The 115,343-nt window shown below is 59.9% G+C and carries 101 protein-coding genes and 3 pseudogenes; 62 read left to right on the forward strand and 42 right to left on the reverse strand.

Annotated features, from left to right (window positions below; genetic code table 11):
• Both NTD84_RS14280 and NTD84_RS14285 read left to right on the forward strand, forming a co-directional pair.
• Nucleotides 1-721, forward strand: a 721-nt coding sequence (locus NTD84_RS14280; protein ID WP_262166556.1) for an electron transfer flavoprotein subunit alpha/FixB family protein, incomplete at its 5' end; no start/stop codon positions are given.
• A 194-nt stretch (nt 722-915) separates the two neighbouring features.
• Complete coding sequence (locus tag NTD84_RS14285; RefSeq protein WP_262167223.1) at nt 916-2,214, forward strand: carbohydrate porin; 1,299 nt, start codon at nt 916-918, stop codon at nt 2,212-2,214.
• Between the two features lie 171 nt (nt 2,215-2,385).
• Here the strand turns inward: NTD84_RS14285 and NTD84_RS14290 are convergent, their stop codons facing one another.
• The 3 genes and pseudogenes from NTD84_RS14290 to NTD84_RS14300 form a co-directional block, all read right to left on the reverse strand.
• Nucleotides 2,386-3,402: an aldo/keto reductase gene (locus tag NTD84_RS14290; protein ID WP_262166558.1), complete on the reverse strand. Its 1,017-nt coding sequence runs from the start codon at nt 3,400-3,402 to the stop codon at nt 2,386-2,388.
• Between the two features lie 42 nt (nt 3,403-3,444).
• Nucleotides 3,445-3,840 (reverse strand): GlcG/HbpS family heme-binding protein, encoded by a 396-nt coding sequence (locus NTD84_RS14295; RefSeq protein WP_262166560.1) that lies wholly within the window; start codon nt 3,838-3,840, stop codon nt 3,445-3,447.
• A 374-nt stretch (nt 3,841-4,214) separates the two neighbouring features.
• Nucleotides 4,215-5,661 (reverse strand): annotated as a pseudogene (locus NTD84_RS14300) (tyrosine-type recombinase/integrase).
• Between the two features lie 704 nt (nt 5,662-6,365).
• Here NTD84_RS14300 and NTD84_RS14305 point away from each other — a divergent pair.
• The 7 genes from NTD84_RS14305 (at nt 6,366) to NTD84_RS14335 (ending at nt 14,444) form a co-directional block, all read left to right on the forward strand.
• A complete protein-coding gene (locus NTD84_RS14305) occupies nt 6,366-7,805 on the forward strand; it encodes an NAD-dependent succinate-semialdehyde dehydrogenase (RefSeq protein ID WP_262166563.1) in 1,440 nt (479 codons plus the stop codon).
• Between the two features lie 52 nt (nt 7,806-7,857).
• Nucleotides 7,858-9,261 (forward strand): Rieske 2Fe-2S domain-containing protein, encoded by a 1,404-nt coding sequence (locus NTD84_RS14310; protein WP_262166566.1) that lies wholly within the window; start codon nt 7,858-7,860, stop codon nt 9,259-9,261.
• Between the two features lie 81 nt (nt 9,262-9,342).
• Nucleotides 9,343-10,293, forward strand: a complete 951-nt coding sequence (locus NTD84_RS14315) for a PDR/VanB family oxidoreductase (RefSeq protein WP_262166569.1) — start codon at nt 9,343-9,345, stop codon at nt 10,291-10,293.
• 50 nt (nt 10,294-10,343) lie between these two features.
• On the forward strand, nt 10,344-11,804 hold the full coding sequence (locus NTD84_RS14320) for a sulfatase-like hydrolase/transferase (RefSeq protein WP_262166572.1): 1,461 nt from the start codon (nt 10,344-10,346) through the stop codon (nt 11,802-11,804).
• Nucleotides 11,805-11,927: 123 nt separating this feature from the next.
• Nucleotides 11,928-13,586 (forward strand): GMC family oxidoreductase, encoded by a 1,659-nt coding sequence (locus NTD84_RS14325; RefSeq protein ID WP_262166574.1) that lies wholly within the window; start codon nt 11,928-11,930, stop codon nt 13,584-13,586.
• An 87-nt stretch (nt 13,587-13,673) separates the two neighbouring features.
• Entirely contained in the window at nt 13,674-14,087 is a 414-nt protein-coding gene (locus NTD84_RS14330) for a YidH family protein (RefSeq protein WP_262166575.1), read from the forward strand.
• A gap of 3 nt (nt 14,088-14,090) precedes the next feature.
• Nucleotides 14,091-14,444, forward strand: coding sequence for a DUF202 domain-containing protein (locus tag NTD84_RS14335; RefSeq protein WP_262166577.1), 354 nt, complete (start codon nt 14,091-14,093; stop codon nt 14,442-14,444).
• Between the two features lie 97 nt (nt 14,445-14,541).
• Here NTD84_RS14335 and NTD84_RS14340 read toward each other — a convergent pair whose 3' ends face one another.
• Together NTD84_RS14340 and NTD84_RS14345 are read right to left on the reverse strand one after the other, a co-directional pair.
• The gene (locus tag NTD84_RS14340) at nt 14,542-15,786 is read right to left on the reverse strand and encodes an OprD family porin (protein ID WP_262166580.1); all 1,245 of its coding nucleotides are present in this window, start codon (nt 15,784-15,786) and stop codon (nt 14,542-14,544) included.
• A gap of 32 nt (nt 15,787-15,818) precedes the next feature.
• On the reverse strand, nt 15,819-16,676 hold the full coding sequence (locus NTD84_RS14345) for a TSUP family transporter (protein ID WP_262166583.1): 858 nt from the start codon (nt 16,674-16,676) through the stop codon (nt 15,819-15,821).
• Nucleotides 16,677-16,857: 181 nt separating this feature from the next.
• Between NTD84_RS14345 and NTD84_RS14350 the strand changes: the two genes are divergently transcribed.
• The 4 genes from NTD84_RS14350 to NTD84_RS30055 all read left to right on the forward strand — a co-directional run bounded on the left by NTD84_RS14350 (nt 16,858) and on the right by NTD84_RS30055 (nt 23,431).
• Nucleotides 16,858-17,631 carry a GntR family transcriptional regulator gene (locus NTD84_RS14350; protein WP_262166585.1) on the forward strand — a complete coding sequence of 258 codons (774 nt, stop codon included), beginning with the start codon at nt 16,858-16,860 and terminating at the stop codon, nt 17,629-17,631.
• Between the two features lie 510 nt (nt 17,632-18,141).
• Nucleotides 18,142-19,458 carry an MFS transporter gene (locus tag NTD84_RS14355; RefSeq protein WP_262166588.1) on the forward strand — a complete coding sequence of 439 codons (1,317 nt, stop codon included), beginning with the start codon at nt 18,142-18,144 and terminating at the stop codon, nt 19,456-19,458.
• A 157-nt stretch (nt 19,459-19,615) separates the two neighbouring features.
• The gene (locus tag NTD84_RS14360; RefSeq protein ID WP_262166591.1) at nt 19,616-22,465 is read left to right on the forward strand and encodes an FAD-binding and (Fe-S)-binding domain-containing protein; all 2,850 of its coding nucleotides are present in this window, start codon (nt 19,616-19,618) and stop codon (nt 22,463-22,465) included.
• Between the two features lie 849 nt (nt 22,466-23,314).
• Nucleotides 23,315-23,431: a helix-turn-helix domain-containing protein gene (locus tag NTD84_RS30055; protein ID WP_410017351.1), complete on the forward strand. Its 117-nt coding sequence runs from the start codon at nt 23,315-23,317 to the stop codon at nt 23,429-23,431.
• Between the two features lie 112 nt (nt 23,432-23,543).
• On the opposite strand, the gene NTD84_RS14365 is transcribed toward NTD84_RS30055, so the two are convergent.
• A complete protein-coding gene (locus tag NTD84_RS14365) occupies nt 23,544-24,488 on the reverse strand; it encodes a LysR family transcriptional regulator (RefSeq protein WP_262166592.1) in 945 nt (314 codons plus the stop codon).
• Between the two features lie 221 nt (nt 24,489-24,709).
• On the opposite strand from NTD84_RS14365, the gene NTD84_RS14370 reads away from it, so the two are divergent.
• The 5 genes from NTD84_RS14370 (at nt 24,710) to NTD84_RS14390 (ending at nt 30,624) form a co-directional block, all read left to right on the forward strand.
• Nucleotides 24,710-25,636: a VOC family protein gene (locus tag NTD84_RS14370; protein ID WP_262166595.1), complete on the forward strand. Its 927-nt coding sequence runs from the start codon at nt 24,710-24,712 to the stop codon at nt 25,634-25,636.
• A gap of 64 nt (nt 25,637-25,700) precedes the next feature.
• Nucleotides 25,701-27,155, forward strand: a complete 1,455-nt coding sequence (locus NTD84_RS14375; protein ID WP_262166597.1) for an aldehyde dehydrogenase family protein — start codon at nt 25,701-25,703, stop codon at nt 27,153-27,155.
• 43 nt (nt 27,156-27,198) lie between these two features.
• Nucleotides 27,199-28,065: an alpha/beta hydrolase gene (locus NTD84_RS14380; RefSeq protein WP_262166599.1), complete on the forward strand. Its 867-nt coding sequence runs from the start codon at nt 27,199-27,201 to the stop codon at nt 28,063-28,065.
• A 312-nt stretch (nt 28,066-28,377) separates the two neighbouring features.
• Entirely contained in the window at nt 28,378-29,352 is a 975-nt protein-coding gene (locus NTD84_RS14385; RefSeq protein ID WP_262166602.1) for a transporter, read from the forward strand.
• A 60-nt stretch (nt 29,353-29,412) separates the two neighbouring features.
• A complete protein-coding gene (locus NTD84_RS14390; RefSeq protein ID WP_262166604.1) occupies nt 29,413-30,624 on the forward strand; it encodes an MFS transporter in 1,212 nt (403 codons plus the stop codon).
• 167 nt (nt 30,625-30,791) lie between these two features.
• Here NTD84_RS14390 and NTD84_RS14395 read toward each other — a convergent pair whose 3' ends face one another.
• The 10 genes and pseudogenes from NTD84_RS14395 to NTD84_RS14435 form a co-directional block, all read right to left on the reverse strand.
• Nucleotides 30,792-32,534, reverse strand: coding sequence for an FAD-dependent monooxygenase (locus tag NTD84_RS14395; RefSeq protein ID WP_262166607.1), 1,743 nt, complete (start codon nt 32,532-32,534; stop codon nt 30,792-30,794).
• Between the two features lie 177 nt (nt 32,535-32,711).
• Nucleotides 32,712-33,584, reverse strand: a complete 873-nt coding sequence (locus NTD84_RS30060; protein ID WP_410017357.1) for a methyl-accepting chemotaxis protein — start codon at nt 33,582-33,584, stop codon at nt 32,712-32,714.
• Nucleotides 33,570-34,640, reverse strand: a pseudogene (locus NTD84_RS30065) (methyl-accepting chemotaxis protein); the annotation flags it as partial. The pseudogene NTD84_RS30065 and the gene NTD84_RS30060, both read right to left, overlap by 15 nt.
• Before the next feature lie 158 nt (nt 34,641-34,798).
• A complete protein-coding gene (locus NTD84_RS14405; protein WP_262166613.1) occupies nt 34,799-35,647 on the reverse strand; it encodes a fumarylacetoacetate hydrolase family protein in 849 nt (282 codons plus the stop codon).
• A gap of 58 nt (nt 35,648-35,705) precedes the next feature.
• Nucleotides 35,706-36,086 (reverse strand): nuclear transport factor 2 family protein, encoded by a 381-nt coding sequence (locus tag NTD84_RS14410; RefSeq protein WP_262166616.1) that lies wholly within the window; start codon nt 36,084-36,086, stop codon nt 35,706-35,708.
• 38 nt (nt 36,087-36,124) lie between these two features.
• Nucleotides 36,125-36,907 carry an SDR family oxidoreductase gene (locus NTD84_RS14415; RefSeq protein ID WP_262166618.1) on the reverse strand — a complete coding sequence of 261 codons (783 nt, stop codon included), beginning with the start codon at nt 36,905-36,907 and terminating at the stop codon, nt 36,125-36,127.
• Nucleotides 36,908-36,990: 83 nt separating this feature from the next.
• On the reverse strand, nt 36,991-38,331 hold the full coding sequence (locus NTD84_RS14420; RefSeq protein WP_262166620.1) for a DUF3500 domain-containing protein: 1,341 nt from the start codon (nt 38,329-38,331) through the stop codon (nt 36,991-36,993).
• A gap of 59 nt (nt 38,332-38,390) precedes the next feature.
• The gene (locus tag NTD84_RS14425; RefSeq protein ID WP_262166623.1) at nt 38,391-39,119 is read right to left on the reverse strand and encodes a dienelactone hydrolase family protein; all 729 of its coding nucleotides are present in this window, start codon (nt 39,117-39,119) and stop codon (nt 38,391-38,393) included.
• Nucleotides 39,120-39,272: 153 nt separating this feature from the next.
• Complete coding sequence (locus NTD84_RS14430; RefSeq protein WP_262166624.1) at nt 39,273-40,067, reverse strand: IclR family transcriptional regulator; 795 nt, start codon at nt 40,065-40,067, stop codon at nt 39,273-39,275.
• A 64-nt stretch (nt 40,068-40,131) separates the two neighbouring features.
• Entirely contained in the window at nt 40,132-41,322 is a 1,191-nt protein-coding gene (locus tag NTD84_RS14435; protein WP_262166626.1) for a multidrug effflux MFS transporter, read from the reverse strand.
• A 101-nt stretch (nt 41,323-41,423) separates the two neighbouring features.
• Here NTD84_RS14435 and NTD84_RS14440 point away from each other — a divergent pair, with 101 nt between their 5' ends.
• Nucleotides 41,424-42,020, forward strand: a complete 597-nt coding sequence (locus tag NTD84_RS14440) for a TetR/AcrR family transcriptional regulator (protein WP_262166629.1) — start codon at nt 41,424-41,426, stop codon at nt 42,018-42,020.
• 155 nt (nt 42,021-42,175) lie between these two features.
• Nucleotides 42,176-42,721, forward strand: coding sequence for a HupE/UreJ family protein (locus NTD84_RS14445; RefSeq protein WP_262166631.1), 546 nt, complete (start codon nt 42,176-42,178; stop codon nt 42,719-42,721).
• Nucleotides 42,722-42,795: 74 nt separating this feature from the next.
• Here the strand turns inward: NTD84_RS14445 and NTD84_RS14450 are convergent, their stop codons facing one another.
• A complete protein-coding gene (locus NTD84_RS14450; protein WP_262166634.1) occupies nt 42,796-43,131 on the reverse strand; it encodes an NIPSNAP family protein in 336 nt (111 codons plus the stop codon).
• A gap of 260 nt (nt 43,132-43,391) precedes the next feature.
• On the opposite strand from NTD84_RS14450, the gene NTD84_RS14455 reads away from it, so the two are divergent.
• The 7 genes from NTD84_RS14455 to NTD84_RS14485 all read left to right on the forward strand — a co-directional run bounded on the left by NTD84_RS14455 (nt 43,392) and on the right by NTD84_RS14485 (nt 52,064).
• Nucleotides 43,392-44,378 (forward strand): fumarylacetoacetate hydrolase family protein, encoded by a 987-nt coding sequence (locus NTD84_RS14455; protein ID WP_262167226.1) that lies wholly within the window; start codon nt 43,392-43,394, stop codon nt 44,376-44,378.
• A 69-nt stretch (nt 44,379-44,447) separates the two neighbouring features.
• On the forward strand, nt 44,448-45,764 hold the full coding sequence (gene hmgA, locus NTD84_RS14460) for a homogentisate 1,2-dioxygenase (protein WP_262166636.1): 1,317 nt from the start codon (nt 44,448-44,450) through the stop codon (nt 45,762-45,764).
• Nucleotides 45,765-45,777: 13 nt separating this feature from the next.
• Nucleotides 45,778-47,406, forward strand: coding sequence for a bifunctional 3-(3-hydroxy-phenyl)propionate/3-hydroxycinnamic acid hydroxylase (locus tag NTD84_RS14465; protein ID WP_262166639.1), 1,629 nt, complete (start codon nt 45,778-45,780; stop codon nt 47,404-47,406).
• Between the two features lie 384 nt (nt 47,407-47,790).
• Nucleotides 47,791-49,008: an MFS transporter gene (locus NTD84_RS14470; RefSeq protein WP_262166642.1), complete on the forward strand. Its 1,218-nt coding sequence runs from the start codon at nt 47,791-47,793 to the stop codon at nt 49,006-49,008.
• Nucleotides 49,009-49,128: 120 nt separating this feature from the next.
• The gene (locus NTD84_RS14475; protein ID WP_262166645.1) at nt 49,129-50,415 is read left to right on the forward strand and encodes an FAD-dependent monooxygenase; all 1,287 of its coding nucleotides are present in this window, start codon (nt 49,129-49,131) and stop codon (nt 50,413-50,415) included.
• A 188-nt stretch (nt 50,416-50,603) separates the two neighbouring features.
• A complete protein-coding gene (locus tag NTD84_RS14480) occupies nt 50,604-51,377 on the forward strand; it encodes an ABC transporter ATP-binding protein (protein ID WP_262166647.1) in 774 nt (257 codons plus the stop codon).
• A 171-nt stretch (nt 51,378-51,548) separates the two neighbouring features.
• Nucleotides 51,549-52,064: a DUF4405 domain-containing protein gene (locus NTD84_RS14485; RefSeq protein WP_262166650.1), complete on the forward strand. Its 516-nt coding sequence runs from the start codon at nt 51,549-51,551 to the stop codon at nt 52,062-52,064.
• Nucleotides 52,065-52,197: 133 nt separating this feature from the next.
• Here NTD84_RS14485 and NTD84_RS14490 read toward each other — a convergent pair.
• From NTD84_RS14490 to NTD84_RS14530, 9 genes and pseudogenes are all read right to left on the reverse strand, one after another.
• A pseudogene (locus NTD84_RS14490) lies at nt 52,198-52,491 on the reverse strand (site-specific integrase); the annotation flags it as partial.
• A 305-nt stretch (nt 52,492-52,796) separates the two neighbouring features.
• Nucleotides 52,797-54,068 carry an OprD family porin gene (locus NTD84_RS14495; RefSeq protein ID WP_262166651.1) on the reverse strand — a complete coding sequence of 424 codons (1,272 nt, stop codon included), beginning with the start codon at nt 54,066-54,068 and terminating at the stop codon, nt 52,797-52,799.
• Between the two features lie 73 nt (nt 54,069-54,141).
• Nucleotides 54,142-55,344 (reverse strand): 3-(3-hydroxy-phenyl)propionate transporter MhpT, encoded by a 1,203-nt coding sequence (gene mhpT, locus NTD84_RS14500; protein ID WP_262166655.1) that lies wholly within the window; start codon nt 55,342-55,344, stop codon nt 54,142-54,144.
• 82 nt (nt 55,345-55,426) lie between these two features.
• Nucleotides 55,427-56,446 (reverse strand): 4-hydroxy-2-oxovalerate aldolase, encoded by a 1,020-nt coding sequence (dmpG, locus tag NTD84_RS14505; RefSeq protein ID WP_262166657.1) that lies wholly within the window; start codon nt 56,444-56,446, stop codon nt 55,427-55,429.
• A gap of 10 nt (nt 56,447-56,456) precedes the next feature.
• A complete protein-coding gene (locus NTD84_RS14510) occupies nt 56,457-57,392 on the reverse strand; it encodes an acetaldehyde dehydrogenase (acetylating) (protein WP_262166658.1) in 936 nt (311 codons plus the stop codon).
• 32 nt (nt 57,393-57,424) lie between these two features.
• Nucleotides 57,425-58,219 (reverse strand): 2-keto-4-pentenoate hydratase, encoded by a 795-nt coding sequence (gene mhpD, locus NTD84_RS14515; protein WP_262166660.1) that lies wholly within the window; start codon nt 58,217-58,219, stop codon nt 57,425-57,427.
• Nucleotides 58,220-58,233: 14 nt separating this feature from the next.
• Nucleotides 58,234-59,103 (reverse strand): alpha/beta fold hydrolase, encoded by an 870-nt coding sequence (locus NTD84_RS14520; protein WP_262166663.1) that lies wholly within the window; start codon nt 59,101-59,103, stop codon nt 58,234-58,236.
• A gap of 17 nt (nt 59,104-59,120) precedes the next feature.
• Complete coding sequence (mhpB, locus tag NTD84_RS14525) at nt 59,121-60,074, reverse strand: 3-carboxyethylcatechol 2,3-dioxygenase (RefSeq protein ID WP_262166664.1); 954 nt, start codon at nt 60,072-60,074, stop codon at nt 59,121-59,123.
• Between the two features lies 1 nt (nt 60,075).
• Nucleotides 60,076-61,734, reverse strand: coding sequence for a bifunctional 3-(3-hydroxy-phenyl)propionate/3-hydroxycinnamic acid hydroxylase (locus NTD84_RS14530; RefSeq protein ID WP_262166666.1), 1,659 nt, complete (start codon nt 61,732-61,734; stop codon nt 60,076-60,078).
• 134 nt (nt 61,735-61,868) lie between these two features.
• On the opposite strand from NTD84_RS14530, the gene NTD84_RS14535 reads away from it, so the two are divergent.
• Both NTD84_RS14535 and NTD84_RS30070 read left to right on the forward strand, forming a co-directional pair.
• On the forward strand, nt 61,869-62,645 hold the full coding sequence (locus NTD84_RS14535; RefSeq protein ID WP_262166669.1) for a DNA-binding transcriptional regulator: 777 nt from the start codon (nt 61,869-61,871) through the stop codon (nt 62,643-62,645).
• A 103-nt stretch (nt 62,646-62,748) separates the two neighbouring features.
• Nucleotides 62,749-62,964 (forward strand): hypothetical protein, encoded by a 216-nt coding sequence (locus NTD84_RS30070; protein WP_410017352.1) that lies wholly within the window; start codon nt 62,749-62,751, stop codon nt 62,962-62,964.
• Here the strand turns inward: NTD84_RS30070 and NTD84_RS14545 are convergent.
• Entirely contained in the window at nt 62,943-63,707 is a 765-nt protein-coding gene (locus NTD84_RS14545; RefSeq protein ID WP_262166671.1) for a hypothetical protein, read from the reverse strand. The two genes, NTD84_RS30070 and NTD84_RS14545, sit on opposite strands and share 22 nt — an antisense overlap.
• On the opposite strand from NTD84_RS14545, the gene NTD84_RS14550 reads away from it, so the two are divergent.
• The 9 genes from NTD84_RS14550 (at nt 63,706) to NTD84_RS14590 (ending at nt 72,568) form a co-directional block, all read left to right on the forward strand.
• A complete protein-coding gene (locus tag NTD84_RS14550; RefSeq protein ID WP_262167227.1) occupies nt 63,706-63,945 on the forward strand; it encodes an SDR family oxidoreductase in 240 nt (79 codons plus the stop codon). The genes NTD84_RS14545 and NTD84_RS14550 overlap by 2 nt on opposite strands.
• A gap of 184 nt (nt 63,946-64,129) precedes the next feature.
• Entirely contained in the window at nt 64,130-65,344 is a 1,215-nt protein-coding gene (locus tag NTD84_RS14555) for an MFS transporter (protein WP_262166673.1), read from the forward strand.
• Between the two features lie 100 nt (nt 65,345-65,444).
• A complete protein-coding gene (locus NTD84_RS14560) occupies nt 65,445-66,362 on the forward strand; it encodes a LysR family transcriptional regulator (protein ID WP_262166675.1) in 918 nt (305 codons plus the stop codon).
• Nucleotides 66,363-66,456: 94 nt separating this feature from the next.
• Nucleotides 66,457-67,170, forward strand: a complete 714-nt coding sequence (locus tag NTD84_RS14565; RefSeq protein ID WP_262166677.1) for a TetR/AcrR family transcriptional regulator — start codon at nt 66,457-66,459, stop codon at nt 67,168-67,170.
• Nucleotides 67,171-67,446: 276 nt separating this feature from the next.
• On the forward strand, nt 67,447-67,926 hold the full coding sequence (locus tag NTD84_RS14570; protein ID WP_262166678.1) for a VOC family protein: 480 nt from the start codon (nt 67,447-67,449) through the stop codon (nt 67,924-67,926).
• The gene (locus NTD84_RS14575; protein ID WP_262166679.1) at nt 67,923-69,143 is read left to right on the forward strand and encodes an FAD binding domain-containing protein; all 1,221 of its coding nucleotides are present in this window, start codon (nt 67,923-67,925) and stop codon (nt 69,141-69,143) included. Before NTD84_RS14570 ends, NTD84_RS14575 begins: the two co-directional genes overlap by 4 nt.
• 32 nt (nt 69,144-69,175) lie before the next feature.
• Nucleotides 69,176-69,538: a DUF485 domain-containing protein gene (locus NTD84_RS14580; RefSeq protein WP_262166680.1), complete on the forward strand. Its 363-nt coding sequence runs from the start codon at nt 69,176-69,178 to the stop codon at nt 69,536-69,538.
• Nucleotides 69,535-71,190: a cation acetate symporter gene (locus NTD84_RS14585; RefSeq protein WP_262166683.1), complete on the forward strand. Its 1,656-nt coding sequence runs from the start codon at nt 69,535-69,537 to the stop codon at nt 71,188-71,190. The genes NTD84_RS14580 and NTD84_RS14585 overlap by 4 nt, the downstream gene beginning before the upstream one ends.
• A 40-nt stretch (nt 71,191-71,230) precedes the next feature.
• Nucleotides 71,231-72,568 carry an OprD family porin gene (locus NTD84_RS14590; RefSeq protein WP_262166685.1) on the forward strand — a complete coding sequence of 446 codons (1,338 nt, stop codon included), beginning with the start codon at nt 71,231-71,233 and terminating at the stop codon, nt 72,566-72,568.
• 157 nt (nt 72,569-72,725) lie between these two features.
• On the opposite strand, the gene NTD84_RS14595 is transcribed toward NTD84_RS14590, so the two are convergent.
• The 3 genes from NTD84_RS14595 to NTD84_RS14605 are packed head-to-tail and all read right to left on the reverse strand — an operon-like array spanning nt 72,726 to nt 76,713.
• Nucleotides 72,726-74,981, reverse strand: coding sequence for a xanthine dehydrogenase family protein molybdopterin-binding subunit (locus tag NTD84_RS14595; RefSeq protein WP_262166688.1), 2,256 nt, complete (start codon nt 74,979-74,981; stop codon nt 72,726-72,728).
• On the reverse strand, nt 74,978-75,442 hold the full coding sequence (locus NTD84_RS14600) for a (2Fe-2S)-binding protein (protein ID WP_262166690.1): 465 nt from the start codon (nt 75,440-75,442) through the stop codon (nt 74,978-74,980). The genes NTD84_RS14595 and NTD84_RS14600 overlap by 4 nt, the downstream gene beginning before the upstream one ends.
• Nucleotides 75,439-76,713 (reverse strand): c-type cytochrome, encoded by a 1,275-nt coding sequence (locus NTD84_RS14605; RefSeq protein WP_262166692.1) that lies wholly within the window; start codon nt 76,711-76,713, stop codon nt 75,439-75,441. Before NTD84_RS14605 ends, NTD84_RS14600 begins: the two co-directional genes overlap by 4 nt.
• Before the next feature lie 294 nt (nt 76,714-77,007).
• On the opposite strand from NTD84_RS14605, the gene NTD84_RS14610 reads away from it, so the two are divergent.
• The 4 genes from NTD84_RS14610 (at nt 77,008) to NTD84_RS14625 (ending at nt 80,991) form a co-directional block, all read left to right on the forward strand.
• Complete coding sequence (locus NTD84_RS14610; RefSeq protein ID WP_262166695.1) at nt 77,008-77,652, forward strand: DsbA family oxidoreductase; 645 nt, start codon at nt 77,008-77,010, stop codon at nt 77,650-77,652.
• A 31-nt stretch (nt 77,653-77,683) separates the two neighbouring features.
• Nucleotides 77,684-78,796, forward strand: coding sequence for an alkene reductase (locus tag NTD84_RS14615; RefSeq protein WP_262166697.1), 1,113 nt, complete (start codon nt 77,684-77,686; stop codon nt 78,794-78,796).
• A 54-nt stretch (nt 78,797-78,850) separates the two neighbouring features.
• A complete protein-coding gene (locus tag NTD84_RS14620) occupies nt 78,851-79,993 on the forward strand; it encodes an FAD binding domain-containing protein (RefSeq protein ID WP_262166699.1) in 1,143 nt (380 codons plus the stop codon).
• A gap of 98 nt (nt 79,994-80,091) precedes the next feature.
• The gene (locus NTD84_RS14625; RefSeq protein WP_262166702.1) at nt 80,092-80,991 is read left to right on the forward strand and encodes a LysR family transcriptional regulator; all 900 of its coding nucleotides are present in this window, start codon (nt 80,092-80,094) and stop codon (nt 80,989-80,991) included.
• Nucleotides 80,992-81,228: 237 nt separating this feature from the next.
• Here the strand turns inward: NTD84_RS14625 and NTD84_RS14630 are convergent, their stop codons facing one another.
• On the reverse strand, nt 81,229-82,194 hold the full coding sequence (locus NTD84_RS14630; RefSeq protein ID WP_262166705.1) for a nuclear transport factor 2 family protein: 966 nt from the start codon (nt 82,192-82,194) through the stop codon (nt 81,229-81,231).
• On the opposite strand from NTD84_RS14630, the gene NTD84_RS14635 reads away from it, so the two are divergent.
• Both NTD84_RS14635 and NTD84_RS14640 read left to right on the forward strand, forming a co-directional pair.
• Nucleotides 82,193-83,590, forward strand: a complete 1,398-nt coding sequence (locus NTD84_RS14635; RefSeq protein ID WP_262166708.1) for an NAD(P)/FAD-dependent oxidoreductase — start codon at nt 82,193-82,195, stop codon at nt 83,588-83,590. The genes NTD84_RS14630 and NTD84_RS14635 overlap by 2 nt on opposite strands.
• A gap of 18 nt (nt 83,591-83,608) precedes the next feature.
• Complete coding sequence (locus tag NTD84_RS14640; RefSeq protein WP_262166711.1) at nt 83,609-83,968, forward strand: cupin domain-containing protein; 360 nt, start codon at nt 83,609-83,611, stop codon at nt 83,966-83,968.
• 4 nt (nt 83,969-83,972) lie between these two features.
• Here the strand turns inward: NTD84_RS14640 and NTD84_RS14645 are convergent, their stop codons facing one another.
• Nucleotides 83,973-84,866 (reverse strand): LysR family transcriptional regulator, encoded by an 894-nt coding sequence (locus tag NTD84_RS14645; protein ID WP_262166713.1) that lies wholly within the window; start codon nt 84,864-84,866, stop codon nt 83,973-83,975.
• A 130-nt stretch (nt 84,867-84,996) separates the two neighbouring features.
• Between NTD84_RS14645 and NTD84_RS14650 the strand changes: the two genes are divergently transcribed.
• From NTD84_RS14650 to NTD84_RS14675, 6 genes are all read left to right on the forward strand, one after another.
• Nucleotides 84,997-86,097, forward strand: a complete 1,101-nt coding sequence (locus tag NTD84_RS14650) for an ABC transporter ATP-binding protein (protein ID WP_262166716.1) — start codon at nt 84,997-84,999, stop codon at nt 86,095-86,097.
• A gap of 76 nt (nt 86,098-86,173) precedes the next feature.
• Entirely contained in the window at nt 86,174-87,289 is a 1,116-nt protein-coding gene (locus NTD84_RS14655; protein ID WP_262166718.1) for an ABC transporter substrate-binding protein, read from the forward strand.
• Between the two features lies 1 nt (nt 87,290).
• Nucleotides 87,291-88,139 carry an ABC transporter permease gene (locus NTD84_RS14660; RefSeq protein ID WP_262166719.1) on the forward strand — a complete coding sequence of 283 codons (849 nt, stop codon included), beginning with the start codon at nt 87,291-87,293 and terminating at the stop codon, nt 88,137-88,139.
• Nucleotides 88,136-88,990 carry an ABC transporter permease gene (locus tag NTD84_RS14665; RefSeq protein ID WP_262166720.1) on the forward strand — a complete coding sequence of 285 codons (855 nt, stop codon included), beginning with the start codon at nt 88,136-88,138 and terminating at the stop codon, nt 88,988-88,990. The genes NTD84_RS14660 and NTD84_RS14665 overlap by 4 nt, the downstream gene beginning before the upstream one ends.
• A gap of 66 nt (nt 88,991-89,056) precedes the next feature.
• Nucleotides 89,057-90,208, forward strand: coding sequence for a M24 family metallopeptidase (locus tag NTD84_RS14670; protein WP_262166721.1), 1,152 nt, complete (start codon nt 89,057-89,059; stop codon nt 90,206-90,208).
• A gap of 10 nt (nt 90,209-90,218) precedes the next feature.
• The gene (locus tag NTD84_RS14675) at nt 90,219-91,322 is read left to right on the forward strand and encodes a hypothetical protein (RefSeq protein ID WP_262166722.1); all 1,104 of its coding nucleotides are present in this window, start codon (nt 90,219-90,221) and stop codon (nt 91,320-91,322) included.
• A 145-nt stretch (nt 91,323-91,467) separates the two neighbouring features.
• Here the strand turns inward: NTD84_RS14675 and NTD84_RS14680 are convergent, their stop codons facing one another.
• Together NTD84_RS14680 and NTD84_RS14685 are read right to left on the reverse strand one after the other, a co-directional pair.
• Complete coding sequence (locus NTD84_RS14680) at nt 91,468-92,745, reverse strand: glycosyltransferase (RefSeq protein WP_262166724.1); 1,278 nt, start codon at nt 92,743-92,745, stop codon at nt 91,468-91,470.
• 97 nt (nt 92,746-92,842) lie between these two features.
• Entirely contained in the window at nt 92,843-93,775 is a 933-nt protein-coding gene (locus tag NTD84_RS14685; protein WP_262166727.1) for a GntR family transcriptional regulator, read from the reverse strand.
• Between the two features lie 194 nt (nt 93,776-93,969).
• Between NTD84_RS14685 and NTD84_RS14690 the strand changes: the two genes are divergently transcribed.
• From NTD84_RS14690 to NTD84_RS14740, 11 genes are all read left to right on the forward strand, one after another.
• A complete protein-coding gene (locus NTD84_RS14690) occupies nt 93,970-95,025 on the forward strand; it encodes a spermidine/putrescine ABC transporter substrate-binding protein (RefSeq protein WP_262166729.1) in 1,056 nt (351 codons plus the stop codon).
• A gap of 97 nt (nt 95,026-95,122) precedes the next feature.
• On the forward strand, nt 95,123-95,983 hold the full coding sequence (locus NTD84_RS14695) for an ABC transporter permease (RefSeq protein ID WP_262166732.1): 861 nt from the start codon (nt 95,123-95,125) through the stop codon (nt 95,981-95,983).
• Nucleotides 95,980-96,786, forward strand: coding sequence for an ABC transporter permease (locus NTD84_RS14700; protein ID WP_262166734.1), 807 nt, complete (start codon nt 95,980-95,982; stop codon nt 96,784-96,786). Before NTD84_RS14695 ends, NTD84_RS14700 begins: the two co-directional genes overlap by 4 nt.
• Nucleotides 96,779-97,858 carry an ABC transporter ATP-binding protein gene (locus NTD84_RS14705; RefSeq protein ID WP_262166736.1) on the forward strand — a complete coding sequence of 360 codons (1,080 nt, stop codon included), beginning with the start codon at nt 96,779-96,781 and terminating at the stop codon, nt 97,856-97,858. Before NTD84_RS14700 ends, NTD84_RS14705 begins: the two co-directional genes overlap by 8 nt.
• A gap of 33 nt (nt 97,859-97,891) precedes the next feature.
• Complete coding sequence (locus tag NTD84_RS14710) at nt 97,892-99,175, forward strand: glycosyltransferase (RefSeq protein ID WP_262166739.1); 1,284 nt, start codon at nt 97,892-97,894, stop codon at nt 99,173-99,175.
• Complete coding sequence (locus NTD84_RS14715; RefSeq protein WP_262166741.1) at nt 99,168-99,536, forward strand: cupin domain-containing protein; 369 nt, start codon at nt 99,168-99,170, stop codon at nt 99,534-99,536. The genes NTD84_RS14710 and NTD84_RS14715 overlap by 8 nt, the downstream gene beginning before the upstream one ends.
• A gap of 136 nt (nt 99,537-99,672) precedes the next feature.
• The gene (locus NTD84_RS14720) at nt 99,673-100,017 is read left to right on the forward strand and encodes a cupin domain-containing protein (RefSeq protein ID WP_262166743.1); all 345 of its coding nucleotides are present in this window, start codon (nt 99,673-99,675) and stop codon (nt 100,015-100,017) included.
• A gap of 5 nt (nt 100,018-100,022) precedes the next feature.
• Nucleotides 100,023-101,090, forward strand: a complete 1,068-nt coding sequence (locus NTD84_RS14725) for an aminoglycoside phosphotransferase family protein (protein ID WP_262166745.1) — start codon at nt 100,023-100,025, stop codon at nt 101,088-101,090.
• Nucleotides 101,077-102,585: an aldehyde dehydrogenase family protein gene (locus NTD84_RS14730; protein WP_262166747.1), complete on the forward strand. Its 1,509-nt coding sequence runs from the start codon at nt 101,077-101,079 to the stop codon at nt 102,583-102,585. Before NTD84_RS14725 ends, NTD84_RS14730 begins: the two co-directional genes overlap by 14 nt.
• Nucleotides 102,586-102,602: 17 nt before the next feature.
• Nucleotides 102,603-103,364: an NTP transferase domain-containing protein gene (locus NTD84_RS14735; protein WP_262166749.1), complete on the forward strand. Its 762-nt coding sequence runs from the start codon at nt 102,603-102,605 to the stop codon at nt 103,362-103,364.
• Nucleotides 103,365-103,375: 11 nt separating this feature from the next.
• Entirely contained in the window at nt 103,376-104,854 is a 1,479-nt protein-coding gene (locus NTD84_RS14740; RefSeq protein WP_262166750.1) for an aldehyde dehydrogenase family protein, read from the forward strand.
• Between the two features lie 283 nt (nt 104,855-105,137).
• Here the strand turns inward: NTD84_RS14740 and NTD84_RS14745 are convergent, their stop codons facing one another.
• Nucleotides 105,138-106,442, reverse strand: a complete 1,305-nt coding sequence (locus tag NTD84_RS14745; protein ID WP_262166751.1) for an MFS transporter — start codon at nt 106,440-106,442, stop codon at nt 105,138-105,140.
• A gap of 45 nt (nt 106,443-106,487) precedes the next feature.
• A complete protein-coding gene (locus tag NTD84_RS14750; protein WP_262166754.1) occupies nt 106,488-107,666 on the reverse strand; it encodes a M20 aminoacylase family protein in 1,179 nt (392 codons plus the stop codon).
• A 141-nt stretch (nt 107,667-107,807) separates the two neighbouring features.
• Between NTD84_RS14750 and NTD84_RS14755 the strand changes: the two genes are divergently transcribed.
• On the forward strand, nt 107,808-108,761 hold the full coding sequence (locus NTD84_RS14755) for a LysR family transcriptional regulator (protein ID WP_262166756.1): 954 nt from the start codon (nt 107,808-107,810) through the stop codon (nt 108,759-108,761).
• 7 nt (nt 108,762-108,768) lie between these two features.
• Here NTD84_RS14755 and NTD84_RS14760 read toward each other — a convergent pair whose 3' ends face one another.
• From NTD84_RS14760 to NTD84_RS14785, 6 genes are all read right to left on the reverse strand, one after another.
• Complete coding sequence (locus NTD84_RS14760) at nt 108,769-110,241, reverse strand: aldehyde dehydrogenase family protein (RefSeq protein ID WP_262166758.1); 1,473 nt, start codon at nt 110,239-110,241, stop codon at nt 108,769-108,771.
• Nucleotides 110,234-111,061: an ABC transporter permease gene (locus tag NTD84_RS14765; protein ID WP_262166760.1), complete on the reverse strand. Its 828-nt coding sequence runs from the start codon at nt 111,059-111,061 to the stop codon at nt 110,234-110,236. The genes NTD84_RS14760 and NTD84_RS14765 overlap by 8 nt, the downstream gene beginning before the upstream one ends.
• Nucleotide 111,062: 1 nt before the next feature.
• Nucleotides 111,063-111,980, reverse strand: coding sequence for an ABC transporter permease (locus tag NTD84_RS14770; protein ID WP_262166762.1), 918 nt, complete (start codon nt 111,978-111,980; stop codon nt 111,063-111,065).
• A 32-nt stretch (nt 111,981-112,012) separates the two neighbouring features.
• Nucleotides 112,013-113,155 carry a PotD/PotF family extracellular solute-binding protein gene (locus NTD84_RS14775; RefSeq protein WP_262166764.1) on the reverse strand — a complete coding sequence of 381 codons (1,143 nt, stop codon included), beginning with the start codon at nt 113,153-113,155 and terminating at the stop codon, nt 112,013-112,015.
• A gap of 39 nt (nt 113,156-113,194) precedes the next feature.
• Nucleotides 113,195-114,322 carry an ABC transporter ATP-binding protein gene (locus NTD84_RS14780; protein WP_410017353.1) on the reverse strand — a complete coding sequence of 376 codons (1,128 nt, stop codon included), beginning with the start codon at nt 114,320-114,322 and terminating at the stop codon, nt 113,195-113,197.
• A gap of 104 nt (nt 114,323-114,426) precedes the next feature.
• On the reverse strand, nt 114,427-115,236 hold the full coding sequence (locus NTD84_RS14785) for a response regulator transcription factor (protein ID WP_262166766.1): 810 nt from the start codon (nt 115,234-115,236) through the stop codon (nt 114,427-114,429).
• Between the last annotated feature and the right edge of the window lie 107 nt (nt 115,237-115,343).

Below are 115,343 nucleotides of genomic sequence, written 5' to 3' on the forward strand. Positions count from 1 at the left end.
TCTGGTTGCCGCTCTCGTTCAAGAAGCAGGGGCTGCGAGCTACAGCCATATCCTGGCTGCCGCTACCTCCAACGGCAAAAACATCCTGCCGCGCGTTGCCGCTGCACTGGACGTTGACCAGATCTCCGAGATCATTTCGGTTGAAAGCGCTGACACCTTCAAGCGTCCGATCTACGCCGGTAACGCCATCGCTACCGTGCAATCGAACGCTGCAGTGAAAGTGATCACCGTGCGTGCCACCAGTTTCGACCCGGTTGCCGCTGAAGGTGGTTCGGCTGCCGTTGAAGCCGTTGCTGCTGCTCACGATGCTGCCATTTCCAGCTTCGTTGGCGAAGAGCTTGCTAAATCGGATCGTCCGGAACTGACCGCAGCCAAGATCGTCGTTTCCGGCGGTCGAGGCATGCAGAACGGTGACAACTTCAAACACCTGTACGCCCTGGCCGACAAGCTGGGTGCTGCCGTCGGTGCTTCGCGCGCCGCGGTCGACGCAGGTTTCGTACCCAACGACATGCAGGTCGGTCAGACCGGCAAGATCGTTGCGCCACAGCTGTACATCGCCGTCGGTATCTCCGGCGCGATCCAGCACCTGGCCGGCATGAAAGACTCCAAAGTGATCGTTGCGATCAACAAGGACGAAGAAGCGCCGATCTTCCAGGTGGCCGATTACGGCCTGGTGGCGGATCTGTTCGAAACACTTCCGGAACTTCAGGCCTCGTTGTAACACCGTCGGAAAAGTCCGTTAAACATTGATTTAAACGCTGTCAGTGAAATCGGCGCGGCCTGTTCTTCAACAGGCCGTGGGCGATGGGTTGTGCGCTCAAGACTCATATCAAAAACAACAGAGGTCGCCACACAATGATCAACGCTCAATTGCGCGGGAGGCATTCCTGCGCGCTTTTTACCGGTTTAATCGCTATGGGTTCGGTACTTTCCGGAGTTAACCAGGCCATGGCAGCCGGGCCTTTCGACAAAGATGCAGTGGGCATGACCGGCGATTGGGGCGGTACACGCAACGAACTTCTGCAGCAGGGTTATGACTTCACGCTCGATTATGTCGGCGAGCTGGGTTACAACGCCGATGGCGGTTATGACCAGGATCGAACGGCGCGCTGGGCCGGGCAGTTCACTCTCGGTGCGAAACTGGATTTGCAGAAAATCTTCGGTTGGCAGGATGCAACATTCAAGCTGGCCATCACCGAGCGTGAAGGCCACAACATCACCAATGACCGGATCAGTGACCCGCGCGCGCCGATGTACTCCTCGAACCAGGAAGTCTGGGGGCGAGGGCAGACGTGGCGACTGACGCAGATGTGGATCAGCCAGTCGTATCTGGATCAGAAACTCAACCTTAAATTCGGGCGCTTTGGTGAAGGTGAAGACTTCAACAGCTTCCCCTGCGATTTCCAGAACCTGGCGATGTGCGGTTCGCAAATGGGCAACTGGGCCGGCGGCGGTATTTGGTTCAACTGGCCAATCTCGCAGTGGGCCGGGCGAATCAAGTATGAACTGGCACCACAAGTGTTCGTCCAGGTGGGGGCTTACGAACACAACCCTTCGCTGCTGGAAGACAGTAACGGTTTCAAACTGAACCTGAGTGGCGGAGAAGGTTTGATCCTGCCGATAGAGTTGCTCTGGACGCCAACAGTGAACTCTCTGCCCGGCGAGTATCGGGTGGGCGCTTATTACAGCACTGCCGATGCCACCGATGTCGAAAGTCGTGAAGTGCCCGGTGATGTGTCCAGCAACCTGGTTTCACGTGACAGCAAATATGGTTACTGGTTAGTCGCACAACAGCAGGTCACCACTCATAATGGTAACCCCAGCCGTGGTTTGTCGCTGTTTGCCAACGTAACGGTGCAGGACCGGGAAACCAGTCAGGTCGGGCACTTTGTTCAGGCAGGATTGACCTATAAAGGCTTGTTCGATGCCCGTCCCCAGGACGATCTCGGATTCGGTGTGGCGCGCATCAGTACCAACTCGCGTTTTCGCAATAATCAGAAAGCGATCAACCAGGCCAACAACCAGACCGACTACGACAAGCCCGCGTATCAGCCGGTACAGGGTAACGAGTATGACGCTGAGTTGTACTATGGTGTCCACGCAACGAAGTGGCTGGTCATCCGCCCCAATATTCAGTACGTACACAATCCGGGAGGCGTTAGCGAGGTCGATAATGCCTGGGTGGCTGGGGTAAAAATCCAGAGCAGTTTCTAGCATTACGGCCTGAATCTTCAGCTCTATTTCAAAGCCACGACAGCACGTCGTGGCTTTTTTGCAGGTGCCTTGTTCATCTTTTGGAAGAGCGAGCGCTCAAGTTACTTCTTTCGGCATGGATGCAAGGTCAGGTTAAGCGCGCCAGACCTTGCATTCCGTACGCTGCAACTATCAGTCAGGGGTTGGCGCGTCTTCACGCAGAAGCCCGTGACGTTTCAATGCCTGCCAGAACTCGGCAGGAATCGGGTGACTGAACCACTCAAGATTCTTCTCCAGTTGCTCCGGGGTGCGTGTGCCGGCTACGAACGAGGGAATCGCCGGGTGAGCGACCACGAACTGCATGGCGGCGGCCGGCAGTGGTACGCCATACGCCTTGCACACCACTTCGATGGCTCGTACCCGCTCAAGGATATGTGCAGGGGCCGGGGCATAGTTGTATCGAGCACCTTCGACGGCACCGGTGGCCAATATCCCTGAATTGAATCCCCCTCCGATGAGCACGGCAGCCCCCCGTTCTTCGCACAGTGGCAAGAATTCATTGAGGGAGTCCTGCTCGAGTAGCGTGTAGCGACCGGCGAGCAGGAAGCAGTCGAAATCCCGTTGCTTAAGGGCTTCATGGCAGACTTGCCATTCGTTCACCCCGACACCGATCGCTTTCACCACGCCTTCGTCGCGCAGTCGTGAGAGCGCCCGCCAGGCACCGTCCATGGCTTGCTTGAACACTTGAGGTTGTTCCGATCCACGAGTGAAGACGTCGATGTCATGGATAAAGCAAATGTCTATTCGCTCCAGCGCCAATCGTTGGAGAGAGTCTTCGAACGAGCGCATGGTGCCGTCATAGCTGTAGTCGAAGGTCATTTCATTTGGGGCAGCGTTGCTCCAGGGACTGAAATCGATTTGCGAGCGGGGCTTGGCCTTGAGAACGCGTCCGACCTTGGATGAGAGCACGAACTCATCGCGATTCTTCCAGCGCAGCGAGTGCCCGGTGCGCAGTTCGGCCAGGCCGTGGCCATACATCGGGGCAGTATCGAAGAGGCGGACACCACCTTCCCAGGCGCGTTGGAACATTGCATCCGAAGTGGCTTCGTCGGTGGGGCGAAACAGGTTGCCGACGGGGGAGGTCCCAAAGGCAAAATTGCTGACATCCAGGTTCACTCGGCCGAGTTTTCTTTTTGTAGACGGCTGCATGAGTCAATCCTCAAATAGGTAGCTGATTAAAGTTCAATAGGGTCAGAGCTGTGGGCGACCTGCTCCCAGTGCAATGACTTGATCCACCTCGACTGTTGCACCCGATATCCCTAGCCCGCCTATGACCTTGCCTTGACGGTCGTGCAGAACAATGCCGCCACCGAAGCTGATCAACCCGCCGTTGGTGCCTTCCAGGGAGTAAATATCACCCCCCGGCTGAGCCCGAACACCGAGCTCAGAGCTGTCCGTCCGGAACAACGCAGCGGTGCGAGCCTTTTTGGTGGCGACTTCTATGGCGCCGGGCAGGGCGTCATCCATTCGCAGAAAGGCTCGCAAGAGTCCGGCGTCATCAACCACGCTGATGCAGATTGCGAAGCCTTGCTCGTTTGCCAGCGACACCGCGCGACTGACAATTTCCTGAGACAGTTTATCCAGCATGTTTAGCTCCTTGAGCTGAGAGGGCAGGAGTCCTGATCATCCGGGGGCTTTACGCTGACGTGAAGGTGGCGGGAGTGTTTGAGGGGGAAAGTTTGATGATGTCGGATGTTTAGCCCGCCAGGCAACGATGGCAGGTTAATGTGGCTGTGGAATGAAGAGTATATAGACGGTCGTAAATGGCTACGGTTTTGAACCAGGTAGCCGATGCGCTATGTCATGGCTGGCGCCATAAATAGCTCTCACTAATCAACATTGCCATCGCTGAATGACTGATCTTGGCCGATTTTTGCCGGTCAGGGCTGGCCGGAATGGACCTGAAAAAGCGCGCGGCGATCCCTACGACGCTATGAAGACACAGCACTAACTAAATCGACTTATGAAGGCAGCAGTGATCCTGTCGCGGTATAAACTGGAAAAGACATCATCGATTCTGCTGGCGGATGCTCGTAGGTCGAAGACAGCACAGCACTGAGTTGATCACCCAACAGGTCCCAAGCGTGCTTCTTCTCTTCGGCATAGTCGTGATGCAGGTAGTGCCGTCTCACCCGAGCCGGCGAGCACATGGTTTTGACAGCGATCGATAACGTCCAGGCTGACCCCTAAGGCCTGCATCATGGTCGCGCCCGTGCGGCGCAAGTCATGCGGTGTCCAGTCGCCGTTCTGGCCGTCGGCCAGCACCAGGGTGTCGTCATGACGCCGTCTGGAGAGGGCCTTGCGGTTTTTGAAGCGGGCCTGGCGGTCACCGACCTGCTTGCTCACCACTTTCACGTCCACATGCCCATCATCCTGCTTGTTGGGAAAGCACCACTGAGAATCTCCCGTGAGGGTTTTCAGCTCCTGAAAGAAATGCAGGGCAAAGGGCGAGAGGAAAACATGGTGGTCCTGTTTCTTGCCGCGGGTGCCTTTGACGTTTTCACTGGGTATGAACCAGGTCTGTCGGTCCAGATCGACATTTTTCCATTCGGCCTGCAGCAACTCGCCAATCCGGCACAGGGTGCCCAGGCTGATCCAGAGCGCGAGTTGGGTTTCCTTCTTTAGCGGCCGAATGCCGTCGTATTTTTGTCCGGCGGGGAGGGCGTCGTAATCGGCGGTCATTTGCTGGAAGCGGTTGTGCAGTTCCATCAGCTCAGCCGGCGAAAGGATCCTGCTTCTTTCTGCCTCGTAGTCGGCCGGGATCAAGGGGGAAATGTCGACCAGCTCCGTCGGGTCGCCCTCGATCAATAAGGCCCGCCAGGGCTGACGTTTTCTGGCCCAGCTGAACATCTGAGTGAGGTCGGCGAAGAAACTGATGGCTTGCCGGTGAGCGCCGCGGTTGACCACGGTGCGGATCAGCGCCCGAACATCGTGTTCGGAGACGCTGCTCACTGCGGTCTTGCTGAGTGCTGGCAAAAGGTCCTTGTTAAAGCGTCGTTGCAACTCGGTATTGCCGTCTTTACGCGAACAGCCAGGCCTTGACCAGATCCTGGACGGTCAGTGTTTGCACCTTCGACGTCTTTACCTGTTCGGCCTCTACGTTAGCCGCGGCATATGCCTGTGCCTTGGCGGTTTTCTTGTGCTCGTTGGGATTGATCTGTTCATCGATGAGCGCACGGGCCTGGTTGCGGGCCTTGCGGATGTCCGTCAGGGGTTTGCGCGGCCAGGACCCGCAGGCGTACTCTTTGTTCTGTTCGCCCCAGCGATAGCGATAGAAAAAGCTGACCAGAACAACACGCCGTCCTAACGGACTGAGATTCGACCGGCCAGATTGCCATCCTCCCGGAGGATTCGGCCGGCATCGTTGGCGGTCAGCGACTCGAGTTCTTTGATGGTGATTTTGGTCATAAAATGGATTCCCCCTACTTTTACCCCCACAAAAACGTCGGCTCTTGATGGACGTGACTAGACTCTCGTGGAGCAGAACACCGCTGGAGCTCAAGTAAATACTAGCTTGGAAAAATCCAGAGTAAAATTTTGGAGTCTTTCAAAAAGTACGAAAAAGGAGATGGGGTGCTAGGGGTCGAGTGTTCGAATCACTCCGTCCCGACCATATAATTCAAGGGGTTGCGAGATTTTATCTCGCGACCCCTTTTTATTTTAAGTGGTTTTTACCCCTACAAAACCACTGGCTCTCGGTGGAATCTCCCTCGGTGACCGTAGTGTCTCCTCCAACTCCATAAAAGTATTTGTGGCCGATTGTTCTCAGCACGACGATAAGTTTCATACCCCAGAAACGAGCGGCTCCGCTAAACCTAGGCAGCACTTGGGACTTTGTCCGCTTGATGTCGCGAGGTAGCACGTGCGCTGCACTTTTGATCGCTTGGCTCTGATCTCGATTACTCCACGTAAAACCCTTCGTAATCTCCACTTGTCTTGCTGTAGGCAGGTCTTCGGCCGCCTGTCCGTTATTCGAAAGAATTTCGAGGGTGAACTGTTTGACATTGATAAATCTATAGCTATATAGTTATCGAAAGGGTGAAAATAACAACGCGCACAAGGCGCTACTCGCCCTCGGTTTACCGCTCAGACAACCAGCAGGAGCAAGATGCATGTATGACGTAGAGCTAGGTCTGTATATCGACGGTCATTGGCGCGCTGGCGAGGGTCGCCGCACCATCCCGGTGGTCAACCCCGCTACTGAAGAAGTACTGGCTCATCTACCGCTGGCGAGTGAGCAGGACATCGCGGACGCACTGGCGTCGTCGCAGGAAGGTTTCGAAATCTGGCGTACTGTCTCGGCATGGAATCGTCAGGTGGTGATGAATCGTGCCGCCGACTTGATCCAGGTGCGCCGCGAAAACCTGGCTCACGTACTCACTCTGGAAAATGGTAAGCCGTTGGCTGACGCCCGAGGCGAGATCGACCGGGTGGTCGAGACCATCAAATGGTGTGCAGAGGAGGGCAAACGTGCCTACGGCCGTCTGCTGCCGCCGCGTCAGCCTGAGCTGGTACAGACTACCGTGAAACGCCCGATCGGCCCTGTCGCGGCCTTCGCCCCCTGGAACTTCCCTGCCGTACTGGTGGCGCGCAAAGTGGCTGCAGCCCTGGCTGCCGGTTGCTCGGTGGTCGTCAAGCCCGCCGAAGAAACCCCCGGTGTCTGTGTCGGTATTATCCGCGCCTTTATTGATGCCGGGTTGCCCAAGGGTGTGATCAACATGCTGTTCGGCGAACCGAGTCAGGTTTCCGAACTTCTGATTGCTTCGCCGATTACCCGCAAGGTTTCGTTCACAGGTTCCGTGTCTGTTGGACGTCTGCTCAGTACCCTGGCGGCGAAGCAGCTCAAGCCCGTCACCATGGAGCTGGGCGGACATTCACCAGTGGTGGTGTTCGACGATGTGGATGTGCAGGCCGTGGCTCGCGCCTGTGCCGGCTTCAAGTTCCGCAATGCCGGCCAGGTCTGCGTGTCGGCCAGCCGCTTCTTCGTACATGATCGGGTTTATGAGGAGTTCACTCGTCACTTTGTCGAATTCGCCAATGCTGTGAAAGTCGGCAATGGCCTTGAAGCTGACATCAGCATGGGCCCGCTGGCCAACGTTCGTCGTCTGGAGTCGACGATGGAGCTGGTTGCCGATGCCAAAGCACGAGGCGCCACGGTCGCCGCCGGTGGCAATCGGATGTTCGAGCGCGGGTATTTCTTCCAGCCAACGGTGCTGACCGATCTGGATCCGCAATCGCGCATTCTGCATGAGGAACCGTTCTGCCCGGTCGCGCCAATCATGCCGTTCAGCGACTTCGATGAAGTCATGCAGCGCGCCAACGGTGTGGATTTCGGCCTGGCGGCCTACGCCTTCACTAACTCAATCAAACGTGCAGCTGCAGTGAGCGAAGGCTTCGATGCCGGCTGGATCGGCATCAACTGCTTTACCCCCGCTTTGGCCGATGCGCCCATCAGCGGCACCAAACAAAGCGGTATCGGCCACGAAGGTGGCCCTGAAGGACTGGATGCTTACTTGCAGACTCGCTTCGTCAGCCAGGCAAGTTCCGTTTAGTCCGTGAAGTGATGCTTACCCTAAAAACAATAGTAATGATGAGGATCGAACCATGAGCCGTGCAGATGGTAAAGCGCAGAACATCCCTTTCGGTGGCTACCACTACAACATCATCCCGACTGAAGATGCCGAGCTGACCCGTGTCGGCCCAGGCACCGAAATGGGCGAGTACATGCGCCGTTTCTGGCACCCAGTCTGCCTGTCCGAGGAGCTGGGCCAACTGCCCAAGGCCATCCGCATTCTCGGTGAAGACCTGGTGGCGTTCCGTGACCGTAGCGGTCAGATCGGTGTGCTGCATCGCCACTGCGCCCACCGCGGCGCTTCGTTGGAATTCGGCATCATCCAGGAACACGGCATTCGTTGCTGCTACCACGGCTGGAAGTGGGGCGTAGACGGCACGCTGATGGAAACCCCTTGTGAACCGGAAGGCAGCAAGCTCAAAGAGAGCATCTGCCAACCCGCTTACCCGGCGTTCGAGCGCCACGGACTGGTGTTCGCCTACATGGGCCCACCGGATCAGAAGCCGAAGTTCCCTGAGTACGAGTCCTTCACCCAGCCGGCCGGTACCGAGCTGGTGGCGTTCTCCAACGTCTACCCCTGCAACTGGCTGCAGGTGTTCGAAAACATCATGGACCACATGCACACGGCGGTGCTGCATAACAACATGACGGTAGAAGGCGTGGACGCGGCGACCTCCGCCGGCGTCTCCTTGGAAGGCTTCGGCGACATGCCGGTCATGCACTGGGAACCGACCCGTGATGGCAACGGCGTCGCCTTCGTCGCCGGGCGCCGCGTCGGTGAAGACAAGGTGTGGACCCGCATCACCGAAATGACCTTCCCGCACCTATGCCAGATCGGCTCGCTGGTGCCGTCGGCGGCCGAAGAGCGTCACTCCACCGTCGCCATGAGCCGCTGGCATGTGCCGGTGGACGACACCAACACCATCCTGTTCGGCTGGCGCCATTTCAACGATGAAGTGGACCCGCGTCATCTGGGCTGCAAAGAAGATTGTGGCGTCGACAAGATCGACTTCCTCGAAGGTCAGACCGGCAGCCGCACCTATGAAGAAGGTCAGCGTGCACCGGGCGACTGGGAAGCACTGGTCAGCCAGCGTCCAATCGCGATTCACGGCATGGAGCACCCGGGGCGTTCGGACATCGGTGTCTACCTGTGCCGCAAACTGCTGCGCGATGCTGCGCGCAAGCTGGCCGAAGGCAAGCCGGTGGGGCGTGCGGACCTGAACAGCGATGACCCGCTGGCCATGTACTCCCAGGACTCGGTGCTGAAGATTCCCCGTGACCCGGCCCGTGACGATCGCGAATTGCTGATGGACATTAATCGTAAGGTCATCGGTGTGATGAAGGACGCTGACCGTTTCCCGGCCAGCGAGCGCGACGCCTATGTGCGCCAGCGTCTCGATGAGCTCGACGATCAGCAGCTCTCCCGCAAGGGTTGATTGGGTGGTCGGGCCTGGCGAGATCAGGCTCGACCCACGGACGATTCATCGCCCAGACAACAAAAAAGATCGAGGCGCAGCATGCAAACAGTCAAAGTACGGTGCATCGAGAACCAGGCGGCTGGTATCAACACCTTCGAGTTCGTCGATCCGGCAGGCAAACCGCTGCCTCCTTTCACCGCGGGTGCGCATATCGACGTGCACCTGCCCGGCGGTTTCATTCGTCAGTACTCCCTGTGCAACAGCCCGCAAGAGCGGGACCGGTATGTAGTCGGCGTATTGAACGTGGTCGATGGCCGCGGCGGTTCGCGAAGCCTGCACAGCAACGTGAAGGCAGGCGATCTGCTGCAGATTTCCGAACCACGCAACCATTTCCCTGTCGTCGACCAAGCGCAGCGGCACCTGTTGATCGGCGGCGGCATTGGCGTGACGCCGATGATGGCGATGCTTGAGCATTTTGAAGCGAGCGGTGCCGAATACATTCTTTACTACTGTGGCGAGACGCCTGAGCGCACCGCGTTCAAGGAGCGCCTGTCGTCCCTGCTCGGCAAGCACGTCGTCATCCACTACGACGGCGGTGATCCGGCCCGTCGCCTGGACATCCGCGAACTGCTGATGCACCACGAGCCCGGTACCCATCTGTATTGCTGTGGCCCTGGCGGGCTGATGGCCGGCGTCAAGGCGGCGGCCGAGCATTGGCCGGCAGGCACGGTGCACTTCGAACACTTTGCCGCACCGGTACCGCCGCCAAGCGCCGGCACCGCCAGTGAAGGTGAATTCCAGATCACCCTGGCCCGCAGCGGCCAGACTCTTGATGTGCCAAGCAGTAAGAGCATTGCGCAAGTCCTGCGTGACGCCGGCCTGCCGTGCGAGACCTCTTGCGAGGCCGGTATCTGCGGCACCTGCAAGACTCGTTTCATCGACGGCGAGGTCGACCATCGCGATTTCATCCTCAGTGACGACGAGAAACAGGAGCACTTGCTGATCTGCTGCTCCCGTTCCAAGAGCTCGATGCTGGTGCTGGACCTGTAAAAAAATTTCCCTGAGAAAAGCTACGTAGCTACCTAGCTTTGGAGAGCAAAATGACTAAAGCCAAGAACCTCATCGTGTTCATGTCCGATGAACATAATCCTAAAGCCCTCGGTTGCTACGGTAATGATTTCGTCAAGACCCCGAACCTGGACGCCATCGCCGCCGGCGGTACCCGTTTCACTTCGGCCTATTGCAACTCTCCGGTGTGCATTCCGGCCCGTGCGACCTTCGCCACCGGCCGTTACATTCACCAGATGGGCTTCTGGGACAACGCCGACCCCTACGATGGTTCCGTGACCAGTTGGCACCACCGGGTTCGTGATGAAGGGCAACACTGCGTCTCCATCGGCAAGCTGCACTTCCGCTCCATCGATGACGACAACGGTTTCAGCCAGGAAATCGTGCCGATGCATGTCATCGAAGGCAAAGGCGACCTGATGGGTCTGGTTCGCGAAGACCTGCCGCGTCGCGGCGGTGCCTGGAAAATGGCCGGGCAGGCCGGGCCAGGTGAATCGTCTTACACCATGTACGACCGCAACATCGCTGCGCTGGCGCAGACCTGGTTGCGTGAAGAAGCACCGAAACACCAGGACAAGCCCTGGGTGCTGTTCGTCTCTTTCGTCGCACCGCATTTCCCGCTGACGGCGCCGCCCGAGCATTTCTATCGCTACTACCTGGACGACAACCTGCCTTGGCCAAAGCTGTACGACAAGGCCGAGCGCCCGAACCATCCGTTCATCAAGGACTACGCCTCAAGCTTTGCCTATGACGAATTTTTCGACACTGAAGACAAGGTGCGTCGCGCGCTGGCGGGCTACTACGGCCTGGTCAGCTTCCTTGACGAGAACATTGGCAAGGTGATGAGCGCCCTTGAAGGCAGTGGCCTGCGCGACGACACCCGGATCATCTACACCAGCGACCACGGCGACAACCTGGGCAGCCGGGGTCTGTGGGGCAAGTCGACGATGTTCGAAGAAGCCGTTGGCGTACCGCTGATCATCTCCGGTGACGGTATCCCGGCGGGCGTCGAGAAGATGACCCCGGTTACCCACATCGACGTCTACCCGACCATTCTCGAAGCGGTCGGCATTGCGCCCAACGAAGAGGAGAAAACCCTGTCGGGCGAGTCCCTGTTCAAGCTGGCCAATCAGCCCGATGGCGACCGTCTGGCCTTTGCCGAATACCACGGCATGGGCTCGGCTACCGGTGCCTTCATGATCCGCGACGACCGCTATAAGTACGTTCACTACGTCGATTACTCGCCGCATCTGTTCGATCTGCTGGAAGACCCGGAAGAGTTGCTCAACCTGGCGGAGATCCCGGGTAACGAGGCGCTGGTCGCCGAGTACCGCGCGAAGATGGAAACCGTCTGCATTCCGAAAGAGGTGGATGCCCGCGCCAGAAAACGCCAGGCCGAGCTGCTGGAGCTCAACGGCGGCCGCGACGCGGTGGTGGCCCGTGGTGACCTGGGTTACTCGCCCCCGCCAGGGGTTGCGGTGGATTTCAACTGAGGCCCTGCCTCGGCTCCGGTAAACAATAAGGCTGGAACAAGGAGGTGCCTGCAGTCGCCCGCTTTCGCCAAACGAAGGCGGGTGGTGCAGGGCGCTGCCGGCCACCAAACGAGGAGAACACCCGTGAACGGACCTGAATACGATTACATCGTGGTGGGCGCAGGCTCAGCCGGATGCGCCCTGGCCAACCGTCTCAGCGAAGGCGCAAAACACACTGTCCTGCTGCTCGAAGCGGGCCCGAACGACCGGCACTTCTGGATTCACCTGCCAATCGGCTATGGCAAGACCATGTTCAACCCGACCTACAACTGGTCCTTCCATACCGAGCCGGTGCCCGCGCTGGACAACCGTCCGATCTACTGGCCGCGGGGCAAGACCCTGGGCGGCTGCAGCTCGATCAATGGGCTGGTCTACATCCGTGGGCAATCCCAGGACTATGACCACTGGCAAGCGCAGGGCAACCAGGGTTGGGGCTGGAGCGACGTGTTGCCGTACTTCAAGAAAATGGAATGCAACGAGCGCGGCGAAAGCGCCTATCACGGCGGCAGCGGTCCGTTGCATGTATCGGATCTGCGCGAGCCCAACGAATTGGTCGAAGCCTTCATCCGCGGCGCCAACCAGATCGGGGTGCCGCGCAACGATGACTTCAATGGCGCGCAGCAGGAAGGGGTGGGTTATTTCCAGCTCACCACGCGCAACGGTTGGCGTTGTTCGGCGGCCAAGGCTTACCTGAAGCCGATCCGCGACCGCAAGAATCTGACCGTCGAAACCGACGCCCAGGCCAGCAAGGTGTTGATGAGTGGCAAACGCGCGATCGGCGTTGCCTACGAGCAGGCAGGGCAACCGGTAACGGCCAGGGCACGCAAGGAAGTCCTGCTGTGCGCGGGTGCACTGCAATCGCCGCAATTGCTGCAGCTGTCCGGAATCGGCCCACGTGAAGTGCTGGAGCAATATGGCATCGACGTCGTCCACGAGCTGCCTGGCGTTGGCCGGAACCTGCAGGATCACCTGCAAATCCGCATCATGTTCAAATGCACCAAGCCGATCACCACCAACGATCAATTGCGCACCCTGTGGGGTCAGGCACTGATCGGCATGAAGTGGGCCTTCTTGCGCAAGGGGCCGCTGTCGGTGGGCATCCAGCAGGGCTGCATGTTCGCCAGGAGCCGAGAGCAGGAAAAGACGCCTGATATCCAGTTCCACTTCGGCACCCTGAGTGCGGACATGACGGCCGGCAAGCCACACAAGTGGCCCGGCTTCACCATGTCGGTCTGCCAGTTGCGCCCGAGCAGTCGCGGTGAATTGCGGATTCGTTCGAAGAACCCGAAGGACGCCCCCTGGATCGAGCCCAATTACCTGGCCACCGAAGAAGATCGGCAGACCATGGTTCGCGGTTTCAAAATGGCCCGCAAGCTTGCGGCGAGCCAGGCCATGGCCGGTTATATCGCCGAAGAGTACAACCCTGGCGTGTCGGTGCAGACAGAGGAGGACATGCTCAATTTTGTGCGTCGCAACGGTTCCTCGATTTTCCACCCGGTAGGCACCTGCAAGATGGGCAGCGGTCCGGAAGCGGTGGTTGACGAGCGGCTGCGGGTTCACGGCATTGAAGGGCTGCGGGTGGTCGATGCGTCGATCATGCCGACGCTGATTTCGGGCAACACCAACGCCCCGGCGATGATGATCGCTGAAAAAGCCGCGGACATGATCAAGGAAGATGAGCGTTATCCCACGGCCCGCGCTTCATCCGCTGCGCCGGTCGGTAACCCCACGATGACGGCATAGCCTATCCATGGCGGCAGTAAAAGGCCCTCACGGCAGACTGCCGTCGAGGGCATTTTTGGTTTTGGCATTCAACAGGCAAACAGGATCATGACGGCACAACAGGAAGACTTGAGCAAAATTCAGCGCGTCGATCGCGGCCCGCTGTCCTCACGGCTGCTGGCGGGCGGCAGTGAGCCCGATCCACGCTTCACCCTGGCCAACGAACGAACCTTCCTGGCCTGGATCCGCACCGCACTGGCACTGCTGGCCGGCGGCATCGCCGTGGAAGCCTTTACCCTGGAAGTGTTTAGCCCTGGGGTGCGCACGACACTCTCGGTGGCTCTGCTGCTGATGGCGCTGCTCATCAGCGGCTCGGCCTGCCTGCGCTGGCTGAGCGTTGAACGGGCACTGCGCAACAAAGCGCCGTTGCCACTGCCGTTGCTGGTGCCGCTGCTGTCGATCGGTGGTGCACTGGTGACGCTGACGTTGATCGGCGTCTTCCTGTTACGCCAGGTGCATTGAGCCATGATCGGCCGTCGCACTGATGGGCTCCCGCTTCAGGCATCGCACAATGACGCCGGGCTGCAGCCGGAGCGCACCTCCCTGGCCTGGGGGCGGACCTTGCTGGTGTTATGGGTCGTGGCCTGTATTTTCCTGCGCTGGATGCAAACCCGGGGGTGGCTGGGCGCACTGCTGGCGGTGCTCAGCGTGGTCGCCGCGCTGTACATCTGGATGACGCAGCGGCGTCGCTACCGGCGCAGTGCTCTCGCCATCCATACCGGCCGCTTGCGGGCCGATGTCGCGTCGGTGTTGTTTACGGGCGTGGTGGTGGCCTGCCTGGCCGCAGTGTCTCTTTGGGCCGTACTCGATACAGCCTGATTCTGTGGGATTCCCGCGGCGTCTTACACTCCGCCGTTACGCAGAAAACACCTTTTCTGTGGCGAGGGGGCAATCCCCCTCGCCACAGAGGTTGTACCTACCAGACCACCAGTTTATAGCCGACCAGCACGCGGTTCTCGTCGACATCGCGGGTCAACCCGCTGCCGGAGCGGAAACTGATATTACGCATCTGCACGTAGACGTTCTTCAGCGGGCCGGTCTGCACCGTGTAGGTCAGATCAATGTTGCGCTCGCGCTCGGTACCCTGCTCGCGGCCTTGGACCAGCGCGTGGTCGCCGCTGACGTAACGGGTCATGAAGGTCAGGCCGGGTATCCCCAGCGCAGCGAAATCATAGTCGTAGCGTGCTTGCCAGGAATCCTCTTCTTCTCGGGCGAAGGTGTTGTAGAAGGACAAGTTGACGACATAGGGATCGTTGCCAATGAACGGAAATTCGCCGGCACCGGAGATGCGCTGGTAGGCGCCACTGAACTTGTGGCCCCCCAGCGTCAGGCTGACCATGCCGTTGAGGTTGTTATTGGCGAAGCGGCCCATTTTGGCGATGCCGTCGTCGTTGCTGCGAAAGTACCGAAGGTCGGTGCGCAGGCTCGCGCTTTTGCTCAGGGGCAAGGTGTGGACGAGGCCGACGAAATGCTGGCGATAGATGTCTTTGAGTTCGCCGTAGTAATAGCTGGTGGTCAGCTGCGGGGTGAGCTTGTAGCTGCCGCCGGCAAAGTCGAAATGATCGCTTTCCACGCCGCCGCGGTAATAAGTGATGCGGTCATTGCTGCTGGAGTTGCGCAGGTTGGCCTGGGTGATGCGACCGGCATTGACGGTCAGGCCGTCGATTTCGTTCGAGGTCAACATGCCGCCGCTGTAGCTCGAAGGCAGCAGGCGGCCGAAGTTATAATTCAGCACCGGCAGGGTCGGGTAAAGCGTACCCAGGCGCAGGACACTCTTGGATACCTTGAGTTTTCCAGTGAAGCCCAGTTCGCTGAATTCATTCGCGGGCGTACCGTCGGCGCTCTGCGGGAGGATGCCGTTGTCGCCGCTGCGACCGCGGGCCGAATCCAGCTTGAGGCCGAGCGCGGCATGGGCATCCAGCCCCACGCCAACGGTCGTGTCGGTGAAGCCGGATTCAGCATGCATGACGAATCCCTGCGTCCATTCATCCTGTGTCTCTGGGCTACCTGGTTGCCGGTAATCGCGGTTCATGTAGAAGCTGCGAATGTCCAGGTTGGCCGTGCTGTCGGCTATGAAGGCCGCCGAGGCATTGCAGCACAAGGCGAGACTGGACAGGCCGAGCAAGGGGGTAGGTAGTGCGCTTAACCGTAGATGTTTCATTGTTTTTATCTCTAGGGCAGGGAGCTACAAGCTCAAGGCATAGGCTTTGAGAACTGCGGTGACACAACGGAAAAGGTTTTGCCCGGGCGCGCGGTCATGGCCGGCTTCACAGGGGCGGCCAGGGTGCTCGGCAGCACCGCGGTAAGCAGGATGAAACCACCCATCGCGACAAACAGGGCGAAGGCGCCGCGGCGCATGCTCAGGTCGGACAGTTGAGGTGGAAAACGCACATACAACCAGCTGGCCAGCATGGCGACCGGGATCGACAGCATGCCTGGGGACATGACCTCGGCGTTCAACTCACCTTGCAGGCCCTGCATGATCAAGCGGATCAAGGACATGACGCCGGACAGCGCCAACAAGCTATTACGGATGGCCTGAATGGACACCGGTTGACGATAATAGTGATAGATCAACGGTGGCCCCGGTATGCTGAACAGGCCGCCCATCAGGCCGCCGAGCAGGCCCATCAGGACGAAGCTCAGGGGGCTGGAACGGGAGGGATGAGGCCGTGGTTTGATGAACAGGGCAATACCGCCGGCCACGATCAGCCCGCCCAGCAGCAGTTGCAGCAGCGCGGTATGCTCTTCGCCCATTTTGCCCAGCAACCACAGGCCCAGCAGCGTGCCGGGTACCAGGCCGATGAGGGTCTGGCAGAACGATGCCCGGTCAATGTGCCGCCAGTGGCGAGCAAGGGCAATGGCGATGCCGGGTAGGGCGACGATGGTGATGGTGGTGGCGACGATGGCGATGGGGGCGGCGTGGGTGAGTACGGCAATCGCCAGTACCACAATGCCCAGCGCGAACCCGGTGAACGCTTGCAGGTAGCTGCCAATGGCCACCGCAACAAGAATGATGAGGAGCGGGTGCAGTTCCGGGTGTAGTTCCATGGATTAACCTGCCGTGACCGGCGGCTGTTCTAGCCGCATGATTGGGGCGATCGGCACCTGTGTCGGATCAGGCAGACACGGCGGAGCGTTTGTGGATGTCATGAGCTATAATATGAAGCTATATAGCTTTAGTCAACGTCTCTCTGGCAACAGCGTCGGAGGGTTTGAAGGAGCACAAAAAATGTCGGAAGTAGAGACGGTCGATTTTTACGATCGTTACCAGTCACAGGAAGTGCTCGGCTTGCCCAAGTACGCGCAGCTGCGGGAAACCCTGCTGGCGGCGATCAATGATGGGTACTGGGGGCCGGGTTCGCAGTTGCCCAATGAATCCACGCTGGCGGCCATTACCCCGTTCAGCCTGGGCACAGTGCAGAAGGCGCTGCGTGAGCTGGTCCAGGCCAAAGTGATCGTGCGCCGCCACGGGCATGGCACTTTCGTGGCCGAGCGGGCGATGCCGATGATGTCGCCGATGCACTTGCGTTTCGAGGACAGCGACGGACAAGTCCTGCCGATTTATGCCGAAGTGGTCGGTCAGGAAACCGGGCTGGACGGCAAGGATTGGGCCGACAAGCTGGGCTCAAACGTGCGTAACGTGGTCAAGGTCGACCGGGTGTTCGCCGTGGAGGAGCTGTTCCACTGCTTCACCCACTTTTATATCGACAGCGATCGTTTCCCGGCATTTGCCGAGGCGGAGTTGCTCGATTTTGCCGGGGCGAACTTCAAGGCGCTGCTGTTCAACCGGTACCACGTCAGCATCGCCAGCCTCGACCAGAAGCTGCGTTGCGAACGTTTCCCGGACGAGGTCTGCCAGCAGTTGGCGCTTGAAGAGGGCACGATCGGCGCGGTGCTCGAATTTCTCGCCATGGGCAACAATGGCCGGCCGCTGTATTACCAGGAAGCGTTCATTCCGCCCAATGGCTACCGGTTGCGGCTGGACGCCAATCTGGAGCCTTGACCCCGTCGGGTTCTTCATAGCGGGGCCATCCCCTGGTCCCGGTTGAACGCACGCTTGCCTGTTGCTGATGCGCGTAGCCGTGCGACGCGACCAGGACACGAGTCGGTCTGCTGCAGGTTCACCACAACCTGCGGTAATGCTGCCGATTCTGCACCAATAAACACACTTGATCGGCACCCCGGGCGGGCGAATAGCGCTGGGCGTCTCCTGATGGACGGCGATAAAATCGCTATACCTGCTTAGCTATAGTGCTATATAGTTATTCTGTGGTAAAAAACAACAACAACAAATTCGACTGGGGCCAAAGTAACTTCAGTCAGTCTGGAGAACGTCATGTCTGTGAACTCAACGTTTGCTGCTACCTTGAGTAATATCCTTTCCATGTCTGGATGTCCCCGCCCGCAAGACCGGACCTCATCCGATCGCTACGTTTCAGATTGTTCCAGTTAATCCCACTTCGGCTCGCATCACGACGACCCGGTGGTTTCAACATCAATTCTGAGGTGGGATATGGCTCGCATTAAAAGTACCAAAACGCATGCCTGGGTCATCACGATCCTGCTCGCGGTGTTCATGGTGATCAACTTCATGGACAAGGCGATTCTCGGCATCGTCGCAGGTCCCCTGATGGCCGACTTGGGACTTTCTCCCGCTGAGTTCGGCATGATCGCCAGTAGCTTCTTCCTTCTATTCTCGTTGTCGGCCATCGGTTTCGGCTTCGTCGCCGAGCGGGTGTCGTCGAAGAAATTATTGCTGGTATGTGCCGGCATCTGGGGCGTGGCGCAGTTCCCGCTGGCGTTCGTGGCCTCGGTCCCGCTGCTGTACTTCTCGCGCATCCTGCTCGGCATGGGGGAGGGGCCGGCTTATCCGTTGGCGCTGCACAGTTGCTACAAGTGGTTCCCCAACGACAAGCGCAACTTGCCGTCCGCGGTGATCTTTCAGGGAGTCACGGCCGGACTGCTGATCTCCGGCCCGCTCCTGACGTTTGTCGTGGTGAAGTGGAGCTGGCATGCGGCGTTCATGGTGCTCGGTGTGGCCAGCCTCGTGTGGATGGCGCTGTGGGCTTACTTCGGGGCCGAAGGCAAGGTCACTGAGCAAGGTTCGGTGCAGGCCGATGCCGACGCTCCCCGCCTGCCTTATTGGGAGCTGATGACCGACAGAACCTTCCTGGCCAACATGCTGATGTACTGGACCAGCTATTGGATCTTCTCGGTGATGTTCACGTGGGTACCGTCCTATATGGGCAAGGTGATGCACTACGACCCGACTGACGCCGGCTGGATGTTCATGGTGTTCACCGCGTTCAACATCCCGATCGTCCTTGGCGGCTCCTGGGTATCCCAGCGCTTGCTGAAATCAGGGCTCGCCTCGAAGTATGCCCGGGGTTGGTTGACCTCCTTGCTGGTGCTGACTGGCGGTGCGCTGATCCTGCTCGCGGTCTTTGCTGTGCACAATCCACTGCTCAAGGTCATCCTGTTGGCGATTGGTTGCAACTTGCCGCAGATCACCTTCGTGCTGAGTTCGGCGATCGTTGCCGAGATCATGCCGGCCGGGCAGCGCTCCTCGATGATGTCCATCAACAGCGCCTTGGCCACCACCGGCGGCCTGGTCGCGCCCGCACTGATGGGGGCTTTTATCCAGGGCGCCACCACACCTGCGCTGGGCTATGACAAGGGCTTCGTGGTCGCAGGCGCGCTGTGCATTGTCACCAGCGTCATCGGCTTGTTGCTCATCAATCCCGAAGCGAGCAAGCGCCGGTTCGCCCGGCTTATCGAAACCCGCCGGGCCCGTTCAGAGACCCGTTCCCGGAGCATTCTGGCCAAGTGATCGGACTGTCAGCGGTCGTGCATGGCGCCCGCTGACTCATCCCGCGTCTGCAACCCAAAGCACAGTCTGGCTGTTCTTTCTGGCTTCAGCCGTTTTGACTAGCCCCCGCGGCCTCGCGCACCCAACTGGCCGCCGGGGTGATTGATGGAGACAAGCAATGTTACCGGCGACTTTTACCACCGCTGTCGAGCGGCTGATCCCCCGTGATCGGCGTTTTGATGACCCGCTTTCGACGCTAGCGTTCGGCACCGATGCCAGCTTTTACCGGCTTATTCCCCAGTTGGTGCTGCGGGTCGAATCCGAGCAGGAAGTGATAGCGCTGCTCAAGCTGGCCAATGCCGAGCGCGTACCGGTGACCTTCCGCGCCGCCGGCACCAGCCTCTCCGGCCAGGCGATTTCCGACTCGGTACTGATCGTGCTGGGCGACCATTGGAACCGCCGCGATATCCGTGACAACGGCCAGCAGATCCGTGTGCAACCCGGCGTCATCGGCGCCCAGGCCAATGCTGCACTGGCCCCCTTTAAACGCAAGATCGGTCCTGATCCTGCGTCGATCAACGCCGCCAAGATCGGAGGTATCGTTGCCAATAACTCCAGTGGTATGTGCTGCGGCACTGCCCAGAACACCTATCACACCCTCGCTGGCCTGCGACTGGTATTGGCCGACGGCACCGTGCTGGACAGCGAAAGCCCATCCAGCATCGCTGCCTTCCGCGCCAGCCATGGCGAGCTGTTGGAGCAGCTCGCCGAACTGGGTCGGCAGACCCGGGCGAATTTGCCCTTGGCCGGCAAGATTCGCCACAAGTATCGACTGAAAAACACCACGGGCTTCTCGATCAATGCCCTGATCGATTTCGAGGACCCGCTGGATATTCTCAATCACCTGATGGTGGGTTCCGAAGGGACACTGGGGTTCATCAGTGCGGTGACTTATGACACCGTGCCCGACCACCCGCACAAAGCCAGCGCGTTGATCGTCTTTCCCGACGTCGGCACCTGCTGCAAGGCCGTACCGGTGCTCAAACAACAGCCTGTCGCGGCGGTGGAGCTGCTTGATCGGCGCAGCCTGCGCTCGGTGGAGAACATGGCGGGTATGCCCGAATGGGTGCGTGAACTGTCTGTCGGCGCCTGTGCCCTGTTGATCGAGTCGCGTGCCGCCACCGGTGCGCTGCTGCATGAGCAACTGGCGCAAGTCATGGCCGCCATCGCGCATTTTCCGGTGGAGAAACAAGTCGACTTCAGTGACGATCCGGTGGTCTACAACCAGCTGTGGCGGATCCGCAAGGACACCTTCCCGGCAGTCGGCGCGGTACGCCAGACGGGAACCACGGTGATCATCGAGGACGTGACCTTTCCCGTCGAACAGCTTGCCGAGGGTGTCAATCGACTGATCCAGCTATTCGACAAACATGGTTACGACGAAGCGATCATTTTCGGCCATGCCCTTGAAGGGAATCTGCATTTCGTCTTCACCCAGGGCTTCGATGACCCGCTCCAGGTGGCCCGTTACGAGGCCTTCATGGGCGACGTGACCCAACTGGTGGCGGTGGAATACGGCGGTGCGCTCAAGGCCGAGCACGGCACTGGGCGCAACATGGCGCCTTTCGTCGAGCTGGAGTGGGGTACTGAAGCCTACCAGCTGATGTGGCAAATCAAGCGCCTGCTCGACCCTCGCGGCATCCTCAACCCCGACGTGGTGTTGTCCGAAGACCTGCGCATTCATCTGAAAAATTTCAAGCCGATGCCGGCTGCCGATGACATCGTGGACACGTGCATCGAGTGTGGATTCTGCGAGCCGGTGTGCCCCTCCAACGGCCTGACGCTGACCCCGCGTCAGCGCATCGTCATCTGGCGCGACATCCAGGCGCGCAAGCGTGCCGGCATCGATACTGCTGAATTGGAGCGCGCCTACCAGCGCCACGGCCTGGATACCTGCGCGGCCACCGGGCTGTGCGCCCAGCGCTGCCCGGTGGGCATCAACACCGGTGACCTGGTGCGAAAACTGCGTGGCACCCAGGCCCACAGCCCCCGTGCGGCCAACTGGCTGGCCGGGCATTTCGCCGCGGCGGTGCAGGGCGCCCGTTTCACCTTGTACGTGGCCAGCACGGCGCACCGGATGCTGGGCACTCCATTGTTCGCCAGGACCACCGCGACCCTGACCAGGGTCAGCCAGGGCAAATTGCCCCAGTGGACGCCGGCGATGCCGCAGCCTGTGCAGCGTCTGCAACTCCCCAAACCTGCCACTGCGGATGAACGCCCACGGGTGGTGTATCTGGCGGCCTGTGTGTCTCGCGTCATGGGCCCGGCAGCCAGCGATCAGGAGCAGCAACCGCTGTTCGACAAGACCTGTGCGCTGCTGGAAAAAGCCGGCTACCAGGTGGTTTTTCCGGGCAACCTGGACGCGCTCTGCTGCGGTCAGCCTTTTGCCTCCAAGGGCTACGCCGAACAGGCCGAGCACAAACGCCAGGAAGCTCTCGACGCCTTGCTCAAGGCCAGCCGCGGCGGGCTCGACCCGATCTACTGCGACACTAGCCCCTGCACCTTGCGGCTGATGCAGGATCTGGCGGATCAACGCCTAGAGATCCATGACCCGGTGCGCTTCATTCGCACCTATCTGCTCGACCGTCTGGAGTTCGAGCCCCAGGACGCACCGATCGCCGTGCATGTCACCTGCAGCACCCAGCACCTCGGCGAGGCGCAAGCGCTGATCGACATCGTCCGGCGTTGTGCCAAGCAGGTAGTCATACCCGAGGGCATCCATTGCTGCGGCTTCGCCGGCGACAAGGGCTTCACCACCCCCGAACTGAACAGTCACGCGTTGCGCAGCCTAAAGGATGCCGTGCGGTTCTGTGAAGAAGGCATCTCCACCAGTCGTACGTGTGAAATCGGCTTGTCCCAACATAGTGGGATCGACTACCACGGGCTGGTTTACCTGGTGGACAGAGTCACCCGCCGCAAGCCTACCTTTCAACCGGCGTCATCACTGCTTGCAGTGCAGCATTCTTGAGGGGGCCGACGCGAGTCTCATAGGAGAAACTCGAAGTAATATCCTCATATGTCGATGCCGACGGTGGTTCCCCCTGATCGTTCCTCCTTAGATAAACGAATTTCGCTCAGCAGGTGCTATTTTCTCGCGTTATCCTCTGCTATGCGGCGTTTGGGAGACCACTACGTTTGTTGCATGGGGTCATTGAACCAAGTGAGAGATCTGCTGATCTGCAGCGCTTCGAAGGGCCGCTTTCGGGCAACGAGTTTGGCATGGCCAACGACTGGAATTGGCCGATTCTATTGAAAAAGTCGGCTTCGGTTTCCAGGGCAGAAAAGTACGCGTCGTAGATTGAAAACCTTACTTTCGGCAGAGGCCTCCTAGCTCAGATTTCACGTAGCAGCGCGCATACAAGGCGTTTTCACGAGTCAACACGCGGATGGTTCGGCAAACCGACTTTTTCAACACAATCGGCCGATTTCTGCCGGTCATGAAGCCGAAATCAAGCTGAAGAACGTGCTCGGCGATGAGCGCTCACAAAAGACACCGACTTAAGAGGGCGATGAAGAAGTATTCGCGGTATAGGCGGGAAAAGACATCGCCGATCCGGCCGGCATCATTGGCGGTCAGCGACTCGAGTTCTTTGATGGGATCTCAAGTAAATACTGGCTTGGAAAAATCCAGAGCAAAATTTTGCAAGCTTTCAAGAAATATGAAAAAGAAGATGGGGTGCTAGGGATCGAGTGTTCGAGTCACTCCGTCCCGACCATATAATTGAAAGGGTTGCGAGATTTTATCTCGCGACCCTTTTTTATTTTCGATCGTTCTTACCCCTACAAAATCACCGGCTCTGGGTGGAAGGCATTTCAATTGCCGCTGAGCCATAGCCAATTGGCGATCAAACTTGGCGTACGCGCAGAAAACATCAGCCGTCCGCTGGCCGACTGGCATCGCCAAGGGGTCATTGCTGGCCAGCGCGGGCAGTGAAGTTCCTCGACCGCGATGCACTTCGCGGTTTGAGTGGGGGGCCTGACCGGGTGTGCTGGAGGACGGCAAGAATCAGACGCTTCGACTGCCCGTCGAACTGACCTCCCGATCCTTAAGGCAAGGCCAATGCGTGCCGTATTTCCAAGTCGTGCTGGTGATCGCGTGCCCATTCGCGCAGGGCTTGAATAAACGCATTACTCAAAGGGGAAGTCTGGCTGTCGGCACGGGAAGCGATGCCCAATGGGCGCAAGGGATATCGATTGTGCACTGCAAGGCGACTGAAGCGCCCGGACCGAACCAGTGAGAGCGCGACCGGACTTGGGATCAGGCTCAGAAAATCGGTCCGCTCAAGCACCTCGCTGAGCAAACTCAGGGAGGCTGTTTCCATGGCAATGGCGCCGCGCATCACACCCAGCGAGACCATTGCCGCATCGACATCACAGCGAAGAGGGTCGGGTTCCAGGCACGCGACCCATCGATAGTGACGCAACTCGGCAGGTGTCACAGCGTCGGCGTGTGCCAGCGGATGATCGATGCGAGCGATCACCTCCAGATTGTTCTCCAAAAGAGGCTCAAAACGCAGCCCGTGCTCGGGCGGCAGCATCTGGGTACCGCCAATCACCAGATCGAGCTGACCGCTGTCGAGTTTCTCCAGCAGTTGCAAGGTCGAGCCCGGTGTTACGCGGATCGAGGCTTTTGGCCGGTTTATGAGAAAGCGGCTGACCGGCTCGGCAATCAGACTGTTGGCCATCGAGAACGACGCCCCCAGACGCAGTTCACCGACATCCCCCTGGCGTAGAGACGTGCCGGCCGTGGAAGCCTGTTGGCTCAGTTCATACAGCTTGCGCCCGTAGGAGGCCAGTGCCTTGCCCTCGTCCGTGGGGTGGGCGCCGTGCTTGCCGCGCACCAGCAACTGCACGCCCAGTCGTGATTCGAGTAAGCGGATGTTGCGACTCAGTCCGGGCTGGGTCAGGCCCAGCCGCCCGGCAGCGGAATGAAAGGAACCCAGCTCGACGATGACATGAAGCTGGATAAGGTGACGGGGGTCGATGATCACAGCGCTTGCCCTGAAGGTTTGGCCGGATACTAGCAATCCGCTCAGCGCCCGTGAAGGAACGATCTGCGCCGTGCAGTCGTCGCCTCTGGTTCGATGCCAAAAGTTATCGATGTGACGTGCGCGTGCATTCTTTTGATTAGACCCTGTTTATCGGCGCCCTTACCGTGATGCGACATCGTTTCCCGACGATCAATCACCACAAGAAAAAGGACAGGGTCGCCATGACGATTCGTAATATTCAGCATTTCTCCATGAGTGTTCCGGACCTGGAAATTGCCCGGGTTTTCTATGAAGACTTTGGCCTCGACACGTTCTATCGGGATGGCACCCTGGTGTGCCGCTGTTTCGGTCGCGACCAGGATCAGATCATCCTGACCCAGGGCCCGCGCAAGCGGCTGACCTATGTAAGCTTTGGTACCGATAGCGAGTCGCTGGCGGGCATCACCCAGCGTCTGGAACAGGCCGGGATCGAGCTGCTCGAACCACCGGCCAACGTCCCACCCCAAGGCATCTGGCTCCGGGATTTCGACGGCATGCTGACCAACATCAAGTGCGCCGAAGAAGCGCCTTGGGACACGGCCCCACGCGTGACCTACAACACCCTGGACAATCGAACAGCGCGTAGCGGACGCAGCGAGTTGCTCGACGAAAAACCAACCAAGCCGAGGCGAATGGGCCACGTGGTGCTGTTCTCCACCGACCCTAATCGCAAGGTTGAGTTTTACAACGAGATGTTCGGTATGCGCCTTTCGGATCGGGTTGCTTCCTTCCTGAATTTTCTTCACTCGTCCACCGGCAGCGATCACCACATCGTCGCCTTTGGCAAATCCAATACCTACGGCTTGCACCATGTCGGTTTCGATGTCGGCACCACCGATGAAGTCGGCGCGGGGGCGCGGCAGATGGTCAACAAGGGTTATATCCCTGGCTGGGGCCCTGGGCGTCACTTCGTCGGCTCCAATACCTTTGCGTACATCCGCGATCCATGGAACAGCATGCACGAGTACTTCGCCGACATGGACTACATCGGGCCGCAGGCGAACTGGGAACCGCAGGATTGGCTGGAAGTCGGCACGCGCAGCATTTGGGGTGAATCCGAGCCGCTGGATTTCCCGAAAAACTTCGAAACACCAGAACTCGATCGCTGATCGATGCCCCGATCATTTTTGAGACCGGGGCTGCGGCCCCGCTTTCTCTGTACAGGAAATGAACATGTCAGCGGTGTCTGAGTTTCAGCAAAACCTCTTCATCGACAATCAATTTGTTGAGGCCGCCAAGGGAACCACGTTGCGGGTGATCAACCCGTCCACCGAGCAGGTCATCACTGAGGTGGCGTCCGGGGGGGAGGACGATATCGACCGTGCAGTGCGCTCGGCACATCGGGCATTCGAGGGTGAATGGGGAGCCACTGATGGCTGCACGCGAGGGCGATTGTTGCTGCGTCTCGCGGAACTGGTGGAGCGCGATGCACAGCGCATTGCCTCTTTGGAAAGTATCGATAACGGGAAGGTCATCGGCCTGTCGCGACAGGCCGATGTCCCTAACCTTGTGCGCACCTTGCGCTATTTCGCGGGCTACGCGGACAAACTCGACGGACGCAGTATCAGTGTTCCGCCCATGTTTGGTCAGCCGGTATTCGCCTATACGGTGCGTGAGCCCCTGGGCGTCATCGGGGCCATTGCCGCTTACAACGCGCCTACCATGTATGTCGGGTGGAAAGCGGCGGCGGCCTTGGCAGCGGGTAATTCGGTCGTGCTCAAGCCGGCGGAAGAGGCGCCCCTGTCCACCTTGCATATCGCCGCTCTGGTGCAGGAGGCCGGCTTTCCAGCAGGGGCATTCAATATTGTCCCCGGCGTCGGTTCGGTCGCGGGCAGCGCCCTGGCCAATCATCCACTGGTGGCCAAGTTGAGTTTCACGGGCAGTGGCACGGTGGGGCGCATCCTCGCCACGCAGGCCGCGCAGACGCTCAAACCGTTGACCCTGGAGCTGGGCGGCAAGGCCGCGCAACTGATCACCGACAGCGCCGACCTGGCCGTTGCAGCCCCAATCCTGGCGATGGGCTTTCTGGCCAACCAAGGACAAATTTGCGCTGCCGGTACGCGCTTGCTGGTTCATCGCAGTCGGGTCGAAGAATTGGTCGAGCGTTTGTTGGTGATCCTGTCGACGCAAGTCATCGGCAATGCGCTTGACCCGAACACGACGTTGGGCCCGGTGATCAGCCAGCGTGCCTTGAACCGAATCATCGATGCCTGTCTCCACGCAGAAGAGCAGGGCGCGCAGAAAATCTGCGGTGGTCGTCGCGTCGACCAACCTGGCTATTTCGTCGAGCCGAGCCTGTATGTCGGCACTAATGCGATGAACATTGCCCGCGAGGAAATCTTCGGGCCGGTGGCCTGCATCATCCCGTTCGACGATGTGGATGAAGCGGTGGCAATCGCCAACGACAACGCCTACGGACTGAGTGCCGGGATTTTCACCCGCGAACTCAGTGAAGGCCATCGCCTCGCCCGGCGAATGCGCACGGGGGCCGTGTGGATCAACGGCTTCGGTTTGATCGATCCGTCCATGCCATGGGGAGGCATCAAGCACAGCGGTTACGGCCAGGAAAACGGCACCAATGGCCTGGACGATGTCACCCACGAAAAAGTTGTAGCCGCGCTGCTGTGAAGCAACAGGCACGCACCGAAAAATTTTTGACCAGGAGAAGTGAATGCAAACCCCAGTATCAATTCCGTCCGATGGCTTACAACTTGCTGGCGTGCTGCACGTGCCGGATGGCGTCAAGGAGCCGCGGCCCGCGGTGGTCGTGATGCACGGTTTTGGTGGCAACAAAGATGGCGAAACCCACGTCGTGGAGGCGTTGCTGTACGAGAAGCTTGGCTATGTGGTGCTGCGCTTCGATATGCGTGGCTGCGGTGAAAGCGGTGGTCAGCCCGGGCGCATTATCTGCCAGGACCAGGTTGCCGATGCGCGCAATGTGGTGACCTGGCTGACCGCACGCCCAGAGGTGGCCAACGGACGCATCCTGCTGAGCGGCCAGAGCTTTGGCGCTGCCGTGGGGATCTTTGCCGGCGCGGTGGACATTCGCGTTGCCGGGGTGGTGGCGCTGGGTGGTTGGGGGGACGGTTTGCGCAAGTCTCAAGACCAGCATCCCTCGGCCGAAGCCTGGGAGCGATTTACCCAAACCATGGAAAAAGGCCTTCGCCATCGCGAGCAGACCGGTGAGAGCCTGATGGTTAAGCGCTGGGACATCGTCCCGGTGCCAGAACACCTGCGTGGTCATTTGCCGCCCGGTTCGATAATGGACTTCACCGCGGAAACCATGGCCAGCATTTGCAGTTTCCGGCCCAAGGATGTCATCGACCAGTTGGCGCCACGCCCACTGCTGCTGTTGCATTCGGCGAACGACAGTGTGACCCCGACTTCACAGGCCATCGAAGTTTTTCAGCACGCCGGAAAGGGCGCCGAGCTGATTTTGCTGACCGAAGTTGACCATTTCCCTTTTGCCGATGGTGGCACGCGCCTGACGTCGATCTTGCAGGGATGGTTGGCGCGGTACTTTCCACTCAGCGAATAATTTCATGTTGCGCATCAAAAAAGCGCTGCGACCAACTCATTTCCAGCTAGTGGAAATGCTCAACGGCCGGATGTAGTCGAGGTTTATATTTGGGCCTCTCGTCGCCACCGTAACTTGCGGCGCGATAAAACGGGCCAATACGGGAGCCTTGGCCCGCCTTTGAAATAAATCCGCAGTGTAACGACTCAATATTCCTGGTCGATAAGTGGCGGCTATGTCCTGCGCTCGGCCCAGGAAAAGTGATTGGACGTTTCAAGTTTTTTTGATTGCTGCTTTGCCAACAAAAATAATTAATAGCGAAGGATGTATTTGATGAATAAGTTTCTCGATTGCATGCGTGCCCAGTCGAACAGGGTAATGCTGGCTTCAATGTTTGCATTTTGCAGTTCTGTCTACGCGTCAACTTATGAACCCACCGGGATAAACCTGGGGGGTACCAGCTTCATGGATGGTTTTGGGCGAAATGATCCGGGTTTTACACTGATCGAACTTTATCAATATAAAGACATCACCAAGATCAGCGATCACGGTGGCGATCAAAAGGTCATTTTCAATGATCCTGAAGTGGAAAGTCATGCGCTGACGTCTCTTGTGTCCTACACCTCTCCGTACCGGTTGTTCGGCGGTAATCTCGGCTTCGAAGCTTTGTTGCCGCTAGTCCACGTAAAGGCGACGGAAAAAGACGACAGCATCGTGCCTTTCGATTCGGACAGTGGAACACGGTTCGGCGATGTTACTTTCGGCCCTTACTTGCAGATGGACCCCGTGATACGTGACGGGCGCCCAGTATTCGTACAGCGTTTCGCGCTCACGGCCATTGCGCCAACGGGTGCCTACAACGACAAGCGTTCCGCTACGGTGGGTTCGGGTTTCTGGTCGTTCAACCCTTATTGGGCGATGACTTATATGCCGACGCCCAAAGTCGAAATGTCGACCCGTCTTCATTATCTCTATAACGGCACCAATAACTCGCCTAATGCACCCGCACCCGGCATTGAAAGTTTCCAGGCCGGCGAAGCGGTATGGGCGAACTTCACCACGTCGTATGAGTTCTGGGAGCATGTGCGGGTCGGTGTTAACGGCTACTACTTCAAACAGATTTCGGACGACGAGGAGAATGGGCATCGCGTCAGCGATAGTCGCACGACCAGTTTTGCCATTGGGCCAGGTGCGACATGGCAAGTAGACTCGAAAAACATTCTATTTGTTAATGCTTATAACCCGGTGACGGCGAAAAACACGATTTCCGGATTCAGTCTGGGCCTGCGCTGGATTCATGTGTTTTAAGCCTTCGTTTGTTTGAGTTGATGGGTGTAATACTTTTCGCAAGTAAGCGCTGGAGTAAGCATGAACAAATTATTTGAATCTGCGCTTTATAAGTTACTTGTCATCTACAGTTTGGGAGTGCTGGCTGCGATGTCGGTGGGCGGTGCCATTCCTGTTCTCGACTCGATTGCAGCGGAGTTTCATCCTGACAGCCCGGCCATGGTGGGCCTGATCGTGTCGCTGCCGTCGTTAATGGTTGTCCTCGGGGCCTTGGCGGTGGGGTATCTGGTGGACCGTTTTGGCGACAAGCTTGTGTTGATCATTGGCACCTTTGTCCTGGTCGCAGGTGATGTACTGGTGGTCAGCGCCGGCGACCTGACGATGCTCCTGGCGGGGCGCGTCGTCAATGGGCTCGGCTATGTTCTGATGTCGGTGTCTGCGATTACGTTGCTGATCCGCGTGACCCCGGCAGTCCAGCGGCACATGGCGATTGCAGTCTGGGCGACGTTTGTCCCCATGAGCATGATTGTTCCGTTTCTAACGGCCAGCTGGGTCGCAGGCAATTGGCGCTATGAATTCATCGCGCACGGCGTCATCGCCGTCATGGTCATTCTGATGTTGATGGCATCGATACCTTCTCGCGAGAAGCCTTCCGAGCAGCGCTCCAGGATCAGCGGTCTGGGACGAGTCATACGCTCGCCCTGGCCCTACATGCTGGGCCTCTCCATCGGCGGTGACGCATTCCTGCATGTCGGCATTATTTCGACCCTTGGGCCGTACCTGCAAAAGGAATACGGCGCGAACCTGATGTTCGTCAACGGCTGCAATATCGTTGCCATGGTGTTGAACATGATCGGCTGCCTGACCTTCGGCAAGTTACTTCAGACCCGATTGTCGCCCGTCAAAGTCGGTGTATTTTCGATCCTCGCCACGGGCATTCCCGCCATTGCCATTTACAGCTTGCCCATTGGGGTTGCAGCTTCGATTGCCTGCTCGTGGTTTCTTATGTTCTTCAGCGGTGTGCTGACGGGCATGTGGTCTTTCGTGCCCAACGTTGCGCCTTCGGAGTCCAGTATCGGCGCCACCAGCGGTCTGGTTACCCAACTGACCTTACTGGGCGTGCTGCTCAGCGGGCCGATCTGTTTCGCGGTGATCAGCCACGAAGCGCCGATTTCCATGGCCGCGGTGATCGTGCTCGGGTTGCTTGCCTGTCTGGTGCGTTTGCCCATTCTGGCGCGCGGCACCGTGCCACTTTGGGCTCAGCGCACGACCGCGGTGAATGCCTCAGCGTAATGACGTTGATTGTTTAGAAGTGCCATCTGGGCCCACGACGGGGCCCAGATTTTTTGCCGGGGCCACGAGGTCCCGGTTTTTTTTGAGCTGATGCATGGCACAGGCTACAAACATCGATAAAAAAAGCCCGAGGTGCATAAGCAGCTCGGGCTGGAGGAGGGCGTGACCTAGCGTGCGAGGATCCTGGTCATGACGTCAGCCAGTTCGGCGTACGGCTCATTGGGGGTGGACTGAGCCCTGAACGCGATGTGTCGATCAGGTCGTATCAGAAGGCATCCTCCCACGCCGATTTCACTGGTGTGAGCCCAGTCACCATAAATGTCGTCCGCTTCGGCTCCCAGGCCTATCGTCACACAGTCCAACGGAATCGACAGCGCGAGTGCCAGTTCACGCGCTGCGTCTTTCCAGGCATTGCCACTGATGCCGGTCAGCAAGGTAAAGCGTCCTTGTCCCACCAGGTCGAGGGTAGACACGTCCTTTTTATCGCGTGACAGCCAAACGTGAGGCAAGGAAGCGCCGGCGAGGGTTGTCGGCTGGTAATGGATCTCTGCGTCGAGGGAGTTTTGTGGCACTGCGCCCTCGGACATGATGGCCTCGGAACGGTAGAACTGGCCGAGTTCCACGCCCAGTGCATTGAAGTTGTAATCCTGGTTTTTCAACGCTTGATTGAGCTGTGAACGGCGCGCCTCGCCCTCGGCGTCAGTGGCGAAGGTTTTTTGCAGGCTTTCCCAGCCTTCCTGCTCCGTTTGACCAGGACGCAGTCCGACCGCTGCCACCAGTGCGAACAGGCTTTCCAGAGACTTGTTGGCCCGCAGGACGACCTGTTGGGCCACGGGTTGACGCTCTGCGTTATAGGACTCGAGCAGCGATGGGCCAGCCATACCCTTGAGTATGAAATCCAGTTTCCAGCACAGGTTGAACGCGTCCTGGATACAGGTATTGGCCCCCAGTCCACCGGCGGGAGGGTGACGATGCGCAGCGTTGCCCGCGATCACGACGCGACCTTTGTGCATCTCCTTGGCGTAGATCTGATTGATGGTCCATTTGCCTGTGGAGATCAGGTGCACATCGAGTGTCGGATCGCCCACGTATTGACGAGCCAGTGCGGTGGCGGCGGCTTCACTGGTATCGGGCTCGCCCAAGGCCGGATCGTAGGGCATCGACATCACCCACTCATCCCAAGGGTTGACGTTGACGAAGATGGCCGTGGTCGACATGAAATGGCTGGCCGGTTGCAGAATCTGGTACAGCGCGCCAGGACGATAGCCCGTATAGGGCGTCAGATCCGCCTTTATCCAATAGTTGAGCATGTGGCCCAGGCCCATTTTGCCTTCCACTTCAAACCCGATGTCTTCGCACACCTTGCTGTTGTCACCGTCGGCGCCGACCGCGTATTTGGACACGACCTGAATGTCTTCGCCGGTGATTCGATCGCGACAGGTGGAATACACGTGCTCATTGTCCTGACGCATCGAGATCAGTTCGAGGCTGAAGCGCACCTGTGCCCCGAGTTCGCGGGCAGCCTCGCACATGATGGGTTCCATGACGTGCTGGTGGATGTTGCACAGGTCCGAAGGGCTCGCCCGTTCGTACTCCGATTTGCGCTCAGTGCCTGCCCCCCAGGCTTTACGGCGCGCGAGTTCCTGGCCGGCAAAACTGGTTGCCCACACGACCTTGCCCATTAGCTTGCCAGGCATCGCCGCGGCGATAATGCGATCTTCGATGCCCAGGTCGCGAAACACTTCCATGGTCCGCTGGTTGATGATGTGCGCCCGGGGTGAGTTGGCAAGGCCCGAGTACCGGGTAATCGCCAACACATCCACCCCTTGCTTGGCCAGCAAGGCCGCACAGGCCAAACCTGTAGGGCCGGCGCCGACGACGAACACATCCACATGTAGGGTCTTTGTCACTTTTTAACTCCCGTCTTCGCTGTTGTAGTTTTAAGGATGCCCATTCACTAGGCATTGCGCTCAAATTACCTTTTGAACGAGGGGCCTGAGCGTGGGTTTTCTGTCTGATGGACAGAGATAGCGGAGTAAAAGAAGACCTCAAAACAGAGGTCTGTTTGATGAGGCTGATGGTTGGGGCTACATCTGAAATTGTTTGACGATGTGCTCAAGCTGCTTGCCGAGATCGTTCAGCTCCGCACTTGAGCTGGCCGTGTGATCACTAGCGCTTGCGGTGCGCTGCGTGATGTCGCGCACGTTTATTACGCTGCGATTGATGTCCATGGCGACGAGCGCCTGTTGCTCGGCGGCTGTCGCAATTTGTTGATTCATCTGTTGAATGGTCGAGACGGTACGGGTGATTTGCTCCAGGGATGTACCGGCTTGGCGGGTCAGATCCACACTGCTGGCGGCGAGTTCTCGGCTGGTTTCCAGCACGGATGCAACGTGCTCCGCGCCGTCCTGCAGGCTGATGATCAGTTCTTCGATTTCTTCCGTCGATTGCTGTGTTCGCTGCGCCAGGCTGCGCACTTCGTCGGCGACCACGGCAAAACCTCTTCCGAAATCACCTGCGCGCGCGGCTTCAATGGCGGCGTTGAGGGCGAGCAGGTTGGTTTGCATGGCCACGGAGCGGATGACATCGAGCACAGAGCCGATCCTGTCGCTTTGCTCTTTGAGCGTGTTCATCGCGGTGGTGGATTTTCCGACTTCGATGGCCTGTCGTTCGATCTGCTCGATGACTTGCCCCACAACCACTTCGCCTCCGCAGGCCTGTTGGTCGGCCGCCACTGCGGCCAGTTGAGCCTGTTGGGCGTTATGAGCGACCTCTTGCACGGTAGCGGCCATTTCATTCATCGCCGAGGCAACCTGTTCGGTTTCGTTCTTCTGCGTGTGGATGCCTGAACTGGTCTGCGTGGCGACCGTCGAGAGGCGCTCTGCGGCGTCGGTGATCTGCATCACGCTGTTGCTGATATTTCCGATCAGGTTACGCAGGTTCATGACCATCCGTTGCATGCTGTGCTGCAACTGCCCCAGCTCATCCCGGCGTTCAACCACGATGACTTGTGTCAGATCACCAGAGGCGATGCACTCGGCCAGCTTCAATGTCTGCTGGAGTGGTTTAACGATCTGTCGTGTGATGAACCCTGCGGCGAGCACGCCCAGGATCACGGCCAGAGCAAGGCTGGCGACGATCGTTTGCTGGGCGCTGTGCACATCACTGGCGCGTTTGCTGGCTTGATAGTCGATCAGGTTCTGATTGAGGGCTTCGAGTTGGGCGCTCGATTCGAAGAGTTGTTTGCCGACAGTCTCACTGGTAGCCACTTCATCGCAAAAACGCCGCAGGTGCTCGCGATACTGAGCCAGCGCCAGGGCTGTCTGTTGCATGTTGGAGGGATTGCTCTTTGATTCGGCGAGGACTTTACCGACTTCATTGATGATTCTGTTTATTTGCGCCAGGGCACTGCGACCTTTTTCCGGATCGTTCGTATAGTCAAAATCGTGCACCTGCAATATGAGTTGCTGAATGCTCTGAAAGAGCGGCCTGACCGATTGCAGGTTAATAACGCCCTGCTGCGCGTCACCCGAGCCACGGACAATGTCGTTGACCGCCTCATTCAATTGTTTGCCGGCCAGTCCGATGGTGTTTTCAAGAGTGCTGAATTCGCTGTCGCGATTGGCAAAGCTCTCGCTGATACGCGCCAGATGAGCCCGGTAAACCTTGGCGATGAGTTGTTGCTGTGAAAGCAGTTTCCGTTCCTCCGGGGTGGTCAGCAAGGAGGCGAGGTGCAGGTGTTGTGCTTCGATCAGATCCAGCGTTTGAACGATGTCCGTGGCGGCCTGTTGGCTGTGGCGACTTTGGTAATGCGCGTACTGCGTACTCAGGGTCTTGATCAGGCTGTTGATGCTACTGATCTGACTGATCTTGTCGCTGCGCTCGATAATGCTGTGAGTGCTGTACCAGCCGGTCGCGGCAATGATCATGGTTAACAGCAGAATGATGCCGAATCCGATCGAAAGTTTGGCGTTGATCCTGATATTGCAAAAACAATCACTGAGCCATCTGAGCATGGAATCCCCCGAAGTGTCGTGCACCGGGGCACGACCCGTCTGGCATACGAATGAAAAGAAAGTGCCCACGCCATTTCGGATCACGTGAGCGACCGTTACTCGGGCGAGGGCACTTCTCGTTTCGACTGGGCGTCAAAAATGCAGGGCAGGCCTGGCGGTCAAGACACTTGAACCACGCGGTTTTCGATATAGCCCAGATGTTCGATTTCGGCGCGCACGACGTCGCCGGGCTGAAGCAGCTTGCCGAGGGCAACGCCTACGCCCGACGGTGTGCCAGTGGCGAGAATGTCACCGGGCTCAAGCGTCATGACCGTGGAGAGGTATTCGATCTGTTGGTAGATGTCATAGATCATGTCGCCGGTGGTCATTTTCTGGCGCTCTTCACCATTGACCGTCAGGCGCATTTCCAGCGCCAGGGGATCTGCGATTTCATCGTCCGTGGTCAGCCAGGGGCCAATCGGGCCGTGGCTGTCGAACGATTTGCCCAGGGTGAAGGTGGGGGAGCGTTGCTGCCAGTCACGGGCACTGACATCGTTGGTCACCAGGTAACCCGCAATCACGGATCGGGCATCGCTAGCCTTGACGTTACGGCAACGCTGGCCGATGACGACCCCCATCTCGATTTCATAATCAAGCTGCTTGACCGCAGAGGGGAACAGGATCGGATCGTAAGGGCCTGTCAGGCAGGACACTTGTTTGTTGAACCAGAGTTGGCTGCTCGGGATCGGAATACCGGCGGCGCGGGCTTCTTCGGCGTGGGCTTTGTAGTTCAGGCCAATGGCCAGGTATTTCTGAGGATCGTTGACCGGATTCTCAAGCTGTACGGCCGACAGGGCAAACGCGGGCGAGCGGGCTGCTTCCAGGGCCGGGCGCAATTCGGGAAGGCGTCCGAGTAGTTGGCGCATCGAGTCGATCACTCCAGGAACACCGGAAAGATCAATCACCCGATCGCCTTCCAGTTTCCCGATACGCGTGCGGCCGCTTTCAGTAAAACGAACGATTTTCATAGAGTATCTGCCGTCTTGTTGTTTGTATTTGATTGAATGAGCTTTGAAATAACAGCCACTAGTCGCGCACGACCGTGAGCTGGAAATTGAGGAACTTCCATCCTGAAAGCGTGCGCCTGAGCACCTGGGTGACAAAGCCACGCATGTGTTCTTCTTTGCCATCGGCAGTGCGTATCTGATTGATGATCGGGCCTGTCAGGATGGCCATGTCATCGTTACCACGAAGGGTCAGGGTGCCGCGCTGTATCGCGTAAAAACCGCGTTTGCGGGCGATGTGTTCCAAAAGCTCAGGCTTGGTATGCACCAGGCCGGTGCTATGAACGTGCAACAGATCGTCATCGAAGAGATCTCTTAATGTGTCGATATCCACATCGACCAACGCCCGTTGCCTGCGCTGTTCCAACTCAAGAATTGCGAGTTCAGTTTGCTGATCGAACATGACGGGTTCCTGTCAATGAACTGGACGGGGGGGGCTGATCAGATCAACCCTTCGTACGAGCCACCGTCCAGTTGCAGGTTCTGGCCTGAGATGTAGCTGGCCTGGCTGCTGCACAGGAACGCACAGGCGTCGCCAAATTCCTCGGGCCGGCCGAGGCGTTTTGCCGAGATGGTTGAAGCAATCTGGCGACGGGCTTCTTCATTGCTGACGCCTTGTTCTTTCATCAGGAGTTGGGCCATGAATTCCTGGCGTGGTGTATCGATGCGTTCAGGCAGCAGGTTGTTGATCGTCACATTGTCCTTCACGACTTCAACGCTGATTGCCTTGCTGATAGCGGTCAACGCAGTCCGTGCGGACGTGGACAAGCCCATGATGTAGTGAGGCGATTTGACCATTGCCGACGTGATGTTGATGATCCGGCCAAAACCCCGGGCCTGCATGCCGGGAATGTAGGCACGCATCAGTTGCACGGCCGGGATCATGTTGGCTTGCAAGGCGCCGAGCAGTGCTGTTTCGTCCCAGTCTGCGAGGCGACCTGGGGGAGGGCCGGCGTTGTTGTTGACCAGGATGTCGACCTCTGGTGTTGCTTCCAGAATATCGGCGCGCCCCTGGGCGGTCGTCAGGTCCGCGACGACGGTCATGACCTGCGCACCGATCACTTCGGTGCGCAGCAGATCAGCTGCATGCTGCAGCTTTTCTTCATTGCGGCCATTGAGGATGATCACGACGCCTTCGCGAGCCAGTGCGCGGGCGCAGGCATAACCGAGCCCTTGCGATGAAGCCGAAATGAAGGCTGTACGCCCTTTGATACCTAAATCCATTGCTGTTGTTCCTCTGATGAAATCGAACGCATGTCGCCGCGATGGCACGTCGAATGGGTAGCGTTCGAGTAACGATGAGCCCGTCAGTGAGAGTGATCGTGACCATGAGGGTGGCTATGGTCATGATCCTGAGGATGGTCATGAGAGTGGTCATGCGCGCCGCCACGTTTAGCCATATGCGGCGAGCCGTGACGGTGCTCTTTCAGGTAATGCTGGCGCAGCAGGTCCTTGCCGTAGTCATTACCATTGGGGGTCCTGACCACCGTATGGATATGAAATTTTTCCGGGGTCGGGTTGTTGAGCCAGACACCGCTGTGGTGATCGAACTCCACCATGATCAACGGGCTGTGCACTCGGTAATAAAAGGGATCGTCGTCGCCGTGGCCGCCAATCCAGCTGAAGTAGGTGCGCTCCAGCATTGACTCGACCTGGCGCAGGCGCATCTCTCGTGGCCCTTCTGGCAAATACTCGATGAAGGCATCAACGATCTTCAGCAATTGTTCCTGTTGGCCAGATGAAAACAGCGCTGCGCAGACACCTTCATAGGGAATGACCCGGTTATCGCGATAAGCAGCACCTAGTTGGCGCTCGTCGGCAAAGTGCCAACGATCTTCAGGCATTGAAGGGTCTTTCATCTGTTTGTAGGTGGTGGCTCGTTCGCGCAATGTCGGTGAGAGAGAGCGCATCAATTGCAGGCCGAAGCTTTCTTCATTCTGGAACAAGGAAAACGCGCCATGCGGGCCCCGATCGATATGGGTCGGTTCCGCCCCCATGAACGTTGGCGAGACGATCATCTGGCCGCCGATCATCAGACAGTTCAGTGCCAGATGATGACCGTAGAGATTCCAGCCCCAGGGTTCGGTCAGTGAAGGTGTGCCGAACAGCAGGAAGTGATAGCTCCACTCATTCATGATGTTGCGCAGATCGTAAAGCTCGCCGAGGAACAGATTGGCAATACGACACTGTTCGGTTTTCAGGTAACCCTCTGCGCTCAAACTCGCCCTGAGCACATTCATCACGGCATCACGCGAGGCGCTCGACAGGTAGTCCAGGCGGACCCCGTTGGCGTTCATCGGGAATTCCGGGTTGTACCAGTCACGCCATTGAGGCGCATCAACCGGGTACTGCAGCGCCTTGCGTTCACCTGCGTTCAAACTGGCCAACAGTGCTTGAGCGGCCGCGACCGCATTGCGGGCGTCGAACCCTTCGTTGGTCAGTTGAAATAGTCCAGGTTCGACCTGGCCGTTAGCAGTCGTGCCCTTGAAGGGTTCCCGGTACAGGGTTTGCCATGTATCGATCAGCGACTTTGCCTTGGCCGAGGCAATAATGGGCTTGGCGTATTCGAACGGGTCCTTGCCACGGGCGTCGACAATTCTCGGCGAGTCCAGGGCCAGCAGAAAGTCACGGAAGTTATTGCTGCTCATAGCGTATGCATTCCTCGCTACTTGTTATTGGTATGGGGCGATAACGTTAGCGAGGGCTCTCAAGTTGCCAGGCTTTCTTCCAGAAAACGGTGCAGTGCCTCCCATGCGCGCTTGTCGCTTTGCGCGTGATAAGCGATTACCTGGGGTTTGTTCGCACGGTCCGAGTCCGGGCGGGTAAATCCGTGTCGGGTATGGCCATACAGATTGACCTCCCAGTCCACACCGGCGTTGTTCATGCTCTGTTGCAGTGATGCCAGCTTGGGCAGTGATGCCATCGGGTCTTCATAGCCAGTCAGCAGCAGGGCTTTGCGCAATGAGTGGGAAGGTGCCCACTCTTCAGAGACCAGATCGAGGCCTCCGTGAATGCTGACCGCCCCCCGGACATCGTCGACCGTACGCAAATACTCAAGTGCCGAGGCGCCACCGAAGCAATAGCCGATGATGACAATTCTGTCGCCGTCGACACCCGGTTGTGCCGCCAGGATTTTGCGGGCGGCCTGCAGGCGGCCCATCCACGTTTTGCGGTCAGCGGCAAAACGCCCGATCATCGGACCGATCTCGCTTTCGCTGGTCAATTGCTTCCCATCGCCCCAGACATCCGCGGCCAACGTGGCATAACCTGCACCGGACAATCTGTTGGCAATGCCCTTGATGAAATCGCTGACGCCGAAGGCGTCATGTACGAGCAGGATGCCCGGAAGGGCGTCGCCTCCAGGCCGGCTGAAATAGCCGTGCAAACGGGCGTCGTTGTAACTGTAATCAAGAGATTTGTTGAAGGTTGGTTCCACACACACGCTCCACTTTTATTTTCAAAAGAGGCGTAGCGCTGCCGTGTCTGGCAGCCTTACGTTTCCTGTCGTGGAGGGGAAGATAACGTGGGCCAGAGCCTTACCGGCGGCGCTTTCCGTTCTGCGGAAACGATTTGATCGCCGCGTGTTCATTCAAAAATGCTCAATCAATACACGGCGCGAAGCACGCATGGATTTCTCGATCAACAGCACCTGCTGCTTGAGCAATTCCACAATGATTTTTCGACGTGGTTCCTGCAGTCTAGAGTCGATAGTGCCGATGCTGATGGCGCCGATGGGGCGCCGCATTGAGTCGCGAAAGGTCATGCCCAATGCGGTGACACCCAGGGTCAGGCGATTTCGGATCAGTGAGTAATTCTGTTTTTTGGTTTCCTGTATGGCTTGGCGCTGTTGATCAAGGTTCAGGTGATGAAACTGACCCAGACGTGATGCCGTCGCTTCAAGGATGCGTTCGCATTCATCTTCGGCACAGGCCGCCAAAATGGCCAGGCCTCCGGCACCTACACCCAGGGGCCGGCGACTGCCGATATCCAGCGAGATGGTACGTGTGGAAAACGGGCCTTCGATGCGGTCGATACACACGGCGTCGTAGCCGCTGCGCATGATGAAGTAGGCCGTGGCTTCACTTTCCTGGCAAAGCCGTTCCAAGGCCGGACGGCAAAGGCTGCGAAAATCGAAAATCTCAGTGGCGGCAAGCCCCAGCTCATACGCGACCGGACCAAGCAGATAGCGTCTGGACTCTTCGCTTTGAAAAGTAAGGCCGGTATCTCCCAGCTGCTTGAGCAGGCGATGCACCGTGCCATGGGGCAGTGCACTTCGGCTGGCGATATCCGTGAGTGCCAAGCCGCGTTTACCGGCGGTGGCCAGCAAACGCAAAATGGTGCTTGAACGGTTGAGTGTTCCAATATCTGACTTGTTTGCCGACATAGCTATGCCCGTATTGTAATTGTTAGGCTAGTTGTGAACGATCGTTGCGTTTCAATGGTTGTGCTTACAACTCAATCCTTCGCGGTAAAAAGGTGATGCAAAGCAGTGCCGCTGTTGTGGCGCAAACCAGCATCACCAGAATGAGCCCCACGGCACCCAAATACGCCAATGCGCCCGAGGCGACCGTGACCAATGCGCCTGCACCGAATTGCAGCGAACCCATGAGTGCCGAGGCCGTGCCTGCATGTTCGCCTTGTTGAATCAGTGCCAGTTGACTGCCGGTGGGCATGATCGAGCCCAGCAGGGCGATCGTGATGAACAGGCCGGCACTGAGTACGACGAGGTATTTGTGGCCGCAGATCAGATAGCCCGCCAGCAGTGTCAGCACCATGAAGTAGGCGATGTTGAGCAGGCGGAAACTGCGTAATGCGCCGAAGCGGTGATGAATCCAGGGATTGATCAATGCGGCGATTACCAGGCCCAGAGCGTTCAACCCGAAGAGCAGGCTGAACTGGACGGGGGTTAACCCGTATTCGGAGATGAGCACACTGGCCGAGCCGGCGATGTAGGCGAAGAAGCCTGCCTGGCCAGTACAGAGTGCGAGTGCAAATGGCAAAAATCGCTTATCGACGGAGATTCTCGCGTAGTTTCGCAGCACGTGTTTCAGGGCAGAAGTGGCTCGCAGTTGCGCATTGCGTGTTTCTTCCAGCGTCAGTGCGACTGCGGCTGCAACCAAGACTCCATAGGCGGCGAGCGTCCAGAATATGCCGTGCCACGAAAAGCTCGTGAGCAGGGCGCTGCCGATCATTGGCGCGATAACAGGCGACAGCCCCAACACCGCCATGATGATGGAAATCATCTTGCCCATATGCGCCGCACGGAATGCGTCCCTGACGATTGCAAATGCGATCACCAGGCCGATGGAGCCTCCCAGACCTTGCAAGAAACGCCACCATAAGTGGTGGTCGAAATGGTCGCTCAACGCGCAACCAACGGAGCCGAGGACAAAGACTGTAAGGCCGGCGTAAATAAGCGGCTTGCGTCCGTATTTATCGGATAAAGGACCGTATGCCAGTTGCCCCATCATCAGCCCGAGAAAGTACACCATCAGGCTGAGCTGCATGGCGCCTTCATCGACACCCAGGTCGCGCGCCATATCCGGAAGGCCGGGAAGATACATATCAACCCCGATAGGGCCAGTGGCACTGAGACCGGCAAGCACAAAGGCAGTAACGCGTGAAGAGATGGACCGCATGAAGGGATTTTCTTTAGGATGGGCGGGGATTTTAATTATGGAACTATGTGGTTTCCTAAGTCAACGGGTGAACAATGGCGCGTACTGGACGTCCTTTGGCGATGCCGGCCGAAGAAAGAAAAAAAGAAATCTATGAGGCCGTCGAACAGCTCCTGGGAGAGCACGCCTACGAAAAGGTGACGATGTCCGAGATCGCGGCCAAGGCGGGCATGTCGAAAAAAACCCTGTATGTGTACTTCGCCGACAAGAACGAACTGATGGAATCGCTCGTGGCGTCGTCGTATGTCTGGCCGCAAAAAAATCTGGAAGATGCTGCGCCGGACCCGGTTGCGGCCCTCAGGATCAGGATTCACGGAATCGCCGGGCATGTGCTCTGCGAGCACCACCTGCGCCTGTGTCGATTGGCGATTGGTGAGCGCGTGGGGCATGCGAGGATTGCCGACATGTTCTATGAGATGGGCATTCGCGACAGTCGCGAGTCACTGATACAAGCGGTTGAGCGCATTGATCGATCCCGGTGGAACCTGAACATCAATAGCCTGCTGGTGGTGGAAATGATTTTTGGTGCGTCGATTGGCTACCATTTGATGGATGCACTGCTGACCGGGCAATTGCCTGACAGCAAACTGGTTGCCGATGCCATCGACGAAGTCATCTCATCGCTGTTTCGCACCGATACTGCGCCAGAGGCAGGCTGAATCACTGCGGCGTATCGGACGTCGCAGCAAGTCATTTCCATCAGATGGAAACTCCCGCAAGGCAGCGATAGCCTCGCGTTATCGTCACGGGTTCACCAACGGGGCTAAGTGCCTGGTTGGTCCGCGTTCTCGTTGCCTTTCGCCAGGAGTTTTCCATGAAAAAAACAATTGCTCTCGTTCTGTTGCTGATCGCCATGCCGGCCCTTGCCCATCCGGGGCACGACGGTAGCCCGTTGCAGGACGGCTTGTTGCACCCGCTGACCGGTCTGGACCACCTGTTGATGTTGTTGGGGACCGGCATGCTTGCCGCGTTGTCCCGGCGCAATCTCGTCTTGCCGGCCTTTACCCTGGCCTTGATGTTGTGCGGGGCGGTGATGGGGCATTTATTGGGTGATCTGATCGGGGTAGAGAGCATGATTCTCGGCTCGCTTCTGGTCATCTCTGCCGCGTTGCTGATGCCGCAACGCCAATCGCTGTTGGCCATGGCCATGCCGTTGTTTGCGCTGTTCCATGGCTGGGCTCACGGTGCTGAAGCCAGCCCAGATGCGTTCTGGAGGTTCAGCGTCGGGTTTACGCTAGTCAGTGGCTTGTTGCTGCTGTCGGGTTTTGTCGCGGGTGGGCTGTTGGCCAGGCACCCTCGGTTGCAGAAAGTGGTGGGTGGTGGGGTGCTGGCTGGATCGGCGATGATGATGCTGGGGTAATCATTGCATCCGAAAATTCTTTGAACACAGTGCCCGGCTTCTCCCCGGGCACTGTGCTTTTGGCGGGGCGTATTTCAAGGCAAGCGATAGGTGGCTGCTTGAGGCGCGAAGAACGGCGCGGGCATCAGGATCTTGCTTTCCTGATGTTGAATCAGCGGCATGATTTGCCGCACGTACTCAGTCCATCGCGGGTCAGCCTTGAGCAGGTTGCGGCAGTGATGCCGTTCGTTGAGATCGTTGTATCCCCACAGATGAATGATCTGATTGAGTGGCCCCAATTCAGTTGTGTAATAGCCCAGAGGTTGGCGTAAGTATTCGAGCTGGATGGGCAAGCCCGTGTCCATGTAGAGATCGAAATAGGCTTGTACCTTGCCTGGGTGAAGTCGATAGGTGCGGTGTTCGATGATCATGGTGTTTCCTTGTGGTTTATCGGAGGTTTTCACCTCTCGACAACCATGATCGCGGTTCCCGAAGCGCCGAAGTGCTGGATGTCTGCCTGATGGAAATGGCTTGTTCATCACGCGTGACAGGTCTGAAAAACAGCCCCGGACAGGGTCGTTTCCGGCAGATGGAAAACGCATATCTGTTATCCCGATTGTTTCGTAAGTTAGTGATCAACCGCACCCAGCAGTGTGTGACCACCGTAACTTTCGACTACCGGAATGCATGTATGAAACTGGCTTCGCTCAAAACTGAAACCCGTGATGGTGCGCTGATTGTTGTGTCCCGTGATCTGTCTCGCGCTGTCAGCGCCATTGATGTTGCACCCACGCTGCAGTGGGCAGTCGAGAACTGGAATGCTGTCAAACCTCAGCTGCAAGAACTCTCTGATGCATTGAACGCTGGCGACGTGGCCGGCAGTTTTGCATTCGATGAGACCGAGGTTGCTTCGCCGCTGCCACGGGCCTTCCAGTGGCTGGACGGCAGCGCTTACCTGAGCCACGTGGAGTTGGTGCGCAAGGCGCGCGGCGCGGAAATGCCCGACTCGTTTTTGCAGGAGCCTCTGATGTATCAAGGTAGCTCTGACTACTTCACCGGCCCACACGACCCGGTGATCGTAGCCAGTGAAGATTGGGGTGTGGACCTCGAAGCTGAGGTTGCAATCATTACCGATGACGTACCGATGCTGTGCTCTCCGGAGGATGCCAGGCAGCACATCAAGCTGGTGATGCTGGTCAATGACACTTCGCTTCGCCACATCATCCCGGCGGAATTGAACAAGGGCTTTGGCTTCCTTAACGGCAAAGGTGTCACTGCCTTTTCTCCAGTGGCCGTCACTCCCGATGAATTAGCAGGGAACTGGGATGGCGCCAAAGTTGATTTGCCGCTAACCGTGCATGTCAACGACGAAAAATTAGGGTCGCCGCTGGCGGGCGTCGATAACTACTTCGACTTCTCCAGGCTGATTGCCCATGCCACCAAAACCCGCACGCTGACTGCGGGCACCATCATCGGTTCGGGCACGGTTTCCAACCACGACCGTAGCCAGGGCTTCTGCTGCCTCTCTGAAAAACGCGCACTTGAAGTGGTCAACGAAGGGAAGGCAAAAACGCCATTTTTCAAGTTCGGTGATCGCGTGCGGGTAGAGATGTTTGACACGTTCGGCCACTCGATTTTCGGCGCCATCGATCAAGAGATCCAGGCACTCAAACGCTAGGACATGGCAGCTGCCGGCTCGTACGGAGCCGGCAACTCACTGTAACCTTTTGATCAGCGTGGAACAAAAATGACAAACTCCACTTCATCACAACCCTTGAATTACATGAGCGGCTTCGGCAATCAATTTGCGACCGAAGCGCTGGAAGGTGCCTTACCCAAGGGGCGCAATTCACCGCAGAATGCCCCTCATGGGCTGTACGCCGAATTGATTTCCGGTTCTGCCTTTACGGTGGCGCGCGCGGAAAATCGGCGCACCTGGGTCTATCGGTTGCTTCCTTCGGCGGTGCACGGTGCGTTTGAACCGATGGCCCATGCAACTTGGGAATCGGCGCCGTTCAAGGCGGTGGCAACACCGGCTAATCGTTTTCGCTGGGACCCTTGGCCTGAACCGGCTGCCGGGACCGATTTCATCGGCGGTATCACCACTGTCGGCGGTAACGGCGATGTCGATGAGCAGTCGGGCATCGTCGCGCACGTTTATCGCGCCAATGCCTCCATGCACGATCGCTATTTTTTCAACGCCGATGGCGAAATGCTGATCGTGCCGCAACACGGCCAATTGTTAATTCACACCGAGATGGGTGTCCTGCAGGCAGGTCCAGGAGAAATTGCTCTGATCCCTCGCGGCATCCACTTTCGTGTGGAGCTGCCGGATGGAACAGCGGCGGGCTACATCTGTGAGAACTATGGTTCATCTTTCCGCTTACCCGAGTTGGGTCCGATCGGCTCGAACGGCCTGGCAAATCCAAGGGATTTTCTCGTCCCGGTCGCGGCCTATGAATCGGGCAGTCGCAATGTGCGTGTAGTGCGTAAATTCCTCGGTCAGTTTTGGCAGGCCAAGCAAATCCATTCGCCGCTGAACGTTGTTGCCTGGCACGGCAATCTCGCGCCATGCAAATACGATCTGGCCAATTTTATGGTCATCGGCAGCATCTCCTTTGATCACCCGGACCCATCGATTTATACGGTGTTGACCGCGCCTTCCTTGCATCCCGGCGTCGCCGATTGCGACTTCGTGGTGTTCCCGCCGCGCTGGCTGGTGGCAGAGGATACGTTCCGTCCACCCTGGTTCCATCGCAATGTCATGAGCGAAATGATGGGCCTGATCAAGGGCATCTACGACGCCAAGGCCGAAGGCTTCGTGCCCGGTGGTGTGAGCCTGCACAACTGCATGCTGCCCCATGGTCCTGATGTGGCCACCTTCGAGAAGGCCAGCACGGCCGAACTGGCGCCACACAAGGTGGATAACACCATGGCGTTCATGTTCGAAAGCCGCCGAGTGTTTCGACTGACTCGACAAGCGCTTGATGCCGGCCACCGCCAGGCTGATTACGACGGTGTCTGGGATGGCTTCCAGAGCCCGGAAATCCAGCTTTCACGTTAACGATTTACGTGTCTTGAACAAGAAGAAAACGACCATGCAGACATTCGACGCAATCATCTCGGGGTACGGCCCTACCGGTGCCACGCTTGCCAACCTGCTCGGCACGATGGGTATGCGCGTAGCCGTCATCGAACGCGAAAAAAACATTTTCGACAAACCTCGGGCCATCACTGCTGATCATGAGGCGACCCGCGCTTTCCAGGCGGCAGGCCTGGCAGACGAGGTCATGAAGGGCACCTGTGCTCATCCGGGAACCGATTTCGTTGGTGTGCAAGGGCAGGTCATCAAGCGCTTTTACCCGATGCCGGCACCGGGCCCACTGGGCTGGGAACCCACCTACATGTTCTATCAGCCGGCGCTTGAGGCCACGCTGCGTGAAGGTGTTGAGCGCTTCAGTGACGTCGAAGTGTTCCTTAGACACAGCTTGGTCGAGTATCGCCAATCCGAACATAGTGTCGAAGTCGATATGGTCGATGGCGAGGGCCATCAAAAGACACTGAGGGGGCGTTATTTGCTGGCCTGCGATGGGGCGCGCAGTGTTGTTCGCACTCAAATGGGCGCGAGCATCCACGATCTGGACTTTGACGAGTGGTGGGTCGTGGTCGACGCGCAACTACTCGACGACATCGAACTGCCTGAACGTTGCGTGCAGTACTGCCGACCGTCACGTCCAGGAACCTACATCGTCGGACCGGACAAACTGCGGCGGTGGGAAATCAAGGTGCTGCCTGGTGAATCGCCGGAGTCCTTCAACGATCCCGCGCACCTGGACGAGGTGCTTTCCACCTTCGTCGATACGCGCTCGGTGCACGTGCAGCGTGTGGCGATCTATCGTTTCCATGCGGTGGTGGCCGAGCAATGGCGCGAAGGTCGCGTCTTTCTACTCGGCGATGCCGCGCACCAAATGCCTCCCTTCATGGGGCAAGGTCTGTGTGCTGGCGTTCGTGATGCCTATAACCTGGCCTGGAAACTTGATGTGGTGTCCAGGGGCCTGGCTGATCCGGCGTTGCTGGACACCTATACGGCGGAACGGCGTCCCCATGTGCAACAGGTGGTCGCTACGGCCAAGTCCTTCGGATTGATCATCGGCGAACTGGATGTGCGTGCGGCGCAAATTCGCGATGAGCGCCTGCAAGAGGAACTGAATTCGGGGGCCGCACTAACCGTCCGGCAGTCTTTCATTCCCGGGTTGAGCGCAGGCCTTTTGCATTTCGACAACGAAGGGGTTTTGGGGGCTGGAGCGGGTCAATTGTTCCCTCAGCCATGGGTCAGCGGACCTTCACTGCCACGGGCGCGCCTGGACGATGTGACCCGCGGGCAGTTCTATCTCGTGTGCCGTGACGCTCGCCTGGTAAAACAAATCAGTTCGCTGTTTGCCGATAGCGCCAGTCTGTTCGCCGGCGAGGTTGTGTGCCTCGATAAACGCAGTGATTCCGGTCACGAGAATGAAGCCGTTTATTGTTCGGAAGAGGGCACTTTTATCAAGCATTGGCTCGAGCAATTCGATGCTGTTGCAGTACTTGTTCGACCTGACGGTGTTGCCTTCGGTGTCGCCCGTGATTCTGCCGGCCTGGAAGACTTGATTGTCGATGCCGATCAGCAAATGGACGGTTTGACTTTCGTTCGTGAAGCAACGTGCTGAAGGTCCATTGGCAACGCTTTGAGCGGGTTTTTCTGCGTGTGTTACTTGTGGCGATTTAATAATAAAAAGTGATCGAAAGGACAATAAAAATGAAAGCCCTATCGAACTATGCTGGACACCTTGCGCGCTTGAAAAGCGCCGTTGCATTGACTGTTTTTGCCTTCACAGTTCAAGCCTCCAGTTATGCGTACTACGGACTTCCCCATACAGCGGGCGGTGCCTGGCGAAGAGATCGAACACCTATGTGGCCCAGTAAGGTTCATGTGCCGTGATCGGGGAAACCCGGACTCAAGATGAATGATCGCTGGATTTGATCTTTTCAATAGTTACTGAGTTGAAGTCTGTGCTCGATGTTTGAGTGCCGCATTAACACTGGAGTCTTGAATGAACACGTTTTTTGGGTCGGTTATTTTTCGTGTCGCCATCATTTATAGCCTGGGTGTATTAGCGGCTATGACGGTAGGCGGGGCAGTACCACAACTGGATGCGATTGCCGGGGAGTTCCACCCCGAGAGCCCATCGGTGATCGGTCTGGTGATGTCGTTGCCCTCGGTCATGGTGGTGGTCGGCGCCTTGCTGGTGGGCTATCTGGTGGATCGCTTCGGCGACAAACTGGTGCTGCTGATCGGTAGCGTCGCTTTGGTTATCGGGGATGTAGTGGTTGTGGCTGCACCCACGCTGCAAACCTTGTTGGTAGGGCGCGGTATTTCCGGCGTCGGCTATGTGCTGATGGCGGTCTCGGCGATTACGTTGTTGATTCGTGTCACTCATGAAAAGCAGCGCCACATGGCTATCGCGGTGTGGGCGACCTTCGTTCCCGTCAGCTTCATCATCCCCTTTCTGACCGCCGGTTGGGTCGTAAGCGCGGGCAGTTGGCGCTTTGCCTTTTGGGGACACGCTGTCGTTACCATCGCCATTGCCCTGATTGCCTATGTAGCGGTTCCGGCGCGTGTGAAAGTGTCGGAGCAGCCTTCGCGCACCAGTGGCTTACAGGCAGTCCTGCGCTCACCATGGCCTTACCTGTTGGGTATTTCCATCGGCGGTGATGCTTTTTTGCACGTCGGTGTTATCGCGACCCTCGCGCCTTACTTGCAAAGCCACTACGGCGCCGACCCGCTGGTGATCAACTCCTGGAACATCGGTGCGATGGTGCTCAATGCCTTGGGCTGCCTGCTGTTCGGCAAGCTTCTCAATCAAGGCTTTTCCCCGATCAAGGTCGGCGTCATTGCCATCATCGCCACGGGTATTCCGGCGTTCGCCATCTATGCGTTGCCCATTGGTGTCACCGGCTCCATTGCCTGCTCCTGGGTGCTGATGTTCTTCAGCGGCGTACTGACCGGGATGTGGTCGTTCGTGCCCAACGTTTCGCCATCGGCGGGGAGCATCGGTGCAACCAGCGGCCTAGTCACGCAACTGACCTTGCTGGGGGTATTGCTCAGTGGTCCTGTCAGCTTTGGCGCCATGAGCGGTGACCTGCCGATTTCCATGCAGGGGGTGATCGTCATTGCACTCCTGGCCTGTCTTGCCCGACTGCCAATCCTGGCCCGGGGCATCGTTCCCAAATGGTCCGATGGCGCCACTGTCGCTGTCGCCGGCCACTAACTCAGCATCGTTGCTTCACCTGGGCTTGTACGCTCTCAGGTGCATCCTGACGTACTGACCCGTAAATAAGAAAGTATTGAGGTTGACCTGCTCAACCTCACCATCTGCTGGAGAAAAGTGATGTTGAATATCGCGATTATTGGTGCGGGTATCGGCGGTTTGATGACCGCTTTACGCTTGCATGAACAAGGTTTCAAACCGCGTGTCTATGAAGCGGCTCCCGAACTGCGGCCGTTGGGCGTCGGTATCGTCACCCAGCCTTACGGCACACGTGAAATAACCGAAGTGGGACTGCTCGATGAGCTCAATGCGCGCTCGGTCGACGCCGTAGAGTCCTCCTACTTCAACCAGTACGGCCAGGAGATTTACACCGAGCAGTGCGGCGTGCACATGGGGTATCCCCATGGCCAGCGCTTCGTGCACCGTGGCATCTTGCAGATGATTCTGTACAAAGCAGTCATCGAACGTCTGGGGGCGGAATCGGTCGTCATGAGCGTGCGTTGCACGGGCTTTGAGCAAGACGATTCGGGCGTGACCATCAAGTTTGCATCCACCACCAATGACGCCATGAGCCTGCCCATCGAAGTCCGTGCGGACATCGCCATTGCCGGTGATGGGATCAAGTCCGCCATTCGCAATCAGCTGTTTCCCGAGAAGACCGAGCCCCATTACTCCGGCATCACCCTGTGGCGTGGCGTGACTTTGATGAAGCCGTTCAAGGAAGGCGGCACCATTTTGCACATTGGTGCGCCGAGCAAGGGCAGCCTGATCGTCTACCCGATTCTGGACAACGCCGATGACAGCGGTCTGACGCTGGTCAATTGGGTGGTTGAGCAAAATGGTCGTCCGGAAAGCATGGAGGACTGGAACCAGGAAGCGGACATCGCCGAAATCGCGCATATGTTCGATGAGTGCGAGCTGGACTTTATCAACGTCGGCGAGATGCTGCGCAATGCGCGTGAGGTCTACCTGTTCCCGCTGGTGGACCATGATCCATTGCCGCAATGGTCGTTCGGTCGAGTGACGCTGATGGGCGATGCTGCCCATGCCATGTACCCGCGTGGCGGTAACGGCGCCTGCCAGGCGCTGGTCGATGCGAGGGTTATTGCCGAAGCGCTGGCCACGATTGCCGATCCGGTTGAAGCGTTGAAGCACTATGAAGCCCAGCGCCGCGAGATCGCCAATCGCATTGTAATGGCCAACCGTGGCGATGGGCCTGAGGTCGTGCGTCGCATCGTCGAGGAGCGCACTGGGGGCCAGCGTTTCGAGGACATCGAGAAGGTCCTGCCGTTTGCCGAAGCCGACGCAATCTTCAATGAATATCACCGTATGGCGGGTATGAAGCGGCCAAATGAAGACACGGAAGAAAGGAAGGATTTCGCTTCCGCTTTTTCACACAGCGCATAAGGCCGGCATAAACAGCGCCGACGCTTAGAAGTGCTGATGGGGGCCAGGATAGAGGAAGAGACTTTACGGGTCGGGCCGCAGTCTCAACCCTCCACTGTTCTGGCCATCCCTTGCAATCGGTCAGCGGCCGATATTTGTGAGTGATGGTTAATCGTTAGACCGTGCCAACTATTTCAAGTAATGACCCAATGATCGAATTCAAAAATGTCAGTGCGTTTCAACATCAGACTCAGGTGTTGGAACGTTTTTCCTTAACGATTGAAGCGGGTGAGCGGGTCGCGATATTAGGACCGAACGGGGCGGGTAAAAGTACCTTGTTGAAACTCATTGGCCGGGAAATCTATCCCGTGGAGGAGGAGGGCAGTTTTTTCAAGTTGTTTGGACGTGAAAGAATCACGCTCTGGGAGCTGCGTGAAAGAATTGGTTTCATGTCCCAGGAGTTTCAGGAGGACTACACCCCGTACACTCAAGCGTTGGATGTTGTGGTCTCGGGCTTCTTTGGTTCAATTGGTTGTCACGACCGTTTTATTCCGTCACCCGAGCAGTACGCTCAGGCCCGGGACATGCTGGAGGTGGTCGGGTTGTCGGATTGCCAATATCTGATGTTCCAGCGTCTCTCTGCCGGGCAGCAGCGACGCTTGATACTGGCGAGGGCGTTCATACATCACCCTGAGTTACTGATCTTCGACGAGCCGACAAATCACCTCGATGTGGGTGCTAGCAGAACAGTGCTCAACCTGATGCGTGATTTCTGTCGCGCGACTCGAGGCGTCATCGTGACCACTCATGATGTTAACGAAATAGTCCCGGAAATAGACCGGGTCATTCTGCTTCAACAGGGTCGTATTCTGGTTGATGGTCCCAAGGACGAGGTCTTGAGTCGGGAGAACCTTTCGCGGCTTTATCAAGTCGATCTGCGAGTTGAAAAGGAACAGGGTTGGTATCACCTTCGATATGCATGAGGTTTGCAGCGAGCCCTAGAACATTGAGTTAAATGTACTTCAAAACTTTACTCTGCCTTACAAACTCTTTACACCCATAAACGATATCATCAGCGCCCTCCTATCATCGAATAACTACCCGCGTGAACAGTCTTTTCAGCCCGTTTTATCAGGCTCGAAGAACGCTCAGCCATGGATGCTCTTCCTTTGAAAAACTTGATCAATCGTTATGCAACACCTCTCACTACAGGCTTTTTCCTGGTTTCCCTGATTTCCGGCGTGGCTTTGTTTTTTCACTGGGCACCTGGACTTTTTCACGGCATGCATGAATGGCTCAGTATGGTGTTACTTGTTCCATTCGCCTTGCACCTTTGGAAAAACTGGGGCCCGATGGTGGGGTACATCAATCGCAAGACACTCTTTGTGCCCCTGCTGCTTTCGGTACTGCTAGCGATCCCTTTTGCTGTCTCAAGTACTGGAGGCAAGCAAGGCGGGAACCCTGCATTTGCAGCGGTGCAATTAGTGAGCAAGGCGCCTTTGGTCGACAGCGCGGCTTTGTTCAATAACACACCGGATGAGCTGGTAGCGAGACTGCGTCAGCGCGGGCTTGCGGTGACGTCCTCCGGCGATAACCTCAACCAGATTGCGCAGTCTGCAAAAATGCAGCCTGCGCAATTGATTGCCGAACTGATGAATGATCGCAAGTAACGATCTTGCATACTGAACCGCCTCTCTTTTCGTAGACACATGAATGACTGCAAAGGCCGATTTCTGCCGGTCATGAAGCCGAAATCAAGCTGAAGAACGTGCTCGGCGATGAGCGCTCACAAAAGACACCGACTTAAGAGGGCGATGAAGAAGCATTCGCGGTATAGGCGGGAAAAGACATCGCCGATTCGGCCGGAGAATGCTCGTAGGTCGAGGACAGCACGGCACTGAGTCGATCGCCCAACAGATTCCAGGTGCGTTTCTTCTCTTCGGCATAGTCGTGGTGCAGGTAGTGGCGCCGCACCCGTGAGCCGGCCAGCACATGGTTTTGGCAGCGGTCGATGACGTCCAGGCTGACCCCCATAGCCTGCATCATGGTCGCCCCCGTACGGCGCAGGTCATGTGGTGTCCAGTCGCCTTTTACCCCCACAGAAACGTCGGCTCTTGATGGACGTTACTGAACTCTCGTAGAGCAGAAAACCGCTGGAGCTCAAGTAAATACTGGCTTGGAGAAATCCAGAGCAAAATTTTGGAAGCTTTCAAGAAGCATGAAAAAGAAGATGGGGTGCTAGGGGTCGAGTGTTCGAATCACTCCGTCCCGACCATATAATTGAAAGGGTTGCGAGATTTTATCTCGCGACCCTTTTTTATGTTGGTCGTTTTTACCCCTACAAAATGACTGCTCTGGGCGGAATCTTTTGTCAGGCGGAGTGCCCTTGTTTCAGCTGAAACTCACCATAGCTTCCATGTGTAATCGACATTCACCCGTAGCTCATTGTCGTCCCTGTGGCTGGCCTGGGCGGTGAAGTCGTTGCGGTACCAGGCGTTGCGCACGCGCAAGGCCAAGCCGTTCAACGGAGTGCCGTGCAGCACGTAGGACAGTTCGATATCCTTTTCGCTTTCTTTCAGGTTGGAGCCTCCCAGCTTGGCCAGTTCGATATTGTCGCCGCTCACGTAGCGCAGCATGCCATTGAGCCCTGGCAAGCCCATGGCCACGAAATTATAGTCATACCGTACCTGCCAACTGCGCTCCTTGGGGTTGAGAAACTCGGAGCTCAGCGTGCCTTCGGTGATGACGAGTGGTTCGGTGCCGAACAGGTATGGCATGGCTGTCTTGCCTGTCAGTTGCATGTAGCCGGCTCCGAATTTGTGAGCCCCCAAGGCGTACGTCAGCATCAGTGCCGCATTGCGGTTGTCCACCGGGCCGGCCTTGGCTGCGCCGTCTTCACCGGTAACGAACAGACGAAAGTCGCTTTTCAGGCTGCCGCGGCCGATCGGGCGATTATCGACAAAGCCGTAGAAGTCCTTTCGGTACAGGTCTGCGAGTTCTGCGTGGTAATACTTCAGCGTCAGTTGCGGCGACCAGGCATAGTCGCCGCCGACAAAAGAAAAACGGTCCGACTCGGCGGCGCCATTGAAGCGTCCGTTAGGTGAACCGACCGACATTTTCTGGTAGTCGGTGGAGTCGCGCAGGTTGATGCGGTCCAGCCAGCCGACGTGCAGGGTCAGGTTATCGATTTCCTGGGACTTGAGGTACGCGCCGCGAAACGTCTGTGGCAATAGGCGGGTAGGGCTGGCGAAAGCGATCGGCAGAAACGTGCTGATGGTGCCTAATTGAAGCTCGCTTTTCGATGCCCTGACCTTGGCCGTCAGGCCCAGCTCCGAATATTCATCGGCCGGCTCACGGGTGGTGGCGCTGTACGGCAGCAGCCCGGTACCGGTGCGAGCGCGTGAAGAATCCAGACGCACCCCCAGCAAACCCTGGGCGTCGAGGCCGAACCCCACAGGCCCTTCCGTAAAACCAGAGCGCACATTGAGAATGAAACCCTGGGCCCACTCGCGGGCGGCGGCCTGAGGGGTTGCGTTCACGTAGTTACGATCGAAGTAAAAGTTGCGCATCGTCAGGTCGGCGTGGCTGTCATCGACAAAACCGCCGGCGCAAGCTTGGCCAAAGGATAAAACGCAGGTGCAGGCGCTGAGCGCCCGAAGAGAAATCTTGAGCATGCCGGTGTTCACTTTTATTGTTGTTGGGGATGAACCCGCACCGTTTCCGGCACGGGGTGTTGCGCGGGAGTTGTCAGTCAGGCTGAGCTCCGTTGCGGCGCACTGACAGGTAAAACATCGCCACTGCGGCGATGACGATTCCCGGTGCCGAGGCGAGCATCACCCCTGCGGTGCCGGTGCCCAAGGCGAGCATCTTGCCGGCCACCAGCGGGCCGCTCATTGCGCCGAGTCTGCCGATAGCCACCGCGCTGCCCACACCCGTGGCGCGCACGGAAGGTCGATAAAAATGCGGCGCCAAGGCATACAACACGCACTGTCCGCCGGTGGCGAAAAAACCGGCGACGAAGCCTGCCAGCAGCATGCTTTCCAGCTGGCTGGCCATACCCAAAACGGTCAGCGAAGCGAGAATCCCGACGTAGATCAGTGCGGACAGTGCCCAAGCCGGCAAGCGGTCCATTACCCAGCCCAGCATCAGGGTACCGACGGCCGCGCCAATCTGAAGCGCGAGCATGACCGAACTGGCCTGGTGGCCACTGAAACCCTGACCGATCAGCAAGCTTGGCAGCCAGTTGATCAGGATGTAGACCACCATGAGGGTAAAGAAATAGCTGACCCAGATCAGCGCGGTCGGCAGGGCTGCTCCTTCACGGAACAGGCCTCGGACCACGCCGATGGGTGCCACGTTGTGGCTGCGAAACTGCAGCGACTCCGGCAGGTAGAGCCCCAACAGAGGCACGATCAAAAGAGGCACCAGGCCGCCGACGTAGAACACTGTCTGCCAGTCGCCCGAAGAGCCGGCAATACCCATCGTCGCCGCCAGCGCCGCGCCCAACGGCACGCCGCAGTACATCAGGCTCACCGCACTGCCACGCAGGCGCGGGCCGGCCACTTCACTGGTCAGGGCAATCAGGTTAGGCAGGGCGGCCCCCAAACCGACGCCAGTCAGGCACCGGGCGATGAGCAGACTATTGAAGTCCCAGGCCTGAGCGGTGACCAGAGAAAACACTCCGAACAGCGCCACCGACGCCATCAGCACGCGCTTGCGACCGATGCGATCGGACAGCCAGCCGCCCACGAACGCACCGGGCAGCAGGCCAAAAATTCCGGCACTGAACACCCAGCTCATGTGCAATTTATCCAGTTCGAACGCGGCCGCCATGCCTTGGGCAGCGATCCCGGTGGCCTGTAGGTCAAGGCCCTCCATCAGGGCCACGAGGAAACACAGACCGATGGTCCGCGTCATGCGCAACGGTGTTGTCAGTTTTAGCGCAGTCATGGGTAGTACCCGTTTTATTGTTGTTGGCAAAGCAGGGCCGCCCGACCGCTGTGTGGGCGGTCAGTCGGTGTGGTGCTTGGTATCAGCGCTTGAGCAGGTCCAACGCAACATCAACAATCATGTCTTCCTGACCGCCGACCATTCGGCGCTTGCCCAGCTCGACGAGGATGTCGAGGGTCTTCAGGCCGTACTTGCCGGCAGCGATCTCAGCGTGGCGCAGAAAACTTGAGTAGACGCCGGCATAACCCAGTGCCAGGGTTTCACGGTCGACGCGCACCGGGCGATCCTGCAACGGACGCACAATGTCATCCGCGGCATCCATCAGCCTGTAGAGGTCGGTGCCGTGGTTCCAGCCCAGGCGCTCGGCAGCGGCGATGAACACTTCCAGCGGCGCGTTACCGGCCCCGGCGCCCATGCCGGCGAGGCTGGCGTCGATGCGGTCGCAACCTTCCTCGACGGCAGTGATCGAGTTCGCCACGCCAAGCGACAGGTTGTGGTGGGCGTGCATGCCGGTTTCGGTTTCCGGTTTGAGCACGGCCTTGAAGGCGCGGAAGCGATCGCGGATGTCCTGCATGTTCATCGCTCCGCCAGAGTCGGCCATGTACACGCAAGTCGCGCCGTAGCTCTCCATCAACTTGGCCTGAGCGGCCAACTGCTCGGCCGGGATCATGTGGCTCATCATCAGGAAACCGACCGTGTCCATGCCCAGCTCGCGGGCGTACTCGATGTGCTGTTTTGAGACATCCGCTTCGGTGCAATGGGTGGCGATGCGCACCACTCGGGCACCGGCGTTGTACGCGGCTTTCAAGTCATGCACCGTGCCGATGCCGGGCAGCAAAAGCGTGGTGATTTTCGCGTGGCTGATCACGTCGGCCGCCGCTTCGATCCATTCCAAATCGGTATGCGCGGCGAAGCCGTAGTTGAAGCTCGAACCTTGCAAGCCATCGCCGTGAGCCACTTCGATCGAGTCGACCTTGGCCTTGTCCAGCGCGCGAGCAATGTCCTGCACGTTCTGGATCGAATACTGGTGGCGAACCGCGTGGCTGCCGTCACGCAGGGTCACGTCGGAGATGTAGAGTTTTTTGCCGGGGTTGAAAGTCATGTCGGTCTCCTCAGGCGTTCAGCATCGACTGCGCCATGCGCTCGGCGGTGGCCAAGGCAGCGGAGGTCATGATGTCGAGATTGCCGGCATAGGCTGGCAAGTAATGGGCGGCGCCTTCGACTTCGAGGAACACCGAAGTCTTCAGGCCAGAGAATGTGCCCAGGCCGGGGATGTGCAGCGGAGCGTCTTCAGGGATGACGTCGAACTGCACTTTTTGTTTCAGGCGATAGCCCGGCACATAGGCCTGCACGGCGGCTGCCATCTCGACGATGGAGGCCTCGACCAGCGCCTGGTCAGCCGCTTCGGACAACACGAACACCGTGTCGCGCATCATCAGCGGCGGTTCGGCCGGATTCATCACGATGATCGCCTTGCCCTTGGCTGCGCCACCGATCACTTCGATAGCCTTGGAGGTGGTCTCGGTAAACTCGTCGATGTTGGCACGGGTGCCGGGACCGGCCGATTTACTCGCAATCGAGGCGACGATTTCGGCGTAGTGCACCTTGGCCACGCGCGATACTGCAGCGACCATCGGAATGGTCGCCTGGCCACCGCAGGTGACCATGTTGACGTTGAGCTGGTCGAGGTTCTGCTCCAGATTCACTACCGGCACGCAGTACGGACCGATGGCGGCGGGCGTCAAATCGATCAGGCGGATACCCGGTTTGATCGAGCGCAGGAAGGCGTCGTTCTTTACATGCGCGCCGGCCGAGGTGGCATCGAAGACGAAGTCGATGTCCTTGAACACGTCCATGCGGGTGAGGCCTTCAACGCCTTCGTGGGTGGTGGCAACGCCCATGCGCTGGGCGCGGGCCAGACCGTCGGAGGCCGGGTCGATGCCAACCATGACCGCCATTTCCAGGTGGTTGGCGTTACGCAGGATCTTGATCATCAGGTCGGTGCCGATGTTGCCGGAGCCGACGATGGCGACTTTAAGCTTGTTCATTTTTCTTACCTCTGTTGCACGCAAGTCGCCGATTACTCAGCTGTGAAGGCCACACCGACCCGACCAATACCTTCGATCTCGGCCTCGAAGCGATCACTGGCCGCGACCGGCACCATCGGCCCGAGTGCGCCGGTGAGAATGATGTCGCCCGCTCGCAGCGGATCGCCCAGGTGCGCCATGGTTTGCGCCAGCCACACGGCGGCATTGAGTGGATGGCCAAGGCATTCGGCACCACTGCCGCTGGACACTTCTTCGCCATTGCGGGTCATGCGCATGCTGGCCTGGCGCAGGTCCAGGCCATCGAGGCGGCGAGCCGGGCCACCGAGCACGAAGCAACCGCTGGAGGCGTTGTCGGCGACGGTATCGACGAAGCGAATGTTCCAGCCCAGCACGCGGCTGCCGACGATTTCCAGTGCCGGGACGACCCAGCCGGTGGCCGCGATTACGTCGGAAATCGTGGTATCGGCGCGCGGTAGATCACGCTCCAGAATCAGTGCAATTTCGGCTTCGATCTTCGGTTGCAGCACACGGCCCACCGGGACGGTTTCGTTATCGCCGTAGCACATGTCGGCGAACAGGGTGCCGAAGTCCGGCCGATCGACACCCAGTTGCGCCTGGACCTTGGGATTGGTCAGGCCGATCTTGCGCCCGACCACGCGTCGGCCGCTGGCCACGCCGTGGGCGACGTTGAGCCGCTGGATGGTGTAAGCGGCCTCGGCGTTGTCTTCGCCGATCTGCTCGCGCAAGGGTGCGATGGCTTCGTTGCGGGCTTCGGCCTGGCGCAGGTCGGCGGCGAGCTGTACCAGAGTGTCTTGAATAGGGTTCATGTCAGCCTCGGTGTTCAGTGAGTCAGGAAGTCCAGGACCATGCGGTTGAAGGTCTCGGCGTGTTCCCATTGAGCCCAGTGGCCGCAGCGATTGAACACGTGCAGTTGTGCATGGGGCAGGCCGGCCAGCAGGCGCAGGCCGGTGTCCATGGGTACGAAGCGATCTTCGCGGCCCCAGACGAGTAGCGTCTGAGCGGTAATTTCGTGCAGGCGATGGCTGAAATCCGGGAATTGCTTGGGATTGAGGGTGCTGCTCTTGACGAAATTTTCCAGGTGATCGCGGCGCGCCAGGATGTTGTCCAGGCGGGTCTGGAACAGTTCGTCGGTCAAGCTGCTGGCGTCGAAGACGAAGACGTTCATCATCTTCTTCAGGTTCTCGATGGTCGGTTCGCGGTACAGCGCGCCGATCAGCTTGATCCCTTCGGTAGGTTGCGGCACGAAGGCGCTTGGGCCGCCGGTGCCGCCGCCCATCAGTATCAGTTTGCCGATGCGCTCCGGGTAGGCGAGGGCGAAGGCTACGGTGCTGTGGCCGCCCATGGAGTTGCCGATGATGTGCACACGGTCCAGACCCAGCGCATCAACCAGGCCTTTAAGGGCACGAGCGTTGAGGTCTGAGCGCGAGCTGTCGCAAACAATCGGGTCACTTTTGCTCCAGCCCGGGCAATCCATCAGGATCACTCGGTAACCGCCGGTCACCAACGGTTCGATGTTGCGATGGAAGTTGGCCCAACCGCTGGCGCCGGGTCCGGAACCGTGGAGCATGACCACGGTCTCGGCGCCCTGACCCACGTCGTTGTAATGCAGTCGCAGCTTCAACTCTCCTTCGCTGATGTCGACAAAACGGCTGGTAGAGGCTTCGGTGAATGCTGGCGCAGTGGCAGTCATGGCAGTGTTCCTCGGATTCAGTGGTTGTTGTTCAGCGGCTTGGCGCCAAGGGCGGCGAAGCCTGCGATCCATTCGGGAATCGGACGGTAGTAGCGCCCTTCGGCCTGATAAGGGCCGAAGGCGCAAAGGGCAGCGAAGGCGGCGATCCAGGTTTTCACCTCGTGAGTGGACTTGCCGGCCAGTGCTGACAGTTCGTCATTGCCCAAGGCATCGAGGTCGCTCAGGCGGCCCTGTTCGAGGGTGTCGAGAAACTGCTGATCCCACGCGGGATTAAGCGGATGCAGGCTGCTTTGGTCTTCAACGAAATCCCGGGCGGCCTGGATCACGCGTTCCTGGCGCGCCTGTCGCTCATCAGCCGGCAATTGGCGACCGCTGCCCATCAGTCGATCAGCCATACGCGCATCGACCTTGGCCAATTCCGGCACAGGAGGCTGATGGGACAGTCCCCCGGACGCCAGGAACAGCACGCGCTTGTTCAGCGACTGCGCCCAATGGCCAATCGCTTGACCGAGCAGGCGGGAACGCTTGAAACCGGGCAACGGCACGGCGACCGAATTGACGAACACCGGAATCACCGGGCATTCCCTCAAACCGCCAAGCAACAGCTCCAGCGGTTGGGCGAACGCGTGGTCAACCTGCATGCGATAGGACACGGCAGCGTCCACACCGGCATCCAGGACAGCCTGGGCGCAGGATTCTGCCAGCACTTTGGGCACGTCCAAGGGACCGGCGGCGGTGTCGAAATCACCGATGGCGTGGGCGGCCATGCCGATGCAGAAGGCCGGCATCACGTCATAGAAAAAGCCGTTGTAGTGGTCGGGGCCGAACAGGACTATCAGCTCCGGATTGAAGCGCGCGATGCGCTCACGGGCATCAGCGATCATGGCGTCAACCTCGGCCAACACCTCAGGCGTCGGATCGACGTAGCCCACCAATGGCGTGTGAGACAAGCAGTGCAGATAGGCGCTCATGTCAGGCCACCTGGCTGGCGGGGATCGCCACTTCGGGTTGCGGCAGCGCCTTGAGTGCCAGGGCTAAGTCATCACAAGCCTGGCCGACGGTTTGCGGAATGGCCAGGCCGGCAAGGAAGCGATCCGGACGCACCAGGGCGATAGAGGCCGAGCCGCGGGCGAACCATTCCTTGAGGCGGCCGGTGCTGTCACCGATGCGCATCACACCTTGGCTAACGTCACTGGCAACTTTGAGCTGGACGTCTGGCAGTACCTGGATAAAACGCGTGCCCAGTGCTTGCCAGTGATCGATCTGTGCAGCCGTCAGGCCCCAAGTCGGGTCGCAGCCCCAGGCGATGATCGCGAAATTCTCGCCTATCAACTCATCCAGCAGCACGATTTCTCCCGCTTCGGTCAGTACCCGGGGTTGAATGAACATCTTGCCCACCGGAGAGCCTTTTTCGCTAGGTACGATCAAGGCGCCCTGGGTGTATTGCGGCATCGGTTTGAAGCGCATTTCCACGAAGTAGCGCTTGATGGGCGGCACATAATTGAGCAGCCACGAGAGCCCGTCACGCAGGGTGCCTTGCCAGCGTTTTTGCGGTGCCAACACGTGACCGGCCAACACAGACAGGTCGATCATCGCCTTGGCGTGGTCACGGCGCTCCTGTTCATAGCTGTCGAGCAGGCTGTCGGCAGCCAGGCCTTTGATGACCAGTGACAGTTTCCAGGCCAGGTTGGAGGCGTCGCGCATGCCGCTGTTGTAACCCTGACCCTGCCATACCGGCATGATGTGCGCGGCGTCGCCGGCCAGCAGCACACGGCCCTCACGGAACCGACCCGCCAGGCGAGCGTTGTGGGTATAGACGCGGCTGCGGATCAATTCAATGCGGTCCGGATTCGGCAGCACCTTGGCCAGCAGCTTGCGCATGTTCTCGGGTTTGCTCAGTTCGGCTTCCGTCTCGCCAGGCATGACCATGAATTCAAAACGACGCACGCCATGGGGCAGGGCGGCGGAAACGTACGGGCGTACCGGGTCGCAGCACAGGTAAACATGGGGGGTGCTCAACGGGTCGTTGGCGATGTCGACGACGATCCACTGATTAGGCGCGGTCTTGCCTTCGAAACTGATGTTCAGACTGCGTCGCACCAGGCTGTTGCCGCCGTCGCAACCAATCAGATAACGGGCCTGAAGACGTTCGCCCCGACCGTTCTGATGCTTGAGGTTGAGCACCACGGTGCTGTCATTTTGTTCGAAGCCTTCGAGCTCACGGCCGAACAAGACCTTGACGTTATCAAAACGCTGCAAGCCTTCGAACAATACGCGATCGGCCAAGGGCTGGATGAAGGCGTTTCGGCGCGACCAGCCGAACTCATCGGTCTTGGGCTGTATATCGGCAAAGCAGCGACCTTTGGGGGTCAGGAAACGCATGGCGTGCCAGGGTGTGGTGTGCGGCAGCACGGCGTCGGCCAAGCCAACAGCCTGGAAGGTGCGCAGGCTTTCGTCGTCCAGGCCGATGGCGCGGGGGTAATCGATCAGGCTGTCGAGCTTTTCTACCAAGGTGACGCTCACACCACATTGGCCCAGGTAATTGGCAATCATCAAGCCGACAGGGCCTGCGCCGACGATGGCAACGTCGGTGGTCAGGTCCAATGTGGATGGAATGGGTGCAGGACTCATGGGTATCTCCGTACAGCGCTTTTGGATTTCTTGTTGGGCGCAGTATGGAAATCACGGAGCTGGTCGACAACGACAACTGTTGGTAGTGTGCACTAGGTGCACATCGTTGATTTATAACAATAATGGAGCCATTCATGAGCGAAGCAGAATACAAGTCCGTCCGTGGGCTGATGCGCGGTCTGGCTCTGATCAATAGCTTGAACCGCTTCGATGGCGGGGCCAGCACCGCACAATTGGCGGAGCAGAGCGGGCTGCATCGCACCACTGTGCGCAGGTTGTTGGAGACCTTGCAGGCAGAAGGTTATGTGCGGCGCAGTGATTCAGATGATAGCTATCGACTGACGTTGAAGGTACGCGAACTCAGTGAAGGTTTTCGCGATGAACAATGGATCTCCTCAATCGCCGCACCCTTGCTCGGAGAGTTGCTGCAGAAAGTCGTCTGGCCCACCGACCTGTGCACGCTGGACGGCGATGCCATGGTGATTCGCGAGACCACTCATCGCTTCAGCCGCCTGTCGTTTCACCGCTCCATGGTCGGCCGGCGTCTGCCGTTGCTGATGACCGCGACCGGTCGTGCGTACTTTGCGCATTGCCGACCCGCAGAGCGAGAAGAGCTGATTGAGTTGATGATCAGCCGTGAAGATGAACAGTCGGCGCTGGCCGCCGACCGTCGTTTTGTGGAGCGCCTGGTGGAGCACACCTTGGCCAAGGGGTATGGCGAAAACAATTCGCACTGGGGCCTGGAACGCAAGATCGCCGCCATCGCGATCCCGGTCATGCACGAAGAACGGGTGATGGGCTGCCTGAACCTGGTGTACATCGCCAAGGCGATGCCCATTGATGAAGCGGCGCGCCGTTATCTGCCGGCGATGCAGGGGGTAGTGAAACAGATCCAGGCTCAATTGCGCTGATGTTGCCTGCGTTGAAAGCCAACTCACTGGGTAAAGCTTATTGGCGTTCTTGAGTAACAGTTGTCGAGGCTACGAAGCCACCGCTTGGGGAGACAATTACGCATTGATCGCTAATCCGATCGGCCTGTTGTCACAGGCCAGCGAAGCCACCGCAGGCCTGATCGGCAACAACATCGTCGCGCTCCGTCGACGCACTGAGTTGTTTGAAGAAGTACAGCCCCCAACCCTCTGTGACGAACAGGTGCCAATCCGCAGCGCGTTTGCAGCGGGTTACACCTGTTTCATCTTCCTGATTATCTATTCCAGCACCGGCCCATGATCGTCACGAGCGATCATCGCCGGTGGTTTGATGATCAACAGCAGCGGCATGACCGCCAGAGACAGCAGCATCAGCAGCTTGAAATCGTCGAGATAGGCAATCCAGAGCGCTTGTGTGCTGATCATTCCGTCAAGCATTGCCCGGCCACTTTCTGTCACGGGGTCGAGGACGCTGTTGAGCGGCCAGGCATGGAGCAGACGATTGAATCCTGTGATATGTGCACCGATTTGCTCATGGTTGACCTGGGTGTTTTGCACCAGCAGCACGGTGACGATGGAGATGCCTACGCTGGAACCAACGTTGCGCCACACTTGAGGTGTCCAGCCTGTCATCAGCCACATGGAGCCTGCGGACAGTGCCAGCCCCCAGAACAGCAACCAGCGAGTGTCGACCTGACTGATCAGTCGCCCGGCAAGGTACATCGTTGCCATCGTCCCCAGGCCACGCGGGCCCATGGCCAGGCCTGCCTTGAGTACCGGATAACCCATCAGGTTTTGCAGGTAAGGCGTCATCAGCGCCAGCGAGGCCAGGTAGGTGATACCGATGATAAAGATGAACACCACGCTCAGGCTGAAGTTGCGATCCTTGAATAGCGCCAGGCTGATAAAGGGATCTTTGGCAGTGAAGGTGTGGGCCAGAAAAACATACAAGGCCGACAACGCTATAACGGCTTCGAGCACGATTTCCATGGAGGAAAACCAGCCCAGTTGTTCGCCCCGGTCGAGGAACAACTGCGTGGCCATGATCGCCACGCTGAGTGAGCCGAAGCCTAGCCAGTCCAGACGCGATCCCTTGTCTGCCGGACCATTCCTGACTGATGTGGCAAAGGCTTGGCCCATCGAAGCGCGCGAAAAGTTCGACAATTCATTGGGGCGGCCAGGTCAACCACATGAAATCGTCACCGCTGCGCTTTATCTGGCGAGTCCGTTCAGTAGCTTTGTGACCGGCAGTCTGGTGCGTGTTGATGGCGGGATCCCTTGATCTGAACATCATTTGATTTTCGGCGAGGTCGCCAGCCAACTTTTGCGCACGACGCAACATGACGTTGCGCCAGGCCCCTATTCTCTCGCGGGGGCCTGCCGCCTATTTTGACCACCTGACAAACATTCAGGCGGATGACCTTTCAGTGGAAAGTCACCGCCGTCGAACCTCAGGAGTCCACGGCATGAGCGTTTCAACCAGCGGCACAACAGCGACGATAACCAAAGCTTCAATGACGAGAGGGCTGGTGCTTCTCTTTGCGTTCTGTTGTGGGGCCATCGTGGCCAACATCTATTACGCACAACCGATCATCAGTTTGATCGCCCCGGATATCGGCATGTCGAATGGCAGCGCCAGCTTCATCGTGTCGTTGACCCAGATTGGTTATGCACTGGGCTTGTTTTTCCTGGTACCCCTGGCGGACCTGGTCGAAAACCGCCGGCTGATGATCACGACGATCGTGATTACGATCTTCAGCTTGATTGCCGCTGGCCTGGCCAAGCAGCCGAGCGTATTTCTCGTGGTCTCGGCGCTCATTGGTTTCAGCTCGGTCTCCGTGCAGATGCTGATCCCGTTGGCCGCGCATCTGGCGCCGGAAGAATCTCGCGGCCGGGTGGTGGGCGGGATCATGGGCGGCTTGCTGTTGGGCATCCTGCTGGCGCGGCCGCTGTCGAGCCTGGTGGCTGATCATTTTGGCTGGCGCGCGGTGTTTATCGCGGCGGCGACCTTGATGCTGATTATCTCCATCGTGATCGCCATGACCATGCCCAAATGGCAACCGGCCCATCGCGCAACGTATGGTCAGTTGCTGAGGTCCCTTGGCCAACTGTTTTGCCACGAGCCGGTGCTGCGTCAACGGGCGCTGTATCAAGGGCTGATGTTCGCGGCGTTCAGTTTGTTCTGGACTGCGGTACCGCTGGTATTGAGCCGCGAGTTCGGTCTCACGCAGAGTCAGATTGCGCTGTTCTCGCTGGTCGGCGCGATCGGCGCAGTCGCCGCACCGATCAGTGGTCGGCTCGCCGATGCAGGGCACACTCGGCGCGCTTCACAGTTGGCCATGGTGCTCGGCGCGGTGAGTTTCCTCCCGGCCTTCATCAATCCCTTTTACGGTGTGATCGGGCTGGCGGTGACGGGTGTCGCGCTGGACTTTGCCGTGCAGATGAACATGGTGCTTGGCCAGCGAGCCGTCTACGCCCTGGGCACGGCCAACCGAGGCCGTCTGAATGCGTTGTACATGATCAGTATCTTTATTGGCGGCGCAATCGGTTCCTCGGTAGCCAGTTCGCTGTATGAACACTTCAGCTGGTTGGCGATTGCCGCGGTGGGAAGTGGATTGTCACTGCTCACGTTGATCGTTTTCTCGCTGGTGTCTCGTCGCGCCGGGCAGACCGCCGCTTGAATGAACGAGGGGGGCGAGCGCCCCTGTCGTCAGCCCATCGAGTCACGACGTACAATCAGGGCACTGCTCCAGGTGAGCGCCGGGTGAGTCAAGGAGTGTCATGGACAAGCTGCTCGCATTGAAGATGTTCGTCCAGGCGGTGGATTCGAAGGGATTTTCCTCTGCCGCTCGGCAGTTGGGCCTGGCGACCTCGTCCGTCACCCGGATGATCGATGGGCTCGAGGCTGAACTGGGCGCTGTCCTGCTCAACCGTTCCACCCGTCAGATCTCATTGTCCGATGCCGGGGCCGCCTACTATTTGAAGGCGCGGGAGGTGCTGAACGCGGTCGCCGAAGCGGATGCCTCGGTCACTGACCGCGGCGAAGTCCCCGCGGGTCATCTGCGTATTTCGGTGCCAGTGGCGCTTGGGCGGCGACTTATTGCCCCGCATATCGCCTCGCTGCTGCAGCGTTACCCGCAGTTGGTGCTGGACATGACGCTTTCTGACGACATCGTCGAATTGCTCGGTGAGCGGGTTGATCTATCGATCCGCTTGGGGTCGGCAGCCGCCATGGATGGGGTAGTCAGTCGGCCCATCGGCCATTTTCGACGTCGCGTCGTTGCCAGTGCGGCCTACCTGAATGCACATGGGTTTCCGCAACAGCCGATGGACCTGTTGCAGCACGAATGCCTGCGCTTCAGTTATGGGGCAAGGCAGCAGGTCTGGACGTTCCAGAAGGACGGGGAAGAAATCCGGGTCCCCGTTGAGGGCCGTTTTAAAAGTAACAACGCGGAGGTGTTGCGCGAAGTTGTGCTGGCGGGCGGCGGGGTAGCGCTGTTACCTGACTGGCTCGTCGATGATGATATTGGCAGCGGCGACCTGACCTCGTTGTTCGAGCCTTTTGTGATCAATCCGAACGATGCGAGTTCGGCCATTTCTGCGTTGTATCTACCCAATCACCGCGGCTCCAAACGCGTCAATGCGTTTATCGATTTCATCGGTGAACTGCTCGGGCCTGAACACCAGCCCCGGCACTGATCGCCAGGTGTGCTCACGAACGGCGGATCGCGGTTCATAGCCAGCGCATTCTTTTGTTTTGTATGATGCCTCGATGCAGCTTCAGCGAGGCGTTATGCAAGACTCAAAGAACCAAGACGAGCCGGAAACATCCACGGACTCAGAGGCCCCAGTCAAATCGACGGCTCGACGCCTGTCGCCCGAGGTCCGGGAAAACCAGATCGTGCAGAAGGCCATCGAGCATTTTGCGACGTGCGGATTTTCCGGGAGCACCCGTGAACTGGCGCGGCAACTGGACATTACCCAGCCGCTGCTCTATCGATATTTTCCCAGCAAAGAGGCGCTGATCGACCGGGTCTACGAAGAGGTCTATCAGTGGGACAGCTCATGGGAGGCGATGATCAAGGATCGCTCGGAACCCCTGCAGTCTCGCCTGGTTCGTTTCTATACCTCTTATGCAAAGGTGATTCTGCGTCGGGAGTGGATTCGGATCTTCGTTTTCGCCGGGCTGACGCGTGAGGGCATCAACGATCGGTACCTGGCCAAGTTGCGTGAGCGCGTCTTCATTCCCGTGATCGCGGAAATTCGCCATGCTCACGGTCTGGCACCTTCCTCGGGGGAAACCATCAATGAAAAAGAACTCGAGCTGATCTGGAGCTTGCACGCCAGCATTTTCTATATCGGCGTGCGCAAATGGATCTACGATCTCCCGGTGACCGAGGACATTGATGCGCTGATCGATCAGATGGTCGACGCGTTCCTCAACGGCAGTCCCCACGTGCTGCAACAGGTCGACAGCGGACTTGACGAACAGCCACGCGCAGACTGATTTTTCCGCTTTCCCCACCACCTTATCGCCCGCTTGCCCCTTCTTTTTGTCGACCGCTCATCACCTGTTTCAGCCTTTGGCTGATCGGGTGGTCGAGGGGCGAACGCCTCTGAAAAGCCCTTTCCAAACACCTGAAACACGCTTCGCGACTGACGGCATCACGCCGTGCTTCCGTGCAATCCTGAAAAATCTGAGCCTCCCGCTATTTACTTCAATTTCATCACTCCTTATTGTTTATCAACCGATAAATAAATACAAAAAACTGTTGGAGGCGCCATGCAAGTCCGAAAACTCGCTCACTACTCGATCCGGTCTTTCGACCTGGAAAAGTCCAGCCGCTTTTATCAAAAGGTGCTCGGTTTCACCCCTGGCTACCGGCCGCCGTTCGATTTTCCTGGCGTGTGGTTGTACATGGGCGGGGACGAGAAGGACTTCGGCACCGTCCATATCATTGGGATCGATCCCGCCAATCCCGAGGGCCTCAAGCAGTACCTCGGCGACAAGGACATCCCGCTGACAGGCACCGGAACCGTCGACCACATTGCCTTCCTGGTCACTGGCCTGGTTGAGTTCTGGAGCGTATTCGAGGCCGAAGGCATTGCCTGGCGCGATCGCACGGTGCCGAGCCTCGGCCTGCATCAGGTCTTCGTCGAAGATCCCTCCGGCGTCACCATCGAGCTCAATTTCCCGGCCTCTGAGATTGCAGCCGTCGGTTCCTATGGGTCCCATGTTGCGGCGGCGGGAGAACGGTCATGACCCATTCACTGCACAAGCGTCGCGCGATCGTCGTCGGCGGCTCGCTGGGTGGTCTGTTCGCGGCGAACATGTTGTTGCGCAAGGGCTGGGACGTCGAAGTCTTCGAACGCGTGCCGGATGAACTCGCCGGGCGTGGCGCAGGCATCGTGACCCACCCCGAATTGTTCGACGCGATGACCGCGGCGGGCATCCCCCTCGATGCCTCCGTGGGGATCGACGTGCGCTCGCGCGTCACGCTGGCCCAGGATGGCGATGTCGTACTCGAGAACGCGCTGCCGCAAACGTTGACTGCGTGGGGGAAGATGTACCAGGTCCTGCGTGCGGCATTTCCGGATTCACGGTATCGCTGCGGTGGAAGTATCGTCGCGGTCGACAGCACCGACACCCATGCCAGCGTCACGTTGGCCGATGGCAGCACTTATCAGGCCGACGTCGTGATTGCTGCCGACGGATTTCGCTCGACGATTCGCCAGCAGTTTTTGCCCGACGTGCATCTGCAGTACGCGGGGTATATCGCCTGGCGTGGACTGGTAGATGAAGCGGCGCTTTCTGACGCCGCCCACGCATCGTTGTTCGACAAGTTCGCGTTCTGTTTACCCCCGCACGAGCAGATTCTCGGCTACCCGGTTGCCGGGCATTCGAATAGCACGCTTGCAGGTGAGCGTCGTTATAACTTCGTGTGGTACCGCACCAGCGACGACGAGGAACTGAAAGATTTGCTGCGCGATGAAAGCGGCAAACAATTCGAAGGCGGCATTCCCCCTGCGCTGATACGCCGTGATGTGCTCGCCAATATGTACAAGTCGGCGGATACATTGCTCGCCCCGCAGTTCGCCGAAGTCGTGAAGAAAGCTGCGCAGCCGTTATTCCAGCCGATCTATGACCTGGAAGTTCCGAAGATGAATTTCGGCCGTGTGGCCTTGCTCGGCGATGCCGCCTTTGTCGCACGGCCTCATTGCGGAATGGGTGTGACCAAAGCCGCCGGCGATGCATTGGCCATCGTCGAAGCGCTTGAGCAACACCCATCCGTCGAAGCGGCACTGGCCGACTACAGCGAACAACGCTGCCGTTTCGGAGCGTCGATTGTTCAGCACGCGAGGCATCTTGGCGCGTATATGCAGGCGCAACTTAAAAGCGCGGAAGAGCGCGAAATGGCCGAGCTGTACCGCACTCCAGAAGCCGTCATGCGTGAAACCGCAGTGCCCGTGAAGTTTTAGTTCCAACAATAAGTCCTTCGCAGGAGACAACCATGGAACATGCATATCCGCAAGACGGTGGCCCAGCCGTGTCCGCTGGGCAGATAAATGAGGCTGTTCAGAATCCGATTCTCGCTAGTCCGGAGTTTCGTGCCCTGGTCAAACAGCGACGAATATTTGCCTGGAGCATGACGGCGCTCATGCTGGTGGTCTATTTCGGCTTCATTCTGTCCCTGGCCTTTATTCCGGCCCGCCTGGGAACGCCTATCACCGAAGGGCAACCGATGACGTGGGGCGTGCCGATTGGCTTTGGCATGCTCGCGTTCACGATTCTGCTGGTGGCCGTCTACGTATGGCGCACCAACACCTGCTACGACCCGAAAATAAAAACAATCATCAGGAGCTTCAACCCATGAAGCGTCTACTTATTACGCTCTCGGCCATTCTGACGTCGGCCGCCGTATACGCGGCCGACGTCCCGGCCGCCGTGCAGCCACATAATCCCATCGCCATCGGCATGTTCCTGGCGTTTGTCATCTTCACGCTGTTCGTCACTCGCTGGGCGGCCCGTAAAAACAATAGCGTTGCCGATCACTATGCCGCAGGCGGGAAAATCACCGGCTTGCAGAACGGCTGGGCCATCGCCGGAGATTACATGTCCGCCGCTTCATTGCTGGGCATCTCCGCATTGGTGTTTACCAGTGGGTTTGACGGGCTGATCTATTCCATCGGCTTCCTGGCCAGTTGGCCGATCATCCTGTTTCTGATTGCTGAACCCTTGCGCAATCTTGGCCGTTACACCCTGGCGGACGTGCTGTCTTATCGGTTGCAACAACGACCCATACGCGCTTTTGCGGCGTCCAGTTCGATCGTGATCGTGCTGCTTTACCTGGTTTCCCAGCTGGTCGGCGCGGGGAAACTGGTGGAGTTGCTATTCGGCTTCGACTACACCGCGGCAGTGCTTCTTGTCGGTACGCTGATGGTGATCTACGTGTTCTTTGGCGGGATGCTGGCCACCACCTGGATTCAGATCATCAAGGCGGTTTTACTGCTGACCGGCTGCGTATTCATGGCCTTCATGGTGTTGTCCGAATTCGGCTTCAGCCTGAACCAGCTGTTCACTCAAGCGACCAAAGTTCATCCATCCCATACGGCGATCATGAGCCCAGGCGGGCTGATCACCGACCCGGTGTCGGCCATTTCTCTGGGGTTGGCATTGGTGTTCGGCACCGCAGGCCTTCCGCATATCCTCATGCGGTTCTTCACCGTCGGTAACGTCAAGGCCGCGCGCCAAAGTATTCTGTATGCCACCGGACTGGTCGGCATAGGCTATGCGCTCATTGTCATCATCGGCTTCGGCACCATCGCCCTGGTTGCCAGCAATCCGGCGTATCACGATGCATCGGGCGGGATAGTGGGCGGCGTTAACATGGTGGCGATTCACCTCGCCCACAACGTCGGCGGCAATGTCTTCCTCGGGTTCATGTGTGCGGTGTCGTTCTCGACGATATTGGCGGTCGTGGCCGGCCTGACCCTGGCTGGCTCGTCGGCTGTTTCTCATGACCTGTATGCCCATGCCTTGCGCCGGGGCACCGCCAGCGACCGGGAAGAAATGCGCGTCTCTCGCGTGACAACCCTGGTGCTGGGTGTGTTGTCGATTCTCCTGGCCATCGCGTTTGAAAAACAGAACATCGCTTTTATCGTGAGCCTGACGTTCTCCATCGCCGCCAGTTCCAATTTCCCGGTGTTGTTGCTGTCGATTTACTGGAAAGGCCTGACGACCCGTGGCGCCGTGATCGGCGGATCCCTGGGGTTGGTCTCTGCCATTACCTTGTGCATTCTCAGCCCGACCGTCTGGGTCAAGATTCTTCATCACCCGCAAGCCTGGTTCCCCTACGAATACCCGGCCCTGTTTTCAATGGCCGTCGCATTCATCGGTATTTTCTGGTTCTCCGTCACTGACCGTTCTGCCAGTGCCCTGCGTGAACGCGGCCGGTTCGAAAATCAACTGGTCGACTCTGAACTGGGCACACCGGCCACCTGGAATGCCCAGTTGAAAGCTGACTGATCTGTTGACACAAAAATAATAATTTCCTGGGGTCGAACTAATGAAACGTACTTTGACGGTTGCGGCAGCCCTATGTGTGCTGGCGCAACAAGCCCACGCGGCTGGTTTCATCGAAGACAGTAAAGCAGCGCTCAAGATGCGTAACTACTACATCAATAGCGATTACCGTGACGCCGCGACACCGGCGCAGAAAGCGGCGAATCAAAGTTATCAAGCCGAGTGGGGCCAAGCCTTTCAACTTGAGTTCATCTCCGGTTATACCGAAGGGCCCGTGGGTTTCGGGGTCGATGCGTTAGGCATGCTGGGCGTCAGACTAGACTCAAGCGCCGGCAAGCATGGCAATCCAACGGGCACCAACTTCGGCGGGGTGGTGTTCCCAAGCGATGGCGATCATGCGGTCGACGACTTCTCCAGCCTGGGGTTGACCGGGAAAGTGAAAGTATCGAAGACCGAACTGAAGCTGGGCACATTGGTCCCCAAGTTGCCGGTGATCTTCAGCAACGATGGGCGTTTATTGCCGCAAACCTGGCAAGGCACTCAAGTCACCTCGGCGGATATCAAAGACCTGACCTTGGTCGGTGGGCAAATTGAAGGGGTCAAGGGCCGCAACTCCAGCAATAACGAAAATATGTCCATCGCCGGCGCCAACAACCCGGTCACCGGCCGCTTCAGCAATAAATTCATCTACGCCGGTGGCGATTACAAACTGACCAAGGACCTAACCCTTCAATACTATTACGGCAATCTTGAGGACTTTTATAAGCAGAACTTTCTCGGTCTGATCCATAACTGTGCCATCGGCCCCGGCGTGCTGACCAGCGATGTTCGCTATTTCAACAGCCGGGACGATGGTGCAAACGGCCATGATCCCGCTTACTTCACCAGCGGCTACTACGGTGGCAATACGCTAAAAGGCAAGGTCGACAATAACCTGTTCAGTGGATTGTTTACTTACGCTGTGGCCGGTCACACCTTCGGCGCGGGTTATGAAGTCAGCAACGGCAACAGTGACTTCCCGTACTTGAACCAGGGCGACGGTCCGACCACTTACACCATCACGGAAATGCAGGTTCAGAAGTTCGTGCGTGCGGGCGAGAAGTCATGGCAGGCGCGCTACGCTTTCGACTTCGCGAAAGTGGGCCTGCCAGGGGCGACGGCGGGTGTCGTGTACGTCAAAGGCGACGACATCAATACCATCGCCTCCAGCGATTCCAGCGAGTGGGAGCGCGATATAACCCTGGCCTACGTCGTGCAATCGGGCCCGTTAAAAGGCGTTGGCGTCATGTGGAAAAATGCCATGGTGCGAAACAACATCCCGAACGCCCGTCAGCAAGACGAGAACCGCGTGATCATCAATTACCAGCTGGCATTGTTCTAGGCGGTCTGTGCCCGCTGTACTGGACAGGCAGCACTTTTACGAGTGTTGCGTGTACCTGCCGTTCTCTTCCAACGGCATGGTTTATTGCAGAGAAACATTGCCCTTGATTGGGGTAGGGCGGTGCAAGCGATCCTTCACCGCCCTTTTTTCTCCCGCCTCACGATCCCAATGCCTCCTGCCAGCCACGCCGCGCCAGCGGCAGATCCAGCAAGCGCTTGCCGGTGGCATCGCTGATGGCATTGCCCAACGCCGCCGCCATTGGCCCCTGGACGATTTCCGCGGCACCGAGGAATGGCTGGCCCGGCTGATCAAGCATCAGCACCTCGACCTGTTTCGGCATTTCGGCAAACCGCAGGATCGGATAGCCACTCCAGTCGAAGCTGTGCACGCCACTGGCGTCATAGAGGATGCGTTCATAGAGCGTCCAGCTGGCGGACTGCACGATGCCTCCCTGAATTTGATTGAGCAGGCCATCCGGGCTGACGATCTGCCCCACATCGACGGCGGCCACCACCCGATCGATCGTCACCTGTCCGGTCTGGCGTTGCACATGCAGCTGCACGGCAATCGCGCAGTAACCCATGATGTTTTTATAGCGCGCGAAGGCGAAGCCGACGCCGCTGCCGGGGCCGTTTGCCTTGTGTGGCCAGTTGAAGGCACTGGCCACACGCTCCACCACGGCCCGTGCCCGCGGGTCGCTCAAGTGATTCAGGCGAAATTGCACCGGGTCCACAGCGGCCTGTGCCGCCAGTTCATCCACCGTGCTTTCGATGGCGAACACGTTGATATGGGCGCCAAGCGAGCGCATGGCCGAGGTCCTGAATGGCATGCTCAGAACGAAGTTCAGGTCGACCTGCAGATTGGGTATTTCATACAGCGGAACGGCGTTACGGTCGCCGTCTCCTTCGGGTTGGGCGATGGGAACCGACGGTGCCGGAGTAAAGGGATTCGCCAGCAGCCACGCCGGCAGCAGGCGCCCGGCATTGACGATGCGTTCGTTGTGCGGCGTGCTCCAAAGTTGGTATTTCCAGTCACGCAGGTGCCCGCTGTCGTCGAGCCCCGCTTCCACCTCGGCGAGCATGGCCGAGCTGTAGGGCTCCCAGAGATTTTCCTGCTCGCGCATCCATTGCACCCGTATCGGCTTGCCGGGCAGCGCCATGGCGATCAACGCGGCATCGGCTGCGGCATCGTCCGCGCCGTTGTGGCCATAACAACCGGAACCTTCAGTGTGAATACAACGCACCTGAGCCACCGGCAAACCGACCATCTCGGCGATGCCCGCGCGCAACGGATAGACCCCTTGAGAATGGGTCCAGACGGTCAGCGTCCCGTCCTGGAACCAGGCCACCGCGCAGGACGGCCCGATGGAACCGTGCATCAGGTACTGCTTGGTCACCCGTGCCTTGTAGGCTCGCGGCGCCGATTGCGTGAGCGCACCCTTGGCGCTTACCGGGTAACGCCGCGCCGGCAACTCGGTGAGCAGTTGATGGATGTGCGCCGAGTCGGGCAGCGGATTGCCTTCCGTCCAGCGGGCACTGGCATAGCCTTCGCGCATCGCCTTGACCGCCAGCCATTCATCGGTGGCGACCACGGCGAGGTAATCGCCGTTGCGGATCAGTTTCACCACGCCGGGCAGTTGCTTGACGGCGGCCTCGTCAATGTCCAGCAGCCGGCTGCCGCGCCGAGGCGGACGTATTACCCGCGCGTGCAACATGTCGGGCAGGCGCATGTCCTGCACGTAGGCCGCACCACCGCTGACCTTGGCTGGAATGTCCAGTCGAGGCAGGGAGGTGCCGATCAGGGTGAAGCTGTCGGCAGGCTTGAACGGCGAGCTGGCCGACGCGAAGCGATGCAACTGCACCCCGACCACCGCTTGTGCGTAAGTCATGCTGCGGCCTTGCGCGTCGTAGATGACGGCGTCCCGTGTGCTCAGGCTGTCAACGCTGCGCTGCCATTGCCGGGCCGCGGACTCCAGCAGCAACTGACGCACCTGGGCCGCGGCATTGAACAGCGCGGTGCCGCTGTCGACGATCGAGTGGCTGCCGGCGGTATAGCCTTCGTTGGGCGTCAGTGCGGTGTCGGCGGTGAGAAAGCGGATGAGCCCGGGCGCCACTTCCAGGCGTTCGGCGGCGATCTGCAGGAGCGCGGTCTTGACCCCGGTGCCCAGCTCCACCTTACCGGTGTAGACGGTGATGCCCTCTTTCCCGTCGATGCGGATCCAGGCATCCAGATACGGCGTGGCCCGCAGGCTGCCCGGTAGATCAGGCGCCAGGATCGCTGTGCCCAAGGTGTCGACCTCGGTATCGGCGAAGGCGCGCGGAATGCCAGGGAGCATCGCGAAGCCCATCACCAACGCGCCATTGATCACGAAGGCGCGGCGGCTCAGGTCGACCTGCTGCGTTGAGCTTTTCATACCGTGCCCCCTTGGGCGATAACCGACTTGATCGCGGCGAGGATGCGCACATGGGTGCCGCAGCGGCAGAGGTTGGGTGCCATGTGGCGAAGGATCGTTTCGTCATCCGGATGCGGGTTGGCTTCCAGCAGCGCCTGGGCCCGTACGATCATCCCCGCGATGCAATAACCGCACTGGGCCGCCTGTTCCTCGATGAAGGCCTTCTGCAGCGGTCCCGGTTGCTCGGCGCTGCCCAGGCTTTCCACGGTGCGCACTGATTTGCCCGCCAGCGCGCCGCACGGCGTGAGGCAGGAGAACACCGGCTTGTCGTTCACCAACACCGTGCAGGCGCCGCACTGTCCCAACCCGCAACCGTACTTGGCGCCATTGAGCCCGACCTGATTGCGCAAGGCATAGAGCAGTGGCATGTCCGCCGGGATGTCCAGTTCATGCGTCTTGCCGTTGATCTCGAGTGTAATCACGGTTGCTGCTCCTCGGCCCGAATGCTCTTGATGGTTGGGTCCAGGTCCGTCCAGGGCCTGGTCGCACAGCTCTGGTCGCGCAAATACACGGCAATGGCCGCCAGGTGCGTGTCATCCAGGCTATGGGCGAAGGCCGGCATGTAATGGCTCGGCGCGGCGCTGGACATCGGGATGCCCTGCAGGAGGGTCTGGATCAGATTGCGCGGCGAGTCGGCCATCACGGCGGAGGTTTGCGCCAGGGCCGGTCTCGACTCAAGGACGCGCATCGGTGCGGCGGGGCCGTGGCAACTCGCACAGGCGCCGTCGAACAGCGAGGCGCCGAGAAGCGCCTGGGCACTGGGCCGGGCCGCAGCGGTGCAGGGCGGCAACGCCTCACCCGAGGAGGTTTTCTTCAAGTCGAGAATGTAGTGCGCGATGGCCTGGGCATCTTCCTTCGGCAACTGCGCAATGCTCAGGCTGACCGGCAACATCGGCCCGGCGGCGGCACCGTGTCCTTCGGCGACCTCGCCTGTCAGGTAGGCGACCAGCTGGGTTTCGTTCCAGGGATGTTCGGCCGTCGCCATTCCGCGCAGTCCCGGGGCCGTCCAGCCGTCGACGACAGCGCCGTTGAACAGTTCGCCGCTTTTCTCCCCGCCAATCAGGTTCAGGGGCGAATGGCAGGACGAACAGTGTCCGGGGCCTTCGACCAGATAGCGTCCGCGGTTCCATTGCGCCGAATGGTTGGGCAATGCTTCAAGAGGGTCGCCATGCAGGAACAGCAGGTTCCAGAAAGACACCAGCGGGCGGAAGTTCATCGGGAAGATCATGTGGTTTTCCGGCGCGGTGTAGTTGACCGGGTCCACGCTCATCAGGAAGGCATAGGTATCGGCGATGTCTGCGTCGGTCATCTTCCGGTAATGCACGTAAGGGAACGCCGGGTAGAGAAAGTGGCCGTCGCGCGCGACGCCTTCACGCATGGCCCGTTGAAAGGCCTCCGGCGACCAGCGGCCGATACCGGTTTCCCGATCCGGGGTGATGTTGGTGGTGAAGAGTGTGCCGAAGGGCGTTTTCAGCGGCAGGCCGCCGGCCATGTAGGCCCCGCCCGGCCGTGTGTGGCAGACCGCACAGTCGCCGGCTTCGGCAATCCGCCGGCCCCTTTCCTGGGCTTCGCGGCCTGCCTGTCGAGGCTCGCTGACAGGGGGGATTGCCGGCCGCCACATCATCCAGAACGCGAATCCCATCCCCACGACGCCGAGCGCCAGAACGGCACCGATGATCGTCTTGCGCTTCATCGCCTTACCTCTCGAGCTGAATAAACGACAGATCGTTCAATCCGCCGCGTGCGATTGGCGTACGGCGACTTTCTGTGGCATGAGCTTAAAGAGGGTAGTTGCGGCGGTGTATCCCATCGAGGCGCAACGCTTCATTGCGCCAAGCGCAACGGCGCTGCCCTGATAACCCGCGAACCGGGTCAGGCGCCCACCTTTGCTTTTTGCGAAAAGCTGCGTTGTGCAACCGATGGATTCTCCGACCGCGTCCGGGCACCTACCGTAGCGGTGTGAAAACAATCCACCACGGAGACTGCCATGAGTTTGCAATCGACCACCCTTTACGTGACCTACGACTTCATTTGCCCCTGGTGCTGGATCGGCGAGGAAAATCTCGAGCGTGCGCTGGCCGCTTCAGGTTTTTCAACGGACAGCCGTATTACATTTTTGCCTTATCAATTGAACCCGGACATGCCGGTTCAAGGCATGGACCGCAAAGCCTATCGCACCGGCAAGTTCGGCAGCTGGGCGCGTAGCCAGGCCATGGACGCACAGGTCACCCACGCGGCCAGGGCGGTCGGCTTGACGTTCGATTACGAGCGAGTCCTCAAGACCCCCAACACCCTCGCGGGACATCGCCTGGTATGGCGCGAACAGCAGGCGGGCAGAGACGCCTCGGTACTGGTCAAGGCCGTTTTCAAGGCGTACTTCGGCGAAGGGCGGGATATCGGTGACCTCGATGTCCTGGCCGACATCGCGGCTGAATCGGGGCTGGACCGCGGCGTCATCGTCGCCTTCCTCAACTCCGATGAAGGCACTGCCGAGGTCTTGCAACTTGAAGCCGCAACCAGGGCCGCCGGTGTGCGCTCGGTGCCCAGCATTCAGGTCGGCGAAGCCGTGATCAGTGGTGCCCAGCCCACCGAAGTGATGATTCAGATCCTGCGCCGCGACCAGGCCGCTTAAACCGAAATTTCCCCCTACGAAGGAAAACATCATGCCCCGTCAATTGTTCAGCCCGATCAACATCGGTCCGCTTACCCTCAAGCACCGCGTCGCCATGGCGCCTCTGACTCGCTCGCGGGCGGGCCAACCTGGCAACGTGCCGACCCCGATGAACGTCGAGTACTACCGTCAGCGCGCCAGTGCGGCGTTGATCATCAGCGAAGCCACACAGATTTCGCAGCAGGGCCAGGGCTACGCCTGGACGCCCGGCATCCACAGCGACGAGCAAGTCGAGGGCTGGAAAGCGGTCAGCGCGGCCGTGCACGCAGAAGGCGGGCACATCTTCCTGCAACTGTGGCATGTGGGCAGGGTGTCGCACCCGGTCTTTCAACCCGACGGTGGCCTGCCGGTGGCACCGACGGCGCAGCCGGTCCCCGGCAAGACCTTCATTTTGAATGAGCAGGGCGAGGGTGTCTGGGGCGATGTGCCTGTTCCTCAGGCGCTGGACATTCCTGGGATTGAAGCGATCGTCGACGACTACCGCAAGGCCGCTCGCAATGCGCTGCTGGCCGGAATGGACGGCGTGGAAATCCACGCGGGCAACGGCTACCTGCTCGACCAGTTCATCAACAGCGCGAGCAATCAGCGCAGTGATCGCTACGGGGGCAGTATCGAGAACCGTGCCCGGCTGCTTCTCGAAGTGGTGGAAGCCGTGACCGCGGAGGTCGGTGCCGAACGCGTTGCCGTGCGCCTGACACCGATGGGCCGTTTCATGGGCATGGACGACGACACGCCGGAACAAACCTTTGGCTACATTGCATCCCGCCTCAATCAGTGGAAGCTCGCGTACCTGCACCTGGTCGAACCGATGATGGTCGGCACCGTGCTGGACGAAAGCAACGATCCACGCTGGGACGCGATCATCAAGCAGCTGCGCACGGACTTCCGCGGCGTCCTGATGCTGGCGGGTGGTTACACCGGCGAAACCGCCGAACAGGCTATCGCCCAGGGACGCGCCGACCTCATCGCGTTTGGGCGCCCGTTCATTGCCAACCCCGATTTGCCCGCTCGTCTGCGGGACCGTGCCGGACTCAACCTGGCGGACGGCAGCCGCTTTTTCGGCGGTGATGCCAAGGGCTACATCGACTACCCGGCGCTGGCCTGACCCGGCGTCGAGTCCGGCTGCCATGGGTATCACCACACTACGAGGAGAAAGGTTATGAAGAGTCCAGACATGCCGAAGGCCTTGGTCATCGGTGGCTCCCTGGGGGGGCTGTTCGCCGCCACCGCACTGCGTGCAATTGGTTGGCACGTCGATGTGTTCGAGCGATCTCCCGTCGCGATGGATAGCCGTGGCGGTGGCATTGTTCTTCAGGCGGACGTCGTGCGGCATTTCGGCTACGCCGGTATCAAGCCGGCCCATGCGCTGGGTGTCCGCTCCCACGATCGCTTGTATCTGGATCGGGACGGCGCCATCGTGCACAAAGAGCCAATGCCACAAACCCAGACGTCCTGGAACACGCTTTACAACGCCCTGTCCGGCGCATTCCCGGCCGAGCATTATCACCGTGGCAAGACGCTGGTGGATCTGGTGCAGAACGAGCACCGGGTGACGGCGATGTTTGAAGACGGCAGCAGCGCCGATGCCGACCTGTTGATCGGCGCTGACGGTGCCGGTTCAACCGTGCGCAACCTGGTGTTGCCAGGGACGGACTTCACGTATTCCGGGTACGTGGTCTGGCGTGGTCTGGTTGATGAGCGCGAGCTGCCTGACTTCGCCAAGTCGCAGCTTTACGAGGACTTTGTGTTTCAGCAAGACCCTGAATCGCTGATGCTGGAATACATGGTGCCGGGCCTGGATGGCTCCGTTGATCCGGGCAGACGACGGTTCAACTGGCTGTGGTATCTGAAAGCGGCGCCAGGGCCGGAGCTGGATGCCGTGCTCACCGATAACACCGGGCATCGACGCAGCCACTCCATTCCGCCGGGGGCCTTGGCAATCGGGCAGGACGCTTACATACGGCAGCGGGGAGAGCAGCAGGCCAACCCGGCTTTTCGTGAGCTGATTCGGCAGACCCAGGATATTTTTGTCCAGGCGATTCTGGATCTCAAAGTCCCGCGAATGGTGTTTGGACGGGGGCTGTTGACCGGCGATGCCGCGTTCGTGCCACGCCCGCACACGGCCGGAAGCACCGCCAAGGCTGCGCGCAATGCGCTGTCGCTGGCACAAGCGATCGACGACATTGGCGATCTCGATAAGGCGCTCCTGGTCTGGCAGCAACAGCAACTGGCCGAAGGCTCGCGCATGGGCGACTGGGGCGTGAGCATGGGCAACCGCATCATGGGCATCGTCCCGTCCTGATTCACGCGCGCGCCATCGATTGAGCACAACGGTGCAAGACGGCCCGGGCCTGATCGTGCACAGTCATTACTTTTACGTTTGGATCGCGGACTTTACTCATGGATAAGTTGCTGGCGCTGAAAATGTTCGTCGAAACGGTCCGCTGCGGGGGGTATTCGTCAGCGGCACGCAAACTCGGCATCTCCACGTCGTCAGTGACGCGGCAGGTCGCGGGGCTGGAAAGTGAATTGGGCGCCAGCCTGCTCAACCGCACCACGCGCAATACCAGCGTCACGGTGGCGGGGCAGGGCTATTTCGAAAAAGCCGTGGCGATCCTCGAGGCCCTCGACGAAGCCGATGCCGTGATTGCCGACCGTGGCAGCGAAGCCCAGGGGCGCCTGCGGGTCAGTGTCCCGGTGGAATTCGGCCGGCGTATCATCGCTCCCCATCTGAATCGCTTGCTTGAGCGCTATCCCGGCCTGGAGATCAGCCTCTCGCTGAGTGACGAAGTCACTGACCTGCTCAGCCAGCAAATCGATGTGTCGGTGCGCCTCGGTTCCTCGGTCGTCAATGACGACATCGTCAGCAAGCCGGTGGGGGATTTCCAGCGTTGGGTGGTGGCCAGTCCCGACTACCTGATGCGCGCCGGGCTGCCGCGGCACCCGCGGGATTTGCTGGCGCATCAGTGCCTGCGTTTCGATTACCGCACGGCCCACCACAACTGGACGTTTCAGGGCGAGGAGGAAGTGCTCAGCCTGAACGTGCAGGGACGGCTGCAAAGCAACAACGCCGACATTCTGCGTGAAGCGGCGCTGGCCGGCGGCGGGGTGACCCTGCTGGCCGACTGGCTGGTGCGTGATGACGTCAGCGAAGGTCGGCTGACCCGCGTGCTCGAGCAGTATGAGGCCAACCCGGGCAGTGCCAGCACCTGCATCAACGCGCTGTACCTGCCCAACCATCGCGGTTCCAGTCGCATCAACGTGTTCATCGCGTTTCTCAAGGAAATACTCGGGTCCTGAGCCACCCATGCACGCAATTCGATACTGCGCCGTTGGGGGCACCAACCGGCGTACCAAGGTCAAAGCGGCGCTCCGGCCCCGCCGTTTCCCCCACACCACACAAAACCCTGTAGGAGCGAGCTTGCTCGCGATGGTCGTTAACGATAACGCGGGCTACCTGAACGAACGCGGCGCATTCGAGTCCATCGCCAGCATGCTGGCTCCTACATGTTTTGCTGTATTTTTCGGGCGTTCGGATCACGCCTTCGCTGGCCCTTGCAAATAAATCTTCGGCGAGCACCCCGTCCTTTCCTTGAAGCACCGATAAAACGTCGACAACGAATTGAACCCCGCCGCACTCGCAATCTCATCGATCCGCGATGCAACGCCCAACTCGTTCAGCCGCTGTAGCGCCTCATCCAGTCGCAACTGATTGAGAAACCCGTAAAACGTCTGCCCCCGGACCTGGTTCAGAAAAAACGAGATCTGGTTACGCGTATACCCGGTTGCCAGCGCCACATGGGACAAGTCCAACGTAGGGTCCAGATAAGGCTTGGACTGCTCGAAGTACTGCTGCAAATCATTGGCCAACGCCCCGACCTGGCGCGCTGACAAGCCTAACCGGCTAACGGCGTCGGCGCTGTAGGCAGGGCGGGGCACCGCAGCAACCTGGCTGACCAGCACCGCATGTTCGTTGACCTTGACGATCAACCCGTCCTTCACCGACAGCGCTTCGACTGTGCGGAATGAAACCAGGCCAGCGCTGCCATTGAGCGTCACGCGGTACTGCAAAAACGCAGTATCACCATCGATGCGCAGCCGGTCAGTGTAAGTCTGCAGCTCCTGCGAACCCAGCGGCATGCTCGCCCCGAGATAGTCGCGCAGTTGCGCGTAGGCGATGGTGCGGTTCTGGAAAAAATCGTTGTACTCGACGGCCGGGTGATACAGCGCCATCACGCCGTCGAGGTCGCGGCGTTGCCAGGCCTGGTGATAGCGCACCGCAACGTCGTGGGTCTGCGCGCTCGCCGGGTCAGCCAGGAAGGTGGGGGTGGTGGGTAAATCCGGTACTTCCACGACGGGCTCCAGGGCGCAGATCAGGGCGAAGTCATGAGTATTCCAGAAGCCGTGCTTTTCCGCCCGTGTCCGCTGCGAGGTTTGCGCCTGTGAAAGCTCCGATGATTGCTTTAGCGTCGGCCCATGAATTTTTTCGGAGCATGAGCGCATGACAGATCACCTCGCGAACCGGTCCCTGGCAGGCGCTCGGCCTTATCCTGTCTGGCAGGACAGTCGAATTTCCGCACCCGCCGCGCCGCGGCTCACCGGCGACGTGTTATGTGACATCGCGATCGTCGGCGGCGGATTTGTCGGATTGTGGACGGCGCTGATGGCACGGCAGCGCTGGCCTGACGCAACTATTGTGGTGCTTGAAGCGGGGCAGTGCGGCGGTGAAGCCAGCGGGCGCAATGGCGGGTTTTGCGCGCCGAGTATTTCCCACGGTGTGTCCAACGCGTTGAAACGCTGGCCCAAGGAAGCGGAGCAGTTGGTGCGGCTGGGCAGGGAAAACCTGGTGGCCTTCGAAGAGGATCTGCAGCGCTACGGCATGGACGCAGCGTTCGAGCGCTCTGGAAAACTCAACGTTGCCAGTCAGCCCTGGCAGGTTGACGGGCTGAAGTCGATGCAGCGCAACTACGAGCGCTTCGGTATCGACTGCGAATTTTTACCAGGCGAGTCGCTCAAGTCGCGCCTCGATTCGCCAGCCTATGTCGCCGGCCTCTTCGAGCCGAATTACGCCTTGTTGAACCCCGTCAAAATGGTCGCTGAATTGCGGCGGGTATGCCTCGCACAAGGTGTGCAGTTGTTCGAGCGCTCCCCGGTCAGCGCCTTGCGTCAGGACGGCATGCATCAGGTGCTGGACACCGGCCTGGGCACCGTCAAAGCCGCGAAAGTCGCCCTCGGCACCAACATCGCGCCGCCGTTGCTGGGTTCGCTGAAGTCCAAGGTCATTCCGATTTATGACTACGCCCTGGCGACCCAGCCGCTCAACGACGAGCAGCTACGCGACATCGGTTGGGTCGGACGCTACGGGATCGCCGACAGCGGCAACCAGTTTCATTACCTGCGCAAGACCGAGGATAACCGCATTCTCTGGGGCGGCTACGACGCCATCTATCACTTCGGCAGTCGCCGCGACGAGGCATTGACCCAGCGTCCCGAGAGTTTCGCGACCCTGGCCCGGCAATTTCAAGCGGCGTTCCCGGCCCTGGCGGACGTCACGTTCAGCCATGCCTGGGGCGGCATCATCGACACCTCGGCGCGCACCACGATGTTCTGCGGCACCTCGTCGGGTGGTCGTGTGGCCTATGCCCAGGGCTTCACCGGGCAGGGCGTGTCCGCCAGTCGTTTCGCGGCGTTGACCCTGCTCGATCTGCTCGAAGGGAAATCGACCGAACGCACCCGACTGGCGATGATCTCGACCGCGCCGTTTCCGTTTCCACCCGAGCCGTTGCGTTACGTGGGCGTGTCGCTGGCCCAGCGTTCACTGGCCCGCGAAGACCTGACCGGGCACCGCGACTGGTTGCTCAAAGGCTTCGATGCGCTGGGCATCGGTTTTGATTCTTGAACTGGAGTGAGCACGACCATGAGTAAACCCGAACACATCATCGACTTCGCCAACGCTGACCTGCCGGTCGTCGAGCTGGAAACCAGCGACCCGGCGCTGGTCGACACCCCGTATCGTAGCCGCAGCTGGCGGCATTTCGTCGAGCCGCAGAAGAAAGCCACCGGCGGAATCTGGGAGGCGCCCGAGCACCTTGAGCGCTGCGAGTGTGACTACGACGAGCTCTGTCACCTGCTCGAAGGACACGTCCGCCTGACCGACCGCCATGGCGTCAGCCAGGAGTTCAAGGCCGGCGCTACGTTCGTGGTCGCCGCCGGGTTCAAGGGCACCTGGGAGAACCTGACGCCGGTGCGCAAGGTGTTCATGATCCTCAAGGGCTGAGGTCTCAGTCCACCCGCGCAATCATTTCCAGTTCCCGCATCAGCCAGTCCGCAAAGGCTTTCGCCAGGTCATTCGCACCCCGTGGCGGCATGATGATGAAGTACGGATGCGGGGCTGGAAACTCGATATCGAACAGGCGGATCAACGTCCCCTGCGCCAATTGTTCGCCCGCCAGAATGTGGTCGCTGATGGTGATGCCGGTGCCGGCAATCGCCGCATCGATGGTCAGCGCGGCGTTCGGCAGGTAGATGTTTTGCCGGCCCTGAAGGCTGGGAATGCCCGCCGCCAGGAAGTAGCGGCTCCAGTCGTAACCTTCGTCCTCGTGCAACAGCACCTGTCGCTCCAGATCCCGTGGCTTGCGCAACGGCTCGCTGCCGTTCAGCAGGCGCGGGCTGCCCACCGGGAAATACATGATGTCGCCCAGCGCCGCGATGCGCTGGCCTTCGACTTCACTGTCGCCGAACGAAATCACCATGTCGGTGCTTTGATTGGCCTGGCCGATCGGCCACAGGTACAGCGACACGTCCGGGTAGTCCCGAAGAAAACGATCGAGAATCTTCGAGATGCGCGCCAGCAGCGCCGGAGCGCAGGCGATGCGCAAACTGCCGGAGGGCGTCGAGGTGGGCAGGGCGGTTTGAATGTCCCGCAGCTGCTCAAACGCGCCATTGACCAGCTGACTCAGTTTGCGGCCGGCCGAGGTCAGGTGCACGCCTTTGCCGGGGCGCTCCACCAGCGCGACTTCCAGTTCCTCTTCGAGCTTCTTGATCTGATGGCTGATGGCGCTGTGGGTAACATGCAGTTCCAGGGCGGCGGCGCCCGTGCTGCCTTGGCGGACGAGCGCATCGAACGCGCGCAAAGCGATCAGGGAGGGTAGTCGACGGGTCGCTTTAAGGGCCATGGCGATGTGCTTTTCGGTTAGTTAAATTCACATGAAAGCTAGAAAACAAATCATTTGATGTCAATCTGATTTGACTTGAAGATGGCTGCATGAGTGAGCGACTTAACCCGTTTGCAGCGAGGAATATCGAATGTCGGTTCAGCATGAGCATTTTGTCGACCTGGTACGGCTGGGTAAGTCCTACGGTGAAACCCGCGCGCTGAGCGACCTGACCCTGCACATCAAGCGCGGCGAATTCCTGACCCTGCTTGGGCCGTCCGGCTCCGGAAAAAGTACGACGCTGATGATGCTGGCGGGTTTCGAGCAACCGACTGAAGGCCGCATCGAACGCAACGGCGAGGACATCACGCATCTGCCGGCCGATCAGCGCGATTTTGGCGTGGTGTTCCAGGGCTACGCGTTGTTCCCGCACATGACCGTGGCACAGAACATCGCGTACCCGCTCAAGGTGCGTAAAGTGCCCGCCGCGCAGATCACTGAGAAGGTCGGGCAGATGCTCGAAAGGGTCGGCCTGGAGGGTAAGGGTAATCGCGGCATCAAGCAGCTTTCCGGTGGTCAGCAGCAGCGGGTCGCGCTGGCCCGGGCGCTGGTGTTCGAACCGTCGTTGCTGCTGCTCGACGAGCCGTTGTCTGCCCTTGATCGCCGCCTGCGCCAGGAGATGCAAGTCGAGCTGGCACGTATGCACAAAGAGTTCGGCACCACCTTCGTGTTCGTCACCCACGACCAGGAAGAAGCGTTGGCGCTCTCGGACCGGGTCGCGGTGTTCAATCATGGCCGGCTGGAGCAGCTGGGAACGCCGCAGCAAGTCTACGAACGTCCGGCGAGCCGCTTCGTGGCGAATTTCCTCGGCGATATGAACCTCCTCGGCGTGCAAGGCATTTTTCGCCAGGACGACACGCTGGTGTGCGATTACCACGGTCATCCGCTCGCGGTCACGCAGAGCGCCGACCACGTGGTGCCGAGCCATGTCGGCCAGAGCTGGCTGGCGATCCGTCCCGAGCACATCGACCTGCAGCCGTTCGCCCAGGCCGGCGGCGGCAATGGCGTGGTGGCGCACATGGAAAAACTGACCTACCTGGGCACTCATGTCAGCCTCGATATGCGGCTTGCGGACGCGCAACCGATGGCGCTGCGCATCCCGGTCAGCCACCCGATGTTAAGCAGCCTGGAACGCGGCCAGCCCTATTGGTGCTCGTGGTCGCGGCAGCATGGTCACCTGATTTCCGCTTAAAACAACAATGAAGCAACACACCTAATAAAAACTGGTTCGATCACCTGCCCACAACCTATTGCATGGGGTACCGAGGATGAAAGACAAACAGCGCTTTATCGACGACACCGTGGACATCGCCCGGGAACGACTCGAGGCTGGCACGCTCAGCCGTCGCAGCTTCAACCAGGCCCTGATGGTCGCGGCCGCCATGGCCGGGCTCGGTCCACTGCGCAGCGCGTTCGCCGCGGGTGGCTCGCTGGTGGTGTCCAACTGGGGCGGCGATGCGGTCCCGGCGTTTGAAAAAAGCTACGTGGACTTCAACGCCGCCAGCGGTCTTCAGCTCAAGATCGACGGCAGCGGCCCTACCGAAGGGGCGGTCAAGACCCAGGTCAACAGCGGCGCCGTGCGCTGGGATGTGTGCGACGGCGAAATGTATTCCTCGTACCGCCTGGGCAAGGAAGGCGTCCTGGCCCCGATTGATTATTCAGTGGTCGACCGGTCACTGATCGGCTACGGCGACATTCATGAATTCGGCCTCGCGAACTACACCTACAGCTACGTGATCGGCTACGACGCCAAGCGCTTCGGCAAGAACCCGCCGAAAAGCTGGGCGGATTTCTGGGACGTCAAGAAGTACCCCGGCAAGCGCACGCTCTACAAATGGATGAGCGCCAACCTCGAGTGCGCCTTGCTGGCGGACGGCGTCGCCCCGGACAAGCTCTATCCGCTGGACGTCGACCGCGCACTGCGCAAGATCGAAGAACTCATGCCGCACGTGGTCACGCACTGGTCGACCGGTGCCGAATCGCAACAGCTGCTGCGTGACGGCGAGGCCTCGATGGGGCAGATGTGGCACACCCGCGCCGAGCTGGTCAAACACGACACCGGCGGCGCCATCGACTGGACCTTCGATAACGCCATCGTCGCCCCCTCGGTGTGGATGGTGCCCAAGAGCAACCCGGCCGGCGCCGCGAACGCCATGAAGTTCATCGCCTATGCGCTGCGCCCGGAGGTTCAGGCGAAGCTGATGGAGGTCTACAACATGGGCCCGGTGGACTCGAAGGTGAACGCCTTGCTCTCGCCCGAGCTGCAGCGCATCAACCCCACCGCGCCGGAGAACCTGCGCAAGCAAGTGTCGATGAACAACCTCTGGTACGCCGATCACTACGGTGAAACGCTCGAACGTTACCTGGCTTTGATTGGTGGCTGATATGCGACTCGGTTCCCAAGGCACGTTGCGGATCTATGCGCTGCTGATCCTGCCGTTGCCGCTGATCATCCTGGTCGGTTACCTGTTGCCGACGCTGGGCGTGCTGGGCTGGAGCTTCAGCCTGCCGCAACCCGGCGTCCAGCATTACGCGACCATCATCGACAGCGCGACCCTTCACGCGGTGATCTGGCGCACGCTGCGGATCTGCCTGCTGACCACGCTGATCAGCGTCGCGATCGCCTACCTGATCGCCTATCGCTGGCGATTTGCCTCAGGGCGGGGGCGGCAGTTCATCGAGTTGTTCGTGCTGTTGCCGTTCTGGCTGTCGATGCTGATTCGGGCGTTCGCCTGGCTGGTGTTGCTGCGTAACGACGGCTTGATCAACCAGAGCCTGCTGACCCTGGGGATCGTCGACGAGCCGCTGGCGTTGGTGCGCAATGAAGTCGGGGCCTTGATCGGCATGGTGCATTTCATGGTGCCGTACGCAGTGCTGCCGTTGCTGTCTTCCATGCGCCAGATCGACGACGGCTTGCTGCGGGCGGCGAGCAGTCTGGGGGCGGGGCGCTGGGCCACGTTGAAAGACGTGTTTCTACCCCTCACCGTACCGGGCGTGGCGGCGGCATCGGCCACGGTGTTCGTATTCAGCCTCGGCTGCTTCGTCACCCCGGCGCTGTTGGGCGGTGGCAAGGCGGCAATGTTGGCGGAGAGCATCTACATCCAGATGTTCCAGCTCTCCAACTGGGGCCTGGGCGCCGCACTGAGTATTGTCCTGATGTTGATGGTCGCGGTTTGCGCGGTGGTGTTCGGCAAACTGGTGGGCTTTGGTCGTTTTACCGGGAGAACCGCATGAGTACGTTGCCCACAATGACCCGGCTGGCGGCGCGAACGCCTGCCGCCGCCCGATTCAAACCGCGCATCGATCTCGCCAGGTGGTTGTCGTTTGCCGGTCTGCTGCTGGCGGCAGGGTTTCTGCTGCTGCCGATCCTGGTGATCGTGCCGCTGTCATTCGGTGATCAACGCTACCTGGCGTTTCCGGACGGTGCGTGGTCATTGCGGCACTACCTTGAGCTGCTCAATACCGCGTGGCTGAGCTCGATCCTGCAAAGTCTCGGGCTCGCGGCGGCCGTCGGTGTGGTCAGTACGGCGCTGGCGTTCATGTTCGCCACCGGGATCTGGCTGGAGCCGCGTTACCGCGTTGCGCTCACCGCCGTGGTGTTGCTGCCGATGATCGTGCCGCAGGTGGTGTCGGCCATGTCGATCTACTACCTCGGGGCGAAGGTGCAGCAGCTCGACACGCTGCTGGGTGTGGGGTTCGGCCACTTGATGATGGCGTTGCCGTACTCGCTGATCGCCATGCTGGTGGCTTACAGCCGGCTTGAAACCAGTCTGTACAAAGCCTCTCGCTCGCTGGGCGCCGGGTTGTGGATGACCATCCGCCAGGTGTTGATGCCCAACGTGCGGGTTGGCCTGGCGGGGAGTTTCTTCATGGCGTTCATCATGTCCTGGGAAGAAGTCGTGGTTACGCTGTTCACCAGTGGCCTCAACGTCATTACCTTGCCCAAACGGATCTGGGATGGCCTGCGCTACAACCTGGACCCGGCCATCGCCGCCGTCTCCACCCTGATGATCTTCATCACTCTGGTCGTGCTGTTGGTGCGCCTGTACCGGCACGACAAGAACGCTGACACACCGGGTCGCTAGCCGACCCGCCATCCTTCGGCTTTTCACTGTTTACCCGTGCACCTTTTCCCTAAGGAGGGATACCTCATGATGACTGCATTTCCCCTGCGCACTTATCGTCAACGCATCGAAGCGGTAAAACGCCGCATGAGCGAACGTGGCCTCGATGCGCTGGTGGTCAATTACCCGGACAACATCAACTACCTGACCGGTTTCGACAGCCTGGGTTTTCTCTGGTATCAGGCACTGATCATCTCGCCGAAACTGGCTGATCCGATCTTCCTGACCCGTACCAGCGAGGAGCCGTGCACCTATGAACTGTCGAGCATGGAGGAGGGGATTTTCTACGACATCGCCAAGCAGGATCCGCTGCGCATCGTCGCCGATTCGCTCGAGGAACTGGGGCTGAGCCAGGGGCGTATCGGTCTGGAAATGCAGGCCTCGACCTTCAGTCCGCTGCAATACACCACGCTGCTGCGGCACATGCCGAACGCGCATTTCGAGGACGCTTCGGTGGTGGTCGCCGAGGAGCGACTGATCAAGACCGCCGAAGAAATCGAGTACCAGCGCAGTGCTGCGCGCATGGCGGATTACGGCATGCGTGCCGCGTTTGAGGCGTTGCGTCCGGGCATGTCGGAAGTGGAGATTTCCGGCATCGTCTCCAAGGCGTTGGGCGAGGCGGGGAGCGAGTATTCGGCGATCAGCCCGATGTGCGCGACCGGACGCCGCAGCACCATGACCCACGCGATGCCGCATCGCCTCACCATCAGTCCTGGCGACGTGGTGATTCTTGAGCATGCGGGCGTGTGCAACCGTTATCACGCGATCCTGATGCGCACCGCAGTCATCGGCAAACCGACGGCGCGGGTGCGGGAGGTGTCGACCTTGCTGACGGAAGCGTTCAACGCCGCCATCGACGTGGCGAAGCCGGGCACCCCGGTCGGTGAGGCCAACCGGGTGTGCAACGAGATCCTGGATCGCATCGACCTGTCGCGGACCCGCGTGCACCGGATCGGCTATAGCCTCGGGCTGGCGTATCCACCGACCTGGCTCGAAGCGATGATGGTCGATGAGGCCGACGATCATGTGTTCCAGCCGAACATGTCGTTCTCGATCGAACCGAACCTGTCGCTGTATTCCGAAGGGTTTGGTCTGAAACTGGGCGACACGGTGTTGTGCGAAGCGGAGGGCTCGCGCAGCCTGTCGGAGATTCCACCCGAGCTGACGATCATCGACTGAGGAGCCGCTTATGTCTGCATTGATGGACGTTTTCTGGCATGACGATGTGCTGCGCCACGACACCGGCTACGGCGTGTTCGAGGCGCCGCCCAGCAACCTTCTGGACACACAGACCCAGCACCCGGAAAGCAGCCCGCGGCTGATCAACATGCGGGCGATTCTGCGTAATGGGCCGGTGGCCGGGAATCTGGCCTGGCACGCCGGCCGGCACGCGACGCGGGACGAACTGTTGCGCTTCCACACGGAGGATTACCTAAGGGCAATCGAGGCGGCGGATCAACAGGGGCGGCGATTCAGCAGCACCACCTTGATCAATGCCGGAGGGTTGTCCGGGCTGCTCGCCGCCGCCGGGACCAGTGTCGCGGCGCTGGAGCAAACGCTGCGTGAGCGGCGTCCCGCCATGGCACTGGTGCGCCCGCCGGGTCACCACGCGGCGCCGGACATGGCGGACGGCTACTGCTTTTTCAACAACGTCGCCGTGGCAGCGCGGGCTGCCCAGGCGGCGGGCATTGAGCGGGTCGCCATCGTCGATTGGGACGTGCATCACGGCAATGGCACCCAAGAGGGTTTTTATCGGGATCCGACGGTGCTCACGGTGTCAATGCACATGGACCATGGCGCCTGGGGGCCCAGCCATCCACAGACCGGTGGCGTTGATGAACGGGGCAGCGGCGCGGGTGTCGGCAGCAACCTGAATATCCCGTTGCCGATGGGGTCGGGAGACCTGACCTACGAGTTGGCGTTCGAACGGTTCGTCGAGCCGGCGTTGACGGCGTTTACGCCGCAACTGTTGATCATCGCCAATGGCCTCGATGCGTCGCAATTCGATCCCAATGGACGGCAATTGCTGACCATGAACGGCTTCAATCGCCTCGCCCAACGCGCCCGGCAATTCGCCGATGGGCATTGCGAAGGACGCTTGTTGATTGTCCAGGAAGGCGGCTACAACCCGGCCTACAGCGCATATTGCCTGCACGCAGCGACCCAGGGCTTTCTCGGACAGGCATCAACCCTGGCGGATCCGCTGGCCTACATGCCGGTATTCGAGGCGCGGAGTGAGGCGGATGTCCAAGCGTTGGACAAGGCGTTGCGGGAGGTGGGTTGGGCGCTTTGACAAGGTGCGCACCGAACATGTGTACGGCACAGGTCAACTGTAGGAGCCAGCTTGCTGGCGATCGCGGTGGGTCAGGCGATGGCTTTATTGCTGGACGGAAGCTATCGCCAGCAAGCTGGCTCCTACAGGGATTTGCGGTGTACTGCTACGGCAGCGCCATGATTGCTCGGGCGGCGATGTCGGTGCCGCGGGTCGCCTGCATGTTCTGGCTGATTGATTGCAGGCGTTGTTTCATCGGTTGATCAGCCAGCATTTGTGCCAGCGCGGCCGGCAAGGCCGAGAGGGGGTCGGCAAACCGTGGCAGGTAGCGACCGACGCCAACTTCCTCGGCGCGCGCGGCATTGTCGTGGCCGTCCCAGCAGTACGGAATGATCAATGACGGCAAACCGAAATACAGCGCTTCGCAAAAGCTGTTGTTGCCACCGTGGTGGATGAACAACTGGCATTCCTTGAGCACCGCCGGCTGTGGAAACCAGCTGTCCAGGTACACGTTGTCCGGGACGGTGCCGTACATGTCCCGATAGGCGCCGACGTTGATCAGGAACCGATACGGCAGGTGTTCGATGGTGCCGATCAGGCGCTTCATCATCCCGGTGTCGGCGGCCCCGAGGCTACCGAAACTGACGTAGATCAGCGGCGCGTCGTTGTGCCGCGGGAAGTCGGGAACGATGTAAGGCGCTTCGCGCCGCACGCAACCGTCGAGGTAGACATAACGCTGCGGGTCCAGCGGCGGCTGGCGGTCATAGCGCACCGGTGTCGGCGACAGCAGCAGGTTCAGCCACGGCGAATCAACGAGAAATTGCCCAGGCGGACAAGGCGCCGTGCCGTTACTCGCGAGAAACTGCGAAAAACGTTCATGGGCCGGCGCTACCGCTTCCAGATAGTGCTCGGCAAAACGTTCACGCGCCTCGCTGTCGCCGGCCAGACAGCCCGACAGATAAGGCGGCACGGCAGCGTCCGGCAGTTCGGTTTCGGCGCAGGACACCATCCGCACCCACGGGCAACCCGCGTTGGCGATGGCAGGGAACATGACCACGTTATCGAGGACGATAACGTCCGGCTTGAGACGACCCAGCAACTGTTGCAACGGCTTTTCCGCTTCGATCGCCGTGTCGATGATCGCTTCCCAGGCCGGCGCCACGTAGCTGTCGATCTGCGCCAGCGGAGTCTGGTCGAAGTAGGGGATGTTGCGCTCGATAAAGCGCTCCCAGTAATGCTGATGTTCCGCCGCCGACAAGGGACTGGCTTGCGGAATCGGGTACTCGTCGAAGCCGTACTCGGCGAAGAGCCCCTGGAAATGCTCGTGGCAGATAAAGACCGGTTTTGCTCCCAGCTCACGCAGTGACTGGGCGATACCAATGCAGTTCAAGGCCGCGCCGAAACTGGCTTCCGGAAACAAGGCGATCAGTTTGTGTGTGTGCATGGCGAAGAAAGTCCATGGCGGATAATGCCCGCCGTGCCTGAGATGACTGGATGCTGTCTTATTTTATAAAAAAAATCATCCTGTTTTTTTAAGCGATTCAACGGCGCCCGAACAACTGGCTCTGCGGAATGCCACGGTTGGCGGTTTGCGGGCGCTGGGCCGCGCTCAGGCGCAAGTGCAGGCGCAGCAGGTCGGCCGCGATCTCCAGCTGTCCGCGTTCGATGTGCGCAATGATTTGCAGGTGTTCGCGCAGGGCTTCCTGCAGGCGGTGAACGCTGACGCTCGGCAACAGGTTCGGCAGGCGCCGCAGGCTCTGATGCTGGAGCAGGGCGTCGCCGATAAAGCGGTTGCCGCAGCTCTGGCCGATCAGTTCATGGAAGCTGATGTCCAGCTCGCGAAACTGCTGGATATCAAAGTGCTCGACCGGGCTGGCGAGCAGGGTTTGCATGGCGCTGCGCAGCAAGGCCAGGCGTTGCGGGTCGGCGCTGAAATTAGGGTTTAGCAACGCTTCCGGCTCAAGGATCAGGCGGAATTTCAGGCTTTCCTCAAGGGCGGCCAGGCTGTTCAGTGAAGGACGGAACAGCCAGGACTGGCCGGGCCCGCGCTCGATCGCCTGGCTTTCGCTCAACTGCTGCAGGGCTTTCTGCGCTGCGGGCCGGCCGATGTCATAACGACGCATCAGCTCGCTGATGCTGATGCTGTCCCCGAGGCGTCCGGCCATACGGTCGCGCAGGACCGAGGTTGCCAGTTCTTCTTCCTCGGCTTGCGGCAAGGCGGCGTTGAAGGCCTGGCCGCCCGGCGCGGCGAGCAATCGATAGCCTTTGCCGGCTTCGTGGCTCAGCAGGTTCTCTTCCAGCAGGACTTTCAGCGCGCCGCGAATCAGCGTGCGCGACACTTGGAACGTGCGTGAAAGCGCTTGCTCGGCGACCGGATCGCCGGCCACCAGCCCGGTTTCCTGGGTGTGCTCCAGGATCCGCCGGGCGAGTTCCAGGTGATTGGTGCGGGGTTTTTTCTCGGGTGTCGTGCTCAAGCGTCTTATCTCTTTTGGTCGCTTCGGACTCAGGTGCTCATCTTAAGCCATGCACTGCCGAACCGTCAGGCATGAAAAAAGCGTTGACATCTTTCCGTGCTGGTCCTAATTTCTAAAAAAAAACACATGCAATCGTTTCTCTTTTTGCCGTACTGCCTTCGAACACAACAATAAACAATCGTCGGGTGAGTATTATGAGAAAGCTGAAAGGCCTTATGTGTCTGGGATTGAGCGTCTCCCTGGCGATCGCGTCACAGGCCGCCACCGCAAAAGACATGGTGATTTCCATCTGGGACGGCTACATGGCCCCGGATGCGCTGGACAAGTTCAAGGCGGCCAGCGGCGTTGACGTCGACAAGGCGTTGCACGCGACCAACGAAGAAATCATGGGCAAGCTCATGGCGTCTGGCGGCGAAGGCTATGACGTGGTGTTCGTCTCTTCGCCGTTCGCCGAAGTCCTGCACAAGCAGGGCCTGCTGGCCGACATCGATCCGGTCAAAGTCCCCAACCTGAAAAACCTCTATCCCGAAGCCAACAAGCTGGAATACGACCCGGGCAACCATTTCTCGGTGCCGTACACCTGGGGCACGACCGGCATCTGCTACCGCTCCGACAACGTCACGCCAGCACCCCTAAGCTGGAATGAACTGCTCAACCCGAGCGATGCGCTCAAAGGCAAAGTGACAATGCTGGCCACCGATCGCTGGATGCTCGGCGCCGGTTTCCTGGCCAGGGGCTGGTCGGTCAACGACAACGACCCGAACCACATCGCTGCGGTCCGCGATCAGTTGATTGCCACCAAGAAACGCATTCTCGCCTTCGACGACACCACCTTCTATTCGAAACTCGCGTCCGGCGAATCGATGATGGCGCATGCGTGGGACGGCTGGTGCAACTACGGCACACAGGCCAATGCGGCGATCAAGTTCGTGGTGCCCAAGGAGGGTTCCGACCTCTGGGTGGACACCATGGTCGTGCTGAAAAGCTCGAAGCATCAGGAGCAGGCGTTCAAGTTCGTCAACTTCATGCTCGCCAAGGAAAACCACGTCTGGGTCGCGGAAAACATCCTCTACAAAATCCCCAACCAGGCCGCCATGGCCGGTTTGTCCGCTGACCTGCTCAAGCAATACCCCAACCTGACGATCGCCCCGAGCGAGCTGTTGAAGATGGAGCAATTGCGCGACCTGGGCGGCACCACGCAAAAAGCCTACACCCGGGCCGTCACCGAAATCATGGCGGCGCAGAACTAAGCCCCACACAACGTAAGCCGCAACGATCCGGGGCATGCCCGTCATGCCCCGCCACGCTCGCAAGCCGCCTCCGTTCCGGGGCGGGAGGATATGGGTAATGAGTGCTTTGCATGCTGACAGGCGTCTGTCGGCCTGGCTTCTTGCGCCCGGCTTCGGCTGGCTGCTGATATTCCTGGTGGTGCCGTGCCTGCTGGTGCTGGTCTACAGCTTTGTCGAACGCGGTGCCTACGGCGGTATCGACTGGCTGTTCACCTGGGACAATTATCAGCGCGCGTTCGATCCGCTGTACCTGGGCATCCTGCTCAAATCGGCGAAGATCGCCGGGCTGGCGACGCTGTTCGCGGTGCTGATCGGCTACCCGGCGGCGTACGCCATCGCCCGCGCACCGCGGCGCCATCAAGCGGTGTTTCTGTTCCTGGTGATGCTGCCGTTCTGGAGCAACTACCTGATCCGCACCTACGCCTGGATCGTCCTGCTCAATCGCGAAGGCCTGATCAACAAAATGCTGCAGCTGTTCGGCTACAGCGGCGAACCCATCAGCCTGCTGTACACCGAAGCGTCGGTGGTGCTGGGGCTGGTCTACAACTACATCCCGTTTGTGATCCTGGCGATTTTCTCGTCGCTGTCGCGCATCAACAACGAACTCTGGGACGCCTCGAAAGACCTCGGCGCTTCGGGCTGGATGACCTTTCGCCGGATTATCCTGCCGCTGAGCGTGCCGGGTGTCGCCGCCGGCGCCGTGTTTGTCTTCGTCCTGAGCATCGGCAACTTCATCACCGCCGACCTGTTGGGCGGCAAGCAGGTGCAGATGGTCGGCAACCTGATCTACGCGCAATTCCTCACGGCGCGGGACTGGCCGTTCGGCGCGGCGCTGAGCTTTTTCCTGATCGCCATCATGCTGATCCTGTTGTTCGTCCAGGCCCTGGTGGCCCGTCGTGCAGAAGGAGGCCGCGCATGAGTCAGTCTCGTTCGGCAGGCGGCACCCTGCTCAACACGCACCTGGGGTTGGTGTATGCCTTCCTGTATGTGCCGATCCTGGTGCTGATCCTGCTCTCGTTCAACAAGTCCGGATTACCCACGGCCTGGGGCGGCGTGTCGCTGAAATGGTACGTGTCGCTGGCGCACAACTCGGCGATTCTGTCGGCGGCCCTCAACACCCTGATCGTGGCGCTGTCGGCGACGTTCATTGCCTGCGTGCTGGGGACGTTCCTGGCGCTGGGCATCGAGTTGCGCCGCAAAGGCAATGACAAGGGTCAGGTGGTCGACACCTTGTTGATGGCGCCGATGATCATTCCCGACATCGTCCTGGCGATCGCGCTGCTGAGCTTCTTCAACCTGCTCAAGGTCGGGCTCGGTCTGCACTCGATCATCATCAGCCACGCCGTGTTCAACATCGCTTTCGTCTGTGCGGTGGTACGCACACGGCTCAAGCACTTCGACTACTCGATTCTCGAAGCCTCGATCGATCTCGGCGCGAGCAGGTTCACCACGTTTCGCCGGGTGTTGTTGCCGGCGATCTTCCCCGGCGTGCTGGCGGGTGGCTTGCTCTCGTTCACCCTGTCGGTGGACGAATTCATCATCGCCTTTTTCAACTCCGGTTCCGGCCAGGCTTCCACCACGTTGCCGATGCAGATCTACGCCATGATCCGCTTTGGCGTCACTCCGGAAATCAACGCCCTGGCGACGCTGGTGATGCTGGTCAGCATCACCGCGCTGCTGGCTTCGCAGCGTCTCAACAAGGCTCCTCGCACCCATGAATAATTCCTCTGCGGTACTGATCCTGGACAAGGTCAGCAAGTCGTATGGCAACGGTCTGGCGGTCGACGAGGTGTCGCTGAACATCCGCGAGAACGAGTTCTTCGCGTTGCTGGGGCCGTCCGGCTGCGGTAAGACCACGCTGTTGCGCATGCTCGCCGGATTCGAAACCCCCAGCGCCGGATGCATCTACCTGGACGGCAAGGACATCTCGCCCCTGCCGGCCAACAAGCGTCCGTTGAACCTGATGTTCCAGTCTTATGCGCTGTTTCCCAACATGACCGTGCGCAAGAACATCGCTTATGGACTGGAGATGGAGCGTTTGCCGGAAGCGGAAATCCGCCGTCGCGTCGATGACGTGCTGAACACCGCGCAGCTCGGCGAACTGGCTGAACGCAAGCCGGATCAGCTCTCCGGCGGGCAACGCCAGCGCGTCGCCCTGGCACGGGCGTTGGTCAAACGCCCGCGGGTGTTATTGCTCGATGAACCTTTGGGCGCCCTCGACAAAAAGCTCCGGGAAAAGATGCAGCTCGAACTCAAGCGCCTGCAACTTGAAAGCGGCATCACCTTCATCATCGTCACCCACGACCAGGAAGAAGCACTGGTGATGTCGGACCGCATGGCGGTGCTCGACGGCGGCAAGGTCTGCCAGTGCGGCAGCCCCACCGAACTCTACGAAAACCCCAACAGCCGCTTTGTCGCCAACTTCATCGGCGTCAGCAACCTGTTCGAAGGCGCGCGCACCGGGCAGCACACGGTGCGGGTCAACGGTCAGGAGCTGGCCGTCGTGACCGACGCGCCGCTGGTGCCGGGGCAGAACGTCGCCGTGGTCGTGCGCCCCGAGCGCCTGCAGGTGCTGGCGCAGGAGGGCGGGGCTTGCGACAACCAGGTCAGCGGTCAGATCGTTGAAATCGCCTACCACGGCCTCGACACCAACGTGCATGTGCAGACGGTGCTCAGCGACAAGGCGTTGATCGTCCGGGTGCCGTCCTCGCAATTCGAATTCGCTCATTTTGCTATCGGTATGAGTATCCGGCTCGGCTGGCAGGCTCGCCACGCCCGTGTATTGACGCGCTGAACAATAAAAAAGACCAGGCAGGAGAACCGCTCGATGAAACAGAAAGTGATCGCCTTCTTTCCGGAAGCCGCCTACGGCCCGGCCCTGAACTCAGTCGGTATCGCCCAGGCATGCGAAGCCCTCGGCCACAAGGCGGTTTTCCTCACCGACCCGGGCATGAGTGGCGTGTATGCCGGCTACGGTTTTGAAGAACACATGGTCAACATGTCGGCACCGATGCCCGCCGAAGAAATGGCCCGCTACTGGGTCGACTTCATCAACGGCCATATCCCGAATTTCCGCAAAACGCCGCTGGAGCAGATCGACAACTACGTGAAGGAATGCTGGGCCGCCATCGTCGAGACGGCGAAGTGGGCGCAGAAGGACCTGCCGGCGGTGCTGGACAAGGTCAAGCCCGACCTGATCTGCGTTGACAACGTGATCCTGTTCCCGGCCATCAAGCAATACGGCAAGCCTTGGGTGCGGATCATTTCCTGCTCGGAAAACGAGATCGAAGACCCGGATATTCCGCCGCACCTGTCGGGCATGAGCGTCGACGACAAGGCCGGCCACGCGCAATTCCGCCAGCGCTTCGAAGAAGTGGTCGGACCGATTCACGACGACTTCAACCGGTTCCTGCAAGCCCATGGTGAACAGCCGTATCCACTGGGGACGTTCTTCGAAGCTTCGCCCTACATGAACCTGTTGTTGTACCCGGATGCGGTGAAGTTCGAGCGCCGCCATCCGTTGCCGGCCGAGCGGTTCCATTACCTGCAAGGCTGCGTGCGCCACGACACGAGTTACGAGATTCCGGAGTTCCGCGCCAACAACGACAAGCCATTGCTCTACGTCAGTTTTGGCAGCCTCGGCTCTGGCGATGTCGATCTGCTCCAGCGCCTCATCAGCGCCGTCGGCAAGTTGCCTTACCGCGCGTTGTTCAACGTCGGCGAGCACCTTGATGAGTACCCGGACCTGCCCGACAACGTGCTGATCTCCAACTGGTTCCCGCAACCGTCGGTGATTGCCCAGGTCGATGCGGTGATCCACCACGGCGGCAACAACAGCTTCACCGAATGCCTGTTTTTCGGTAAGCCGGCGATCGTCATGTCGTACGTCTGGGACGGCCACGACAACGCCATGCGCGCTGAAGAAAGCGGCCACGGCTTCAAGCTCGATCGCTACGAGTGGAGCGAAGCACAGCTGGCGGAAAAGCTGGCGGCGTGCCTCAACGATCAAGCGATGCGCCAACGTCTGCAGCGCACCAGCGCGCAGATGCAATCACGCAAAGGGCCTGCGGACGCGGCCGCCATTCTCGACAAGGTATTGAACGATGTTTGACTCGAACACCACGGTGGGCACGACGCCGTACCTCGAAGACGTCAGCCGCCGCACCGATCTGGTGGACTGGGGCGTGCAGAGCGACGCCATTGAAGGTGTCTCGCATTCCAGCGGGCGCCTGCTGTTCAAAGGCCCGAACAACAGTCCCGAAACCGGGCTCTGGGTGTGCACGCCGGGGCGCTGGCGCCTGTCGATTCCCCGCGACGAGCTGTGCCACTTCATCGCGGGCGAGGCGACTTACCGTCATGACGACGGTGAAGTGATCGAAGTCCGCGCCAACACCCTGGTGCTGTTCCCGGCCGGCTGGACCGGCGAATGCAACGTCCGGGAAACCCTGCGCAACGTGTACATGCTGGCCTGAACCTGAACCTGTAGGAGCGAGCTTGCTCGCGATGGGCGTGAACGAAAACGCTGGCTGTCTGGATTTCCGCCTCGTCTGGGCATCCTTCGCGAGCAAGCTCGCTCCTACAGAAAACCCGATTTTTTGGAGAACAATCATGACCACCCCGTTTCTGTACAACCCGCTGCAAATCACCGACGTCAAGGATTGGGGCGTGATCCCGACCATGCTTGACGGCGAATCCCGTGTCTCCGGCGTGGTGCTGCACAAAGGACCCGAAGGCCAGTCCGAGTGCGGGGTGTGGATCTGCACCCCGGGCACCTGGTTTTGCCACGTCACCAGCGACGAGTTCTGCCATTTCCTCGAAGGCCGCTGCACCTACGTCCACGAGTCCGGCGAAGTGATCGAGATCAAGCCCGACACGGCGGCCTTTTTCCACAAGGACTGGAAAGGCGTGTGCACCGTCCATGAGACGGTGAAAAAGGTCTACATGATCCGGTGAATGCCATGACTGAGACACGTGCTTCATCGCCCGATCGCGACAGCCAGCGCGCCGCCTTTCTGGCCCGCGCCGGTTTCGCCGACGCCCCACTGCTCGCGTTGCCGGCGGATGCCTCGACCCGGCGTTATTTTCGTTTGAGCGGGGAAGGGCTGTTGCTGATGGATTCGCCGCCGCTCAGCGAGCCGATCGGCCCGTTCATCCAGGTTGCCCGGCACTTGCACGGGCTGGGGCTTTCCGCGCCGGCGCTGGTGCAGGTCGACGAGGAAGCGGGGCTGGCGCTGATCGAGGATTTCGGCCACGACACCTACACCCGGCTGTTGGCGGCGGGGCACCCGGAAGCGGCGCTGTATCGATTGGCGGTCGACGCGCTGGTGGCGTTGCACCGCGCGCCACTGGCGGCAGACGTGGCGCCTTACGACGCCCGACAACTGAGTGATGAATTCGCGCTGCTGATCGACTGGTATATCCCGCTGTTGATCGGCAAGGACGCCGCGCTGGACCTGCGCGAGTCATTTCTGCGGGTGTTCGCCGAGGTCTGCGGTGAGGTCGCGCAACGTCGCGAAGCCTTGGTGTTGCGCGACTTCCACGTCGACAACCTGATGCTGCTGGAAGGCCGCGAAGGCGTGGCCGCCTGTGGTTTGCTGGATTTTCAGGACGCGTTGATCGGCTCGGCGGCCTACGACTTGATGTCGTTGCTCGAAGACGCCCGTCGCGACGTACCCGAAGCGCTGCGTGTGGCGCTGCTGACCCATTACCTGATGCAACGTCCGGAACTCGCTACGCCGCGTTTTCTCGAGGATTACCGGCGGCTCGCCGCCCAGCGCCACGCCAAGGTGCTGGGGATCTTCGTGCGCCTGGCGGGGCGCGACGGCAAGCATGGCTATCTGGCGCATTTGCCCCGCACCCTCGGTTTGTTCGTTCGGGCGCTGCAGGCCGAAGCCCTGGCGCCGTTGCGCGACTGGCTCGACCACCACGTACCGGCGTGGCGCGAAGCGTTGCCGCCCGCGACCCTGGCGATGTTGCGCGAAACCCCTTATCGACTGGTTCAAGGATCTTCCCATGGCCACCTTTGACACTGACACTGCCCAACGCTTCATCAATGCCGAGTACCTGCCCCTGACCGACGCCCGCGTGCGCGAAGTGCTGGATCCGGCGACCCTGCAACGCGTCGGACAGGTCGGCGTGTGCGGCGCAACCGACGTGCAAGCCGCCGTCGATGCCGCCACCGCTGCGCAACAACAGTGGCGGCTGATCGATGCGAAAAGCCGCGCCGCGCGCTTGCATCAACTGGCCAATGCCATCGAACAGCACGTCGCCTGCAATCGCGAGGTCGCACGGTTGATGACCCTGGAAATGGGCAAGCCGTTTCCCGAAGCCATGGGCGAGCTGGCCAACTGCGCGCCGATCTTCCGTTACTACGCGGAAATGGCCCGGGACGATGCCGGCAAGGTCGCCGGCACCACGCAAATCGGCTCGTTCCAGCATGTGCGTTATGAGCCGTATGGCGTCAGCGTGCACATCATGCCCTTCAACTTTCCGATCCTGTTGATGTGCTGGACGGTCGCGGCTTCGCTTGCAGCGGGCAACGCCTGCATCATCAAACCGGCGGAAGCCACGACCCTGTGCACGCTCAAGTTCATGGAGCACTTCACCGCGCTGCTGCCGGGTCTGGTGTCTTGCGTGCCGGGCGATGCCGTGACGGCACAGTGGCTGGTGAAGTCGAGCGGCACCCACGCGGTGGCGTTTACCGGCAGCGTGGCGGCGGGCAAAGCGGTGGCGATGGCCTGTGCCGAACAGATGAAACCGTGCGTGATCGAGGCCGGTGGCAGCGACCCGCTGATCATCTCCAAACATGCGCCGCTGGAGGTCGCGGCCGCAGGTGCGGTCACCGCCGCGTTCCACCTCAGCGGGCAGATTTGCACCTCGGCGGAACGCTTCTACGTGGTCGATGAGATCCACGACGAGTTCGTCGCCCGGTTCGCCGAACGCACCCGCGCCCTGCGCATCGGTCATGGCCTGGAGCGCACGGAAATCGGGCCGATGGTCAGCGAGGCCGCGCGCAATAAAGTCATGCGCCTGGTCGACGACGCCGTGGCCAAGGGCGCAACCCTGGTCTGCGGGGGACGGATTCCGCCGCAGCACAGTGTGGGCTGGTTCTATGAACCGACCATCCTCACCGGGGTGACCGGTGACATGGCGATTCTCCAGGAAGAGTGCTTCGGCCCGGTCGCCGCGATCTGCCGGGTCAGCGATTTTGACGAAGCGGTGCGTTTGGCCAACGATTCGCCGTTCGGTCTGGGGGCCTCGCTGTTCTCCACCGATCTGGCGGAAGCGATGGAGGCCGCCGAGCGTCTTGAAGCCGGGATGGTCTGGGTCAACAACCCGCTGATCGACAACGACGCGCTGCCTTTTGGCGGCTGGAAAATGTCCGGCTTGGGGCGTGAACTCGGGCGTCAGGGCCTCGAAGCGTTCCGCCGCTCGAAAATGGTCATCATCGATCACCAGCCGAAGATTCAGGACTGGTGGTATCCGTATGCCGACGACGTGTTCTATCGCGATCAGGTTTGACTCACTGGGAGGGTCGTATGAGCGACAACGTTTCCTGGCCCACCCTGGCGGTGATACTCGCCGCCGGGCAGGGCACTCGCATGCGTTCGCCGCTGCCAAAGGTCATGCATCTGGTGGGCGACCGGCCGTTGCTCGGTCACGTGCTGGCGGCGGTCGAGGCGGCGGACATTGAGCACTGCGCGGTGGTCGTGGGCGCTGGCAGTCGGGTGGTGCTCGATTATTTGAAGCAGGCCGTGCCGACGGTGCGCACGTTTACCCAGCAGGAACAGCTGGGCACAGCGCACGCGGTGCTCGCCGCCCGGCCGGCGTTGCAGGCTCACGAGCAGGGCTGTGTGCTGGTGCTGTTTGGCGATTCACCGTTGATCAGCGCGCAGACCTTGTTGCACCTGCGGCAGGCACTGATCGACGGTGCCGCCGTGGCGGTCGCCGGGTTTCGTACCGAACAGCCGGGGCCTTACGGGCGCTTGCTGGTGGAAGGGGGACGCTTGCTCGCGATCCGCGAAGCCAAGGACGCCAGTGCGCAGGAACGTGAGATCAATTTCTGTAATGGCGGGGTGATGGGTTTGCGCGCCGACACCTGCCTCTGGCTGCTGGACCGGATCGGCAATCAGAACGCCCAGGGCGAGTATTACCTCACCGATGCCGTGGCGCTGGCCAACAACGCCGGCCTGCCCGTCACCGCGGTGGAGGTGGACGAGACCGACGTGCTTGGGGTCAATGATCGTCAACAATTGCAGGCGGCCGAACAGCTTTACCAGCAGCGTCGAGGTCGCGAATGAAGGAGTGGGTCATGGCTGATTATCAGCGGTTGTACATCGGCGGCGAATGGGTCGCGCCGGTGCAGCGTGGTGTATTCGAAACGTTTGATCCGAGCGATGAATCGGTGCTGGCACAGGTCGCGGCTGCCACGGCCGAAGACATCGACCTGGCTGTCGCTGCCGCGCGCCGGGCGTTCGACGAAGGTGACTGGCCGCGTTGGAGTGGAGCGCAACGGGCGCATGTGCTGCGGCGTATTGCAGAAGGCATCCGTGCGCGGCAGGACGAACTGGCGGCCATCGAGGTGCGCGACAACGGCAAGCCGCTGCCTGAGGCATTGTGGGACATCGCCGACACCGCCGGGTGTTTCGACTTCTATGCCGGGCTCGCGGAAGGTTCCGATCAACACAGCGAGCAATCGATCAGCGTGCCGGATGAACGCTTCAACGCGTCGGTGATCAAGGAACCGGTGGGCGTGGTCGCGGCGATCATCCCGTGGAATTTCCCGATGCTGATGGCCTCGTGGAAAGTCGCGCCGGCCCTGGCGGCGGGCTGCACGGTGGTACTGAAACCGTCTGAGCTGACGCCGTTGACAGCCCTGGAGCTGGCCGGCATTGCTGATCGTGCGGGGTTGCCGGCCGGGGTGCTGAACGTGGTCAGCGGAGTGGGGCGTGAGGCCGGCGCGCCACTGGCCGAGCACCCGGACGTCGACAAGATCGCCTTCACCGGCAGCGTGCCAACCGGGCGCAAGATCATGCAAGCGGCGGCGGCCGAGATCAAAAACATCAGCCTGGAGCTGGGCGGCAAATCGCCGTTCGTGATCTTCGCTGACAGCGATCTCGATGCGGCGGTGGAGTGGATTCTGTTCGGGATTTTCTGGAACCAGGGGCAGGTGTGTTCGGCCACTTCGCGGGTGTTGGTGGAGCGTGCGTTGTATCCGGCGTTGCTGGCGCGTTTGATCGAGGCCACCGAGCAGATCCGGATTGGCCAGGGTTTCGCCGAGGGGGTGAAGCTTGGGCCGCTGGTGAGTCAGGGGCAGCTGGACAAGGTGCTGGACGCTATTTCGCTGGGGCAGAAGGAGGGCGCCCGGCTGGTGTCCGGCGGTTCTCGCCCGGCTCATCTGCCCAAGGGGTTTTACCTGAAGCCGACGATCTTCGCTGATGTGCCGGAGGAGAGTTCGCTTTGGCGTGAGGAAATCTTTGGGCCGGTGGTGTGTTTGCGTGCGTTCGATACCGAAGCCGAGGCGATTCGGTTGGCCAATGATTCGCCGTTTGGTTTGGCGGCGGCGGTGATGTCGCGGGACCTTACGCGCTGTGAACGCGTGGCGCGGCGTTTTCGTGCCGGGATTGTCTGGGTCAACTGCTCGCAACCCACCTTCGTCGAAGCGCCTTGGGGTGGTTACAAGCAGAGTGGTATCGGGCGCGAGTTGGGGGAGTGGGGGTTCAACAATTACCTGGAGACCAAGCAGATTACCCGGTATCACGGCGAGGCTTGGGGGTGGTATTTGGGGTGATGGGTTAGGGCGATGAACTCAAAGGCGCCGTGTTCATTCACACAGCCCGCGTCATCGTTAACGACCATCGCTGGCAAGCCAGCTCCTACAGGTGGAACCGGGATCACACAATCCCTTGTAGGAGCCAACTTGCTGGCGATGAACCCAAAGGCGCCGCGTTCATTCAGACAGCCCGTGTCATCGTTAACGACCATCGCGGGCAAGCCAGCTCCTACAGCGTTCGGTGTCGTGTGATGGACTCGGATTACACAGCAGTAACGGATATGCCCCCACTCCAAACCCTCTAGTCGAGCGGCTTCCCAGCCGTCTCCTTCACCATCGCCAACCCAACCAACGTCAAACACAAACACGCCATCACATACAAAGCAGGCGCATTATTGTTGCCAGTCAGGCCAATCAGCCCGGTAGCAAAGAACTGCGCAAAGCCACCAAAGATCGACACCCCCAGGCAATAAACAATCGACAACCCAGTCGCCCGGATCGCCCGCGGGAATAGCTCGGTCACCAGCACCAGCGTGGGCACAGTAATCAGCACCAACAACAACGTAGTCACCAATGACACGGCTAACAGCATGCCCAGCGTCGGATACTGATTCATCAGGACGAAGGCCGGATAAATCAGCAGCAACATCGGAAAACTGCCCAGGGCAATCGTCCGTCGACGACCCATGCGGTCGCTAAGCCGGCCCGCCCAGATCGACAGGCCGATCTGCACCAGGGCCCCGAGACATGCCGCGGTGGTGCCCATCGTCATCGGCAGATGCAGCACCGTCACGGTGTAGTTGGTCATGTAGTCCAGCACGATGTAAGTCGAAGCCGTGCTGCCAATCACCAACAAAACCCCGGTCAGAATCCTTCGACGGTGGCGGGTGAAAATAAGCTTTATGCTGGAGGGCGCACCTTCGTCCTGCCCAGGCTCGGCAGCGGTTTCCTTGAGATGGCGACGGATGTAGATGCCCACCGGTATCACCAGCATGCCCAGCACAAACGGCAGGCGCCAGCCCCAGCTTTCCAGCGCCTCAGGGGGCAAGGACGAGCTCAACGCCAACGCCACCAACGCTCCCATCAGAAAGCTCAAGCCCTGACTGAACAACTGCCAGCTGCCATAGAATCCGCGACTGTTATCGTCCGCATATTCCATCAACATAGCCGTCGACGCGCCAACTTCACCGCCAATCGCGAAGCCCTGGACCAGCCGCGCCAGCACGATGAGCAGCGGCGCGGCGATGCCGATCTGCGCGTAGGTCGGGGCTATGGCAAACAGTAGCGACCCCAGCGCCATCAGCCACAGCGTCAGCATCATGGCCGGTTTGCGCCCGGCCCGGTCGGCATAGGCGCCCAGCACCAGCCCACCGATGGGACGCATGCCGAAGCCGACGCCAAACGTCGCCAGCGACAGCAGCAACTGCCCAAGCGTGCTCTCGACCGGAAAGAACTGCCGGCCGATCAACGTTGCGAAGAAGCTGTACACAGAGAAATCGTAGAACTCAAGGCCGGAGCCAATGGTGATGGCGGCGATGGCGCGCGCGCTGATCGGCTGCCGCATTGAAGATGCGACAGGCACAGCGGTGGAAACGGGAGTGGACATCGTGCGAACTCCTGGAGACGAGGCGATATCGAAGGGGTGGAAGGATCAGGCCAGGAAGGTTTCGACCAGCCGCACCCAATAACTGGCGCCCGTCGCCAGACAGCCATCGTTGAAGTCATAGCCAGGGTTATGCACCATGCAACCGCCTTCGCCATCCCCATTGCCGATCAGCAAATAACTGCCGGGGCAACGTTGCAGCATCACCGCGAAATCCTCGCTGCCCGTCAGCGGTTTCATGTGAGGGATCAGGCCATCCTCACCGAGCCAATCCAGCGCTACCTGCTGGGCAAATTCGGTGCTCTCGGGGTGGTTGAACAGGGCCGGAAAGCGCTGCGCCTCATCCACCTCGACCGTGGCGCGCGCGCCGAAGCTCGATGCCTGCGATTCGGCTATTTGCGTGATCCGGTCAATCAGCGTATCGCGCACCTGTTCCTTCAGCGCACGCACACTCAACTGCAAGTCGGCGTGATCCGGGATCACATTCGCCGCCAGACCGGCATGAAACGCACCGACCGTAACGACGGCGGTGTCGAGCGGGTCGACATTGCGCGAGACCACGCTTTGCAAAGCCATGACGATGGCCGAGCCGACCAGCACCGGATCAACCGCCTTGTGCGGCATGGCGCCATGACCGCCGACGCCATCGATGCGGATCCTCACCGTATCGGTGGAGGCCATGAACGGCCCCGGCAGAAAGCCGAGCTTCCCGAGCGGCAGTCCCGGCATGTTATGCATGGCGAAAATCGCGTCGCAGGGAAACCGTTCGAACAGCCCGTCATCGAGCATGCGTTGCGCGCCGCCATCGCCTTCCTCGGCGGGCTGGAAAATCAACACCAGCGAACCGTCGAATTCACAGCTGGAGGCCAGGTGTTTGGCGGCGGCAAGCAACATGGCCGTGTGACCGTCATGACCACAGGCGTGCATCACGCCTTCGTGGCGGCTGGAATAAGCCAGGCCGGTTTGCTCGACAATCGGCAGCGCATCCATGTCGGCACGCAAGCCGATGGTCCTGGCGCTATCGCCGCTGCGCAGCAGCCCTACGACCCCCGTACCACCGAGCCCCCGGTGCACCTGATAACCCCATTCTTCCAGTCTGGCGGCCACCAGGTCGGCGGTGGCGAACTCTTCAAAGCTCAGTTCCGGGTGCGCGTGGAGGTGTTGGCGTAGCGCAATCATCTCTGCTTCGAGCGCACGAATGCCGGGCAACGCAGGTTGTTGGGTCATCAGGTTTTCCTTGTTTTTATGGCTGGTGTTCAGCGGTTCGACTGATACCCTGCGATCCTAATGAGTTGATGAATGCCGTGGCAGTCGCAAAAACCGGTGGGTGAAAACCGTGGGTTTACACCGCTGAAGCCAGGAGGATGGATGAAGCTACATCAATTGCGCGCGCTGGTGATGATTGCCGACTGTGGCAGCATCCGCGCGGCGGCGCGGCGCCTAGAGGTGTCGCAGACCGCCGTCGCCAAGGCGCTGCGGGAACTGGAAGAACACCTGCAATTGCCGTTGCTGGTGCGCAATGCCAGCGGCGTGGTGCTGACCACCTACGGCCAGTCGCTGCTGCAGCATGCGCGGCAGATGCTCAGCCAGCTGGAGCGCGCGCAGCTGGAACTGGCGCACCTGAGCGACCAGGCCGAAGGGCAGCTGCGGCTGGGCATTTCGCCGTGGATGGGCATGACCCTGTTGCCTGAGGTCGTCACCCTGTTCCGCCAGCGGATGCCACGGGTGCGGCTGGAGATCTTCGAGGGGCTGATGGCGGTGACGTTGCCGCGGCTGCGCGACGGCACGATGGAGTTTGCGGTCGGGCTGGTGTCTTCGTTGCTGCCGCGCCCGGAGTTTGTCTGCGATCCGCTGTTTTCCTATCGGATGGCCGTGGTGGCCCGCCACGGTCACCCGTTACGTGACAGCCGTTCCATCCACGATTTGCTGGATCAGGATTGGGTGGTCAATTACCCGGATGCCAATTACGAAATTTTAATGACCGAACTGTTCTGGCAGCACGGTGCGCAAATCGATCTGCAGCACATCCACCGGGCACACTCGCCGCAATTGACGTTATCGCTGATCGAGCAGACCGACATGCTCAGTTTTTTCCCGGAGCCGATGCTGACGGTGCCGAGTTACCGCGAACGAGTGGGGCGGCTGGCGTTGGCCGAAACCTTCGCGACCGACACCATCGGCATCGTCACCCCGCGCAACGCGCAGCTGGGTGTCGCCGCGCAGTGTTTTGTCGAATGCCTGCTGCAAGTCATCCGCCGCCGCGCCCGTTCGGCTCGGCCGGAGGATGCTGAGTTGTTTGATACGCTGGAATTGCTGATTTGAGCCGGGCCTATTTCAGGTACCAACCCCACGGTCGATCACTCACGTACTCGGTCACCTGCTTGACCTCCAGATAATTGTGCAGCCCCCACTCACCGAGCTCCCGGCCGATACCGCTGTGTTTCATTCCGCCCCACGGCGCCTCGACGAAGGTCGGTTGCGAGCAGTTGACCCAGATGATCCCGGCGCGCAGCTGATTGGCGACGCGGGCGGTGCGTTGCAGGTCGGCGCTCATCACCGCCGCAGCGAGGCCGAAGCGGCTGGCGTTGGCCATTTGCAGCGCTTGTTCTTCGGTCTTGAAGCGTTTGACGCACAACACCGGCCCGAACACTTCCTCGCGCCAGAGAATGCTGTTGTGCCCCGGCTCGTCGAAGATCGCCGGCTCGATGAAATAGCCCTCGGCAAGATGCGCCGGACGCTGACCTCCGGTGAGCAAACGCGCACCGCTGGCGAGGCCCTGATCGATGAAGCCAAGCACCTTGTCGTACTGGCCCTGACTGACCAGCGGCCCCAGCAACACGCCGGGCTCCATGCCCGGGCCGATGGTGATCTTGCGGGTTTCCTCGACCAGCCGCTCGATCAATCGCGGGGCAATGTTTTCCTGCACCAACAGACGCGACGTCGCGCTGCACACCTGGCCCTGGTTCCAGAAAATCCCGAACAGAATCCATTCCACTGCGGCTTCAACGTCAGCGTCATCGAACACGATGAGCGCCGACTTGCCGCCCAGTTCGAGGCTGATGTTCTTGATGTCACGGGCCGCCGCCGACATGATTTTCGCCCCGGTGGGCACGCTGCCGGTGAACGCCAGTTTGTCCACGCCGGGGTGCTCGGTGAGCGGACCGCCGGCATCGGTACCGAGGCCGCTGACAACGTTGAGGACCCCGGCCGGCAGTCCGATGCGGTCGGCGGCCGCCGCCAGTTCCAGCGCCGTGAGCGGGGTGAGTTCCGAGGGCTTCAACACCAGCGTCGCCCCCGCCGCCAAGGCTGGCGCGACTTTCCACGCCGCCATCAACAATGGGTAGTTCCACGGAATGATCTGCCCGGCGACGCCGATCGGCTCATGTCGGATACGGCAGCGGAAACGTTCATCCGGCAGCGCCAAGGGTTGGTCCTGCTGCTGATCCAGAGCCCTGGCCAACCCGGCGTAGTAGCGGAAACAGCCGATCGCGTCGCCCACGTCCCACTGCGCTTCGGGCAACGGTTTGCCGTTGTCGCGCACTTCCAGTTCGGCCAGCGCCGGTTGACCGTTTTCCAGTTCATCGGCCAGTGCTTCCAGCCACTGCGCGCGTTCGGCGCCGGTGGTCTGGCTCCAGCCATTATCGAAAGCGCGGCGGGCAGCACGCACCGCATGATCGACGTCTTCTTCGGTGCCGGCCGCGACCCGATGGAACACCTGCCCGGTGGCCGGGTCGATGACGTCCAGGTAACCGCCCAGGTCCGGGCTGACCCACTCGCCGTTGATATAAAGCTGATCACGCATGGTGTGGCTCCTGGACGCCGGTGCGGCGGTTTTGCAGGTGACGGGAAGTGAACAGCAACGCCAGCGACGCGCAGATGATGACGGTCGAAACCGCGTTGATCTCCGGGGTCACGCCGCGGCGGATGGAAGAAAAGATGTAGATCGGCAACGTCGTCTCGGAACCGGCGACGAAAAACGCGATGATGAAATCGTCGAAGCTGAACGTGAACGCCAGCAGGAACCCGGCCATGATCGCCGGACTGATCTGCGGCAAGGTCACCCGCCAGAACGTCTGCATCGGTGGTGCATAGAGGTCCGCCGAGGCTTCGAGCAAGGCTTTGTCCAGCGAGTCGACGCGGCTGCGCACGATCACCATCACCAGCGCCATGGTGAACAGCGAGTGCGCGGCGATGACCGTGAAGAAGCCCATGTTCAACCGTGGCACGCTGGGGATCCAGGCCGCCAGCAGCGGGTTGATCAGGTCGAACAGGCTGATGAACGCAATCAGCGTCGAGATGCCGATCACTATGCCGGGCACGATGATCGCGCAGTAGGTCAGCGCATCGAACAACAGCCGAACTTTGCCGCCGGCGCGCTGCAGGCCGAATACCGCCAGGGTGCCGAACAGCGTGGCGATCAGCGCTGAAGTGAAGGCGATGAACGCACTATGCCCCAAGGCTTCCATAATGAACGGGTTGCCGAACGCGGTGCCGAACCACTGCACCGAACAGCATTCGAACGCCAGGCCGCTGCGCCCGGCGTTGAAGCTGAACAGCACGATCAGCGCAATCGGTGCATAGAGAAACAGGTACAGCGAAGTCGAATAACTGCGCAGCCACATGTCACAACCCTCCGTCGGCAGGACGGCCGCCGTAGCGCGCCACCAGTTTCAGATACACGCCGATGATCAGCAGCATCATCGCCACCAGGGTCATGGCCAACGCACTGCCGAACGGCCAGTTGCGCGATTGCAGGAACAGATCGACCAGCGCGTTGCCGACGAAGAACACCTTGCCGCCCCCGAGAATGGCCGGGATCAGGAATTCGCCCATCAGCAGGATGAACACCAGCATGACTCCGGTGATGATCCCCGGCGCAGAGAGCGGCAGGGTGATGCGACGGAAGCTTTCAAAGGCACTGGCGCCCAGGTCTGCCGAGGCTTCGAGCAGGCGCTTGTCGAGTTTTTCCAGGCTGACGTAAATCGGGAACACCATCAGCGGCAGGTAGCCGTAAACGATGCCGATCAGCACCGCCCACGGCGTGTTGATCAGCCGCACGTCTTCCAGCCCGAGGCTGGCGAGCAAGGCCGGGATGCCCTTGCCACTGAGAATGAAGATCCACGCGTAGGTGCGGATGAGGAAACTGGTCCAGAACGGCACGATCACCAGCGTCAGCAACAACGAGCGGTTGCGGGTGACTTTGACCGCCAGGAAGTAGGCAAGGGGATAGGCCGCCACCAGGCACACCAGCGTGCCCAGCGGCGCCAGCATCAGCGTGTTGCTGAAGGCTGCACCCCGTGAGCCTAGGTTCAGGTAATTGGCCAACGTGAAGCCACCGGCGTAACCGCCCACGGCACTGCGCTCGCCGAAACTGAAGACCAGGATGATCACCAGCGGCATCAACAACAGCAGCAGAAACCACAAGGTCGAAGGCAAGAGCATCAGCAGGGTGATCCGTCGGCCGAGGCTGCGCCGCTGGCGCACCTCGACTGACAGGGCACTGCCCGGCTGCACCGTTTGCGGGTGGGCGGCAGCGTTCATGGGGGACTCCTCGTTGGCCATGGGGCAGGCGATCAGGCGGACTTGAAACGCGCCATCAGTTCGGCGCGCGCCGGGCTGGTGAGCGTCGCGGCAGCGCCGAACTCCAGCGGGCTCAGGGCTTCGGCGGCCGGGTACATGATCGGGTCGTCGAGCATGGCGGTGGGCAGTAGGGCATCGACGCGCTTGTCGCCGCTCGGGTAGCCGTGGCTCAACACTTCGAGCTTGTTGTGCTGCGGGTCGAGCAGGTAGTTGATGAAGGCGTACGCGGCGTCCTTGTGCTCCGAGCTTTTTGGAATGGCGAAGAAATCGCTCCAGAGTTCGCCCCCTTCCTTGCCCAGTTCGAACTGCATTTTTGCGTTGTCGCGGTGCAGCTGCGAGGCGTCGCCGGTCCAGGACATCGCCAGCCAGGCATCGCCGCTGCGCATCGACGGCTGAATGTCGGAGTTGATCGCGAACAGGTGCGGCTTGACCTCGATCAGCAGTTTTTCCGCATCGGCCAGCTCTTTCGGGTCCAGTGAGTTGAAGCTGTAGCCGAAGCTTTTCAGGGCGTTGCCGATGGCGGTCAACTGGTAGTCATGGACCATCGTCCGGCCACTGGCCGGGCCCTGGGCGGCGGCCCAGAATTCTTTCCAGCTGCTCGGGCCGTCCTTCAGTTTGCCGCTGTCGTAGAGCATGCCGGTGGTGCCCCAGTTTTTCGGCACCGCGTAGACCTTGCCGTCCACCGTCCCTTGGGCCATGAACTTCTGCTGGAACGCCGAGGCATCGAAATTGGGCAGGCGCGACAGGTCCAGCGGTTCGATCAGGCCCAGGCCGACGTAGGTGCTGATGGTGTAGTTGGTCGGCACCAGCACGTCCCAGCCGCTGCCGCCGGCCTGCAACTTGGCGAGCATTTCTTCGTTGGAACCGAACACGCTCATCGACACCCGCGCCCCGGTGGTTTTACCGAAGGCGTCGAGGTTTTCCTGGCTGTGGTAATTCGGCCAGGTCGCCAGCGACAGGCGATCGCCGAGCTTGGCCTGCTCGGCCGCTTCCGCGGTCGATGTCAGCAGGCCGGGCATGTGGGTGGCGACCACCGCCGCGGCAATCCCGAGGCCGGTACGACCAAGAAACTCGCGGCGGCTGATCGAGCCGTTCTGCCAGCTGCGCAGGGTTTTGATAAACGTCTTCTGGTCCATAGCACGCTCCACATCCGGTTGATGAATCGAATCGATGATTTACAACGCCATGGCCAGGCCGTTGGCGTGATCCCAGCCGACGCTCACTGCGGCGCCGTGTTCGAATGCATTGGCGCCGTGATCCTGCTGGCGCGGCACCCGCACGCAGACCACGCCAAAGGCCTGGGTGCGTACGCGATATTCGGTAGAGTTGCCGAGGTAGATGCGGTCTTCCACGCAGCCTTGCAGCTTCACCTCGCGGGGCATTTCGGCCTGGGCGCCGGCGATGCTGATCAGCTCCGGACGCACAGCGATGCAACCGGCAGCGTCGGCGCTCAAGGCCTTGCCGGTTGGCGTCAACGGGCTGGTGAGTTCCAGGCCTTGCTCGGTGCGCAACACCACGGAGTTGCCGTGCAGGTGGCGCACCGTGCCGTTGAACAGGTTGGATTCACCGATGAAATCGGCCACGTAACGGCTGGCCGGCGCTTCGTAGAGTTGTTCCGGGGTGGCGGTCTGGATGATCGAGCCGTTGTGCATCACGCTGATGCTGTCGCTCATCGACAAGGCTTCTTCCTGGTCGTGGGTGACCAGCACGAAAGTGATGCCGACTTCCCGTTGAAGGCGCAGGAGTTCGGACTGCATCTCCTTGCGCAACTTGCGGTCGAGGGCCGCCAGCGGTTCGTCGAGCAGCAGCACGGTGGGCTTGTTGACCAGCGCGCGGGCGAGGGCGACGCGCTGCTGTTGCCCGCCGGACAGTTCGCTCGGCTTGCGCTGGCCGAAGCCGCTGAGACGCACCATCTCCAAGGCTTCGTCGGCCATGCGCAACTGGCTTTTCTTGTCCGGTCGCGGGGTGCGATAGCGCAGGCCGTAGGCGATGTTCTGCGCCACGGTCAGGTGCGGGAACAGCGCGTAATGCTGGAACACCATGTTTACCGGCCGCTCGAAGGCCGGAACGCCGGCAACGTTTTTGCCGGCCAGGCGCACTTCGCCGCTGGTCGGTTGTTCGAAGCCGGCGATCATGCGCAGGGTGGTAGTTTTGCCGCAGCCCGAACCGCCGAGGAAAGAATGAAACGAGCCGCGGCGCACCGCGAAGTTCAGGCCATTGACGGCCGACACCTCGCCATAGCGTTTGACCACATTGCAGAATTCGATATCGCTGGGCGAAGTGTCATTCAGGCTGTTGTTCACGAGGCGGCTCCCTGGCAGTGATGAATCAGTGCGTCGGGGGCCAAACTAGCAATGGGGGTTTTGCGCTGTATATATCCCTTGGGGGATAGAGTCGTTTTCAGGTGTCAGGCGTCGACGACCCGTTCCTGGCCGGTGAGGTCGCGGATGAACAGCCCGAGCAATTCGGACTGGCTGCCAATGCCGAGCTTGGCGTAGATGTTCTTGCGATGAATCTTCACCGTGCCGGGGCTGATGCTCAGTTGTTCGGCGACCGAGGCGCTGGAGTGACCGCGCAACAGCAGCTGGACGATTTCCTGCTCGCGGCCGGTGAGGATGTGCGCGCCAAACTGATCGAAGGCTTCGCGGATCTTGAAGTCCAGGTCCTGGGCGGGGCGCGGTTGCTGGGCCTGACGCAAACGCCAGGCTTCGTTGATTACCTGCTCGACCACGGCCTGCGCGCACTCGATCAACTGCATCTCGTCCCGGCTGAACGCGCAATTGGCGGAGGAACGCATCAACGACAGCACGGCCATGGCGCCGCCGCCCAGCTCGACGAAAAACGCCACTTCTTCCGCCAGGCCGGTTTGCTGGTAGTAGGTCAGGTAATACTCGCCGAGGTAGAAGTGATCGGGCGCGAACTGACGCAAACGCCACAGCCCTGGTGCCTGGCCGCGGGTGCAGGCGAGGTAGAACGGGTCCAGCAGATAGGGCCCGCACTGATAGTCATCGACATACACCGCACGCTTGTCGGCGGCGAAGGTGTCGAACAGCGCCAACGGCCGATGGTTGCCTTCGTAGACGAACAAAACGAAATGATCGACCGGACACACCTGACGCAACCAGTGACTCAACCCCGCCAATCGCGAGTGGCCCGCCGGCAAATCGAGCAGGTGGGCGACACCGGTGGTCCAGAGTTTCAGTTCCTTGGGGCGCATGGCAGCTTCAGGTAGAAGGGGAGTGCGTTGGGATGCACAAACTACGCCATGGCTGTTTGGGCCTTGCAGGGCGGGACAGGCCGCGATGCATCGCTGAAAAGACGCAC

The sequence above is a fragment of the Pseudomonas sp. 14P_8.1_Bac3 genome (genome assembly GCF_025466085.1).
In the GTDB taxonomy this organism is placed as follows: domain Bacteria; phylum Pseudomonadota; class Gammaproteobacteria; order Pseudomonadales; family Pseudomonadaceae; genus Aquipseudomonas.

Excerpts from the sequence above, each read along its gene's own strand:
- NTD84_RS14305 (WP_262166563.1), top strand. The coding sequence starts at position 6,366 with ATGTATGACGTAGAGCTAGGTCTGTATATCGACGGTCATTGGCGCGCT.
- NTD84_RS30060 (WP_410017357.1), bottom strand. The coding sequence starts at position 33,584 with ATGCAACGGATGGTCATGAACCTGCGTAACCTGATCGGAAATATCAGC.
- NTD84_RS14675 (WP_262166722.1), top strand. The coding sequence starts at position 90,219 with ATGTCTGCATTGATGGACGTTTTCTGGCATGACGATGTGCTGCGCCAC.
- NTD84_RS14385 (WP_262166602.1), top strand. The coding sequence starts at position 28,378 with ATGAATAAGTTTCTCGATTGCATGCGTGCCCAGTCGAACAGGGTAATG.
- NTD84_RS14310 (WP_262166566.1), top strand. The coding sequence starts at position 7,858 with ATGAGCCGTGCAGATGGTAAAGCGCAGAACATCCCTTTCGGTGGCTAC.
- NTD84_RS14690 (WP_262166729.1), top strand. The coding sequence starts at position 93,970 with ATGAGAAAGCTGAAAGGCCTTATGTGTCTGGGATTGAGCGTCTCCCTG.
- mhpT (WP_262166655.1), bottom strand. The coding sequence starts at position 55,344 with ATGACTGCGCTAAAACTGACAACACCGTTGCGCATGACGCGGACCATC.
- NTD84_RS14445 (WP_262166631.1), top strand. The coding sequence starts at position 42,176 with ATGAAAAAAACAATTGCTCTCGTTCTGTTGCTGATCGCCATGCCGGCC.
- NTD84_RS14360 (WP_262166591.1), top strand. The coding sequence starts at position 19,616 with ATGTTACCGGCGACTTTTACCACCGCTGTCGAGCGGCTGATCCCCCGT.
- NTD84_RS14320 (WP_262166572.1), top strand. The coding sequence starts at position 10,344 with ATGACTAAAGCCAAGAACCTCATCGTGTTCATGTCCGATGAACATAAT.
- NTD84_RS14695 (WP_262166732.1), top strand. The coding sequence starts at position 95,123 with ATGAGTGCTTTGCATGCTGACAGGCGTCTGTCGGCCTGGCTTCTTGCG.
- NTD84_RS14415 (WP_262166618.1), bottom strand. The coding sequence starts at position 36,907 with ATGGATTTAGGTATCAAAGGGCGTACAGCCTTCATTTCGGCTTCATCG.
- dmpG (WP_262166657.1), bottom strand. The coding sequence starts at position 56,446 with ATGACTTTCAACCCCGGCAAAAAACTCTACATCTCCGACGTGACCCTG.
- NTD84_RS14535 (WP_262166669.1), top strand. The coding sequence starts at position 61,869 with ATGAGCGAAGCAGAATACAAGTCCGTCCGTGGGCTGATGCGCGGTCTG.
- NTD84_RS14455 (WP_262167226.1), top strand. The coding sequence starts at position 43,392 with ATGAAACTGGCTTCGCTCAAAACTGAAACCCGTGATGGTGCGCTGATT.
- NTD84_RS14485 (WP_262166650.1), top strand. The coding sequence starts at position 51,549 with ATGGATGCTCTTCCTTTGAAAAACTTGATCAATCGTTATGCAACACCT.
- NTD84_RS14615 (WP_262166697.1), top strand. The coding sequence starts at position 77,684 with ATGCCCCGTCAATTGTTCAGCCCGATCAACATCGGTCCGCTTACCCTC.
- NTD84_RS14405 (WP_262166613.1), bottom strand. The coding sequence starts at position 35,647 with ATGAAAATCGTTCGTTTTACTGAAAGCGGCCGCACGCGTATCGGGAAA.
- NTD84_RS14645 (WP_262166713.1), bottom strand. The coding sequence starts at position 84,866 with ATGGCCCTTAAAGCGACCCGTCGACTACCCTCCCTGATCGCTTTGCGC.
- NTD84_RS14755 (WP_262166756.1), top strand. The coding sequence starts at position 107,808 with ATGAAGCTACATCAATTGCGCGCGCTGGTGATGATTGCCGACTGTGGC.
- hmgA (WP_262166636.1), top strand. The coding sequence starts at position 44,448 with ATGACAAACTCCACTTCATCACAACCCTTGAATTACATGAGCGGCTTC.
- NTD84_RS14510 (WP_262166658.1), bottom strand. The coding sequence starts at position 57,392 with ATGAACAAGCTTAAAGTCGCCATCGTCGGCTCCGGCAACATCGGCACC.
- NTD84_RS14565 (WP_262166677.1), top strand. The coding sequence starts at position 66,457 with ATGCAAGACTCAAAGAACCAAGACGAGCCGGAAACATCCACGGACTCA.
- NTD84_RS14450 (WP_262166634.1), bottom strand. The coding sequence starts at position 43,131 with ATGATCATCGAACACCGCACCTATCGACTTCACCCAGGCAAGGTACAA.
- NTD84_RS14705 (WP_262166736.1), top strand. The coding sequence starts at position 96,779 with ATGAATAATTCCTCTGCGGTACTGATCCTGGACAAGGTCAGCAAGTCG.
- NTD84_RS14655 (WP_262166718.1), top strand. The coding sequence starts at position 86,174 with ATGAAAGACAAACAGCGCTTTATCGACGACACCGTGGACATCGCCCGG.
- NTD84_RS14475 (WP_262166645.1), top strand. The coding sequence starts at position 49,129 with ATGTTGAATATCGCGATTATTGGTGCGGGTATCGGCGGTTTGATGACC.
- NTD84_RS14370 (WP_262166595.1), top strand. The coding sequence starts at position 24,710 with ATGACGATTCGTAATATTCAGCATTTCTCCATGAGTGTTCCGGACCTG.
- NTD84_RS14610 (WP_262166695.1), top strand. The coding sequence starts at position 77,008 with ATGAGTTTGCAATCGACCACCCTTTACGTGACCTACGACTTCATTTGC.
- NTD84_RS14495 (WP_262166651.1), bottom strand. The coding sequence starts at position 54,068 with ATGCTCAAGATTTCTCTTCGGGCGCTCAGCGCCTGCACCTGCGTTTTA.
- NTD84_RS14380 (WP_262166599.1), top strand. The coding sequence starts at position 27,199 with ATGCAAACCCCAGTATCAATTCCGTCCGATGGCTTACAACTTGCTGGC.
- NTD84_RS14290 (WP_262166558.1), bottom strand. The coding sequence starts at position 3,402 with ATGCAGCCGTCTACAAAAAGAAAACTCGGCCGAGTGAACCTGGATGTC.
- NTD84_RS14735 (WP_262166749.1), top strand. The coding sequence starts at position 102,603 with ATGAGCGACAACGTTTCCTGGCCCACCCTGGCGGTGATACTCGCCGCC.
- NTD84_RS14440 (WP_262166629.1), top strand. The coding sequence starts at position 41,424 with ATGCCGGCCGAAGAAAGAAAAAAAGAAATCTATGAGGCCGTCGAACAG.
- NTD84_RS14625 (WP_262166702.1), top strand. The coding sequence starts at position 80,092 with ATGGATAAGTTGCTGGCGCTGAAAATGTTCGTCGAAACGGTCCGCTGC.
- NTD84_RS14775 (WP_262166764.1), bottom strand. The coding sequence starts at position 113,155 with ATGGACCAGAAGACGTTTATCAAAACCCTGCGCAGCTGGCAGAACGGC.
- NTD84_RS14635 (WP_262166708.1), top strand. The coding sequence starts at position 82,193 with ATGACAGATCACCTCGCGAACCGGTCCCTGGCAGGCGCTCGGCCTTAT.
- NTD84_RS14435 (WP_262166626.1), bottom strand. The coding sequence starts at position 41,322 with ATGCGGTCCATCTCTTCACGCGTTACTGCCTTTGTGCTTGCCGGTCTC.
- NTD84_RS14665 (WP_262166720.1), top strand. The coding sequence starts at position 88,136 with ATGAGTACGTTGCCCACAATGACCCGGCTGGCGGCGCGAACGCCTGCC.
- NTD84_RS14520 (WP_262166663.1), bottom strand. The coding sequence starts at position 59,103 with ATGACTGCCACTGCGCCAGCATTCACCGAAGCCTCTACCAGCCGTTTT.
- NTD84_RS14430 (WP_262166624.1), bottom strand. The coding sequence starts at position 40,067 with ATGTCGGCAAACAAGTCAGATATTGGAACACTCAACCGTTCAAGCACC.
- NTD84_RS14555 (WP_262166673.1), top strand. The coding sequence starts at position 64,130 with ATGAGCGTTTCAACCAGCGGCACAACAGCGACGATAACCAAAGCTTCA.
- NTD84_RS14650 (WP_262166716.1), top strand. The coding sequence starts at position 84,997 with ATGTCGGTTCAGCATGAGCATTTTGTCGACCTGGTACGGCTGGGTAAG.
- NTD84_RS14720 (WP_262166743.1), top strand. The coding sequence starts at position 99,673 with ATGACCACCCCGTTTCTGTACAACCCGCTGCAAATCACCGACGTCAAG.
- NTD84_RS14725 (WP_262166745.1), top strand. The coding sequence starts at position 100,023 with ATGACTGAGACACGTGCTTCATCGCCCGATCGCGACAGCCAGCGCGCC.
- NTD84_RS14620 (WP_262166699.1), top strand. The coding sequence starts at position 78,851 with ATGAAGAGTCCAGACATGCCGAAGGCCTTGGTCATCGGTGGCTCCCTG.
- NTD84_RS14580 (WP_262166680.1), top strand. The coding sequence starts at position 69,176 with ATGGAACATGCATATCCGCAAGACGGTGGCCCAGCCGTGTCCGCTGGG.
- NTD84_RS14550 (WP_262167227.1), top strand. The coding sequence starts at position 63,706 with ATGATCGCCACGCTGAGTGAGCCGAAGCCTAGCCAGTCCAGACGCGAT.
- NTD84_RS14375 (WP_262166597.1), top strand. The coding sequence starts at position 25,701 with ATGTCAGCGGTGTCTGAGTTTCAGCAAAACCTCTTCATCGACAATCAA.
- NTD84_RS14470 (WP_262166642.1), top strand. The coding sequence starts at position 47,791 with ATGAACACGTTTTTTGGGTCGGTTATTTTTCGTGTCGCCATCATTTAT.
- NTD84_RS14410 (WP_262166616.1), bottom strand. The coding sequence starts at position 36,086 with ATGTTCGATCAGCAAACTGAACTCGCAATTCTTGAGTTGGAACAGCGC.
- NTD84_RS14585 (WP_262166683.1), top strand. The coding sequence starts at position 69,535 with ATGAAGCGTCTACTTATTACGCTCTCGGCCATTCTGACGTCGGCCGCC.
- NTD84_RS14605 (WP_262166692.1), bottom strand. The coding sequence starts at position 76,713 with ATGAAGCGCAAGACGATCATCGGTGCCGTTCTGGCGCTCGGCGTCGTG.
- mhpB (WP_262166664.1), bottom strand. The coding sequence starts at position 60,074 with ATGAGCGCCTATCTGCACTGCTTGTCTCACACGCCATTGGTGGGCTAC.
- NTD84_RS14330 (WP_262166575.1), top strand. The coding sequence starts at position 13,674 with ATGACGGCACAACAGGAAGACTTGAGCAAAATTCAGCGCGTCGATCGC.
- NTD84_RS14390 (WP_262166604.1), top strand. The coding sequence starts at position 29,413 with ATGAACAAATTATTTGAATCTGCGCTTTATAAGTTACTTGTCATCTAC.
- NTD84_RS14640 (WP_262166711.1), top strand. The coding sequence starts at position 83,609 with ATGAGTAAACCCGAACACATCATCGACTTCGCCAACGCTGACCTGCCG.
- NTD84_RS14560 (WP_262166675.1), top strand. The coding sequence starts at position 65,445 with ATGGACAAGCTGCTCGCATTGAAGATGTTCGTCCAGGCGGTGGATTCG.
- NTD84_RS14730 (WP_262166747.1), top strand. The coding sequence starts at position 101,077 with ATGGCCACCTTTGACACTGACACTGCCCAACGCTTCATCAATGCCGAG.
- NTD84_RS14750 (WP_262166754.1), bottom strand. The coding sequence starts at position 107,666 with ATGACCCAACAACCTGCGTTGCCCGGCATTCGTGCGCTCGAAGCAGAG.
- NTD84_RS14350 (WP_262166585.1), top strand. The coding sequence starts at position 16,858 with ATGTCGGAAGTAGAGACGGTCGATTTTTACGATCGTTACCAGTCACAG.
- NTD84_RS14785 (WP_262166766.1), bottom strand. The coding sequence starts at position 115,236 with ATGCGCCCCAAGGAACTGAAACTCTGGACCACCGGTGTCGCCCACCTG.
- NTD84_RS14700 (WP_262166734.1), top strand. The coding sequence starts at position 95,980 with ATGAGTCAGTCTCGTTCGGCAGGCGGCACCCTGCTCAACACGCACCTG.
- NTD84_RS14630 (WP_262166705.1), bottom strand. The coding sequence starts at position 82,194 with ATGCGCTCATGCTCCGAAAAAATTCATGGGCCGACGCTAAAGCAATCA.
- NTD84_RS14760 (WP_262166758.1), bottom strand. The coding sequence starts at position 110,241 with ATGCGTGATCAGCTTTATATCAACGGCGAGTGGGTCAGCCCGGACCTG.
- NTD84_RS14340 (WP_262166580.1), bottom strand. The coding sequence starts at position 15,786 with ATGAAACATCTACGGTTAAGCGCACTACCTACCCCCTTGCTCGGCCTG.
- NTD84_RS14710 (WP_262166739.1), top strand. The coding sequence starts at position 97,892 with ATGAAACAGAAAGTGATCGCCTTCTTTCCGGAAGCCGCCTACGGCCCG.
- NTD84_RS14660 (WP_262166719.1), top strand. The coding sequence starts at position 87,291 with ATGCGACTCGGTTCCCAAGGCACGTTGCGGATCTATGCGCTGCTGATC.
- NTD84_RS14345 (WP_262166583.1), bottom strand. The coding sequence starts at position 16,676 with ATGGAACTACACCCGGAACTGCACCCGCTCCTCATCATTCTTGTTGCG.
- NTD84_RS14545 (WP_262166671.1), bottom strand. The coding sequence starts at position 63,707 with ATGGCCACGCAGTTGTTCCTCGACCGGGGCGAACAACTGGGCTGGTTT.
- NTD84_RS14315 (WP_262166569.1), top strand. The coding sequence starts at position 9,343 with ATGCAAACAGTCAAAGTACGGTGCATCGAGAACCAGGCGGCTGGTATC.
- NTD84_RS14765 (WP_262166760.1), bottom strand. The coding sequence starts at position 111,061 with ATGTGGCTGCGCAGTTATTCGACTTCGCTGTACCTGTTTCTCTATGCA.
- NTD84_RS14680 (WP_262166724.1), bottom strand. The coding sequence starts at position 92,745 with ATGCACACACACAAACTGATCGCCTTGTTTCCGGAAGCCAGTTTCGGC.
- NTD84_RS14770 (WP_262166762.1), bottom strand. The coding sequence starts at position 111,980 with ATGAACGCTGCCGCCCACCCGCAAACGGTGCAGCCGGGCAGTGCCCTG.
- NTD84_RS14715 (WP_262166741.1), top strand. The coding sequence starts at position 99,168 with ATGTTTGACTCGAACACCACGGTGGGCACGACGCCGTACCTCGAAGAC.
- NTD84_RS14355 (WP_262166588.1), top strand. The coding sequence starts at position 18,142 with ATGGCTCGCATTAAAAGTACCAAAACGCATGCCTGGGTCATCACGATC.
- NTD84_RS14595 (WP_262166688.1), bottom strand. The coding sequence starts at position 74,981 with ATGAAAAGCTCAACGCAGCAGGTCGACCTGAGCCGCCGCGCCTTCGTG.
- NTD84_RS14480 (WP_262166647.1), top strand. The coding sequence starts at position 50,604 with ATGATCGAATTCAAAAATGTCAGTGCGTTTCAACATCAGACTCAGGTG.
- NTD84_RS14335 (WP_262166577.1), top strand. The coding sequence starts at position 14,091 with ATGATCGGCCGTCGCACTGATGGGCTCCCGCTTCAGGCATCGCACAAT.
- NTD84_RS14745 (WP_262166751.1), bottom strand. The coding sequence starts at position 106,442 with ATGTCCACTCCCGTTTCCACCGCTGTGCCTGTCGCATCTTCAATGCGG.
- NTD84_RS14570 (WP_262166678.1), top strand. The coding sequence starts at position 67,447 with ATGCAAGTCCGAAAACTCGCTCACTACTCGATCCGGTCTTTCGACCTG.
- NTD84_RS14590 (WP_262166685.1), top strand. The coding sequence starts at position 71,231 with ATGAAACGTACTTTGACGGTTGCGGCAGCCCTATGTGTGCTGGCGCAA.
- NTD84_RS14530 (WP_262166666.1), bottom strand. The coding sequence starts at position 61,734 with ATGAGTCCTGCACCCATTCCATCCACATTGGACCTGACCACCGACGTT.
- NTD84_RS14670 (WP_262166721.1), top strand. The coding sequence starts at position 89,057 with ATGATGACTGCATTTCCCCTGCGCACTTATCGTCAACGCATCGAAGCG.
- NTD84_RS14295 (WP_262166560.1), bottom strand. The coding sequence starts at position 3,840 with ATGCTGGATAAACTGTCTCAGGAAATTGTCAGTCGCGCGGTGTCGCTG.
- NTD84_RS14285 (WP_262167223.1), top strand. The coding sequence starts at position 916 with ATGGGTTCGGTACTTTCCGGAGTTAACCAGGCCATGGCAGCCGGGCCT.
- NTD84_RS14740 (WP_262166750.1), top strand. The coding sequence starts at position 103,376 with ATGGCTGATTATCAGCGGTTGTACATCGGCGGCGAATGGGTCGCGCCG.
- mhpD (WP_262166660.1), bottom strand. The coding sequence starts at position 58,219 with ATGAACCCTATTCAAGACACTCTGGTACAGCTCGCCGCCGACCTGCGC.
- NTD84_RS14575 (WP_262166679.1), top strand. The coding sequence starts at position 67,923 with ATGACCCATTCACTGCACAAGCGTCGCGCGATCGTCGTCGGCGGCTCG.
- NTD84_RS14420 (WP_262166620.1), bottom strand. The coding sequence starts at position 38,331 with ATGAGCAGCAATAACTTCCGTGACTTTCTGCTGGCCCTGGACTCGCCG.